The 115,343-nt window shown below is 48.7% G+C and carries 93 protein-coding genes and 4 tRNA genes (1 of these 97 running past the window's edge); 30 read left to right on the top strand and 67 right to left on the bottom strand.

The genetic code is table 11. From position 1 onward, the window contains the following. From MHM93_RS09130 to MHM93_RS09120, 3 genes are all read left to right on the top strand, one after another. Positions 1 to 485 carry the 3' portion of a DUF2726 domain-containing protein gene (locus tag MHM93_RS09130; protein WP_239448810.1) on the top strand. Its footprint begins 133 nt before the window's first position, so the window shows 485 of its 618 coding nt (coding positions 134–618); its start codon lies beyond the left edge, outside the window; the stop codon is at positions 483 to 485. Between the two features lie 71 nt (positions 486 to 556). Further along, positions 557 to 1,264, top strand: coding sequence for a 5'-methylthioadenosine/S-adenosylhomocysteine nucleosidase (mtnN, locus tag MHM93_RS09125; protein WP_022944142.1), 708 nt, complete (start codon positions 557 to 559; stop codon positions 1,262 to 1,264). Further along, entirely contained in the window at positions 1,265 to 2,206 is a 942-nt protein-coding gene (locus MHM93_RS09120) for a cobalamin biosynthesis protein (protein WP_239448808.1), read from the top strand. A 39-nt stretch (positions 2,207 to 2,245) separates the two neighbouring features. Here MHM93_RS09120 and tyrS read toward each other — a convergent pair whose 3' ends face one another. Next, a complete protein-coding gene (gene tyrS, locus MHM93_RS09115; protein ID WP_239448804.1) occupies positions 2,246 to 3,448 on the bottom strand; it encodes a tyrosine--tRNA ligase in 1,203 nt (400 codons plus the stop codon). A gap of 153 nt (positions 3,449 to 3,601) precedes the next feature. On the opposite strand from tyrS, the gene MHM93_RS09110 reads away from it, so the two are divergent. Beyond that, on the top strand, positions 3,602 to 4,915 hold the full coding sequence (locus MHM93_RS09110; protein ID WP_022944145.1) for a peptidoglycan DD-metalloendopeptidase family protein: 1,314 nt from the start codon (positions 3,602 to 3,604) through the stop codon (positions 4,913 to 4,915). Between the two features lie 60 nt (positions 4,916 to 4,975). On the opposite strand, the gene MHM93_RS09105 is transcribed toward MHM93_RS09110, so the two are convergent. The 4 genes from MHM93_RS09105 to MHM93_RS09090 all read right to left on the bottom strand — a co-directional run bounded on the left by MHM93_RS09105 (position 4,976) and on the right by MHM93_RS09090 (position 8,539). Next, positions 4,976 to 5,152, bottom strand: a complete 177-nt coding sequence (locus MHM93_RS09105; protein WP_022946927.1) for a hypothetical protein — start codon at positions 5,150 to 5,152, stop codon at positions 4,976 to 4,978. A 199-nt stretch (positions 5,153 to 5,351) separates the two neighbouring features. Continuing rightward, positions 5,352 to 6,482: a sodium ion-translocating decarboxylase subunit beta gene (locus MHM93_RS09100; RefSeq protein WP_022946928.1), complete on the bottom strand. Its 1,131-nt coding sequence runs from the start codon at positions 6,480 to 6,482 to the stop codon at positions 5,352 to 5,354. A gap of 8 nt (positions 6,483 to 6,490) precedes the next feature. Next, positions 6,491 to 8,284 (bottom strand): sodium-extruding oxaloacetate decarboxylase subunit alpha, encoded by a 1,794-nt coding sequence (gene oadA / locus MHM93_RS09095; protein WP_239448803.1) that lies wholly within the window; start codon positions 8,282 to 8,284, stop codon positions 6,491 to 6,493. Between the two features lie 12 nt (positions 8,285 to 8,296). Next, positions 8,297 to 8,539, bottom strand: a complete 243-nt coding sequence (locus MHM93_RS09090) for an OadG family transporter subunit (RefSeq protein ID WP_239448802.1) — start codon at positions 8,537 to 8,539, stop codon at positions 8,297 to 8,299. A gap of 440 nt (positions 8,540 to 8,979) precedes the next feature. Between MHM93_RS09090 and MHM93_RS09085 the strand changes: the two genes are divergently transcribed. Continuing rightward, entirely contained in the window at positions 8,980 to 11,928 is a 2,949-nt protein-coding gene (locus tag MHM93_RS09085; protein WP_022946931.1) for a TonB-dependent receptor, read from the top strand. Positions 11,929 to 11,989: 61 nt separating this feature from the next. Here MHM93_RS09085 and MHM93_RS09080 read toward each other — a convergent pair whose 3' ends face one another. Further along, entirely contained in the window at positions 11,990 to 12,931 is a 942-nt protein-coding gene (locus MHM93_RS09080; protein ID WP_239448800.1) for a hypothetical protein, read from the bottom strand. Positions 12,932 to 12,970: 39 nt separating this feature from the next. On the opposite strand from MHM93_RS09080, the gene MHM93_RS09075 reads away from it, so the two are divergent. After that, entirely contained in the window at positions 12,971 to 13,444 is a 474-nt protein-coding gene (locus MHM93_RS09075; protein WP_053910695.1) for a YcxB family protein, read from the top strand. A 25-nt stretch (positions 13,445 to 13,469) separates the two neighbouring features. On the opposite strand, the gene csrA is transcribed toward MHM93_RS09075, so the two are convergent. The 6 genes from csrA to ribA form a co-directional block, all read right to left on the bottom strand. After that, positions 13,470 to 13,661 carry a carbon storage regulator CsrA gene (csrA, locus tag MHM93_RS09070; RefSeq protein WP_022946934.1) on the bottom strand — a complete coding sequence of 64 codons (192 nt, stop codon included), beginning with the start codon at positions 13,659 to 13,661 and terminating at the stop codon, positions 13,470 to 13,472. Positions 13,662 to 13,754: 93 nt separating this feature from the next. Next, entirely contained in the window at positions 13,755 to 14,969 is a 1,215-nt protein-coding gene (locus MHM93_RS09065) for an aspartate kinase (protein ID WP_239448798.1), read from the bottom strand. A gap of 21 nt (positions 14,970 to 14,990) precedes the next feature. Continuing rightward, complete coding sequence (gene alaS, locus MHM93_RS09060) at positions 14,991 to 17,591, bottom strand: alanine--tRNA ligase (RefSeq protein WP_239448836.1); 2,601 nt, start codon at positions 17,589 to 17,591, stop codon at positions 14,991 to 14,993. 10 nt (positions 17,592 to 17,601) lie between these two features. After that, positions 17,602 to 18,066, bottom strand: coding sequence for a regulatory protein RecX (locus tag MHM93_RS09055; RefSeq protein ID WP_239448796.1), 465 nt, complete (start codon positions 18,064 to 18,066; stop codon positions 17,602 to 17,604). Further along, complete coding sequence (locus tag MHM93_RS09050; protein WP_239448794.1) at positions 18,066 to 18,866, bottom strand: BPSS1780 family membrane protein; 801 nt, start codon at positions 18,864 to 18,866, stop codon at positions 18,066 to 18,068. The genes MHM93_RS09055 and MHM93_RS09050 overlap by 1 nt, the downstream gene beginning before the upstream one ends. Before the next feature lie 34 nt (positions 18,867 to 18,900). Further along, the gene (gene ribA / locus MHM93_RS09045; RefSeq protein WP_022946939.1) at positions 18,901 to 19,524 is read right to left on the bottom strand and encodes a GTP cyclohydrolase II; all 624 of its coding nucleotides are present in this window, start codon (positions 19,522 to 19,524) and stop codon (positions 18,901 to 18,903) included. A 332-nt stretch (positions 19,525 to 19,856) separates the two neighbouring features. Between ribA and MHM93_RS09040 the strand changes: the two genes are divergently transcribed. Then, on the top strand, positions 19,857 to 20,273 hold the full coding sequence (locus MHM93_RS09040) for a rhodanese-like domain-containing protein (RefSeq protein ID WP_239448792.1): 417 nt from the start codon (positions 19,857 to 19,859) through the stop codon (positions 20,271 to 20,273). Here MHM93_RS09040 and MHM93_RS09035 read toward each other — a convergent pair. From MHM93_RS09035 to MHM93_RS09020, 4 genes are all read right to left on the bottom strand, one after another. After that, entirely contained in the window at positions 20,260 to 20,904 is a 645-nt protein-coding gene (locus MHM93_RS09035) for a 3'-5' exonuclease (RefSeq protein ID WP_239448790.1), read from the bottom strand. The genes MHM93_RS09040 and MHM93_RS09035 overlap by 14 nt on opposite strands. 2 nt (positions 20,905 to 20,906) lie before the next feature. Beyond that, positions 20,907 to 22,751 (bottom strand): DUF294 nucleotidyltransferase-like domain-containing protein, encoded by a 1,845-nt coding sequence (locus MHM93_RS09030; RefSeq protein WP_239448788.1) that lies wholly within the window; start codon positions 22,749 to 22,751, stop codon positions 20,907 to 20,909. Between the two features lie 165 nt (positions 22,752 to 22,916). Further along, positions 22,917 to 24,641 (bottom strand): sodium:solute symporter family protein, encoded by a 1,725-nt coding sequence (locus MHM93_RS09025; RefSeq protein WP_239448786.1) that lies wholly within the window; start codon positions 24,639 to 24,641, stop codon positions 22,917 to 22,919. A gap of 11 nt (positions 24,642 to 24,652) precedes the next feature. After that, complete coding sequence (locus MHM93_RS09020) at positions 24,653 to 24,916, bottom strand: DUF4212 domain-containing protein (protein ID WP_022946945.1); 264 nt, start codon at positions 24,914 to 24,916, stop codon at positions 24,653 to 24,655. A gap of 334 nt (positions 24,917 to 25,250) precedes the next feature. On the opposite strand from MHM93_RS09020, the gene MHM93_RS09015 reads away from it, so the two are divergent. Both MHM93_RS09015 and purU read left to right on the top strand, forming a co-directional pair. Further along, complete coding sequence (locus MHM93_RS09015) at positions 25,251 to 28,679, top strand: PAS domain-containing hybrid sensor histidine kinase/response regulator (protein WP_239448784.1); 3,429 nt, start codon at positions 25,251 to 25,253, stop codon at positions 28,677 to 28,679. Positions 28,680 to 28,718: 39 nt separating this feature from the next. Then, positions 28,719 to 29,552 (top strand): formyltetrahydrofolate deformylase, encoded by an 834-nt coding sequence (gene purU, locus MHM93_RS09010; protein ID WP_022946947.1) that lies wholly within the window; start codon positions 28,719 to 28,721, stop codon positions 29,550 to 29,552. A gap of 3 nt (positions 29,553 to 29,555) precedes the next feature. Here purU and MHM93_RS09005 read toward each other — a convergent pair whose 3' ends face one another. The 3 genes from MHM93_RS09005 to acs all read right to left on the bottom strand — a co-directional run bounded on the left by MHM93_RS09005 (position 29,556) and on the right by acs (position 32,667). Continuing rightward, on the bottom strand, positions 29,556 to 29,960 hold the full coding sequence (locus MHM93_RS09005) for an ACT domain-containing protein (RefSeq protein ID WP_022946948.1): 405 nt from the start codon (positions 29,958 to 29,960) through the stop codon (positions 29,556 to 29,558). A gap of 17 nt (positions 29,961 to 29,977) precedes the next feature. Next, the gene (locus tag MHM93_RS09000; RefSeq protein WP_045978517.1) at positions 29,978 to 30,634 is read right to left on the bottom strand and encodes a response regulator transcription factor; all 657 of its coding nucleotides are present in this window, start codon (positions 30,632 to 30,634) and stop codon (positions 29,978 to 29,980) included. A 92-nt stretch (positions 30,635 to 30,726) separates the two neighbouring features. Next, on the bottom strand, positions 30,727 to 32,667 hold the full coding sequence (gene acs, locus MHM93_RS08995; protein WP_138508979.1) for an acetate--CoA ligase: 1,941 nt from the start codon (positions 32,665 to 32,667) through the stop codon (positions 30,727 to 30,729). A 278-nt stretch (positions 32,668 to 32,945) separates the two neighbouring features. Here acs and MHM93_RS08990 point away from each other — a divergent pair, with 278 nt between their 5' ends. Next, complete coding sequence (locus MHM93_RS08990) at positions 32,946 to 34,076, top strand: DcaP family trimeric outer membrane transporter (protein WP_239448834.1); 1,131 nt, start codon at positions 32,946 to 32,948, stop codon at positions 34,074 to 34,076. A 163-nt stretch (positions 34,077 to 34,239) separates the two neighbouring features. Next, positions 34,240 to 36,366: a TonB-dependent siderophore receptor gene (locus MHM93_RS08985; protein WP_239448782.1), complete on the top strand. Its 2,127-nt coding sequence runs from the start codon at positions 34,240 to 34,242 to the stop codon at positions 36,364 to 36,366. A 172-nt stretch (positions 36,367 to 36,538) separates the two neighbouring features. Here the strand turns inward: MHM93_RS08985 and recA are convergent, their stop codons facing one another. Next, complete coding sequence (gene recA, locus MHM93_RS08980; RefSeq protein ID WP_045978513.1) at positions 36,539 to 37,588, bottom strand: recombinase RecA; 1,050 nt, start codon at positions 37,586 to 37,588, stop codon at positions 36,539 to 36,541. A gap of 72 nt (positions 37,589 to 37,660) precedes the next feature. Further along, the gene (locus MHM93_RS08975) at positions 37,661 to 38,167 is read right to left on the bottom strand and encodes a CinA family protein (RefSeq protein WP_239448781.1); all 507 of its coding nucleotides are present in this window, start codon (positions 38,165 to 38,167) and stop codon (positions 37,661 to 37,663) included. 24 nt (positions 38,168 to 38,191) lie between these two features. Between MHM93_RS08975 and mutS the strand changes: the two genes are divergently transcribed. Then, a complete protein-coding gene (mutS, locus tag MHM93_RS08970) occupies positions 38,192 to 40,771 on the top strand; it encodes a DNA mismatch repair protein MutS (RefSeq protein ID WP_239448780.1) in 2,580 nt (859 codons plus the stop codon). 46 nt (positions 40,772 to 40,817) lie between these two features. On the opposite strand, the gene MHM93_RS08965 is transcribed toward mutS, so the two are convergent. The 12 genes from MHM93_RS08965 to MHM93_RS08910 all read right to left on the bottom strand — a co-directional run bounded on the left by MHM93_RS08965 (position 40,818) and on the right by MHM93_RS08910 (position 51,313). After that, positions 40,818 to 43,367 (bottom strand): Ig-like domain-containing protein, encoded by a 2,550-nt coding sequence (locus MHM93_RS08965; protein ID WP_239448775.1) that lies wholly within the window; start codon positions 43,365 to 43,367, stop codon positions 40,818 to 40,820. Positions 43,368 to 43,651: 284 nt separating this feature from the next. Further along, a complete protein-coding gene (gene rpoS / locus MHM93_RS08960; protein ID WP_022946468.1) occupies positions 43,652 to 44,632 on the bottom strand; it encodes an RNA polymerase sigma factor RpoS in 981 nt (326 codons plus the stop codon). A gap of 67 nt (positions 44,633 to 44,699) precedes the next feature. Beyond that, on the bottom strand, positions 44,700 to 45,548 hold the full coding sequence (locus MHM93_RS08955) for a peptidoglycan DD-metalloendopeptidase family protein (protein ID WP_239448773.1): 849 nt from the start codon (positions 45,546 to 45,548) through the stop codon (positions 44,700 to 44,702). A gap of 3 nt (positions 45,549 to 45,551) precedes the next feature. Then, positions 45,552 to 46,130: a YqaA family protein gene (locus MHM93_RS08950; RefSeq protein ID WP_045978509.1), complete on the bottom strand. Its 579-nt coding sequence runs from the start codon at positions 46,128 to 46,130 to the stop codon at positions 45,552 to 45,554. Between the two features lie 10 nt (positions 46,131 to 46,140). Next, complete coding sequence (locus MHM93_RS08945; protein ID WP_022946465.1) at positions 46,141 to 46,779, bottom strand: protein-L-isoaspartate(D-aspartate) O-methyltransferase; 639 nt, start codon at positions 46,777 to 46,779, stop codon at positions 46,141 to 46,143. Then, positions 46,769 to 47,527: a 5'/3'-nucleotidase SurE gene (surE, locus tag MHM93_RS08940; RefSeq protein ID WP_239448771.1), complete on the bottom strand. Its 759-nt coding sequence runs from the start codon at positions 47,525 to 47,527 to the stop codon at positions 46,769 to 46,771. Before surE ends, MHM93_RS08945 begins: the two co-directional genes overlap by 11 nt. Beyond that, complete coding sequence (locus MHM93_RS08935; RefSeq protein WP_239448769.1) at positions 47,508 to 48,581, bottom strand: tRNA pseudouridine(13) synthase TruD; 1,074 nt, start codon at positions 48,579 to 48,581, stop codon at positions 47,508 to 47,510. The genes surE and MHM93_RS08935 overlap by 20 nt, the downstream gene beginning before the upstream one ends. Beyond that, positions 48,578 to 49,057: a 2-C-methyl-D-erythritol 2,4-cyclodiphosphate synthase gene (gene ispF / locus MHM93_RS08930; protein ID WP_053910677.1), complete on the bottom strand. Its 480-nt coding sequence runs from the start codon at positions 49,055 to 49,057 to the stop codon at positions 48,578 to 48,580. The genes MHM93_RS08935 and ispF overlap by 4 nt, the downstream gene beginning before the upstream one ends. After that, on the bottom strand, positions 49,054 to 49,782 hold the full coding sequence (ispD, locus tag MHM93_RS08925) for a 2-C-methyl-D-erythritol 4-phosphate cytidylyltransferase (RefSeq protein ID WP_239448768.1): 729 nt from the start codon (positions 49,780 to 49,782) through the stop codon (positions 49,054 to 49,056). Before ispD ends, ispF begins: the two co-directional genes overlap by 4 nt. Before the next feature lie 16 nt (positions 49,783 to 49,798). Then, a complete protein-coding gene (gene ftsB, locus MHM93_RS08920; protein WP_022946460.1) occupies positions 49,799 to 50,092 on the bottom strand; it encodes a cell division protein FtsB in 294 nt (97 codons plus the stop codon). Beyond that, a complete protein-coding gene (locus MHM93_RS08915) occupies positions 50,092 to 50,745 on the bottom strand; it encodes a hypothetical protein (protein WP_239448766.1) in 654 nt (217 codons plus the stop codon). The genes ftsB and MHM93_RS08915 overlap by 1 nt, the downstream gene beginning before the upstream one ends. Before the next feature lie 91 nt (positions 50,746 to 50,836). Further along, positions 50,837 to 51,313: a DUF2947 family protein gene (locus MHM93_RS08910; RefSeq protein WP_151172330.1), complete on the bottom strand. Its 477-nt coding sequence runs from the start codon at positions 51,311 to 51,313 to the stop codon at positions 50,837 to 50,839. 143 nt (positions 51,314 to 51,456) lie between these two features. Here MHM93_RS08910 and MHM93_RS08905 point away from each other — a divergent pair, with 143 nt between their 5' ends. Both MHM93_RS08905 and MHM93_RS08900 read left to right on the top strand, forming a co-directional pair. Continuing rightward, the gene (locus tag MHM93_RS08905; RefSeq protein WP_239448764.1) at positions 51,457 to 52,302 is read left to right on the top strand and encodes a MoxR family ATPase; all 846 of its coding nucleotides are present in this window, start codon (positions 51,457 to 51,459) and stop codon (positions 52,300 to 52,302) included. Beyond that, positions 52,302 to 53,501, top strand: coding sequence for a VWA domain-containing protein (locus tag MHM93_RS08900; protein ID WP_239448762.1), 1,200 nt, complete (start codon positions 52,302 to 52,304; stop codon positions 53,499 to 53,501). Before MHM93_RS08905 ends, MHM93_RS08900 begins: the two co-directional genes overlap by 1 nt. A 68-nt stretch (positions 53,502 to 53,569) precedes the next feature. Here the strand turns inward: MHM93_RS08900 and MHM93_RS08895 are convergent, their stop codons facing one another. Further along, positions 53,570 to 54,811: a divalent metal cation transporter gene (locus MHM93_RS08895; protein WP_239448760.1), complete on the bottom strand. Its 1,242-nt coding sequence runs from the start codon at positions 54,809 to 54,811 to the stop codon at positions 53,570 to 53,572. Positions 54,812 to 55,032: 221 nt separating this feature from the next. On the opposite strand from MHM93_RS08895, the gene MHM93_RS08890 reads away from it, so the two are divergent. The 6 genes from MHM93_RS08890 to MHM93_RS08865 all read left to right on the top strand — a co-directional run bounded on the left by MHM93_RS08890 (position 55,033) and on the right by MHM93_RS08865 (position 62,795). Beyond that, positions 55,033 to 56,256: a hypothetical protein gene (locus tag MHM93_RS08890; protein ID WP_239448748.1), complete on the top strand. Its 1,224-nt coding sequence runs from the start codon at positions 55,033 to 55,035 to the stop codon at positions 56,254 to 56,256. Position 56,257: 1 nt separating this feature from the next. After that, positions 56,258 to 56,686, top strand: a complete 429-nt coding sequence (locus MHM93_RS08885; RefSeq protein WP_239448746.1) for a hypothetical protein — start codon at positions 56,258 to 56,260, stop codon at positions 56,684 to 56,686. Continuing rightward, complete coding sequence (locus tag MHM93_RS08880; RefSeq protein WP_239448744.1) at positions 56,676 to 58,226, top strand: sensor domain-containing diguanylate cyclase; 1,551 nt, start codon at positions 56,676 to 56,678, stop codon at positions 58,224 to 58,226. The genes MHM93_RS08885 and MHM93_RS08880 overlap by 11 nt, the downstream gene beginning before the upstream one ends. Positions 58,227 to 58,467: 241 nt before the next feature. After that, the gene (locus tag MHM93_RS08875; RefSeq protein ID WP_239448743.1) at positions 58,468 to 60,327 is read left to right on the top strand and encodes an alkaline phosphatase PhoX; all 1,860 of its coding nucleotides are present in this window, start codon (positions 58,468 to 58,470) and stop codon (positions 60,325 to 60,327) included. Positions 60,328 to 60,393: 66 nt separating this feature from the next. Then, positions 60,394 to 62,097, top strand: coding sequence for a hypothetical protein (locus tag MHM93_RS08870; RefSeq protein WP_239448833.1), 1,704 nt, complete (start codon positions 60,394 to 60,396; stop codon positions 62,095 to 62,097). Continuing rightward, the gene (locus MHM93_RS08865) at positions 62,097 to 62,795 is read left to right on the top strand and encodes a manganese efflux pump (protein ID WP_239448742.1); all 699 of its coding nucleotides are present in this window, start codon (positions 62,097 to 62,099) and stop codon (positions 62,793 to 62,795) included. The genes MHM93_RS08870 and MHM93_RS08865 overlap by 1 nt, the downstream gene beginning before the upstream one ends. A gap of 6 nt (positions 62,796 to 62,801) precedes the next feature. Here the strand turns inward: MHM93_RS08865 and MHM93_RS08860 are convergent, their stop codons facing one another. Both MHM93_RS08860 and MHM93_RS08855 read right to left on the bottom strand, forming a co-directional pair. Continuing rightward, the gene (locus MHM93_RS08860; RefSeq protein ID WP_239448741.1) at positions 62,802 to 63,308 is read right to left on the bottom strand and encodes a DUF3087 domain-containing protein; all 507 of its coding nucleotides are present in this window, start codon (positions 63,306 to 63,308) and stop codon (positions 62,802 to 62,804) included. 110 nt (positions 63,309 to 63,418) lie between these two features. Then, on the bottom strand, positions 63,419 to 64,792 hold the full coding sequence (locus MHM93_RS08855; protein ID WP_239448739.1) for a Na+/H+ antiporter NhaC family protein: 1,374 nt from the start codon (positions 64,790 to 64,792) through the stop codon (positions 63,419 to 63,421). A 91-nt stretch (positions 64,793 to 64,883) separates the two neighbouring features. Here MHM93_RS08855 and lysA point away from each other — a divergent pair, with 91 nt between their 5' ends. Continuing rightward, positions 64,884 to 66,146 (top strand): diaminopimelate decarboxylase, encoded by a 1,263-nt coding sequence (lysA, locus tag MHM93_RS08850; protein WP_239448737.1) that lies wholly within the window; start codon positions 64,884 to 64,886, stop codon positions 66,144 to 66,146. A gap of 268 nt (positions 66,147 to 66,414) precedes the next feature. Then, positions 66,415 to 69,438, top strand: coding sequence for a carboxypeptidase regulatory-like domain-containing protein (locus tag MHM93_RS08845; RefSeq protein ID WP_239448735.1), 3,024 nt, complete (start codon positions 66,415 to 66,417; stop codon positions 69,436 to 69,438). 44 nt (positions 69,439 to 69,482) lie between these two features. Here MHM93_RS08845 and MHM93_RS08840 read toward each other — a convergent pair whose 3' ends face one another. From MHM93_RS08840 to pbp4b, 3 genes are all read right to left on the bottom strand, one after another. After that, positions 69,483 to 70,466, bottom strand: coding sequence for a hypothetical protein (locus tag MHM93_RS08840; protein WP_239448733.1), 984 nt, complete (start codon positions 70,464 to 70,466; stop codon positions 69,483 to 69,485). Continuing rightward, positions 70,463 to 70,906 (bottom strand): hypothetical protein, encoded by a 444-nt coding sequence (locus tag MHM93_RS08835; protein WP_239448731.1) that lies wholly within the window; start codon positions 70,904 to 70,906, stop codon positions 70,463 to 70,465. The genes MHM93_RS08840 and MHM93_RS08835 overlap by 4 nt, the downstream gene beginning before the upstream one ends. A gap of 232 nt (positions 70,907 to 71,138) precedes the next feature. Further along, positions 71,139 to 73,493 carry a penicillin binding protein PBP4B gene (pbp4b, locus tag MHM93_RS08830; protein ID WP_239448729.1) on the bottom strand — a complete coding sequence of 785 codons (2,355 nt, stop codon included), beginning with the start codon at positions 73,491 to 73,493 and terminating at the stop codon, positions 71,139 to 71,141. Positions 73,494 to 73,903: 410 nt separating this feature from the next. Here pbp4b and MHM93_RS08825 point away from each other — a divergent pair, with 410 nt between their 5' ends. Then, a complete protein-coding gene (locus tag MHM93_RS08825) occupies positions 73,904 to 74,749 on the top strand; it encodes an SIS domain-containing protein (protein ID WP_022946440.1) in 846 nt (281 codons plus the stop codon). Here the strand turns inward: MHM93_RS08825 and MHM93_RS08820 are convergent. From MHM93_RS08820 to xerD, 18 genes are all read right to left on the bottom strand, one after another. Then, a complete protein-coding gene (locus MHM93_RS08820) occupies positions 74,746 to 75,519 on the bottom strand; it encodes a delta-class carbonic anhydrase (protein ID WP_239448727.1) in 774 nt (257 codons plus the stop codon). The two genes, MHM93_RS08825 and MHM93_RS08820, sit on opposite strands and share 4 nt — an antisense overlap. 87 nt (positions 75,520 to 75,606) lie before the next feature. Beyond that, complete coding sequence (locus MHM93_RS08815) at positions 75,607 to 76,731, bottom strand: DUF1343 domain-containing protein (RefSeq protein ID WP_239448832.1); 1,125 nt, start codon at positions 76,729 to 76,731, stop codon at positions 75,607 to 75,609. A 37-nt stretch (positions 76,732 to 76,768) separates the two neighbouring features. Then, positions 76,769 to 77,710 carry an N-acetylmuramic acid 6-phosphate etherase gene (murQ, locus tag MHM93_RS08810; RefSeq protein ID WP_239448725.1) on the bottom strand — a complete coding sequence of 314 codons (942 nt, stop codon included), beginning with the start codon at positions 77,708 to 77,710 and terminating at the stop codon, positions 76,769 to 76,771. A gap of 4 nt (positions 77,711 to 77,714) precedes the next feature. Further along, positions 77,715 to 78,584, bottom strand: a complete 870-nt coding sequence (locus MHM93_RS08805; protein ID WP_239448723.1) for a BadF/BadG/BcrA/BcrD ATPase family protein — start codon at positions 78,582 to 78,584, stop codon at positions 77,715 to 77,717. Next, positions 78,577 to 80,148, bottom strand: coding sequence for a sodium:solute symporter (locus tag MHM93_RS08800; RefSeq protein ID WP_239448721.1), 1,572 nt, complete (start codon positions 80,146 to 80,148; stop codon positions 78,577 to 78,579). The genes MHM93_RS08805 and MHM93_RS08800 overlap by 8 nt, the downstream gene beginning before the upstream one ends. 12 nt (positions 80,149 to 80,160) lie before the next feature. Beyond that, complete coding sequence (locus tag MHM93_RS08795) at positions 80,161 to 80,916, bottom strand: L,D-transpeptidase family protein (RefSeq protein ID WP_239448720.1); 756 nt, start codon at positions 80,914 to 80,916, stop codon at positions 80,161 to 80,163. Continuing rightward, a complete protein-coding gene (locus tag MHM93_RS08790; protein ID WP_239448718.1) occupies positions 80,913 to 82,022 on the bottom strand; it encodes a dipeptide epimerase in 1,110 nt (369 codons plus the stop codon). The genes MHM93_RS08795 and MHM93_RS08790 overlap by 4 nt, the downstream gene beginning before the upstream one ends. Continuing rightward, a complete protein-coding gene (locus MHM93_RS08785) occupies positions 82,019 to 83,434 on the bottom strand; it encodes an SH3 domain-containing protein (RefSeq protein WP_239448716.1) in 1,416 nt (471 codons plus the stop codon). Before MHM93_RS08785 ends, MHM93_RS08790 begins: the two co-directional genes overlap by 4 nt. Positions 83,435 to 84,401: 967 nt before the next feature. Beyond that, positions 84,402 to 84,478: transfer RNA gene (locus MHM93_RS08780), tRNA-Arg, on the bottom strand. A gap of 43 nt (positions 84,479 to 84,521) precedes the next feature. Continuing rightward, positions 84,522 to 84,598, bottom strand: a tRNA-Arg gene (locus MHM93_RS08775). 45 nt (positions 84,599 to 84,643) lie between these two features. Beyond that, positions 84,644 to 84,720: transfer RNA gene (locus tag MHM93_RS08770), tRNA-Arg, on the bottom strand. 34 nt (positions 84,721 to 84,754) lie between these two features. Continuing rightward, positions 84,755 to 84,847 (bottom strand) — tRNA-Ser (locus MHM93_RS08765). Between the two features lie 159 nt (positions 84,848 to 85,006). Beyond that, positions 85,007 to 85,186 (bottom strand): hypothetical protein, encoded by a 180-nt coding sequence (locus tag MHM93_RS08760; RefSeq protein WP_022943327.1) that lies wholly within the window; start codon positions 85,184 to 85,186, stop codon positions 85,007 to 85,009. Between the two features lie 261 nt (positions 85,187 to 85,447). Continuing rightward, positions 85,448 to 86,983 carry a lysine--tRNA ligase gene (gene lysS, locus MHM93_RS08755; protein WP_053910653.1) on the bottom strand — a complete coding sequence of 512 codons (1,536 nt, stop codon included), beginning with the start codon at positions 86,981 to 86,983 and terminating at the stop codon, positions 85,448 to 85,450. Positions 86,984 to 87,011: 28 nt separating this feature from the next. Next, positions 87,012 to 88,110 (bottom strand): peptide chain release factor 2 gene (gene prfB / locus MHM93_RS08750; protein WP_100229275.1). Its coding sequence is split into 2 segments (ribosomal slippage): positions 87,012 to 88,034 and positions 88,036 to 88,110, totalling 1,098 coding nucleotides; the frame shifts between segments, so codons are not numbered across the junction. Between the two features lie 197 nt (positions 88,111 to 88,307). Beyond that, entirely contained in the window at positions 88,308 to 90,014 is a 1,707-nt protein-coding gene (gene recJ, locus MHM93_RS08745) for a single-stranded-DNA-specific exonuclease RecJ (protein ID WP_239448831.1), read from the bottom strand. A gap of 68 nt (positions 90,015 to 90,082) precedes the next feature. Then, a complete protein-coding gene (gene dsbC / locus MHM93_RS08740; RefSeq protein ID WP_022943331.1) occupies positions 90,083 to 90,832 on the bottom strand; it encodes a bifunctional protein-disulfide isomerase/oxidoreductase DsbC in 750 nt (249 codons plus the stop codon). An 87-nt stretch (positions 90,833 to 90,919) separates the two neighbouring features. Then, entirely contained in the window at positions 90,920 to 91,822 is a 903-nt protein-coding gene (xerD, locus tag MHM93_RS08735; RefSeq protein ID WP_343224164.1) for a site-specific tyrosine recombinase XerD, read from the bottom strand. A 117-nt stretch (positions 91,823 to 91,939) separates the two neighbouring features. Here xerD and fldB point away from each other — a divergent pair, with 117 nt between their 5' ends. Further along, complete coding sequence (gene fldB, locus MHM93_RS08730) at positions 91,940 to 92,458, top strand: flavodoxin FldB (RefSeq protein ID WP_045980667.1); 519 nt, start codon at positions 91,940 to 91,942, stop codon at positions 92,456 to 92,458. 25 nt (positions 92,459 to 92,483) lie between these two features. Here fldB and MHM93_RS08725 read toward each other — a convergent pair whose 3' ends face one another. Beyond that, positions 92,484 to 93,362, bottom strand: a complete 879-nt coding sequence (locus tag MHM93_RS08725) for a LysR family transcriptional regulator (RefSeq protein ID WP_239448714.1) — start codon at positions 93,360 to 93,362, stop codon at positions 92,484 to 92,486. A 164-nt stretch (positions 93,363 to 93,526) separates the two neighbouring features. On the opposite strand from MHM93_RS08725, the gene MHM93_RS08720 reads away from it, so the two are divergent. Further along, entirely contained in the window at positions 93,527 to 94,198 is a 672-nt protein-coding gene (locus MHM93_RS08720) for a cation transporter (RefSeq protein WP_239448713.1), read from the top strand. Between the two features lie 91 nt (positions 94,199 to 94,289). On the opposite strand, the gene MHM93_RS08715 is transcribed toward MHM93_RS08720, so the two are convergent. Both MHM93_RS08715 and MHM93_RS08710 read right to left on the bottom strand, forming a co-directional pair. After that, entirely contained in the window at positions 94,290 to 96,284 is a 1,995-nt protein-coding gene (locus tag MHM93_RS08715; RefSeq protein ID WP_239448712.1) for an alpha-amylase family protein, read from the bottom strand. Between the two features lie 118 nt (positions 96,285 to 96,402). Further along, a complete protein-coding gene (locus MHM93_RS08710) occupies positions 96,403 to 97,098 on the bottom strand; it encodes a methyltransferase (protein WP_138587935.1) in 696 nt (231 codons plus the stop codon). Between the two features lie 68 nt (positions 97,099 to 97,166). Here MHM93_RS08710 and srmB point away from each other — a divergent pair, with 68 nt between their 5' ends. Beyond that, complete coding sequence (gene srmB, locus MHM93_RS08705) at positions 97,167 to 98,402, top strand: ATP-dependent RNA helicase SrmB (RefSeq protein WP_045980670.1); 1,236 nt, start codon at positions 97,167 to 97,169, stop codon at positions 98,400 to 98,402. Between the two features lie 36 nt (positions 98,403 to 98,438). On the opposite strand, the gene MHM93_RS08700 is transcribed toward srmB, so the two are convergent. Together MHM93_RS08700 and MHM93_RS08695 are read right to left on the bottom strand one after the other, a co-directional pair. Continuing rightward, positions 98,439 to 99,908 (bottom strand): alkaline phosphatase D family protein, encoded by a 1,470-nt coding sequence (locus tag MHM93_RS08700; RefSeq protein ID WP_239448711.1) that lies wholly within the window; start codon positions 99,906 to 99,908, stop codon positions 98,439 to 98,441. A gap of 105 nt (positions 99,909 to 100,013) precedes the next feature. After that, positions 100,014 to 102,890 carry a M16 family metallopeptidase gene (locus tag MHM93_RS08695; RefSeq protein WP_239448710.1) on the bottom strand — a complete coding sequence of 959 codons (2,877 nt, stop codon included), beginning with the start codon at positions 102,888 to 102,890 and terminating at the stop codon, positions 100,014 to 100,016. Positions 102,891 to 103,150: 260 nt separating this feature from the next. Here MHM93_RS08695 and MHM93_RS08690 point away from each other — a divergent pair, with 260 nt between their 5' ends. Continuing rightward, on the top strand, positions 103,151 to 104,107 hold the full coding sequence (locus tag MHM93_RS08690; RefSeq protein WP_138549061.1) for a hypothetical protein: 957 nt from the start codon (positions 103,151 to 103,153) through the stop codon (positions 104,105 to 104,107). A gap of 102 nt (positions 104,108 to 104,209) precedes the next feature. Here the strand turns inward: MHM93_RS08690 and MHM93_RS08685 are convergent, their stop codons facing one another. The 4 genes from MHM93_RS08685 to purL all read right to left on the bottom strand — a co-directional run bounded on the left by MHM93_RS08685 (position 104,210) and on the right by purL (position 111,198). Next, entirely contained in the window at positions 104,210 to 104,530 is a 321-nt protein-coding gene (locus MHM93_RS08685; RefSeq protein WP_239448709.1) for a YdbL family protein, read from the bottom strand. Positions 104,531 to 104,538: 8 nt separating this feature from the next. Further along, entirely contained in the window at positions 104,539 to 104,724 is a 186-nt protein-coding gene (locus MHM93_RS08680; RefSeq protein WP_022944728.1) for a YnbE family lipoprotein, read from the bottom strand. Between the two features lie 4 nt (positions 104,725 to 104,728). Continuing rightward, positions 104,729 to 107,176, bottom strand: a complete 2,448-nt coding sequence (locus MHM93_RS08675; protein WP_239448708.1) for a YdbH domain-containing protein — start codon at positions 107,174 to 107,176, stop codon at positions 104,729 to 104,731. Positions 107,177 to 107,313: 137 nt separating this feature from the next. Next, positions 107,314 to 111,198 carry a phosphoribosylformylglycinamidine synthase gene (gene purL / locus MHM93_RS08670; protein ID WP_239448707.1) on the bottom strand — a complete coding sequence of 1,295 codons (3,885 nt, stop codon included), beginning with the start codon at positions 111,196 to 111,198 and terminating at the stop codon, positions 107,314 to 107,316. A gap of 139 nt (positions 111,199 to 111,337) precedes the next feature. On the opposite strand from purL, the gene mltF reads away from it, so the two are divergent. Together mltF and MHM93_RS08660 are read left to right on the top strand one after the other, a co-directional pair. Beyond that, a complete protein-coding gene (mltF, locus tag MHM93_RS08665) occupies positions 111,338 to 112,798 on the top strand; it encodes a membrane-bound lytic murein transglycosylase MltF (RefSeq protein ID WP_022944731.1) in 1,461 nt (486 codons plus the stop codon). Positions 112,799 to 112,863: 65 nt separating this feature from the next. Continuing rightward, positions 112,864 to 113,034, top strand: coding sequence for a hypothetical protein (locus tag MHM93_RS08660; protein ID WP_022944732.1), 171 nt, complete (start codon positions 112,864 to 112,866; stop codon positions 113,032 to 113,034). On the opposite strand, the gene tadA is transcribed toward MHM93_RS08660, so the two are convergent. After that, positions 113,031 to 113,540, bottom strand: a complete 510-nt coding sequence (tadA, locus tag MHM93_RS08655) for a tRNA adenosine(34) deaminase TadA (RefSeq protein ID WP_239448706.1) — start codon at positions 113,538 to 113,540, stop codon at positions 113,031 to 113,033. The two genes, MHM93_RS08660 and tadA, sit on opposite strands and share 4 nt — an antisense overlap. A gap of 251 nt (positions 113,541 to 113,791) precedes the next feature. On the opposite strand from tadA, the gene MHM93_RS08650 reads away from it, so the two are divergent. After that, positions 113,792 to 115,096, top strand: a complete 1,305-nt coding sequence (locus MHM93_RS08650) for an inosine/guanosine kinase (protein ID WP_022944734.1) — start codon at positions 113,792 to 113,794, stop codon at positions 115,094 to 115,096. Positions 115,097 to 115,343 lie beyond the last annotated feature (247 nt).

Here is a 115,343-nt window from a genome sequence, read left to right as displayed (position 1 = left end):
CCTTTCTATCGCTTCTAGAGCGAGCGGTTGGCGATAACTATCGGATCGTCAGCCGAGTCAAATTAGCAGATGTCATTGATTGCAAGGCAGGACTTTCTAGCAAATCACGGCGTATTGCCATGACTAAAACTAAGAATAAGCAACTCGACTATGTACTGTTAGATAAACAGAAAATGACCATAGTCGCCGCCGTGGATCTGGTCAATAATGCCAATAAAGACGGCCACAAGGCACAGCGCGATTGGTTTGTTAGCGGTGCCCTAGAAACCGCCGGTATTCCTCATATTCGTATGAAAGTAAAAAGCGGCTACCGCGTTGAAGACGTACGCAACGCCATTTTATTTAAGATTGGCAAGCCAGAAACAGCAACAAAACGTAAACCGACGCGCACGCCAACGCGCCCAGCAGTGCTCTCGCCTTCGCAAGCCAAAGCGCAGACTAGCGGCTCAGCTATCGCTACATCGACCCAACTTGCAGAGATCTAACTAAGCCAATGCCATATTAAAACAGCCTTTGATATACTAAGGGCTGTTTTTGCTAATTAATCAGAGATGCTATGAAAGTAGGTATTATTGGCGCCATGGAGCCAGAAATCGCGATTTTGCGTGAACGCATGAGCGACGTAGAAACTCACCAACACGGTGGTTTTACTTTTTACCATGGGCAACTCAATACTCAGACTGTGACTTTAGTGCAATCAGGGATAGGTAAAGTCGCTGCCACCGTTGCAACCACCTTGTTGATCGACCACTTTCACCCTGATTGCGTTATCAATACAGGTTCAGCAGGCGGTTTTGACCAGCGTTTAGAAGTGGGTGATGTAGCTATTGCCAGCGAGCTACGCCACCATGACGTCGATGTTACCGCATTTGGTTACGAGTATGGCCAAGTACCACAAATGCCAGCGGCTTATGAGTCCCACCCACAATTGATACAAGTGGCCGAGCAATCAATTTCACAGCTACAACAGTGTCAATCGTTGGTTGGCTTAGTGTGTACAGGTGATTCATTTATGTGTGATCCTGAACGCATTGATGCAACACGCAAACAATTTCCAGCGATGCTTGCTGTGGAAATGGAAGGCGCCGCAATCGCTCAAGCCTGCCACTTACTTGATACGGCCTTTGTGGTTATCCGCTCACTGTCTGATATCGCCGGCAAAGAGTCGCCGCATTCATTCGAGGAATACTTAGAAGTCGCATCAAAGAATTCATCGGCTATGGTAATGGCGATGCTAACAAAACTTGATGGTGTCACCCTATAGATGCTGGTTGAAGCGCTAAGTGCTCAGCTTAGTCTGCTGTTATTACTTGCAGCCATTGCTTGCGAGCGTTGGCTGCCGCTCTCTCCTTGGTATCACCCTTTTACCCTAGCGCGCCTAGGCTTCAACAATTTAGTTAAACGCACTTTCAATCCTCAAGATAGTGTTGGCTACCACCTGCTGATAGCCATACTGTCACTGGCTCTGTGTGTGTTGTTGCCGCTGACATTAATCGCGCTGTTCTCCCATTTAGTTTACTACCCAGAGGCATTATCTGCGCTCTTGCTCTACCTGAGTTTAGACTCCCACACAATCCGCAGCAAAAGTACGCGTATTGCTTTGGCATTAAAGCAGCACCGTAAATCACTCGCTCGGGCACTACTAGCAACTATTGTGGTACGTGATTGTGAGCGTTTGAATAGTCAGGGGGTCGCCAAAGCTTGCATTGAGAGTATGGTGCTGCGCATGCTTCATACCTACTTTGCACCACTGCTACTGTATTGTTTATTTGGCGGCGTGGCTGCCCTCGCCTACAGTTTAACGTGGACTCTGCACACGGCCATGCGCAAGCATGCTTTACCATCGAGTCCTTATCTCTACGCCAGTGAATGGTTACTAACTCTTTGCTCTCTAGCGGCCTTAGTAATGTACTTGCTACCGCTGGCGGTGATGACCCAACAGCGTAAACTATGGCGTTACTTACGGATATATGGCCGGCACTTTTATCACCGCGTTAGCGGGTTCACTCTCAGTGTTTTCAGTGCATTATTGCAAGTACAGCTTGGCGGGCCAGCCTTTTATCAAGGCCACCGTTTTGAGCGCATGCGCATTGGAGTGGATCATTTGCCTGATGACAAAACAATCACAGCAACATTGAAATATATTGACGGTGTTAACATGCTTTGGCTGGCGGTTATAGCACTTAGCCACATAGCGTGGGCGTAAAAAAAGCCGCTTTAAGCGGCTTTTCTGTAGTATCAATTCTTAAGCAAGAGTCACTTTTGCAAAGCGACGTTTACCAACCTGATAAACTTCCGTGCTGCCTTTAGTCACCATTTGCTTGCTATCTGTTACCTTGGTTTCGCCATTAATTTTCACGGCACCCTGTTTAATCATGCGAATCGCTTCTGAAGTGCTAGCCACTAGCTGAGCTTCCTTAAGCAAGGCGGTGATCATCATCTCATCGCCATCACATTCAATGGTTAGCTCGTTGATATCATCAGGCAACGCATTTTTAGAGAAACGCTTGGTAAAATCTGCGTGAGCTTGCTCAGCGGCTTGCTCATCATGGAAACGCGCAATGATCTCTTTCGCTAAGGCAATTTTGATATCACGCGGATTCGCGCCGTTGCTGACTTGCTCCTTCAACTCCGCAATTTGCTCAAGTGACTTGGTACTTAGCAACTCATAGTAACGCCACATAAGATCATCGGAGATAGACATCATTTTGCCAAACATATCGTTAGCAGAGTCAGTAATTCCTATGTAGTTACCCAGAGACTTAGACATTTTTTGCACGCCATCAGTGCCCTCAAGCAATGGCATCATTAGCACTGTTTGCGGCTTTTGCCCTTCATCTTTTTGCAATTCACGGCCCATCAACAGGTTAAAACGCTGATCGGTGCCACCAAGCTCAACATCGGCCTCAAGTGCGACTGAATCCCACCCCTGCACTAGTGGATACAAAAACTCGTGAATGGCGATGGATTGACCACTTGCATAACGTTTTTTAAAGTCATCGCGCTCGAGCATGCGTGCTACGGTTTGGCGAGCTGCTAACTTTATCATTCCTGCGGTGCCTAGCTTTTCCATCCATTGCGAGTTAAATGCGATGGTGGTTTTTTCTGGATCGAGGATTTTAAAGACTTGCTCTTTATAGGTTTCGGCGTTAGCTAACACATCTTCACGGGTCAAAGGTTTACGAGTCACGTTTTTACCCGTTGGATCGCCTATCATTCCAGTAAAGTCGCCAATTAAAAAGATCACTTCATGGCCAAGGTCCTGAAACGTTTTTAGCTTATTAATAAGCACCGTATGACCTAAATGTAAATCTGGCGCTGTAGGATCAAACCCAGCTTTAATTCTTAGCTTTTTCCCTGACTTAAGGCGTTCAGCGAGTTCTTCCTCAAGTAAAATTTCCTCAGCACCGCGTTTAATTTCTGCCAGCGCTGTCTGCAAGTCTGTCATTTATTTCTCCGATAAAAAAATGTGCTAACCGCGCGATTCTAGCGCAATTCGCGCCGGGTTTAAATGCACAAAATACTGGTATTTGCCCTTTATAACGTATATGCTCAGCCTTTGGTTAGATTTGTTTTCCTTAACAGCAGAAAAAGGTAGGTTATGGTAAACGTGGTTCACAAGCTCCCCAAAAAACACAAATTGCTCATTGTGGGCTTTCTTGTCACGATTATTGCCCTGATGTTGATACCTACGGAAAGAGCCACAGCATCAAAGGATAACGACGCAAAGCCATTGGAAGTGGGTAAGCGTTACGAGCTTCAAGTTAAGCTTGAGGAAGACGAACAAATCACCGATTTGAACTCCCCCGAGCAAGCTCAGACTTTACCAACTTATGAGCACACCGATTACCAAGTACGTAACGGTGACAACCTTGCCCTGATTTTTAAACGTGCAGGCTTCTCCGCGCAAACCTTGTATAAATTGGTTAATACCAATGAAGAAACGAAAAAACTAACCAAAATTCACCCAGGTGAAGTGTTAAGTTTTGCAAAAAACGACAAGGGTGAGTTGCAGCAGCTCAAATATGTACTGAGCAAAACCGACACCTTGTTTGTTACGCTTAACGAAGAGGGACGCTACGACACCTCTATCGATTCCAAAGAAATTGAAACCCTCACTAAAACAGCGTCTGGTACAGTCAATGGCAGCCTATGGACAGCCGGTATCTCGGCTGGGCTAAGTGAGAAACAAATTATGAACTTTGCCACCATCTTTGGCTGGGACGTGGATTTTGCCAACGATCTGCGTAAAGGCGATCAGTTTAGCTTGCTGTATGAAACACACCACGTTGACGGCGAGTATATTGGCACAGGGAAAATCATCGCGGCTGAATTTATCAACCAAGGCGAACGTTATGCCGCTGTGCGCCACACTGATGGCAACTTCTACACCCCTGAAGGTCGAAGCATGAAAAAAGCCTTCTTACGAGCGCCAGTTAATTTCAAATACATCAGCTCAAGCTTTAATCCGCGTCGCCTACACCCAGTAACTAAAACGGTGAAGCCACACCGTGGTATTGATTACGCCGCGCGTACAGGTACGCCCGTGGTAGCCGCTGGTAACGGCAAAGTTATTAAGGCGGGTTATAGCCGTTTTAATGGTAATTATGTGTTTATTAAACACGGCAATACCTATGTAACTAAGTACTTGCACTTAAATAAACGCAAAGTAAAAAATGGCCAAAAAGTGAAACAAGGCCAGCTTATTGGCACTGTCGGAGCCACCGGTCGCGTTACAGGCCCCCACTTACACTATGAGTTCCTTGTAAACGGTGTACATCGCAATCCTCGTACCGTTGAACTGCCAAAATCTGAGCCGCTTCCCGCTGGCGAATTAGCCAAGTTTAAGCCGGTCGCCGATACGCTGCTTGCGCAGCTGGTTAGAGAGCGAGAAATGCAGCTGGCGATGAACTAATCATCGACATAAAAAAAGCACCTTAGGGTGCTTTTTTTATGTCTGCTATATCGCAAGTCCTTACCTAAATAACATATAAAGCAATTGCACCACTAAGCTTATGCCAACGAGTGGCAAGATATACTTGCGAAAGCGCATCATTTTATTGAGCCCTAACTGATGTTGGTAGCGCTCTAGTAACGGCACCAAAATAGCCAGCGAAACAAATAATACAATGATGATGATAATAGCGTTCATAGCCGCTCCCTATTTTGACTGTTATGGCTAGCCATGGACTGCTTTGTCAGTTCCAGCTTATGCTATAGCATGCACTTATAACACTTAATCGCAAAACTGTGAAACCGGCCTCAGCCATAAAAAAGCGCGCCCCACCGAATTCGAATAGGACGCGCAAATGGCTAGGAAGTGCCTAAATAGATAAATTTCTCGGCAGAGGTTAGCCCACCAAGGCCAGTAAAATACCTGCAGCCACAGCGCTACCAAGAACGCCAGCAACGTTTGGCCCCATGGCATGCATCAATAAAAAGTTATGTGGGTTGTTCTCCAGGCCAACCTTATTGACCACGCGAGCAGCCATAGGCACAGCAGATACACCAGCGGCCCCTACTAAGGGGTTAATAGGTGATGACGATAATCTATTCAGCCCTTTTGCCATGAATACACCTGAGGCCGTGCCAATAGAAAATGCCAAGGCTCCTAACGCTAGGATACCAATGGTTTCCACCGTCAGAAATTGCTCAGCAGCTAGCTTTGAGCCCACCGCTAGGCCAAGGAAAATAGTCGTTATATTGATCAACTCATTCTGCGCTGTGCTACTGAGCCTATCGACGACACCTGACTCACGCATTAAGTTACCCAAACAGAACATTCCCACCAACGGCGTTGCTGCTGGTAAGAACATCGCAGTTAACGCCAGAACCATAAGTGGAAAAATAATTTTTTCCTTTTTGGAAACCGCTCGTAACTGCGGCATCTCAATTTTACGCTCTTGCTCGGAGGTTAATGCTCGCATGATAGGTGGCTGGATAATGGGCACCAAAGCCATATAAGAATACGCCGCCACTGCGATAGCACCGAGCAAGTCTGGGGCTAATTTTGAGGCTAAGAAAATAGCAGTCGGGCCATCGGCACCGCCAATGATGGCAATAGCAGATGCGTCTTTGAGTGTGAATTCAAAGCCCGGCACAAAATTCAAAGCAATAGCACCAAACAAGGTCGCGAAAATACCAAATTGCGCCGCAGCGCCCAGAAGTAGCATGCGCGGGTTCGCGATCAATGCGCTAAAGTCGGTAAGTGCCCCCACTCCCATAAAGATAAGTAGCGGAAAGACGCCGGAGTCAATGCCTATGTAATACACGTAATACAGAATGCCACCAGGGTCTGCCATACCAGCCACGGGGATATTTGTTAATATCGCCCCGAAGCCAATAGGCACCAATAGTAATGGCTCAAAATTCCGCGCTATCGCCAAATATAACAGCCCACAACCGACTAAGATCATCACCAGTTGAGCGACGGAAAAGTTGGCAATGCCGGTGGCATGCCAGAGATTTAACACTCCTTCCATACCCCCTCCTAAACCAATGCAATTAAGGCATCGCCAGCGCTCACGGAGTCACCTTCACGCACTAACACATCACTGACTTCACCGCCGTGCAATGCGCGCACTTCAGTTTCCATCTTCATCGCTTCCATGATCATAACCACATCACCTTCACTCACGTGCTGACCAGGTTTAACTAAAACCTTGAAGACATTGCCCGTTAGCGGTGCATTCAGTGTTTCCCCGCCACTAATCGCAGCCGACTGCGGTGGGTTTTCACCTTCACCCTCAACAGCACGCACACTCTCCAACTCACCACCGGGAGCGACGACAACATCATAGGCCTGACCATCGACACTAATACTATAACGCTCTGGCCCTTGCTTTGTCGGTGCCGCCTTTGCCACAGCCTTTGCCACAGCCTTTGGCTGCTCCGGCTCGGCGCTCGGCGCTGGTTCGAAAGCATCAGGATTATTTCGATTCGCTAAGAACTTTAAACCGATTTGCGGGAATAATGCATAGGTTAAAACGTCATCAACCACCTCGTCTGCTAACTCGAGGTTTTGCTCTTTCGCATGAGCATCTAGCTCCTCCGTCAGCTTGTCTAGCTCAGGTTCAATGAGGTCGGCAGGACGGCAACTAATTGCCTCTGCACCTTCTAAAACACGCTGTTGCAACTGGCTATCTACCGGTGCGGGTGTTGCTCCATACTCACCTTTAAGAACGCCTGCGGTTTCCTTAGTAATAGACTTGTAGCGCTCACCGGTAAGCACATTCAACACGGCTTGAGTGCCAACAATTTGTGAGGTAGGGGTGACCAAAGGTAAGTAACCTAAGTCTTTGCGGACTTTGGGGATTTCTTTGAGTACCTCGTCTAACTTATCGCCTGCGTTTTGCTCTTTTAACTGGTTTTCCATATTTGTGAGCATGCCACCGGGCACTTGCGCTAATAGGATGCGGCCATCAACACCTTTTAAACTACCTTCAAATTGCGCATACTTCTTACGTACTTCCCTAAAATAAGCCGCAATTTCCTCGAGTAAGGTTTGGTCCAAACCAGTATCACGCGGGGTATCCTCGACAATAGCAACCAAGGTCTCGGTGGCGCTGTGACCATAGGTTTGACTCATACTAGAAACTGCCGTATCAAGCATATCAATGCCAGCATCAATGGCCTTTTGGTAGGTTGCAGTGCTTAGTCCTGTGGTCGCATGGCATTGCATAGCAATGGGTAAAGACACGGTTTCCTTTAAGCCACGGATCAGCTTATCGGCATCATAGGGCTTTAACAGCCCGGCCATATCTTTAATGCAAATAGAATGACAACCCATATCTTCAAGGCGCTTAGCCTGATCTAACCACATATCCAACGTGTGGACCGGTGAGACGGTGTAAGAGATAGTGCCTTGTGCATGGGCGCCAATATTTACAGCGGCTTTGATTGCCGTCTCTAAATTACGCACATCATTCATCGCATCAAAGATACGAAACACATCAACACCATTGGCGTGAGCGCGCTCGACAAACTTAGTCACGACATCGTCACTGTAATGACGATAACCGAGTAAGTTCTGACCACGCAGTAGCATTTGCTGTTTCGTATTAGGCATCGCCGCTTTCAGGGCGCGGATACGATGCCAAGGGTCTTCACCTAAATAACGTATACAGGAGTCAAAGGTGGCCCCACCCCATGACTCCATTGACCAAAACCCAACCTGATCAAGCTTATCAGCGATCGGGAGCATATCCTCTAAGCGCATGCGTGTTGCTAATAAAGATTGATGCGCGTCTCGCAGTACTAATTCGGTAAGCTTTAATTTAGACATAATTGACCCTTATTATTGCTTCTTATACTGATGCACAGCCGCAGCAATAGCTGCAATATGCGCCTTTGAGGGGCGCTTACTGCGATGCGTGGTAGTGGCGCTAGCTTGTTGATTGGCTTGTGCTTGTTCTGTATCGGCAAAGATATATGACATTAGGCGTAAAGCGCCTATCAATATGAGTAGAAATACAAAGACCACCACCATACCGGTCGCCATAAGCCAAGCGGCTTCAATTAACAATGCTGTAATATCCATGCTCACCCCAGTGCAAATTTAGTTACTTTTTATTGATATTTAACCAACACCATATCAAAAAAAAAAGAATGTCTACATAACTGTAAATTGGTAATACCAATATTTATAACCTAGAAATTCTTGGAAGGAGACTTAAAAACCGCCAACAATGCCGTTATTTTAGCTTTATAGATAATAAAAATAGCGGATATAAATAAAATCTATACGAGAAAAAATCATCTTCATTAGCCATAAATGATGTTGAGAACCTTAAAAAAGATAATTGGTCATACCAAGATTGATTTTACATTGTTTACGTTGAGAGTTTTTGCTCTATTTTTTGACTCTAAGTCATTGGCAGGTTTGAACAAATCGGACTAAGCTTATGACGCTAAATAGGAACAACCGCAGTTTGATTGGCCCTGAAGTATTAGTCGTACTAATAACTAGGGAGAAAAACAATGTTAAAATCTAAACTGGCGCTGTCGCTACAAGTAGCGCTCGGCGTAGGTATTTCTTCATTCGTTATGCCTCAAGCACTCGCTGCGGGGGATGAAGAAGCCAAGGATATTGAGGTCATTGCCATCACTGGTAGTCGTATTCGCCAGCCTGGCGCTGTCTCAGCCAGCCCCATCACGTCCATTGGCGAGAAAGAGCTGCGCTTCCAACAAGAACCTGAAGTAGAGCAAATTCTACGTACTTTACCATCCACTATTCCCGGTGACGGCAGTAACGTGAACAACGGCTCTGGCGGTGCAGCAACGGTCAACTTAAGAGGTTTGGGATCTCAGCGTTCATTGATACTGGTTAATGGCCGGCGAATGATCCCATATAACTACAACGGTTCGGTAGATACCTCAGTGATCCCTTCGGCACTGGTAGAGCGCATCGATGTGGTTACTGGTGGTGCTTCGGCCGTTTATGGCTCTGATGCCATTGCCGGGGCGGTTAACTTTGTCCTTAAGGATAATTTTGAAGGGATAGCCTTAGACACCTCGCACCAGCAAACAGACGAAAGTGACGGCGATAAAAGTAATATATCGCTTACCATCGGTTCTAACCTCGCTGACGACAGAGGTAACGTCGTACTCTCATTGGACTGGATGAAGCGTGACCAAGTGCTCCTTGGCGATCGCCCGCTGGGTTTACTTGGTATCGAAACCGCATCAGGCGCCAACTATGAGCAATTCCTAAATGGTCAACCGCCCGTTCCAGCACCCTCTGAGTGTGAGGCCCCTAACTCAGTAGAAAGTGGTGGTTCTACAACGGCCATGCCCACACGCTTTGGTATTGTCGGAGCGGGGACCGCAGGCCAATTTAGAAATGATGGCACACTTGCTGCCGATACCTGTAGCGTGTTCAACTTCAACCCCTACAACTTCTATCAGACACCGTCTGAGCGCTATTCAGGTACGGCTCTCGCTCGTTACAACCTCACCGACGATCATGAAGTTTATTCATCACTCACTTATAGCTCGATCTCGGTAGATACACAGGTTGCGCCATCAGGCACATTTGGTGCTAGTTTCGAATTGCCACTATTTAACCCGTTAATTGGCGATCAAGCGCAGCAATTTATGATTGATACGGGCAACAACGCGCTCGCTGATGGTCTCTTAAGTGACAGTAACTGGAATGATGTCAACGGCAATGGCGTCGTCGACTCTGAGGACTATTTAACTGTGCAGTTACGTCGGCGTACACTCGAACTCGGCCCCCGTACAGAGCGCTATGACACCTCGTTGTTCCAGTTTGTCACTGGCGTGAAAGGTTATGTGTTTGACGACTGGGAGTATGATGTTAGTTTCCAATATGGTGAGTCCAACCGTACCACCGTACGCGGTGGCTACACCAACCTAACTAACATCCAAAATGCCCTTGAAACCGAAGACGGCGTCACCTGCTTAAACGGCGACCCAACTTGCGTACCCATCAACCTGTTTGGTGGCTTTGGCACCATTACCGATGAAATGGCCGGTTATGCTACAGCTATTGCATTACAGCAGCAAAAGTACAGCCAGCGTATCGCAACTGCGACCATCAATGGTCCGATTGAGTTTATTGAAGTGCCCGGCGCCGGCGCACCGCTATCAATGAGCTTTGGTTATGAGTACCGCAAAGAAAAAGGCTTATTTGAGCCTGATGAATGTTTGAAACTTGCACCAGCGAGCTGTCAGGGCGGTGCTGGAGGTAACCAGTTACCTATTGAAGGTGGCTTCAGTGTTGATGAGCTGTTCATGGAAGGTTACTTGCCAGTTTTAGACGGTATGGCATTTGCTGATACGCTTGATGTGGAGTTTGGTTTCCGTTGGGCAGACTACGATACCGTGGGCTCTAATGAAACCTGGAAGCTTGGTTTCAACTGGCGCCCAGTTAGCAGCGTATTAGTACGTGTTATGCAACAGCAAGCGACGCGAGCTCCGAACGTCGGTGAAATCGCCTCTCCTGTGGTAACTGGCCTTGATAACGCGACTAGCGACCCTTGCTCGGTTGCCAACGCCGGTAACATCAGCGCTGAACTGCGCCAGCTGTGTATTTCCACTGGCATGACCGATGCGCAAGTGGGGAACGTGCAAGATGTGATATCAGGTCAAGTGCAAGTGATCTCCGGAAGCGATCCACTTAATCCACCTGATGCTGAAGAAGCAAGCACCTTTACAGCAGGTATTGTTTGGACTCCAGAGTTCGATACCTTGCAAAACTTCACTATCAGTTTAGATTACTATGATATTGATATTGATGACATCATCGGCGAGTTTTCAGCACAAGAAATCCTCGATGCCTGTTACAAGTTAGGTGATGCACAAGAGTGTGCCAAAATACAACGTGTTGGTGGCGATTTGACCGTTGCTGGTGCCGGGATTGAACAATTCACTACCAACCTCAAGAACTTGACCGCTGAGGGGGTTGAACTGGGCTTCAATTTCTTCGTGCCACTAGAGGACATGGGTGAGCTGCAGTTCTCAGGAACCATCAACAAGTATCTAACTCAAGAGTCGCAAAGCTCTGATACAGCGCGAATTATCGACTGTAAAGGGTATTACAGTGCCAGCTGTGATCCCCTCGCGGAGATGCGCTGGGTGCAACGTACTACCTGGGCGATGGACGACTTTACCCTGTCATTACAATGGCGTCACATTGATGGCATTGACGCAGAGCCAGTCGTTGCCGACGATTACTTCCCAGAGTTTAGAAGTATCGACTCCTACGATTACTTCGACTTGTATGCCAATTATCACCTTACCGATAATATCACCGCAAGTTTGGGTATAGATAACCTGTTCGAGAAAGATCCACCGGTTGTGGGCAATGAGGCAGGTGATACCAGCTCTAACTCGGGTAACACGTTCCCAAGTAACTATGACGTACTTGGTCGCAAGTTTAAACTGGGCCTAAGGTTCCAGTTCTAATTCGCAGTATTAACAAAAGCCGCGCCTCGCGCGGCTTTTTTATGCTTACCTGCCGCAGTAGCTAACCGTCATCTTCACAGCGAGGAATAGCGCTATTTGTCAATAGGGGGGACACCTGAAAAGGCTGTGCTGAATCTACATTAACGGTTACATGAGCAATATCTAAAACCTGAAAATCGCCAGGTGCATTAAGATGCCAAAGCTGCGACTGACGCTGTGAAAAACAAAATTCACTGGTATCGCCATGCACCACTAAAATAGGATAATTACTGTGTTGAGCGAGCTTATCTAAATACTGACGATAGACAGCAAAGCCATCACATGTTCGGTTATTGTCACTGCACACTCCCTTATCGCTACTTGAACGAAAGATATCCGCTTGAAAAAAGACAACCATGGCGGTTAGGTCTTTATCAGCATGGCGTGTTAGCCATTGAATATTATGCTGATCTCGCTTTTTAACAGCCTGCAGCGCTTGTTTTTTATGAGACTTAAGAATTTGCGCACGACCATTATTGGTACCAACCACATGCACAGTTAGGTACTGCACTTGCTCTATACGCCAAGCTTGGTTTTCGGGCAGCTCAGGCTGGCGTTCATAGCCGGGCAAAGCGACTGTATGAACAGCGAATTCTTTCCGTACAAAACTTAGCCTCTCTAGCTCATCATAGCGTGTGCTAAGCCCTTTCCTATCGCAGTCGGTCCAATCATTGTCACCCGGTGTGTAGACAAAGGGCCGCTCACTAAGATTAGATAACAGCTGGTAGTTGCCGCGCAGAACATGATCGGTACAAGCGACAGCTCCAGCCTTAATATCCCCGACGTGGACAATAAAATGATGTGGGGTTTGCCGCACGCCTTGATATAATGGCCCTGCAGGTGGGGTGAGCAGCGCTCTATTGATAGGGGAATATGGCATATCGCCAAAGACCAAAAATTGGTGTTGGGCGCCAACCGTAGCGCTGAAAAGCGCGGCCGTTAATGCCATAAAAATCGTGCGCATACCTGCCTCTATATTAATCAAGTTCGTATAACGAGTACTATGAATTACCACACTAGCTATATTTTAGATAAAGACTACTACCACGAAAGCTTTGAGCAGTCTTTGCCCTTCAGCCATCGCCGCCAACTCAAATATCCACTGGTGCTCTTGCTCGTAGGACTTGCTCTTTTTAGCATGTTTAAGTTGCAAAATAACTACCTTGGTTATTTTTTGTTTGCTTTAGCTATTTTAGAAGTGGTTGCCTACAAATATCAGCAACCTTGGTGGGTGGCACGACAGCGATTAACAAGAGCTGCTGGAAATGAAGTGACGCTACGGATTGATGAGCAAGGAATTAGTACCGAGATTAATGCCCATAAGAAGCAATACTCATGGCCACAGATTAAAGAGGTGTTGAGTACGCAGAAGGGAATAATTATTGTCACCGATAAAGGAGCTAGGCACTATTTTCCCGCACGAGTGCTCAATGAGGAAGTGATTGCATTTATCTTCGATAAAAATAAAGCCACTTGATAGTGGCTTTTATGAATTCGTTTATTTATGCGTTGCCCGGGTTTGAGTCCGATTTTTCGGCTTGGATTCGCATGTAAATCTCTTCGCGGTGAACAGACACATCCTTTGGTGCATTCACACCGATACGCACTTGGTTACCCTTAACGCCTAAAACAGTCACTGTGACTTCATCACCAATCATTAAGGTTTCACCAACTCGACGAGTAAGAATTAGCATTCGCTTGCTCCCATAGTTCCAAATTAGTAAAAAATTCCGTCTCCGGCATTCTAAAGAATAATCACTCTAAAAGTAAGTAAAACTTAAAAGCGATTATTCACTTGCCGTTAAAAAAGCCGCATGTAATGCACGTACGCCCAATTCCAAGTACTTTCGTTCAATAAGAACTGAAAGCTTTATTTCTCCTGAGCTAGCGACGACTACATCAATATTTTCATCGGCTAACACGCGAAAAAATCGCCCTGTAATTGGCGTGTTCGTTTTTATCCCTGCGCCAACTATAGACAACATGGCGAGGTCGTCACGACTATCTATTTTGGCCCCGCTTAAAGCATCACTTTCTTGCAATAAACTCGTTGCTTGTTGCAACTCTAAGCTGGGTACACTTATAGCATAGTCTACTTTTCCAACTTTTTGATTAACTTGGTTAATCATGTCTATTTCGATGCCTTTTTCTGCCAAGAGTTCCACTATATTTGCTAAAGTAGAACCATCATTTGAGCAATCATTTATAAAGATAAGCGCTTGCTCACGCTTGGAGGCAATTCCCGAAACAGTCTGTTGTTGCATACCTTCATCCTCGTAATCAACGCGCGTCCCTTCCCCAACACTAAAGCTGGATAACACTCGCAATGGCATTTTATAATGCGCAGCGGCTTCCACTGCACGAATATGCAATACCTTCGCGCCTAAACTAGCCATCTCTAGCATGACCTGAACTGACACGCTCGACAGCTTCCATGCCCCAGGTTCGATACGAGGATCAGTCGTATATACGCCGTCAACGTCGGTATAGATCTGACATTCTTGAGCATTTATCGCAGCGGCAATGGCCACTGCCGAAGTGTCGCTACCGCCGCGCCCCAGAGTGGTAATATTTCCTTCCAAATCACGGCCTTGAAACCCTGCTGCGATAACAATGCGACCATGTTCAATTTCTTGACGTAAGCGGGCACTGTTGATGTCATTGATACGTGCTTTGGTAAAGAGGTTGTCGGTGCGAATACCCAGTTGATCGCCCAACAGGCTGATGGCGGGGTAGCCTCGGCGGATCAGTGCCATCGCTAGAAGACTGGCACTTACTTGCTCTCCGGTACTGACTAATGCATCAAGTTCACGAGGACTGGGGGAGCTATCAACTTGCTCAGCTAACGCTAATAATCGATTGGTTTCGCCTGACATTGCTGACACCACAGCCACAACGTGGTGGCCCTGCTGACGTTGGCGAATAATGATATCGGCGACGGCCTCAATACGCTCAATCGAGCCTACCGAGGTGCCGCCAAACTTTTGAACTAACAGTGCCACGAATAAATACGCGCCTGTTGTTTATCCACGTTCACTCACCCATGCTTGAACACTGGCCAGTGCGCTATCTAAGTGCTCTGGTTGCGAGCCACCGGCTTGTGCCATATCAGGGCGACCGCCACCTTTACCACCGACTTGTGCCGCCATATGGTTAACCAACTCTCCGGCTTTAAACTGACCAGTAAGGTCTTTGGTGACGCCAGCAATTAAACTGACTTTTTCGCCGTTCGCAACGCCTAAAGCAATAATGCCTGAACCCATTTTGTTCTTCAGGTCATCAACCATACCACGCAGCGCTTTGCTCTCGGTGCCAGCAACGTTCGCCACAAGCAGCTTAACGCCGTTGACATCAATGGCACTATCAAGCAACGAGGCGCCCGCTGCACTGGCAAGCTTATCATTCAGTTGCGCCACCTGCTTCTCAAGGCCTTTACTACGCTCAATTAAACCCGATACTTTATCAAGCACCGAGGCATTATCCGCTTTGAGCAACGCCGCTATCTGCGCCAGTTTGTTCTCTTGCTCAGCAACATAATTCAATGCATCATCACCGGTCACCGCTTCAATACGGCGCACACCAGCGGCAATACCTGCCTCTGAGACGATTTTAAATAAGCCGATGTCGCCGGTGCGCTGCACGTGGGTACCGCCACACAGCTCGATAGAGTAGTCACCAATGCTCACGACGCGTACTTCATCGTCATATTTCTCGCCGAATAACGCCATAGCGCCCTTTGCTTTTGCCTCATCAATGGCCATCAGCTCAGTTTGCAAAGCAAAGTTACGACGAATTTCAATATTCACTTGTTGTTCGATGCGTTGTAGTTGCTCACGCGTGACGCCCTCAAAATGGGAGAAGTCAAAACGCATACGATCAGGCTCAACCAAGGAGCCTTTTTGGTTTACATGCTCACCCAACTCTTGGCGCAATGCTTCGTGAATAAGGTGGGTTGCAGTGTGGTTTTTCTTAATGCGGTCACGGCGCTCAGCATCGATACGCGCGTCCACTTTATCGTTCACCCCCATTTGCCCACTTACTTTGCCGTAGTGCGCAATAGCATTGCCGAGTTTTTGTGTATCGGTAACAATAAACTCTCCATTACCGGCTTTCAGCACGCCGGTGTCACCCACCTGACCGCCTGACTCAGCATAAAATGGCGTACGATCAAGTATCACGATACCTTCTTGACCGTCTTCCAATACCGATACTTTATCGCCAGCAGCGAACAGCTCGACCACAGTGCCGCTGTAATGCTCGGCTTCATAACCCTTGAAGTCGCTCGACTTATCAGAGCGCAGTTGCGTGTTGTAATCAGCGCCAAACTTGCCAGCTTGTTGTGCTTTTTTACGTTGCACATCCATACACTGCTGGAAACCACGCTCATCAATGGTCATAAAGCGTTCACGAGCGACATCAGCGGTTAAGTCCGCTGGAAAGCCATAGGTATCATAGAGCTTGAATACCACATCGCCGGGAATAACATCGCCTTCTAGGGCGCTTAAGTGTTCTTCCAAAATAGCCAAGCCGCGTTCTAGAGTTTTGCCAAATTGCTCTTCTTCAATACGCAATACTTTTTCAATAATGCTCTGGTGTTTGGCAAGCTCAGGGTATGCATCCCCCATCTGTTCAATCAGCGCACCAACCAGTTGGTGGAAGAAGGTGCCTTTTGCCCCCAGTTTGTTGCCGTGGCGCACAGCGCGACGAATAATACGACGCAACACGTAACCGCGTCCTTCATTCGAAGGCATGACACCATCTAGCACCAAAAACGCACACGAACGGATATGGTCGGCAATAACCCGCAATGACTTATCTTCTAAATCCTGCGCATTCGTCACTTTTGCTGCCGCTTGGATTAACGCTTGGAATAGGTCAATTTCATAGTTTGAATGCACGCCCTGCATAATGGCGGCGATACGCTCAAGACCCATGCCTGTATCAATAGATGGGTTAGGTAAGGCTTCCATCGTGCCATCGGCATGGCGGTTATATTGCATGAAAACCAAGTTCCAAATCTCTATATAACGGTCGCCATCTTCTTCTGGCGTCCCTGGTGGACCGCCCCAGACTTCTTCACCATGATCGTAGAAAATTTCCGAGCACGGACCACACGGACCGGTATCGCCCATGGACCAGAAGTTATCTTTTTCACCAATGCGAGAGACGCGTTCAGCTGGCACGCCAATTTTGTTAATCCAAATATCGGCGGCTTCATCATCTTCGGTAAACACCGTCACCCAAAGCTTCTCTTTAGGCAAACCGAGCTCTTCGGTCAAAAAAGTCCAGGCAAATTGAATAGCTTGCTCTTTGAAATAATCGCCAAAGCTAAAGTTACCGAGCATTTCAAAAAAGGTATGGTGGCGAGCAGTGTAACCAACATTTTCTAAGTCGTTGTGTTTACCACCTGCGCGGACACAACGTTGGGCGCTGGTCGCTCGCGTATAGGGACGCTTTTCTGCGCCCAAAAATACGTCTTTAAAAGGCACCATGCCGGCGTTGTTAAACAACAACGTTGGATCAGTACCAGGGATTAATGAAGCCGAAGGCACAATTTGGTGTTGGTGCTTGGCAAAATAGTCTAAGAACTTTTGTCTTAGCTGTGCGGTCGTCAAATGCTGCATTGCGTTTTTCTCACTCGTCATTCGCTTCACTTGCAAGTGCAAATTCTATCTGTTGGTAGTCAAACCCACGCGCTGTTAAATAACGCATGCGCTTAGCTTTTTCTTTGTAATCTAATTGTTTATCTGTTGTCCGGAATTTCCGGGTATAAGCTTCTAGAGCGAGCTCAAACCAATCTATGTCTAAGGCATCGATGGCTTCGCTAACTTGCTCTTTTGCCAGCCCCTTTTGCTGCGCATCAGCCATAATGCGTCGCGGACCATGGCGCTTGTCCGCTGCGCGACGGACAAAACCGGCACAAAACCGGTTATCATCTATGAACCCATGTTGCTCACACCAGTCCAGTAATTCGCAGCTAAACGCCTGCGGCACTTGGCGCTGGCTTAACTTGCGCTCTAACTCTTTGCGACTGTAGTCCTGTCGTCCTAACAGCCACAGAACGTAATTTTTTTGCTTTTGCTTTTCGCTATCGTCCATTAGGCGTCAAATCGACCATTGTCGGTGGTGTCGCTAATGGCATTAACATGCTGCGCTGCGGGTGCATCCTGCTCGCCCAGTTGCGGCGCAAAAATCGCCTGAAACGCCACCAAAAGGCTAATGTAGCAAATCGGCATTAGAACCAGAAGAGGAATAAAGGACAATACTGCACACAACAGCATCAAAACGCCCATAATAAGCCCGTACACCGTCATCGCTGCGGCATTATGATAAAATGCCATCAAGCTGGCTTTCATCACCGCCCACATCGACGTGTGGCCGCCAAAAAACACTAATGGTATGGCAAATGCAAAGGCGCACAGATAAATACTGGTTATTACCAAAAACAAGGCTAACGAAGGAAATGACAGGCTTTGTGCTAATAGCTGTAGCGCCTGCTCTGGGTTCATGTTCGGGTCACTCACCACCGCAGCCATATCCGCAAATAACACGCTAGCTAGCAAGCCTAGTAAGATCCCCGCACCCATTTGGTACAAGCCGACCCGGAACAAGCCCATACGTCGGCCTTTTTGTGAAAACACATCGATGATGTCGGCAAAGGCAACGTTTTTCCCCTGCTCGCGCGCAAGTGCTGACTGATAAAAACCAGCCATTAGAAAAGGCGTCGCCAGTGCTGCTGGAATTTTCAACAGCGGTACCACCAGCCCAACTAACCCTAAAACAGCAATGAGCAAGTACATAAACATAAAGGTGAAAGGTTGCTTGGCAAATATATCCAATCCCTGCTTTATCCAGCGCCCGCCGGCTTTGGCGCTATGTACGCGAATTTCTATAGCCATGATGACTGCGTTTCCTCTTTCTTTGCGTCGTGCTTTATGGTTTTTGTATTTTTTTGATATCGAGCATGTGCGAGCCATGCTTAATTTTGGTTTCTAAGTATGCTTGGTTTCCCGTTAAGCCCACCTTAATATGCGCCGAGGTGCCCACTACAGCTTTCACATCGATGCCATTATCAGCTAACGCACTGAGCTTTTTAGGATTATTAGTCATCAGTTTGACCTGCGTCACAGCCAACGCCTTAAGCATGAGTACCGCATCGGAAAACTCACGCAAATCATCAGCAAAGCCCAAGTGGTTGTTGGCTTCATAGGTGTTCATACCTTGAGACTGTAAAACATAGGCGTCGAGCTTATTGTACAACCCTATGCCTCGCCCCTCTTGACGCAGGTATAACAATATTCCACCTTGTTGGTGCATTAATTCGATACTTTCATTGAGTTGCTCACCGCAGTCACAACGACTGGAGTGGAAAACGTCGCCGGTTAAACACTCAGAGTGCATGCGAATAAGCGGTGTCTGTTGATGCTTGTCCGCCTCATTAAAAATTAGTGCAACATGCTCTTGGCCATCTTTTAGCCCAGAAAATGAGACAATTTCTGCCGGGATATCACTGTTTTTGCCCACATTTAATTGGACCCTAGCTCTTACTTCAGCCACGACGACTCACTCTTTTATAAAAAACAACTGTGATAGTATAACAAGCCGCTGCTCAGAATCAGCCGCTATATGCTTTTAAATGGGGCTATATTAACACGAAACAACAATACCAAGCGATGGCTAATCAAGGGAAACATGTGCTCAACACGGTGGTGGTAGCCGTATAGATAAATGGTGATTGTGCTGGCGGGGAGCTGAAAACCTTGTAGCCAGTGGATGCTCGCGACTATGATCACCCTTAACGATACGCGTTGTGCCGAAGTGGAATAGGTCATACACACTGGGTGTCATCGCTTTGTAAACAACTAATCACGCCAACAACAGGGGCTATTATGATAAAAACAATCGCATCACAACTCACTGCATTCGGGGTATCGCTGGCCTTCGTCTTGTGCACCCTGGTTTTTGCACCCGCACTGCACGCTGAGTCAGCACAGACGGTTACGCAGCAACAACTGATGGCGGATAGGTTCAGTGCCACGCCAATGACGCTGCTTGATGTGCGCTCAAAACAAGAGTATCAGCAAGGACATATCAAAGGCGCGGTAAACATCCCCCATAGCGACATTGTTGAAAATGGCGCCACACTCAACAAAGACACAGCCATTGTGGTGTATTGTCGCAGTGGTCGTCGCGCAGGTATTGCTCTGGAGGCGCTTAAAGAGCAAGGCTTTACCCAGCTATACCACTTAGAGGGTGATTTCTTAAAATGGCAACAAGCCGAACTGCCTTTAATTAACCAGCAGTAATCAACGCGCTGAGCGGCAGCCTTTGCTGCCGACTCATGTGATTAACTTGGGCAAGAAACAACTCAGCAGTGGCCAACGCATCGCTCAACGCATTGTGTTCCCGATAAACCGGCAACTGATAGCGACGCCGACAGGCACTGAGCGATAATGCATCAAGCGCCACTTCCGTGCCCTGCCGCGCTAAACGGCGTTGCTCAATTTTCAGGGTATCCAACGCCAAGTAACGAAACTTTTGCCCCTGCTGTTTGTAAGCACAGCGCAAAAAACGCTCATCGAGCAAGGCATTATGGAACACTAAAATACTGTCTTCGCAGGCAGCATCAAAGGCGGTCAGTATCGTCGCCATGGAATCGCCCTCGCTGATTAAACGCGAGGCGGTGATACCGTGATAAATAGGCGATTGCGCTAGCTGCGACACCCCACTGTGCAACATATGGGCACTTTGGCGCGGGCAAATACGTTGATTTTCAATCACCACCCACGCCATGGATACAATTTCATGCTCCTTAGGGTTTAAGCCAGTCAGCTCTAAATCCACCACCACATATCGATGACGATGCCAACTATCGGCAAAGCCAAAATGGTCTTGGCCAAACATCGCTTTGAGCTTTTGCCGCCATGCGTAGGTCATAATTACAAACTCCCTCGTGCGAACTTAAAACTCGCCGCCTGCTGGGCTTGGCGCACCAAGTAAAATGCCTCCTTAAGTTGGTGGCGCTCGAGCGACGTTAAGGTATCGGGATTAATACAGTTACTTGGCACCGGCTCTTTATCCAGCTGCGCTTTAAGACGCAATTGCGTTAAATAGCGCCAGCAGTCTTTTAAATCAAAAATGTCTTTTTTCGACAACTGCCGAGTTTTTATCAGCGCATCCAAGCGCTCTAGGGTATTGGCACTGCGGATACCCTCATGCAGTGCATACAGGCGAACAATGTCGTTAATAATCACAATGCCGCGCTTTTTCAGGTCGATAAACTTGTGATGCTGGGCGTCGGTTTGCGTTTTTAGTTGATGGAACAGGCCGATAGGCACCGAATTTTGGTTCAGCTCACTGGCCAGAGCCCGGTAAAAAAGCTGATCGCGATTTTGCTTGCCAAGCGACGTTGTAAATGCCGCAAACAAATCACTGGAGCCGGTGATAAAGCGAATATCAAAGAAGATTTTACAGTTGAGCATGGCCTCGGGCGTGGGACTACCGAGCCAGTGAGCAAACTTATCTAACCAGGCCGATATCGATAGCCGACATTGCGGATTACTGGCCATGATGTTCCCTGGGCAGCGGACAATGCCGCAAACATCGAGCTGCTCACACACAAACTCGCCCATGCCGCGAAAATAATCAGCCTCAGCATCGCTCATTTGGTCGGGCAACAGCAAACCATTATCTTGATCAGAGTGCAGCGTTTGTTCTTCCCGTGCTTGTGAGCCGAAGCAAATCCAGCTAAAACGCTTAGGCGCATCGCCATGGCGTTGTTGGTATAATTGAATCAATCGCGTGGTCAACGCATCACTAATACCACTAAGTAGCTTACCCACCAAGGTGGTGTCTTCGATATGATAAGCAAAGCTATCGAGTAAACTCGGTACCTCACCGGCATAGCGTTTTAAATCGGCAACCCCCGCCGCCTTATAAATGCGACCGATGAGCTGCACGGGATCGCTTTTTTGCTGCCGTAACAAGTCGGTCGCGGTCACCATGCCCACCGGCTGATGCGCCTCGTTCAGTACTGGCAAATGGTGAATATTGTGCTTGAGCATTAAATGCATAGCCGAAAATACCCGGTTATTCTCGAAAATGTATTTCGGGTGGGCGGTCATAATGGCTTGCAAAGGTTGCTCCGGGTCCACCCCCGCTGCCAGAACTCGAGTACGCAAGTCGCGGTCGGTGACCACCCCGAGCAACTTGGTGTCTTCGCTGTGGGTTACCATAATCGATGACACCCGCTGGTCACTCATCAGTTGGGCGCATTGCCTAATACTGGCCTCAGGGCCCAGAGTAACGGCTTGGCGAGTCATCAGCTCGGCAATTTTACGTTCTGACCAGCTATCACTGTGGTGTTGGTATTTCGATGACAATAGGCGATTCGAGTGTGCACGGACAAAGTACTGCTCAAAGGGTTTATATTCGTGGCGTAAATAATCAAAACTGGACTGACTGAGAATATATACCAGAGCTTCCTGCTTTATCTCGATACGGTTTTTAATGGCCTCACCGCTGAGTAGCGACGGATAGCCGAAGTAATCACCCGCATTTAAGCGCGCGACCGCCTCTCCGCTTGGTGCGACGATTTCTAGGCTACCGCTGCGAATAAGAAATAGTTTTGGGTCGTCAGAATCAAGCCACTGATGCTGGTTCTCTCGCGTGACATAAATAACTTCAAGGTGATGACAAAAGTATTCACAGGCAGAGCGCGCTAACGTATTAAACGGGGCCTGTTCAATGACAAAATCGATAATATCTTGATGCTGTGGGCTCACTATCCACACCTCAACTGATCACTGCTGTGTTTACCTACTTATTAGCGTGTTAGCCAACCATAGATAAACACCGCATCCTGCATATAGCTTAAATCTAGGCTGAAAACAGCGACAAAAAAAGCCCGACCTTGGTCTAAGGCCGGGCTTGTCTGTGTGCTTCACACATTAGTGTGCGTGTGCGGTACCTGATCCTTTCGGGTTACGGATCCCCTCGACCATCTCGCGAATCTCTTCTGGTGTCTCAGCAGTCATACGCTGAACCACAACGGCGACCACAAAGTTTACCACCATACCAAGCAAACCAATGCCCTCAGGGGAGATACCGAACAGCCAATGCTCGGCACTATTTAGGTCGGGGCTGATAAACTTGAAGTAGATGATGTACGCAGCGGTAAAGCCGATACCCGTTACCATACCGGCAATCGCCCCTTCTTTATTCATGCGCTTAGAGAAAATGCCCATGATAATCGCAGGGAAGAAGCTGGCCGCTGCCAGGCCGAAGGCGAAGGCCACCACCGATGCCACAAACCCGGGCGGGTTAATGCCAAAGTAGGCGGAGATGCCAATGGCCACCATTGCCGCTAATCGCGCTGCCAGAAGCTCTTGCTTGTCGCTGATATTTGGCTTCAAGGTACGCTTCAACAAGTCATGGGACACCGAGGTTGAAATGACCAATAATAAACCCGCAGTGGTCGACAATGCCGCAGCAATACCACCGGCTGCAACCAAGGCGATAACCCAGGCCGGTAAATCAGCGATCTCTGGGTTAGCAAGCACCATAATATCGCGATCGACACTCACCTCGTTGGCACTGCCTAGGTCGTTAACATCCCCTGCTGAGTAGTACATGCGGCCGTCATCATTTTTGTCATTAAACGTGATTAAGCCGGTTTTTTCCCAGTTTTTAATCCACGTAGGGGCTTCGCTGTAGAGCGTTCCGCTGCCATCTTTGCCATTGATAGTGTCAATCATATTAACACGCGCGAAAGATGCAACTGCCGGTGCCGTGGTATACACAATAGCAATGAACACTAAAGTCCAAGCCGCAGAGATACGGGTGTCACGCACTCGAGGTACGGTAAAGAAGCGAACAATTACATGAGGCAAGCCCGCAGTACCAACCATTAAGGCGCCGGTAATAGCGAACACATCAATCATACTCTTGGAGCCTTCGGTGTATTGCGCAAACCCGAGCTCGGTACTGAGGCCATCGAGTTTATCGAGCATATAAGCGCCCGAGCCATCACTTAGTGTCGCCCCAAAGCCAGTTTGTGGCAGCAAGTGACCGGTCATCATCAGTGAGATAAAGATTGCCGGAACCAAATAAGCAAAAACAAGTACACAGTACTGCGCTACTTGGGTGTAGGTGATGCCTTTCATACCGCCCAATACGGCATAGAAGAACACAATCACCATACCAATGTAGACGCCGGTTTCAATGTCTACTTCAAGGAAGCGTGAGAACACTACGCCCACACCACGCATTTGCCCTGCGATGTAGGTAAAGCAAATAAAGATGGCGCAGAAAATAGCCACCATACGTGCCGCTTGAGAATAATAGCGATCGCCAATAAAGTCCGGTACGGTAAACTTACCGAACTTACGAAGATAAGGCGCAAGGCACAGCGCAAGTAACACATAACCGCCGGTCCAGCCCATTAGATACACGCCACCATCATAGCCGGCGAAAGAAATAATCCCCGCCATAGAGATAAACGACGCAGCACTCATCCAATCTGCAGCGGTTGCCATTCCGTTTGCTAGTGGTGGTACGCCGCCCCCGGCTACATAGAAGTCATTGGTTGAGCCCGCTCGAGCCCAAATAGCAATACCGATGTACATGGCAAAGCTAAGACCAACAATTAAAAAAGTTAACGTTTGAACATCCATCACTGCGCTCCTTATTCGTCTACGCCGTATTTTTTATCTAACGCATTCATTTTGTGTGCGTAGACAAAAATAAGAACCACAAAGGTATAAATGGCGCCCTGTTGCGAGAACCAAAAACCCAGTTTAAACCCGAAGAAACGCACCTCATTGAGTACGTCGACTAGCAAAATGCCACAGCCAAATGAAACCACGAACCACACCACTAGCAATTTAAACACTAGACTGAGGTTTTCGTTCCAATAGGCTTTAGCGTGATCTGCATCTTTAAAAGCCATTTTTGTATCCCCTTCACGTCACACTAAAAGTATGACTGGTTGTTATCATCACTTTTGAATCTAGCAACGCCAGCGCCAGAGGAAATTCAGACCTTAGTCGTAACAAAAACTTAACGTCAATAACACCGAGAACACCATCTAAAATAAATGTATAATTTTCAATAGGTTATAGTTTGATATAGATAAGCTCAGGACGTTTTTCAAAGGTGAACAAGGGCTTAATACATTAGTCTAATAACCTTAAGTCGCATGCGCTGAGCACTTAAAAATCACTGCTAAATAGGCTGTGGGTTTGCTATGGTATTTGCTACTAATAACAATAACGCTGCGGCTTATGACCCTCGCTCTTATCTTCGTATCCTTGGTGTACATCTCTTTGCTGTTTTGGCTGGCAAATTGGGGCGACAAAACCACGCCTTGGGCCAAATACATTAGTCACCACCCCTTTGTGTACGCACTGTCGTTGGGGATTTATTGCACCTCGTGGACTTATTATGGCTCAGTGGGCACAGCGGCAAGCAGCGGTTGGAGCTATCTGCCTATTTTGCTGGGCCCGGCGTTATTGTTTATTTTCTGTCAGGGCTTTTTACGCAAACTGGTATTGGTCAGTAAAAAACAAAATATCACCACCATTGCCGATTTTATCTCTGCGCGCTACGGCAAGCGCCAACTGAGCGCTATCTTAGTCACGTTTATCGCGCTGATGGCCACCATTCCTTACATTGCGTTGCAACTTAAGGCGCTTTCCAGCAGCTTTTTGTTACTCCCCGGCGGGGCTCAGGTATCCGGCACTATACTGGCGCTTAGTGGCGCGCTAATCATGGCCGTTTTCGCCATTTTCTTTGGTACCCGCAAGGTCGATGTCACCGAATACCGCTCGGGACTGATGCTCGCGGTGGCGTTTGAATCCCTGATAAAGTTGCTGGCACTCATTTTCGTTGCAGGCCTTGCGGTGTACACCCTTTATTCGTTGCCCGGTTCTGTCTCCCTTGACGCAATCTGGCAGCATTGGCAAAGCTCCGATATGCTCAGCTTTGGCTTTATCGGTCAAACCTTGATGGCCGCCGCTGCAATCATTTGCTTGCCACGTCAGTTCCACGTCACCGTGGTTGATAATCAGGATATCCGTCATTTAAAGACCGCACGCTGGGCTTTTCCTCTATACCTTTTGCTTATTGGCGCTATGATCCTGCCCATCGCTAGCGCCGCCATCATGCCGCAAATCGGCCACGGACACAGTGCTGATAGCTTTGTTCTCGCCTTTCCGTTAAGTACTGGACACTGGTTACTCACTACCTTCGTGTTTATCGGTGGACTATCGGCCGCAACCGCGATGATTGTAGTAGCAACACTGACCCTAAGCACCATGGTGTCTAATGATGTGGTGCTACCACTGATACTCAAGCGTAAGTTTCGCCGCAACCAAATTAACCGTAGTTATCGTGCCCGCATCTTGTTAGTCAGGCGCTTTACTATTGCCGCCATCCTGCTGCTTTCCTACCTGTACCAACAAGTATTTGGTCACGGTGAAACGTTAGCGTCTATGGGGTTGGTTGCTTTTTCGTTGGTAACTCAGTTGCTTCCGGCTATTGTTGGCGGCTTATACTGGCGCCGAGGCCATGCATATGGCGTGTATGCCGGACTGACTGCCGGAGTGATCTGCTGGATGCTGTTTTTAATGCTGCCCATTATGAACACTCCCACAGTGTTAGATAGCACCGCGCAGCAAGAATTGATTACTCAAGGAACGTTGATAGCGCTATTCGCTAACATCTGTTGTTATATCAGCTTCTCTCTTGGAGCTCAGGAGCGATTGATAGACCGTATTCAGGCCGCCGCTTTTGTGAACCCCAAAGAGCAGATCAACTTCGCCAAGCGACTAAACAAACACGTTAATGCCACGGTTTATGACTTTAAGGTACTACTGCAAACCTTTTTAGGCGCCCAGCGCAGTAGCCAAGTATTGAGCCACTACCAAGCCAACGACGAGCTCAATGACAATAATGCCCAACCCTCGAATGAATTTATTGCTTATTGTGAGCGCGCTCTTACTGGGGTACTAGGGGCATCGTCGGCGCAAGCATTGATACAAACGGTGGCCAGTGGTAAGCAATTAGCCTTTGAGGAGGTGGTCAACTTCTTTGATGAAACCACCCAGGCGTTGCGATTTAACCAAAACTTACTCTTTACCTCATTAGAAAACCTCAGCCATGGCATCTCAGTGGTCGATAAAGACTTAAATTTAGTCGCGTGGAACAAACGTTATGCCGAAATGTTTAACTATCCCGAAGGTTTTTTACAACAAGGCCAGCCGATTGAAGAAGTGATTCGCTACAATGCGCAACGTGGCGAGTGTGGTCCGGGGGAGATTGAGCATCATGTGGAAAAACGCGTCCGCCATCTGCGTAATGGCAGCTCACATCACTTCATTCGCCATCGGCGCAGCGGTCAGGTCTATGAAATGATAGGTAACCCACTGCCAGACGGTGGTTTTGTGACCAGTTTTTCGGATATTACCGCGCACATGGCTACACAAAATGCGCTGGAAGAAGTGAACATGGACTTGGAGAATCGCATTGAAGCGCGCACGCAAGAGATCCGTGCAATCAACCAAGACCTCAAAGCACAAATGGCCAGCCGAGAACAAACCGAGCAAGCCCTAAAAGCGGCCAAGCAAGAAGCCGAGCGCGCCAATGACAGTAAAACCCGCTTTCTCGCTCTAGCCAGCCATGACATTTTGCAGCCGCTGAATGCGGCGCGCCTCTACCTTGCGGCAATTGATGAGCAAACATTAACCCCGCATAACGCCAGCAGCTTAGATAAACTCGGCGATAGCCTCGATAGCACCGTCCATTTGATGTCAGCCCTGCTCGATATTGCCAAACTCGACCAAGGCGCGATGACCCCCAGTCCGAAGCATTTTCATATCGACGATATATTAGCGCCGCTGGTCAATGAGTATGCCATTTTATGCGCCGACAAGGGCCTCGAAATAACCTTGCGCTCGCGCAATGATGTGGTTCATAGTGATATCACTTATTTACGCCGAATTCTACAAAACCTACTTTCTAATGCCGTTAAATATACCGAGCGCGGCAAGGTGCTTATTGCTTGTCGTCGCCGTAAACACCATTTAAGTATTGAGGTATGGGATACCGGACTGGGCATTGGCGAGCGTGAACAACAAAAGATATTCGACGACTTTTATCGCGTTGAATCTGGCGATAATAAAGGCGTTGGCCTCGGCCTCGGCGTTGTCAAGCGCATGGTAGAGCTGCTCTCACACCGGCTAACAATGCGCTCTACTTTAGGCCAAGGGAGCTGCTTTAAAGTAGAAGTTCCTTATGGCAACGCGCAGCGTATCAGCAGCCCTACAGAGCAACACACCGGTGCCCGCGCACAAGCTCATTATGATGTACTGGTCGTTGATGACGAAGCTGAAAACATCACCGCCATGACCCACCTACTAAATAAGTGGGGTGCCAACAGCCAAGGTTGCTCCAGTGGCGAGCAAGCACTCGAATGGGTGCAAAACGGGGGGGCTATCGATGTGATTCTAATGGACTATCAACTTGGTCATGATGAGGACGGCTTAAGTCTTATCGAAAAAATACGCGCCCTGCGTGGCCCCATACCGGCTATTTTAATTACCGCAGTACGCGATGACGAAGTAAAACAAAAAGCGAAAGAAGCGGGTGTTCACTATCTTTCTAAGCCAGTAAAACCCGCAAAGTTAAAGGCACTGTTAAATCATTCTCTTTAGGGCATAATGCCTAATGTGTTCACACATTAGGAATGAGGAATGAAAAAAGTACTATTGGCGCAATGCCCCGACGAAGAGGGGTTAATCGCGAAAATTACCGGGCTGTGTTTTGAGCATAACCTGAATATTACCCGCAACAACGAATTTGTTGATAAGCAGCATGGGCGTTTCTTTATGCGCACTGAGCTGGACGGAAACTTTGATAACCTTGATTTACTAGCCGAATTGCAGGCATCGCTGCCCAGTGGTTCTACGCTTTCCTTGCATGGCGGTGAAGCAACCAAGGTGGTGCTGCTGGCCACCAAAGAAGCGCACTGCCTTGGTGGAGTGTTGCTTAAGTGCTTCGAGCAGGCATTAAATATTGAAGTGCAGGCAGTGATTGCCAACTACCCCGACCTCGCGCCTTTAGCTGCTGGGTTCAATGTGCCTTTTCACTGTATTAGCCATGAAGGCCTAAGCCGTGACGAGCATGATGCTTTAGTTGGCGATAAAATCGCCGAGTATGCCCCGGATATGATTGGCCTTGCCAAATACATGCGCATTCTTAGCCCCGAATTTGTCGCCCGTTTTAGTGGCCGAATAATCAATATTCACCACTCTTTCTTGCCTGCTTTCATTGGCGCTAAGCCATACCACCAAGCGTTTGAGCGTGGCGTTAAAATCATTGGCGCCACAGCCCATTTTGTTACTGATGAACTTGATGAAGGCCCCATTATTATGCAACAGGTCACTCCGGTGACTCACGCTGACAGCGCCTTGAGTATGGCTAAAAAAGGCCGCGACGTAGAGAAGCAGGTATTTTGTAAGGCGCTTGAGCTTGCAGCCGAGCACAAGCTCTTCATAAATGGTAACCGAACGGTAGTATTTGACTAAGCTTTACTGGTTATCGGCGCTCAGCGCTTGCAGTGCCGATAATGCCTGCTCGGCCTTGTTGCTGGGAACAAACACGTGATCATGATAAAACGCAGCGATAATGTTGGCACTGATATCCGCCGCAGCTAAGGTGTCCGCAACGGCAGCACTGAGGCCCACAGCATCTAAGGCAGAATGAACATTTAGGGTGATTTGCCGGTAGGTGGTGGCACTATCAAAACCGGCTTGTTGCGCCGCATTGGCTTCAAGTACCAGCGTCATACCCTCTTTTTCACTAAACGCAGCAAGGGGGTTAAGCTGAGTATAATCAGATAACAACCCCGGTACACAGCAAAAAACATACTCTTGGGGCTGTAATTGTGGCTCAAGATTAGCTAACAACGTATGCAGATCCGTAATTGCGCTCATAGTTCCTCCGGTGGCGATTATTCGCTTTGATTTTCAAGAGGCTCCAACTGTAGCTTTGAGGCAATTAACACCGCTTGGGTACGATTATAGACACCGAGCTTGCGGAAAATCGCCGTAATGTGCGCTTTCACTGTCGCCTCAGAAATATTCAACTCATAAGCAATTTGTTTATTCAACAAACCTTCGTGCAAGTAGCTTAACACTCTATACTGTTGCGGTGTCAATGAAGCGACCTGAGCCGCCAGTTCTTTATCCTCACCGCTGATCGCTTCGACCTTGTCTTTGATCTCCTCAGGCAGCCACGTATCGCCCTCTAACATGTGCGATATAGCATCAGCAATTTGCTGTGCCGAAGATGATTTGGGAATAAAGCCCATGGCACCGTAGCCCATCACTTTTGATACTATATGTAAATCTTCACTGCCAGAAACCACAGCGATAGGAAGGTCAGGGTAATCCTCACGGATGCGGATCAAGCCATACAAATCGCCATTGCCAGGCATGTGCAAATCCAGCAATAAAATGTCTAGCTCTGGCTGCGCATCGAGTACCGCCAAGGTACTGTCGAAGGTATCAGATTCAAACACTTCTAGGGGGGTAAACTGCTTTGTCAGTGCCCCTTTTAATGCTTCACGAAATAATGGGTGATCGTCCGCGATTAAAAACTGACTCATGCTGTGCTCCTAAAAAAATCGGCCGTCATCGCTTGATGACAGCCGATAGTCTACGTTTAGAATCGTCCGTTAATCAAGTTCTTAACGCCTAATTAACGATTTAGACGGTTTTCAATGAGGTCGTCCACCACGCCAGGATCCGCCAGCGTCGAGGTATCGCCTAATTGCTGGTGCTCATTGGCAGCAATTTTACGCAAAATACGACGCATAATTTTACCTGAGCGGGTTTTAGGTAGTCCCGGTGACCATTGAATCATATCCGGAGAGGCAATGGGGCTAAGCTCTTTACGCACCCAGTTCCGCACTTCTTTAGTCAGTTCATCGCTCACTTGGACGCCATCGTTCGGGGTAATATAAACGTAAATCCCCTGCCCTTTAATGTCGTGTGGATAACCAACCACGGCAGCCTCGGCGACAGCCTCGTGCGCCACCAAAGCACTTTCAATTTCTGCGGTACCTAAGCGGTGGCCTGACACATTAAGTACATCATCTACGCGACCGGTGATCCAATAATAGCCATCTTCATCACGACGACAACCATCACCGGTGAAGTACACTCCAGGATAAGCTGAGAAGTAGGTTTGCTCAAAACGCTCATGATCGCCGTACACCGTGCGTGCTTGCGACGGCCAGCTATCGAGAATAACAAGGTTACCGTCAACCGCACCCTCAAGGTTATTTCCCTCGGCATCGTAAAGTGCTGGGGCAATACCAAAGAAAGGTCGTGTCGCTGAGCCAGGCTTCATATCGGTTGCACCCGGCAGCGGCGTGATCATGATGCCGCCAGTTTCGGTTTGCCACCAAGTATCAACAATAGGACATTGGCTATTACCAATATTTTCGTAATACCATGCCCAGGCCTCTGGGTTAATGGGCTCGCCCACCGAACCCAATACCCGCAATGATGAGCGTGTTGAACTGGCGGTGGGTTCATCGCCTTTTGCCATCAGCGCGCGAATGGCTGTAGGCGCAGTGTACAGAATCGTCACTTGATGCTTATCGACTACTTCCCCCATGCGCCCTGCACTTGGGTAGGTCGGCACACCTTCAAAGATCACTTGTGTACAGCCATTAACCAAAGGTCCATAAGCAATATAGCTGTGACCAGTGATCCAGCCGACATCAGCACTACACCAGTAGACATCGTCATCATGCACATCGAATACATATTCATGGGTCATGGAGGTATACACCAAATAACCGCCAGTAGAGTGCACGACCCCTTTAGGCTGACCCGTGGAGCCCGAGGTATAAAGAATAAATAAAGGATCTTCAGCGTCCATCACCTCTGGCTCGCAGTGGCTAGGTTGATCGGCGACTAAATCATGCCACCACAGGTCGTGACTGTGCCACTGCACGTCACCACCGGTAAGTTGATGCACAATAACATGCTCGACCGTAGTCACTGACTCTTGGCTCACAGCCTCATCGACATTGGCTTTCAATGGCACGGTGCCACCGCCACGGCGACCTTCATCTGAGGTGATCACCACTTTAGCGCCGCTGTCGTTGATGCGGTCAGCGATTGCAGAAGGCGAAAAACCACCGAACACCACTGAGTGCACGGCACCAATACGCGCGCATGCTTGCATCGCGTAGACAGCCTGCGGCGTCATCGGCATATAAATAGCCACACGATCGCCCTTACTAACGCCTAGTTTGCGCAGGCCATTAGCCAGTTTGCACACCTCATCATGCAATTGCTGGTAGCTAATATGCTCGCTTTGGCTCGGGTCATCTCCTTCCCAAATCAATGCAGTCTTATTGGCTTTATGTTCTAAATGACGATCAATACAATTATACGATGCATTGAGTTGCCCGTCTTCGAACCACTTAATGCTGATATGGCCTTTATCAAAAGAGGTATTTTTTACTTTTGTATAGGGGGTATACCAGTGCAAACGCTTACCATGTTCGGCCCAGAAGCCCTCGGGGTCATCTATGGACTGCTGATATAGTGCTTTGTATTTTTCGTTATCGACTAGTGCGTTGTTTTTGATGTTATCAAAAACCGGATAAATGCTCTGTGACATAACCGTCTCCATATCTTTTGTTGCCTGTAGGCTTGCCCACAGCATTACTCAGGGCTGAATGTTTCAGTATTAGACCTTAGTATGAAATCCCACAAATTGGCCACAAACCTGCCTACACTCAGCAAGTTAACTAACCACATACTCAGAGTTCGGCTATACCTTAGTCGTAAGACCAATAGGTAATTGCTCAAAATCATGGCAACGACCATGTTTTCATAGCTAGCTTGCAACAGGACAACTTCATTATGACAACACAAAAACGACTAACAAAAACATTTATGGCGGTGTGCGCTGCGCTTGGCTCGGTAGTGGGTAGCGCTCACGCGGCCACCATTGGCGACACCGATATTAGCTATGGCGGCTACGTCAAAGTTGATGCCATGTGGAGTGATTACTCCGCTGGCACCATTTCTGGCGACAGTATTGGCCGTGACTTTTATGTTCCCATTACCACCACTGTTGGGCCAGACGCAGATACCGATGCAGTATTTGATATGCATGCCCGCCAATCTCGTTTTAACTTTGGTACCAGTACCAAAGTGAGTAACGGAAAAACAGTAAAAACTAAGATCGAGCTAGATTTTATCGGCTCTATTGGAGGCAACGAACGTGTCACCAACTCCTATTCACCGCGTTTACGCCAAGCCTTTATTACCTACGATGGCTGGTTATTTGGTCAAGCATGGTCTAATTTCCAAAACGTCAGTGCTTTGCCAGAAACACTTGATTTTGTTGGCCCAGCGGAGGGCACGGTGTTCGCCCGTCAGGCACAAGTCCGCTATAGCGTTGGTAATTGGGCATTTTCGGCCGAAAACCCAGAAAGCTCTATCACCGTCAATGGCGCTCGAGTAGAAACCGACGATGCCAGCATGCCTGATTTCACTGCCCGCTATAATCATAAAGCGGACTGGGGCCATATTGCTGTTACTGCGTTGGCGCGTCAGCTAACATACAAGCAGAACGGCTTTGATGAAGACGAAACCTCGTTTGGGGTAAGTGTTTCAGGGCGCGTGAATCTCGGCTCTGACAACCTTAAGTTTATGCTAACTCAAGGCAAAGGGTTGGGTCGCTATGTTGGCCTTAACGTCGCCCATGGTGCGGTATTCGATGGCGATGAACTTGATGCTATTGACTCAACCTCAGGGTTTATTGGCTATCAGCACCATTGGAATAATCACTTTAGGTCGACCTTCCTTTATTCGTTCTTCAGCGCTGATAACAATACCGATTTACTCGCCTTCAGTGGCGACCCTACCGAAAGCAGCGTCAGTTACAGTGCCAACTTACTGTACTCGCCGGTTAAGAAACTCACCTTCGGAGTTGAGTTTAAACATGCAGAGCGAGAAACCGAAAGCGGCGCCGATGGTGACTTGGACCGCTTACAGTTTTCTGCAAAATATGCGTTTTAATAGGGTTTAAGCTTTAAGCGAGAGCCTTGCTCTGCAGACATTGGATGATTTTTGGCCGCTTATTAAGAGCGGCTTTTTATTTTTCGCAACAAAAGTGTGTTTGCAAATCATTCTCACTTAGATTAGTCTATGCACGATTTTTAACTCTCTGTGCTAAAAGATTATGTCTAAGAAAAGCTTCACTTTAAGTAAAATAGCAACGCTTTGCGCCGTTGCCCTGAGTACTTCAGCTTTTGCTGAGCAAGCAAAAGACAAAGATATTGAACGTGTTTCCGTGTATGGTCAGCACCATAAAAACTACATCACCGAACAAGCGGACTCAGCGTCTAAACTCGGCATCACCATTAAAGAAACGCCCCAGTCTATCTCTGTGGTGTCTCGTGCACTAATGGATGACTTTTCACTGGACGATATTAACGCTGTATTAGAGTCAACGCCGGGTGTCACTGTTGAGCAAATCGAAACAGACCGTACTTACTTTAAAGCCCGAGGTTTTGATATCACTAACTTCCAAGTTGATGGTTTAGGTATCCCTCAAGATGGTGGTGATGTACATGGTACCCTTGATACCTCTATTTACGATCGCATTGAGATTGTCCGTGGTGCCAACGGTATCATGACTGGCGCGGGGACTCCTGCAGCGACCGTTAACATGGTACTGAAAAAGCCTACCTATACGACTCAAGCCAGTGCCTCTGCATCTGTTGGCTCGTGGAATAAAAACCGTTTAGAGGTAGATGTTTCTGGCGCCTTAACTGATAACCACGCAATGCGCGCAGTAGTCACTAAGCAGCGTTCAGATTCATACTTGGACCGCTACGCCACTGATTTAACCTTGGGTTATATCGCCTATGAAGGTCAGCTCACTGACAGCACAAAGGTATCAGTGAATTATATTCGTCAATCAAAAGATGCCGATAGCCCACTTTGGGGAGCCTTGCCACTGTTTTATGATGATGGCACTGCGACTGACTTCGATGTATCCACAAGCACGGCCGCTGATTGGTCTTATTGGAATAACGATAACGAACATATTTTTGTTGAACTTGAGCAAAGTTTGGGCACCTCTTGGTTTATACGCGCTCGCTACGCGCACATGACCAATGAGCAAGACTCCGAGTTGTTTTATGTCTACGGCACCCCAAGTGCTGAAACCGGGCTGGGATTAACCGGCTACGCCAGTGAATACGACTATAAAGATCAGCAAAACCTTTATGATCTATACGCCACAGGTGATTTCTCACTGTTTGGACAAACTCATAACTTAGTGTTTGGTGTCAGTAGCGCCGATATGAACTACCAAGATAGTTCACTTTACGACTACACCACAGGCAATGGCTTCCCGGCGATGCCACCACTCGAGGACTTTGAAGGTAACGCACCTATTCCAACACTCGAGGATGCTTACAACGGCTCTAAGGTCGAGGCTGACCAAAAATCTGCTTATGCGTCGGCACGCTTCAAAATCACTGAGCCTCTAGCCATTCTTGCTGGCGGTCGTTATACCGAGTGGGATTCTGAGGGCCTATCTTACGGTAATTCCAAAGTGAACAGCTCAGAAGAGTTTATTCCTTATATTGGTGCTGTCTACGACTTTGCAGAGAATTACACCGTGTATGCCAGCTACACTGAAACCTTTGCGCCACAATCAGAGCAAGATCAAACCGGCATGGCTTTAGACCCAATCACCGGTGAGAGTAAAGAGCTGGGGATTAAAGCACAGTTGCTAGACGGTCAGTTGTTTGCCACTTTTGCTATTTTCGATGCTCTGCAAGACGGTATTGCCTTACCTGACACCGCTCTTTCAACTCCTGACAACACGGTTTATTACGCTGCTGAAGGGATCAATAGCGATGGCTACGAGCTTGAACTCAGTGGTCGTCTCACTGATGACTTAAGTGCTAGCTTCAGCTACAGCCATGTGGATATTGAAGCCGGTGATGACGCCAATGAAGGTAAGTTAGTTCGTGATTACACCCCAGAAGACCAAGTTAAAGTGGCGCTGAATTATCAGGTCCCTGTAATCGAGGGTTTAAGCTTGGGTGCCAATTATCGCTGGCAAGCCAAAACGTCACGAGTGCAAAGCAATGGCACTATTCCTACGGTGACGACACAAGGTGCGTATGGCTTACTTGATTTAGTGGCCACTTACCAAGTGACTGAGCGCATCAGCGCCACCTTTAATGTTAACAACGTGACCGATGAAAAGTACCTGCACAGCCTTTACTGGGCTCAGGGCTATTACGGTGCACCACGTCACTATGCCTTCTCTATTAACTGGCAGCTTTAATTCCCTGTCTTAGTTAAGCAGTAGAACGCCAAACTCTGTGTTTGGCGTTTTTTTATGCCTAGTTATTAGCCTTAAAGCCTAGCTAAAACTTATGGCAGGCGTGCCAGCGATGAAACTCCAGCCATAAAAAAACCAGCCCTTAGGCTGGTTTCGCTTACTCTTATTCAGTGTCTTACTCGCTCTGCGCTTCAGCAGCTAGCGGGTTGGTTTCACCGTCTTCAGGTTTAATGGTTGCTTTAAGCAGCAACATTTCCCGAAGCTTACCTTCAATCTCATTGGCAATCTCAACATTCTCTTTTAAGAACTTAATAGAGTTAGATTTACCTTGGCCGACTTTAGACCCGTTGTAGCTGTACCAAGCACCGGACTTTTCAATGAGCTTGTGCTTCACACCTAAATCAATCAGCTCACCTTCTTTGGAGATACCTTCACCATACATGATGATAAACTCGGCTTGCTTAAATGGCGGCGCCACTTTGTTTTTCACTACTTTGACGCGGGTCTCGTTGCCGATCACTTCATCACCGTCTTTCACTGAACCAATACGGCGAATGTCTAAACGTACAGACGAGTAAAACTTCAGGGCATTACCACCGGTGGTGGTTTCAGGGTTACCAAACATCACACCAATCTTCATACGGATTTGGTTGATAAACACACACAAGGTGTTTGAGCGTTTGATATTTGCCGTTAACTTACGCAGCGCCTGTGACATTAAACGTGCTTGCAAGCCAACGTGGCTGTCACCCATTTCGCCTTCAATTTCTGCTTTTGGTGTCAGTGCAGCGACCGAGTCAACAATGACCACATCAACGGCGCCTGAGCGTACTAGCATGTCACAAATTTCCAACGCTTGCTCACCAGTATCCGGCTGCGAAACCAGTAGCTCTTCAACATTAACACCCAGCTTTTCGGCGTAGACAGGGTCTAGGGCATGCTCGGCATCGACGAAAGCACAGGTTTTACCATCGCGCTGAGCTTGAGCAATGACTTGTAATGTAAGGGTTGTTTTACCTGACGATTCTGGGCCATAAATTTCAACAACACGCCCGGTCGGCAAACCACCTATACCTAGAGCGATATCGATTCCCAGTGAGCCGGTAGAAATGGCTTCAATATCCAAAGCCTGGCTATCACCGAGCTTCATAATTGAGCCTTTACCGAATTGACGCTCAATTTGCGAAACCGCTGCACTTAAGGCTTTTGATTTGTTATCGTTCATGCTGTTCTCCAAAATCGTTCTGTGCCACAAGCTGGCTTAATGTGTCTTAGTATACTGTATGGAATTACAGTATCAAGCAGATTCTATAATTTTTACCGTCATCGCCAGAGCTTGAGCTATTGCTTGCTCGCGCACGTACGCGCGATCGCCGCTGAATACCTGCTGTTGCACGCTCACCTGCTGATTAAAGAACACCGCAAACCACACCAGTCCTACCGGTTTATCATCACTGCCGCCGTCGGGTCCGGCAATGCCTGACGTGACCACCGCCACATCAGCCTCTGCGGCTTGGGCTGCGCCAATAGCCATTTCACGCACGGTTTGTTCACTTACCGCGCCATAATCGGCCAATGTTTGCTTGCTCACGCCCAAGCGCTCGTGCTTAGCTTCATTGGAATAAGTCACCATCGCTTCGGCAAAATAGCGCGAGCTGCCGGGGGTATCGGTAATGGCATAAGCAATGCCCCCCCCGGTGCATGATTCAGCGGTAGTGATCATCATCTGCTTATCCGCTAGAATAGCGCCGAGCTGGGCAGCAAGGGTTTTCGTATTGTTCGTTGACTGGTGCTGTAAATTCATAACCATCCTTATTCGAGTGCGTGCATGTCAGCAAATCTCTACAGTGAAGATAATATAAAACAACAAACCCCGATGATGCAGCAATACCTGCGAATAAAAGCGCAACATCCCGATATTTTGCTGTTTTACCGTATGGGCGATTTTTATGAGCTGTTTTTTGATGATGCCATTCGCTCCGCCGAGCTGCTTGATATATCACAGACCTATCGCGGCAAAGCCGGCGGCGAGCCTATTCCCATGGCTGGTGTCCCCTACCATGCGGTGGAAAACTACCTCGCTCGCCTAGTACAGCTCGGTGAATCGGTGGCCATTTGCGAACAAGTGGGCGATCCGGCAACCAGCAAAGGCCCGGTTGAGCGCAAAGTCGTGCGTATTGTCACCCCGGGCACCATCACCGACGAAGCGCTATTAAAAGAGCGTCAAGACAACTTATTAGTCAGTGTGTATAAAAACCCACAAGGCCGTTTTGGCGTTGCCTATTTAGATATCAACTCCGGACGCTTTAATGTCGTTGAATGTGCTGACAATGACGCATTTAAATCCACTTTGCAACGCCTTAACCCGGCCGAGCTGCTCTATCCAGAAACCTTTGCTGATATGGCGCTGATAGAGCATATTAAAGGCACTCGTCGGCGTCCGGAATGGGAATTCGATTTAGATACCGCCGTTACCGCACTATGTCAGCAATTTGGCACCCAAGACTTGATTGGCTTTGGTGTTCATGAAGCAAAGTTAGCACTGACTGCCGCTGGCTGCCTATTACAGTATGTCAAAGACACGCAACGTACCGCCCTGCCCCATATTAAAGGCATTAGTCTCGAGCAAGATACGCAGGCCGTGGTACTCGACAGCGCCACGCGCAAAAACCTTGAGCTGACGCAAAATCTCAGTGGCGGTCTGGAAAACACACTCGCGGCCGTGCTCGACAAAGCCGCAACGCCTATGGGCTCGCGGTTATTGAAACGTCGCATTCATAACCCTATTCGCTGTCGCAAGGAGCTCAACCTTCGTCTTAATGCCATTAGCACCATCATCGACCAAGCGTGGCATATGGAGTTGCAGCCACTGCTACGTGCTGTGGGCGATGTTGAGCGTATCGTTGCCCGATTAGCGCTAGGCAATGCGCGCCCTCGCGATCTATCTCGCTTGCGCGCAGCGCTGGAGCAACTGCCTGAGCTACAAAACATGTTAGCGACCAGTCAGTGCCAGCGGATCAAACAAATTGCCACCGCCAGTCACCCCAATGATGAACTACTGCAATTACTGACACGCGCCATTGTTGATAACCCACCGGTGTTGATCCGCGATGGCGGGGTGATTGCTGAGGGTTACAACGATGAGCTTGATCATTGGCGTAACCTCTCGCAAGGGGCCACCGATGTGCTCACCGCCATGGAAGAGCGAGAGCGCGAGAGCACCGGTATTAGTACTTTGAAAATTGGCTACAACAAGGTGCATGGCTTTTATATTGATATTAGCCGCGCGAACTCTCACTTAGTGCCAAGCCACTATATTCGTCGTCAGACCCTGAAAAATAACGAGCGCTATATTATCCCCGAGCTCAAAGAGCACGAAGATAAGGTGCTAGGTAGCCAAACCAAAGCGCTGGCACTGGAAAAGCAGCTCTATGATGAGCTCTTCACCCTCATAGCCCCGCACCTGGATGCATTGCAACAATTGGCGGCGGCATTAAGTGAACTAGACGTACTGAATAACCTAGCTGAACGCGCGCAGACGCTTAACTACGCGAAACCTGAGCTGCACGAAGGCGACGGCATCGCCATCAGTGAAGGGCGCCACCCTGTGGTTGAGCAGGTGATGACAGACCCCTTTATCGCCAACCCGGTGGAGCTCAATAATCAGCGCCGCATGTTGATGATCACCGGCCCGAATATGGGCGGTAAATCAACCTATATGCGCCAAACGGCACTGATTGTGTTAATGGCTCATATTGGCAGCTTTGTGCCAGCGGCACAGGCGCAAATCGGCTTGGTCGATCGTATTTTTACCCGTATCGGTGCCAGCGACGATCTCGCCTCTGGCCGTTCAACCTTTATGGTTGAGATGACCGAAACAGCCACCATTTTAAACAATGCCACGGCCCACTCGCTGGTGTTAATGGATGAGATTGGTCGCGGTACCAGTACCTATGACGGTTTGTCGCTCGCCTATGCCACAGCAGATTACTTGGCTCACAAAATTAATGCCAAAACCTTATTTGCCACCCATTACTTTGAGCTTACAGAGCTTGCCGAGCGTGAATCAGGGTTAGTAAACGTGCACTTAGATGCCATTGAACACAACGATACCATTGCCTTTATGCATAAAGTCTTAGAAGGCCCAGCAAGTAAGAGTTTTGGCTTACAGGTCGCGGCATTAGCAGGCGTGCCTAAGGCGGTGATCAACAGCGCTAAGCGCAAGCTCAAACAGTTAGAGCAACAACCAGCAATTAACGCCAACACCTCAAGCACACAAGCGCAGCTGGATTTATTGGCGGAGCCCGAGCCCAGTGAGGTTGAGAATGAGCTCAGTAATATTAACCCCGACGATCTAAGCCCACGTCAGGCTCATGAGTTGTTATACCGGTTAAAAGAGCTGCTATAGAAACGATAAAGCCCGCAATTAAGCGGGCTTTTTTCATATCTCAGGGTTATTGGCCATTGTTCATCTGAGTGAGTTTATCGCCAATGGGACCAGAGAAATTGTAACCATCGTACTTATCCCAGTTTATCGACCAGGTCATAACCCCACCAAAGTTTGGATACGGGTTACTGGGTGTAATGGTGCCACATGCTTGCCCCTTGGTTAAGCAATCCAACGCATCAATAATGTTTTGCGTGGGTGCTTGCCCTGAATTAGCCGATTGCGGACCAGACGGCAGACCGATAGCAACTTGGTCATCACGCAGCGGCGCAAATTGTTGACCATTAGCAAGGGTAAACCCTTCTATCAACATTTTTGCATGCGCGACCATCATGTTGACCGACCCTTCAGGTACCGAGCCCGGCTCATAGGGGTTAGGTAATCCACCATTGTTGTAGAGTTGCACATGGAGTAAATCTAGGGTATCGCGCACATCGTCAATGAGCGGAATATACGCCCCCCAAATGCCAGAGTAAGCGACCATGCCCCCATGTACATAAGGGTGCTCCGGAGCCATTGTAAGATACATATCGCCCCCCATGTTTTGCTCAATTTGCTTCAAGGCACGCCCTAAACGCGCTTGGATCTGTGAGCCATGAACCAGGTTGGAACCACTCTCGTAATCGACATCTAGGCCATCAAAGCCCCATTCATTGATGATGTTAGTCAAACTGGCGACAAAGTTCGCCTCGTCACTATCTGTCTCTAGGGTAATCGTGCCTTCGGCGCCGCCAAGGCTCAATACCACGACCTTTCCTTGTGCTTGTAAATCTTTTATGTCTTGCTTAAATTTAACCGGGTCTATCGGCGGACAATCGGAACGAATATCCTCTTCAAAGGGGTGAAAGACAACTTTACCGGTGGCATTGCGGTCATTCTCGGCAAAGGCAATATCGATGATATCCCAAGCACTGGAAATATCAGACAAGGGGATAGGACAGCCTGCCGGATTAACGAAGTTATGCCAATAACCGATGAGCTTGTGTTTTTTCCCCGCTGGGGTATCAATCACATTAATTGTCGCGGCCGTGCTTTGTGCGCTGTTACCTTGAGAGTCATTGGCAAGGGCGCTAACTGCATACTGGCCTAAACTCGCGGGGGTATAATTCAGCGTATAAGGGGCACTGCTGTCACTGCCAACGATTTGCCCATTCACAGCAAAGCTCACCTCGGTAATACTGCCGAGCGCTGAACTTGCATCAGCGGCCAGTGTCAGGCTTTGCCCTAAGCGCAGCTGCTCTGCGCTGGCAGGAGAGTTCAAGCTCACCACCAAGGGCTGATCAGTGACAGTGACCAGCACTGACTGCTCGCTAAGGTTGCCTTCATTATCACTCGCGGCAACCGTCACCGCCGTTTCACCGAGCCCTTGCACTTGCCATGTTGCTTGGTAAGGCGCGCTCGTATCTGTGGCGATCACATTGCCTGCAACAGAGAATTCAACCGCACTGACACTGCCGTCACTGTCGCTAACATCGGCGCTAATCACCGTACTTTGCCCTTGTAATAATGTGGCATTAGCACTGGGCGAGGTAATGGTGATATCCGGAGCAATTGCGCAAATACCGAGGTCGGCCCAAGCATCCTGCCAGTGCTGACCGACTCCAGGTTCATATGCCCAAGCCGAACTTGAAGAGCACCAACCAGCGACGTCACAGCGATAGGCGTGATTGACATTTTCGACGGTATCCCCTTGGCTATAACTGGTGCCTGCTACATAACTAGGCGTGCCTTGACAGATGCCAGCTGCGGCCGCATCGACGTTGACTTGCACACTGGCACTCATACTCTGAGCGCCGACATCATCGGTGGCTTTGGCTTGGAACTGATGAAGCCCCGACTCGGCCTGCCATTGTATAGAATAGGGTGCACTGCTATCGGTGCCAACTTGTACTTGATCAACATAAAAATCTACCGCCGTAACAACACCATCACTGTCATCGGCATTAGCGCTCAAGGTCACTTGCTCACCGCTTCGCGCTTGGGTTTGCGCTGTAGGTGCAGTTAACGTCACTGTCGGCGCAGCATTCCCGTCAGCGGGGAGCACCGAGATTTGTACTTCAGCGCTGACGCCCTCGCCTTGCTGATCATCTCGCGCCTGAGCACGCAGAGTATGCTCTCCTGCCAAGGCTTGCCAATTTAGCTCAAAAGGAGCGGCATTATCGACACCCAGTGAAACTCCATTGATGAAAAACTCAACGGCGCTGATACTGCCATCACTGTCGCTTGCTTGTGCCTTTAAGACAACGCTGTCATTTTCACCAAAAGAACTATTGTTTAGAGGCGAAGTAAGCTCGACTATTGGCGTTTGGTTGGCACCATCGCATTGACCCAGTAAACGCCATTGCTGCCAGTCTCCTGAGTGAGTGGCTGGGTCTTGATTTTGCGTCCACCAGTTCGCTTCATATGCTTTGTCTTGGTATACAACTTGAGCACCACTGTTATAGGCATCATCGCTATTCCATGGCGTCAGTGGGCTGCAGTCTAAGGCCCAAGTCACAGTGGGCGCCGCCATGAGTGCTGCCACCACAGCAGGTATATATCGCCGATTGGATTTCATAAATCACCTCGTTTGTTTTTTAATCAGGTCCAGACTAACCAAAACAAACATGTTAATCAATTGTGTATTTTTTGTATTACTTAAAGCCATTATTAACAATCGACGAATATCAACAGAAGGGACTTCAGTGAGCTTGAATTTATCTCACCACCAATGGGTACGTTAACAATGAGTGTTGGAGTATCTGGGAAAGTTCTTGGGCTGCGAGACCTTTTGTATGTTGCCCTGCTAATTAAGTGCATAAAAAAGCCGCCTTAGAAAGGCGGCTTGTGGGTAATCAGTCATTACATTTGTTCAAATAGACTCTCGGTGTTAAGCCCTTCGTGATGGAGCATATCTTTTAATCGGCGCAATGCCTCCACTTGAATTTGTCTTACCCGCTCTCGGGTGAGGCCAATTTCTCGGCCTACGTCCTCAAGGGTGGATGGCTCGTATCCTAATAAACCAAAGCGTCGAGCCAAAACTTCCCGCTGTTTAGGGTTTAGCTCATCAAGCCAATGCACGATATGATCGTTGATATCTTTACTTTGCACTTCCCCTTCGGGACCACTGCCCTTCTCATCGGCAATAATGTCCAGTAATGCTTTATCGTTGTCACCACCAATCGGGGTATCAACGGAAGAAATCTTTTCGTTTAAACGCAACATTTTAGTCACGTCTTCTACTGGTCGGTCTAAACGCTCTGCAATTTCTTCTGCCGTTGGTTCATGATCCAGTTGCTGCGTCAGTTCACGGGCCGTCCGCAAGTAAACATTAAGCTCTTTAACCACGTGAATCGGTAGGCGAATAGTGCGTGTCTGGTTCATTATCGCACGCTCTATCGTTTGTCGTATCCACCATGTTGCATAAGTTGAAAAGCGAAAACCGCGCTCTGGGTCAAACTTCTCCACGGCGCGGATCAGCCCCAGATTACCTTCCTCAATCAGATCGAGTAGCGCTAAACCACGATTATTGTAACGTCGGGCAATTTTCACAACCAGGCGTAGGTTGCTCTCAATCATGCGTTTTCTTGACGCTTCGCAGCCACGTAAGGCTTTACGTGCAAAGTAGACTTCTTCCTCGGCGCTTAACAGCGGCGAAAAGCCAATTTCACTTAGGTAAAGTTGCGTTGCATCGAGGTTTTTAACATTATCGTCCTTGGCAAAGATCTCTTCCTCAGCATTGCTTTCCTCTACTTGCTCTAGGAGTTCTTCCTTTGGTTCGTCGATAACATTTGTATCAGTGGCGTTGTCTTGTGTGGTTTCAAGTTTTGCAGTGTGACCCATCAGAGTACCCTCCGGTGTAGCGCGGTAAAAATCCCAAACACCTTACTACTGTTTCGTGCTTGTAAAGCTAGGGTAAGTACTTGCTCGGATTGACTGCTTTGCCTCGATACCGGATTTCAAAACGAAGAGCGGTAACAGGGGACTCAGAGCTGCCCATCTCGGCAATCTTTTGCCCAGCTTTGACATCCTGTTTTTCCTGTACTAGTAAACGCGAATTGTGTGCGTACGCACTAAGATAATCATCGTTATGTTTCACTATGATTAAATTACCGTATCCCCGTAGCGCATCACCCGCATACACGACCACACCATCGGCGGCAGCACGAACAGAAGTCCCTGCTCGATTGGCTATCTGCACCCCTTTATAGCCATTTTCTTTGTTAGAGAAACGCTGCGTGACCTTTCCTTGTGCTGGCCATTGCCAGCTCAAAGTTTGAGCTGACCTGTTAGCAGAACGTACTTTTTTGCTAACAGTTTTTTTACTAGGTTGTTTTCGAACATACTCCCGTTGTATCGGCTTCGCAACCTCTTTCTTTAATTTTTTGTTATTTTTTTGTGTTGATTTTGTAGACTTTTTACTCGAGTTACGATATTTTTCTCGCTTTTTCTTTTTTAGCCATTGCGACTCGATGTAAATCAACTGCTTTGGGTAAATAGTGTACGGCGGCTTAATACCATTGATTTGCGCGATTTCCCGGACATCTTTGTTAGCACTAAAAGCAATGGCGTAGAGGGTATCGCCTTTTTGCACACGATAGTGCTCCCCGGTGATATGAATTTTTCGTGACACTTTGGCCCGACCAGTGTCTAGGACAGAAACCGGTGCGGGTGTATTTCGAGACGAGCAAGCGCTCAATAACAAGCAAACCAGTACTATCAAACTGGTGTATTTCACTTGCATAAAGCGCCCTTGCATAGCTTAGCGGTAAACCAAATATAAACCGATGGCCAAGCTAACTACAAGCCAACCAAGCACTTCCACGTATTGTCGCAGTTTCTGCTCCATACGCGCCCCTCCCCACTTCATCAATGCAGCGACAAGAAAAAAGCGTGCACCTCGGCCTACTGCCGATGCCAACAAGAAAGGTAAAAAGGCCATCTGCAATAAACCGGCACCTATGGTAAAGACCTTGTACGGTATCGGCGAGAAGCCAGCTATAAACACCACCCACACGCCATAATGTTCAAACCAAGCGAGTGCTTGGGCAAATTTATCTTGCCAACCCATAGAATGGATAAATGGTTCAACTAAGGGTTCAAATAGCCAAAAACCAAGAAGATAACCTAACACTCCGCCAATAACAGAGGCTAAGGTGGTCAAAATAGCGAAACGCCAAGCTTGTGAAGTTTTCGCTAAGCACATCGGTGCCAGCATGACGTCAGGGGGAACGGGGAAAAATACCGATTCGGCAAAGCTCATCCCTGCTAAGTAGCGCTCAGCATGTCGGTGAGCGGCCCAACGCAAGGCGGCATCGTACAAAGGGGTAAATAACTGCAAGAAAACTTCCTTATATTATGTCGCCAGGTACCAAGGGCACAAAACGCACATCGGCCATAACTTGTTGATTAAATTGATTTCCATGGCGAGTATATACCATTAGCTTTTGTTCAGCATCGCCTATTGGCACAATCATCACACCACCGTCATCAAGCTGCTGGAGTAGCTGCTCGGGAACACTGGATGCTGCGGCAGTCACTATAATGCCCTGAAATGGCGCTTGAGATGCCCAACCTTGCCAACCATCACCATGCTTCATGCTGACGTTATACAAATCAAGCTGATGCAAGCGGCGCTTTGCTTGCCACTGCAACGCCTTGATACGCTCCACCGAATACACCTTGTCAAACAGCTGTGCCAATATAGCGCTTTGATAACCAGAACCGGTACCTATCTCCAATACCTTAGAGCTCACGCCATGCTGGCGCAGCAGTGCGGTCATCTGCGCGACGATAAAGGGTTGCGAAATAGTTTGCCCTTGGCCGATTGGTAAAGCGGTATTCTGATAGGCTTTATGTTTTAGTACCTCATCTATAAATACATGCCGAGGGGTGTGTGCTATAACCTCAAGCACGCGCTGATCAGTCACTCCCTCTTTGGCTAACAACTCTGCCAATGAACTTGCGCTGCGTTGCAGATTACCGATCATCACCAGACTCCAACAGCCACTCCTGCAAGGGAGTAATGCTTTCATGAGCGGTCATATCCACACTCATTGGCGTCACTGCGGCATAGCCTTGACGAATCGCATCAAAATCAGTGCCCGCCCCCGCATCTAGTTCAGGGCCAAGCGAGCCATACCAATACACCTTACGACCCCAAGGGTCACGCTGTGCGGTCATGGTTTTCGCTTTATGACGAGCACCCAATCGCGTTACTTTAATGCCTCTAAGTTCACGGTAAGGCACATCAGGAACATTGATATTAATAATTTGGTCTTTCGGTAATGGGTGGCTCTTGAGCTTTTTGATTATATCAACCGTCACTTGTGCTGCCGTCTCAAAGTGCTCACACTCTGGTCCTACAAGCGACACAGCAATGGCTGGTAAGCCCATGTGTCGGCCTTCAGTGGCGGCGGCCACAGTGCCAGAATAGAGGGTGTCATCACCCAAATTAGCACCATGGTTTACGCCCGCGACAACTAAGTCTGGTTGCTGTTCCAACAATGCATTCAAAGCAACGTGTACACAGTCGGTCGGCGTGCCATTGATACTGATAAATCCATTGTCTAGCTTATGGGCACGCAGTGGGTTCATTAACGTCAATGAGTTACTGGCACCACTGCAGTTTCGATCGGGTGCCACCACATCAACCTCAGCAATTTGCTGCAACGCTTGATATAAAGCGGCTATTCCCTTGGCATGCACACCATCATCATTACTTAGCAATATTCTCATCGTGATTCCTTGTAATACTGTTCTCACTTTGTCGATAGTCAACCAGCTCTCTGAGTAACGCCGTAGCAAAACAGCCTTTTTTTAGACTAAAACTCAGCTCTATGACATTCTCGCTTGGCGCTGCGACGGTTAAGTTTTCAGGGTAAAGACGCAGCATACGGCGCTCCCCTTTAAGCCCTAATTGCGCCAACCCCGCGCACCACTCATTAAATGGTGCCAACCATTGACGCTCTTGCGCCACCAGTGCCTTATCACCCTTACCTACCATGGGGGCAGACAACTCAATATCACCTTGTACTAAGCGGGTGATGTTCTCAGGAGTAATGGCATCAGTGAAAAAGGCGTTACTGCCACTGAGCATAAACACTTCATGTTGCAGGGTTTTGGCAAGACCATGCTCGGCTACTCGCAAACTAACGATCTGATTAAAAATGTAAGACCGGGCGGCAGAGATCACCATCGAGCGCAGCTTTTTATCGCGGATACGCTCACCTTGGAACATCCGCTGCGCCATGGTGAGATTATGCCCGCCATGACCAAAACGTTGCTCACCAAAGTAATTGGGCACTCCCTGACGCACGGCGTTAATACGACTAAGCACCGCTAATGGCTCATCGACCTCACGCAAGCGTATTTTAAAGTGATTCCCCCGGTGACAACCGAGACGCAAACGGCGACCGTGGCGTTGCTGCTCAGTAACAAAGATTGACTCATCATTTAGGGCACTGAAGTCAATATGCTTTTTTATCGGAACAGGAACACTAAACCACTGGCTACACACACCTTGGCGGTCTTTTTGCCCGGCGTATGCCACCTCTCTAGGAGCCACCTGTGCAAGCTTGGCAATGGCTTTGGCGACCGCCTGTGTATTAACACCACGTTTGATTATATGAATACAAACATGCTCACCTTCACCATCGAGCTCAAATCCAAGCTCTTCGTCGACCATAAAGTCTTCGGCGTGCTCTTTAAACAGCGCTTTTGCGCTTGGCTTGCCGTATAAATAGTTCAGCTCAGCTAAAGGCTGCTCCCAGGATGATACTGCGTCACTCATGACGATTCGACCAACAATGCCACCGCATGACTGGCTATTCCTTCTTTGCGCCCTGCGAAACCGAGCTTTTCAGTGGTCGTTGCCTTAACATTGACTTGATCCATGCGCACCTGTAAATCATCGGCTAAACATTGGCGCATAGCATCAATATGAGGGCGCATTTTCGGTGCCTGAGCGACAATAGTGACATCAACATTGCCCACCGCGTAGCCCTTGTTATTCACTTCCTGCATCACCCGGCGCAGCAGTATACGGCTATCAATACCAGCAAATTCGGCACTGGTATCAGGAAAGTGTTTGCCGATATCCCCCAATGCCAACGCCCCGAGTAAGGCATCACATAAGGCATGAATAGCAACATCGCCATCGGAGTGGGCAATAAAGCCTTGCTCATAATCGATGCTCACGCCGGCAATCACTAGCGGCCCTTCACCACCAAAGCGGTGTACATCATAGCCATGACCAATGCGGATCATACAAACTCCGTTACTTGTTGGGCCAAAAGAAAGTTTGCTAACTGTAAGTCTTCTGGCGTGGTTATTTTGAAATTATCACTGCGTCCGGTGATTAAGCGTACCGGATGTCCAGCCCACTCCATGGCTGATGCTTCGTCAGTAATGTTGGCACCCGCAGCGAGCGCATCGCGCAGCGCTTGGCGCAAGAGCTCATAAGGAAAGAATTGCGGCGTCAACGCTTGGTATAAATGCTCTCGCGGTATGGTCATGTCGATAAACTCGCCGTCATCTTCACTATTGCAGCCGCGCTTGCACCCGCGCTTTATCGTATCGCGCACCTTGGCGGCCAAAATGCCACCTTGCTTTGCAGCGCAGCATTGCGCTATCAGATTATCGATGTCATGTGCACACACTAATGGACGTGCCGCATCATGCACCAAGACCCAATCAGGGCTTTGTTGCTCTATGGCATCCAGCGCCGCCAACACCGAGTCTGCGCGCTCACGGCCTCCGGCGACAGTACTAATAACCTGTTTATTGATGGCGAGCGTGGAAAAGTAATCATCAGCTGCACTGATGGCCACTTTAATGGCGCTGATCTCGCCTACTTTCATAAGCTTATTCAGGGTGTGCTCTAAGACTGTTTTGCCCTGCAGTTCGATGTATTGCTTGGGTGTGCTTGATTGCATTCGGGAGCCCACTCCCGCAGCGGGAACGATGGCAACAATGCGAGGTTGTGTCGTCATATAAATTCAGTAACTATTATTCTTTTCTAAGCGATTGCTTGCTCGGTAAAACGCGGTAAAACACCTCACCGGGTTTGATCATCCCAAGTTCGTGGCGGGCCCGCTCTTCTACCCCCTCCAAATCCAACTTCAGGTCCTGGATATCTGCCTCAAGCAGTTTATTACGTTTACTTAATTGTTGATTAGTAAGCTCATGGCTGGCGACCGCTTTACGCAGCCGGGTGTAATCCTCAATGCCATTATGACCAAACCATAACAGATACTGTAAGTAAAAAAACAAAGCCACGAGGCCTAATTGAAATAGGCGCATTATGTATCCTTTACAGGCAATGGTTGCCTGAAGTTTTTCCAGTTTATTCGTGTTGTTAACAGCATTTCCCGCAAGCTTAATGTGCGCGGCGATGTGACCTTGTGTTGCTGCCAACGGTGGCCACAGCAGGCCGGCGTAAAATGCTTCTTGCTAGGCCATAACAGCGTCACTTTTTGATGTTGTATGCGGCTATCTTGATACTGACCCTGCAAATCAAACCACCCGCTTTGATTACAATGCACTCGGTTACTACTGACTTGATCAAGCGTATCGAGCATTACATACTGCATTCCTTGCTGCGCCACCAATACCGGGACTAGCATGCCAATTTGCGCAAAGCGACTATAAAACGCATGATTTTTCTCGCTATCTGGTACTGGCGCCTTAGTGGCCTGCTTGGCAATCCAACTGCCATTTTGCCCATCTAAGGTTAACGGGCTATGACCACGAACGATGTGAAACGCCGCGCGCTCGACATAATAAGGTAAGCTGGCTAGCATACGCGCCACACGAGCCGCATCACCGCTAGGTTCAAGGTGCTGGCTTAAGCGCTGTAGTTCTCGAGCATAAAAGGCATTACACAACTCAGCATAGAGCACCCGCTGCTGATCCAGCGCAAATAAATCGGCCTGCTGCGATGACGGTTGCTGCACAATACCTCCTAGTCGTAGAGGTTAAGTTTATACCATAGTTGTGCAAAATTTGAGAAGCATGATATCTGTCCGATGCTTCAAGATACTCGCGCTATTTCGGTTGCTCACCCAGGCGGGCAAAACCTGTTTCCATGAATTGCACCACTTGAGGGCGTTTTTTGCCGATCAAAATGCTGCCATCAGCTAAAAACATAAAGTTTTGCCAATGTTGTTTAAACACATCAAACCGAGTTTCGATAACCTCATCACGGCTATTACAAAAGTAGACTGTGGTGTTGTCTTGCCAATCTAAATGACTAAGAATCTGCTCAGGGATTGCTGTTTCATCTTCGAATGCCTGCTCCCAAAACACCTCTTGCGCTTGCCAGTGCTGCGCTTGGCATAGCCAATCATCTTCGCTAAAGAAATCCGGGTGATCCTTATCTCGACTGATAAAGGTCGACCACAGCACCGCAGAACGGGTTGGCGTCATCGGTTTTATCTGCGCCAACTGTTGTGGGGCTATCAATAGCTCTTGGTGCTTAAACACCCAAGCCTTTGCGTATTCATCCAAACACAAATAATTCATTCAATATGGCAACTTATCGCAGCGCGAAACAATATCGGCCATTATACCTGTGTTAGCGAGCGCTGTCACAGCATGACTTGGTGTACAAATCGAACTATGGCAGACTAAGCACATTGATGTCAGACCAGTAATAGGATTATTCCGTGCATTTCGATTCTACCGACCACTACATTGCCAGTAGCGCCTTAAAACAAGCGGTTAACGCAGCTATTGCCCTACAAAAGCCGCTGCTGATCAAAGGCGAACCCGGAACAGGAAAAACCTTATTGGCTGAAGAGCTTGCAAAAAGCGTAGGCAGTGAACTGATTCAGTGGCATATAAAGTCCACCACCAAAGCGCAGCAAGGGCTCTACGAATATGATGCGGTATCTCGCCTTCGTGACTCGCAACTAGGGGATGAGCGTGTCCATGATATCGGCAATTACATAGTTAAAGGGAAGTTATGGCAAGCGTTTGCGAGCGATGAACAAGGTCCGCGTCCGGTGCTGTTAATTGATGAAATCGACAAAGCAGACATCGAGTTTCCGAACGATTTACTGCTAGAGCTCGATAAGATGGAGTTTTTTGTCTATGAAACCGGTGAGCGCGTAGTCGCTAAACAACGCCCTATTGTCATTATCACCTCCAACAATGAAAAAGAACTTCCCGATGCCTTTTTACGCCGTTGCTTTTTCCACTACATCGACTTCCCAAGTCCACAAGAAATGCAGCAAATTGTCGATGTTCACTACCCCGACATTAAGCAAACGCTATTGCGTGAGGCGCTAGAGGTGTTTTTTGGCTTGCGCCAAGTCGATGGCTTAAAGAAAAAGCCTTCCACCAGCGAGCTTCTCGACTGGCTTAAGTTGTTAATGGCTGAGGACATCAGCCCCGAGGTGCTGCAACAAAGCGCAGATAAAGGCGGGTTAATGCCCTTATTTGGTGCCCTGCTTAAAAACGAGCAGGATGTGTCGTTAATTGAAAAGCTTGCGTTTATGAGCCGCCGCTAATGTTAATTGAGTTCTTCTTCATCCTGCGTAAGTATCGCTTGCCTGTCAGCCTGCGCGAGTTGCTGGATTTGTTAGCGGCCCTCAAAGCGGGCGTAGTATTTGCCGATACCGAAGGTTTCTATCACCTTGCTCGCACTGTTATGGTCAAAGATGAAACTCATTTCGACCGTTTTGATAAAGCCTTTGCCGACTATTTCGAAGGCATAGAAGATGTCGATTTACTCGAGGCGCTGAAAGCCCAGCATACGCTTCCAGATGAGTGGCTACGCAAAGAGTTTGAAAAGCACTTAAGCGCTGCAGAAAAAGAACAAATAGAGGCCATGGGCGGTTTAGATAAGCTCATGGAAGAACTAAAGAAACGCTTTGAAGAGCAACAAAAGCGCCATGCCGGTGGTAATAAATGGATAGGCACCGGCGGCACCTCGCCCTTTGGTGCTTTTGGCTACAACCCCGAGGGTATTCGCATTGGCCAACCAGGGTCACGGCAGCGCCGCGCGGTAAAAGTGTGGGATAAACGCCAGTATCGTAACCTCGATAGTAGCGCAGATATCAGCTCTCGGACCATGAAGCTGGCATTGAAAAAACTGCGTAAGTTTGCCCGTACCGGAGCCAGCGATACCTTAGATTTACCTGAGACTATTCGGGCAACGGCGAAACAAGGGGGCATGTTGGATGTAAAAATGGCACCCGAGCGCCATAACGCCGTAAATGTCATTATGCTGTTCGATATTGGCGGCTCCATGGATGACCATATTCACCTATGCGAACAGTTGTTCAGCGCCGCTCATGGTGAGTTTAAACACCTAGAGTTCTTTTACTTCCATAACTGCGTGTATGAACACCTATGGCAAGATAATGACCGTCGTCACGACCAAGTCATTGATACCCACAACCTGATGCAGCGCTTTGGTAGCGATTACAAAGTCATCTTTGTCGGTGATGCCACCATGGGTCCATACGAGATAGCCTACCCGGGAGGCAGTGTTGAGCACTGGAATGAAGAGCCTGGCGCGTTATGGCTACAGCGCATTACCCAACATTTTGACAAAGTGGTGTGGCTCAACCCACAGCCACAATCGCATTGGCGTTATTACCACTCCATCGAGATGATAGACCAGCTCATGGCAAGCAACGAGCAAAGCCGCATGTTTCCGCTCACCCTTGATGGTATTAGTGCAGCAATTAAAGCGTTAACTTAGCTGTGGCAACATGGAATAACATCTAGATCAGAAAAAGCACATTATTGTTTTCGCAAATCCACCGCTGTTTAACTCGGCCAAAACTGTAGGGCGACAAAACCCAGGCTAAAGCTAATTAAATAGGCCATGCCCAACCAGCTTAATATTTTTAACCAAGTTGGCTGATTGATCTTTGCTTGTTTGACCAAACGCATATTAAGCCATGCAAATACCGGCGTGGTTAAAAAGGCAAGGGTCATGGCAAAGGTAAGCATTTCTTTTAAGTTGCTTTTAAAAAATAAGATCACTGCCATCCCGGCACCCGCTTGCAGTATCAACCAAGAGTGGAGATGACGTGGTAGCAGCCGACGATTCATTAGCTTGGCACTGGTAAACAGCGTGCGGGCATAGCCATCTAGCACCGTAAGCGTGGTGCCCAACATACATAAGAAGGCCACGGCGGCAATCAGCCAACGCGACCACTCACCTATGGTTTGCGTATACATATCGATGAGCTGCTGTGCAAACGCGACCCCAGCCAAAGCAATCTCACTGCTGCTGCCGTATTGTATCAACACCCCTAAGGCAAAAAATACCACTGCCAAGAGCGCGGTGACCACATACCCCAAGTTAAAGTCGAATAAGCCAGTGTTTGTCGTTATCGTGGTATTGCGCCGCTTTGCTTGCAGCCACAATGAGTTAAGCGCGGAGATTTCGATAGGGGCGGGCATCCACCCCATCATCACTACAATAAAGCTCAGCGCCGCCAGAGAAAAGAGGTCGGGCGCTTGAAACTCTGCGCTCATCGCCATCGGTGCACCGCCGCTTTGCACCCAGGCAATGGCCAATGCACCTAGCGTGCTCAACGCCAGTACCGCCATAATTACTTTAGCCACGCTGTCTAAGGCGCGATAATGGCCTAACAATAGCAATATCAGACAAAACAGCAGTATCAGGGCTGATAACGCCGTTAACCCAAGCGCTCCACCGAGCATATAATGGGCCAGCGCCGCCGTTAATAGCAGTACCCCAGCAGTGTTAACAACCGCTGCAATCAGGTTCAAAGCCACAAAGCTATAAAAAAATCCAGGCCCCTGCTTTTTGTAACCCTCGACTAGGTTGTCGTTGGTCGCCAAGGTGTAATGCACGCCGAAGCGAAAAAAAGGGTATTTAAGCGCATTCACGGCGATGATCAGCCATAACAATGGCCACCCAAATAACGCCCCGGCTTGGGTCGAAGCAACCAGGTGTGAGCCGCCGATGGCGGCGGTCGCCATTAATATTCCCGGCCCTAAAGCCTTTACATACTGCGCATAATTCACTAACTGCATGGGTTTTTCTTATATTTTTTTCTAGGCTCTCAGGCTAGGTGGAATCATCATTCAATTCAAGTACATAGTGCACTATTTTTAATCAACTTAGGTGCTCAAATAGCAAACAGGACTGACCACTTAGTTGCCAGTTGCAGCTAACCTTCTTATAATTCGCCGCGATTCGTAAGCAAGGAGCCCACATCAGGCTCCTTTTTTTATGGCTAAATTTCAGAGGCATCATGGGCTTATTTCGTTCACTTAGTGGTTTTTCATTGCTTATTAGTAGCGCGGCAGCACTGGCACAACCCGCTCAACTTAGCGGCTTTGCCACTGTCGGCGTAAGCTATAATGAATCCGAGCAATACGGGTTTCGTACTGATGTATCGGTAACCGATGGTAAAACAAACTCTGAATTAGACTTTTCCTCGTTGTCGCGATTAGGCATTCAGTTACACAAGCAGTTTAATACTCAGTGGGGCTTTACAGGCCAGTGGGTACTCAAAAGCCACCCCGACTATAGCCTGGGCGATGTTACCCAACTGGCATTTTTAAGTTACTCACCAAAGCCAAACTGGACCATCAAAGCCGGGCGTACCGCGTTTGATTTGTTTATGATGAGTCCTTATCGCAACATAGGCTATGCCTATACAGCGACCCACGCACCCATTGAGTTTTATGGCCTTATTCCCCATCGCAGCATTGATGGTATCGAACTATCTTCAGCCCACGCCACCGATCAGGGGATGTTCTCCACACGCTGGTATTACGGCAAGTCAAAAGATTACCTTACAAATTCCGATTTTCAATGGCGAATTGCTCTTGATGATATCGCTGGCGCTACGCTCACACTAGAGCAAGGTAACTGGCTTTGGCGAGCCAATTATACTCAAGCCTATATCGATAATGAGCCCGACCATTACGCCCAACTACGCGAGCTGGCGCAAAGTGTGCCTGAACAAATCTGGCCTCAAGCACAAGATATTGCCAAGCGTTTAAAAACGGTGAATACACGGTTGCAATACGTGACCTTAGGCGCAAAGTACGATAACGGCCAGTACTATGTGCAATCGGAAATTGCCCGTGTCAGTGCTGATTCAGACATTCTCACACATTTGCACAACGGTTATGTCGTGTTCGGCACAAGGTGGCAAGATTTCACGGTGCAACTGGGTTATTCAGTGACGCACGGCAAGCGCCAGCAGATTGATAAACCACGGCTAACAAACCCCCTCGCCGATGAACTCCATTTTCGTATAGAGCGTGGTTTAAACTATTACATCAACGATCAGTCAACGACCTCGCTCAGCACCCGCTATGATTTTCGCGCTGATATGGCGGCTAAACTGCAGCTCGAGTACATTGATTTAGACAGCAGCGATAACCAATTTATGCTACGCCGCGAATTGCTTACTACGCCAGAATCATTCACCGTTGTAAGCGCGACGGTTGATTGGGTGTTCTAGTATGAGAGCCTTCATCATCACGTGCGTACTTTACGCTTTATTGAGCGCTGTTGCATACGGACAAGAAAAAATAGCCGTTATAGTTAATAAGGCAAACCCTACGCAAAGTTTAACCACCAAGCAGTTAGTTGACTTGTATATGGGTCGACTTATCGCTTTTCCCTCTGGGGAACATGCCGCACCTTTGGACATGCAACCGGATTCATTGCTGCGTGAGCAGTTCTATCAAGGTCTAACTAAGCGTCCGATTGGCAGCATTAATGCGTATTGGTCTCGGGTCAAGTTCAGTGGCCATGCAAAGCCGCCTTTAACTATGGCAAGCAGCGCTGAGGTAATAAAAAGGGTCCGAGAAATTGACAATGCCATCGGCTATGTAAAGCTTAAAGAAGTCACTAACGACGTGAAGGTAGTTTATACTCTTGTTCAATAAACATAGCCTGATCCTGCGCTTAGCCATTGCGCTTGTACTCACTTCGTTAATCGTTGGCGTTATCGCAGTGAAATACTATTACCGTAGCGTCTACCAGCAGGAGGTAGAGAAAGCCAACCTTGCAATTGCTCAGCTGCATATGACAGTCTCGAGCACTGCCTCTATTGCCGCTTACTTGCAAGACGAAGACTTAGCAATCGAAGTTATCAGTGGCCTGTTAAAGAACGACAGTATTCTTGCCGCGCAAATCCAAGGCACTCAGCCATTAGCCAGTCAAGGCGAAGGTGATTGGCAGCAAGCAAAAACTTTCACCTTGTATAATCCCTTTTTTGCCAATGAGGCGGTCGGACAAATGCGTCTATTGCCAGCGTGGTCAATGATAGAACAGCGAGCACGGTCAATAGCACAATCCAGTGCGCAACTATTGGTCTTTCAAACCCTCGTGGTATTACTCACCTTTACAATTTTGGCTTATTTTATAATTACCAAGCCGATGGCAAGACTTAACACTCAGCTTAAGGGCATCACTCCTGGCGGCGATAATCGCTTACATACCCCATTCGCGCACAACGCCAGTGAAATTGGCGAAATTACCCACAGCATTAACGCTATGCTCGCGCAAACAGAGCGGCTCTTTAACCAAGAGCGAGCTCTGCGCTCTGAGGTACAAAAGCTAGAAGGTCGGCTACGGTTGTTATTCGAGCATGCGGCGTCGGCAATGATCCTTGCCCGCCGCGAAGGCAATATCATCCTTTATAACGCATCCACAGAGCGGCTGTTTAACCGCCTCGGTATTCCTTTGGAAAAGGATTTGTATCAGCTTGTGGCGCGCACTTTTAATGAGCCTGAAAAAATCATCCGCTCTATTCGCAACTCCTTAGATCAGCATGATATTGCTACCGGTGAGTACCAGCTATGCACTGACTGCCTACAGGATTGCATTTGGGCTCATATCCTTGTTACTCGCAGCTATGGTAAGGAACAAGATACCTACCTACAGATTTTTATTAATGATATTACTCGCCACAAAAAAATGGTCGCTGAGCTTAACGAAGCAGCCACCACAGACCGTTTAACAGGCTTATTTAACCGTCTAGGAGGCGAACAGGCGGCGCAACAACGCCTTGATAACAACCAAGACATTACCTTGATGTTAATTGATCTTGACGGCTTTAAACCGATCAATGATGTGTATGGCCACGACGCAGGCGACGACATCCTTTGCCATGTGGCAACACAACTACAACACCATGTGCGCAAAGAGGATGTATGTATTCGTTGGGGTGGTGATGAGTTTGTCATCATTCTCGATGCGCTTGAACAAACACCAGCGTTACACCTTGCCGACAAACTCCGAGAGGCGCTCAGCCAAGCCACACAGTTGGACAATGGCGAGCAAGTAAGTGTTGGCGCCAGCATAGGTATCGCCACTTCCCCTGGACACGGTACCACCTTGCACGATCTGGTGATTGCCGCCGATCAAGCCATGTACAAGGTAAAAAACCAGCAAAAAAATGCCGTTGCTATGGCTGATATTTAGCAAGACTCAACACCTATATTTTGATATAGCTGATGCGCATCCCCCTCTACAAAAATGTTATAAAGTCACATTAGTGTATTATAAGTACCACAAAAAGGTCTTCTTTTGTCCATCACTTTGCAATAACCGCTCCCTAGTATAAGCCCCGCTTTCAACAGGCAATTATCGCTGCAGCGAGACCTTAGGTCGCAGTATCGACTGCAACACTGATTAAATAACTATAAGTGAAGGGGCGTTTCACATGCTTAATACTAAGCTAAAATTATCTTTTTTGACTGCTTCCATGGTCTTAGCGTTGGCAGCCTGCGATGGCGACGACGGTGAACAAGGTCCGCAAGGCCCAGTTGGCGAACAAGGCCCAGCGGGACAGGATGGCGCCGATGGCCAAGATGGAGCAAATGGCGAAGACGGCGCAAATGCACAAGCAAGTGGTAAATTAACACGCTTGGCAACAGTACCTGCTGGGGCTGAAGTGACCGGTGCATTCTTAACTCGTCAGGGCGATTTGTTTTTCAATGTTCAGCACCCTGATGACACCAATGCCGCCATGGATGAATTCAATGGCCGCGCGATTAATCGTGGTACCGTAGGCGTATTAGCGGGCGTAAACTTCAACCAACTGCCAAAAAATATCGTCAGCTCACCCGTGCCAGAGTCGGATTATGAGCGCCAAACTGTGGTGTCAGCGGTAGGCCAATACCAAGTGTTAGGCCAGACCGGTGATACCTTTGCTGATTTAGGTGATAAAGGCTTGCCCGGTGGGTTAGGTGTACATTACTCCATGGTCGGTAATGAGAAAATTATTGAGAATGAAAACCCAGATTTTAACGGTTTTATCCCGACTAGCGACAATGAGGGCTACTTATTCACTAACTGGGAGTCATATCCTGGGGGAGTTAGCCGCTTAAAGCTTAGCAAAAATAATCAAGGTACTTGGTCAATCGCTGAAGCCATGATGGTTGATTTCGATAATGTTTGGGGCACCGCAGCTAACTGCTTTGGCTCAGTGTCTCCTTGGGGCACCCCATTAACCTCAGAAGAGTGGATTGTGCGTTCAAGCGTTGACTCAACCACCGATGCCAGCTGGAATGATCCAGCAGACACCAGTACCGATGGTCTTGAGATGCTTACAGCACCTGATTTCCCTAACCCCTACCGTTATGGTTACATTGCTGAAATCACCGCGCCCACCAGCGCCAATCCAGAAGTGGTAAAACACTACACTATTGGCCGCTATGAGCATGAAAACTCAGTGGTCATGCCGGATAGAAAAACCGTGTATTCGTCACAAGATGATACCGGTGGGGTGTTGTTTAAATTTGTCGCCGATACCCCGGAGGATTTGAGTGCTGGCACACTATACGGGGCAAAATTGACTCAGGATGAAGGCCTTAGTGACCCGGCGGTCACAGGATTTGATGTTGAATGGGTGGCTCTGGCCAGTGGCGATAACACCACAATTGCAGCTTGGATTGCTGATTATGACGGCATTGATACCAGTGATTATGTTGCAGGGAAAACCAGCTATATGAGCATGGCTGACGTACAGGCCTGGGCTGATGGCGCCACTCATTACCCAAGTGAAGCACAAGGCGGAAGTCCTATTACCGCTGGTGAGCCTATGGATGACCGCGCGGCCTTTTTAGAGTCTCGCCAAGCAGCTCGCTTAAAAGGAGCCACCGCAGAGTGGCGTAAGCTCGAAGGCATTAGTATCAATCATGACCGCGTCATGGAAGCAATCACTGGCCAAGATATGATTGCCGATGAAATCGTCACCGAAGCGTTTATGTATATTGGTATCGCTGATATCGATAACACCATGATTGACGATGAAGGAGACATGCAATTATCCAATCGCGTGGAAGACTGTGGTGGCCTATATCGTGCACACATAGATAGCAACTACAGCCTCACTCGTATTGAGCCTGTGGTAATGGGCTCCACCTATCGCCGCAGTCTTGATGGCGCAGCACGTTGTGACGTAGAGCAGTTATCACAACCAGATAACACCATCGTCATGCGCGATGGTCGCGTGATCATCGGTGAGGATGGATTCCAAGAAAACAACACCCTTTGGTTGTACGACCCAGCGGGCAACTAATCCTCGCACTCTATGAGGGGGCTGCCCCCTCATTTACCTATAACTTCCCATCGGTGTGCCATTATGATGAAACTTAACTCGGCGCTGGCCCTTGCACTGGCTGTTTTGCTGTGTGCATGCTCGGAACAACAGCGTACGCAACCATTATTAACGACTACAACTACCAGTGAGAGCGCAGACTTTGCCTACCAGCCCACAGAGCAAATTCCTGCAACCGCTTATTTAAAGCATGGTGCAGTGTATAACCCTGAGTCGGTGATCCCGCCGCAGTGCTACACTAAAACACAAGGTAAACATAACCCTTGCTACGCCTGTCATCAGACAGACCGCCAAGACAGCAAACGTCCGAACCAAATGAATGATGGTAATCTGCAAGGTGAATACCAGTTCTCGGATTTGGGAATGAAGAATCATTGGCGTAATTTATTTATTGACCGCAGTGAGATGATCGCATCTATTTCCGATGAAGAAATAAAGCAGTGGATTAACGAAGATAACTATTCGCCATTTATTGAAAAACTGCAGGCAGACAGCGAGTGGCAAGGTGAAATAGCGCATATTCAAAACCTTGCTTATCCGCAGCAAGCCTTTGATGAGCTTGGTTTTGCTCGCGACAAGAGCCACTGGGTTGCGTTTAATTACAAGCCCTTCCCTAGCACCTTTTGGCCCACCAACGGCTCCACCGGTGATGTGATGATCCGCCTTGGTGCCCCCTTTCGTGAACTTAACGGGCAATATAATCAAGATGTATACATTGCCAACCTCAGCTTAGTGGAGATGGCCATTAAGGGCTTAGAGCAATTGAGTACGCCTTCTATCTCCGAGCAAGCGATCGGTGTAGATCTTAACGGCAACAACCGGCTCGAAAAGCAAGTACAAGCTATTAGCAAACGCAGTCACTACTTAGGCGATGCCCAAGATATCGAATTGGCTTACCAGCTCTACCCTCAAGAGACTGAGTTTTTACACACCGTGCGTTACATTGGCGTGGACCCACAAGGGCGTATTTATAATGCACCACGCATGAAAGAAGTACGCTACATGCGCAAACACAACTTTAAATCAAAAGCACGCTTGGCCTCTTTCTATTACAGTGAGGCGAAAGAGAAGCACTTCGAGAAACTGCCACGCACTCGACCATTGGGTGATAAAGGCATTAATAATATGTTTGGGTGGACCATCAATGGCTATATCGAAGATGAGCAAGGGCAACTACGCCACCAAGACATTCAGGAAATGGCATTTTGCAATGGCTGCCATAAAACCGTGGGAGCGACGTTTGATCAAACCTTTTCCTTTCCACGCAAAGTCACAGGGCGAGAAGGTTGGGGCTATATAAACTTGGCAAGTATGCACGATGCACCCAATATTGGTGAAACCCAAGGCGAGTTTTTAACTTACCTTCAACGAGTGGGAGGTGGCGATGAGTTCCGACAGAACAAAGAAATGCTGCGACGTTGGTTCAACTCAGATGGCAGTGTGAATAAAGCTAAGGTGACAGCCATCGACAGCATTTACGAGTTGATCACTCCCTCACCACGGCGAGCACTGGACCTAAATAAAGCGTATCGCACAATTGTTGCTGAGCAGAGCTATTTATTTGGCCGTGATGCAACCATTGCCAAGGCTACTAACGTATTACAGCAAGTAGATGAATCCCAGGCGCCACTCGAAGAGCAACATCGGTACGTATGGGATATGCGCCTAGACTGGGAGCATGCTCAGCGACGCGATGAAGCCCGCACGCCCACTGTTCAGGAGAGTGAGTGATGGGCACACCCATAGAAGCTTTTGTATTAGCAAGTCTGCTCATGGGCTTAGGAATTGGTGCTGATGTAGCCATCGCCACCCTAACCCAAGCCAAGCAACTCACCAGTCGGCGCAGCGTATTCACTTGGATAGCGGGGGTCACACTAACACATACGGTGTTTCCTATGCTTGGTTACCTCGCGGCTTATTTTAGCGTGCAGCAAGTCCCCTTACTCACTCCAATTGTCGGAATTATCGCATTCATATTTGTAGGTTATTACTTGCTCAGTGAGTATCGCGGTAATAGCGAGCACGCCCCTAGTATAGACCCCAAATTACTGAGTGCGGCACTGATCATTACTGTTAGTTGGGATGCACTATGGTCGGGGCCGGCCAAATCAGCACAAGTCATCGACTGGGCGCAGTGGATGGTGTGGTTATCATTTGTGATAGTGGGTCTGGTGGTCGCGCTCTTGGCAGTTGCTAGCTTACACCTTGGCCGCAAAGCTGTGCTTTATGCGCCAACGCATTTCAGCCACCAGTTTGGCCTGTGGTTACAGTATTCGGTGATCAGCTATTTCGCGGTACTGGCTTTGCTGCGCTATACCTTTGTTTGGGATACCCCTTGGTGGGCTATTTGGGCACTGTGTGCAGTTATTAACGCACTACTATTAGCGCTTCGCAAGGTAGGCCAAGCGGGCACACCTAAGTGTGCTTAGCCAAGCTTAAAATTGCTTAAGGGTGCTGCTGTGATAACGCTCCGCGCTGGGCTCAACTTGGTAACGTTCGGCTAAGGTGTCAAGTTTGGCCTGCTCCAGTGCTAATTCATCCATGGTGATGGTGTTATCGTCAAGTTGCCAAAGCTGGCGCGAACCAGAATAACTGAATTGCAAGGCATGCATGGCCTCGACATTGCCTTGCTCCGCCGCCGCCTTAATTTTACGCAGGCGGCGCGTGATCTGATTCAGCGCCTGTTTTAAATGCCATACATACAGCACTTCTCGCAAATACGGGTGGTGCTGCACACGTTTAAGCACCAAGGAAATAGCCACACAGGTGATAATCACGCCGAGCAAATTCCAGTGAAAATGACTGCCGGATGCACTGGGAAAAGCGATAATCAGTAATCGCGCAATGCCGAGACTCCCCAAGACCAAGGCACCAATACAGGCAGCTAAAACTCGGTTTAAATGCTTTCTATAACGCGCTTTATCGATTTGCTGTAACTTCATAAGGGCAACCACAGATATAAAAACACAGCGATTATAGCAAGCGCTGCGAGCAAAGTACTATCACTTATGGATAAACACTGGCCCACAGTCACCGGCTATGGGCCTAGTTGTTAAATAACGATGAAACTCACCAATAGGTAAGCAATAAAGGTTAACGCGCCGCCGAATAAAGCGTAAGGCATTTGCGTTTTTACGTGAGTGAGCAGATCGGAGCCCGAAGCAATGGCAGACACCGCACTAGTATCAGAAATTGGCGAGCAGTGATCGCCGAACACGCCCCCTCCTAAAATAGCGGCTATCACCAATGAAGGCGGTAATCCTAACGCTTGGATCAGCGGTACACCTATGGGTATTAAAATAGCAAAGGTGCCCCACGAGGTGCCGGTGGTAAAGGAGATCACCGCGCCGGTTACAAACAGCATTGGCACCACCAATACCAACGGCAGGTAATCGCCTACCAATGAAGCAACAAACACCCCTGTACCGAGCTCTTTTAAACTCGCGCCCAAGGTCATCGATAGCAACACTATGGCCACCAATGGCAATAGCTCGCCCATGCCTTTAAAGCCCATGTCCACCAATTGGTGATGGCTGAATTGGCGGCTTGTACTGAGTAAGAAATAAGCAACAACACAGGCTAAAATAGTCGCATACAACACTGATTTCGAGCCGCTGCCGCTGGCAATATCACCATTACCAGTCCAGAACATAAAGCCCACCATAGAAATAATCAATGTCGCCAAGGGCACCAACATAAAGCGTGCTTTGGTGCCTTTGTCAGCTGTTTCGTTAACCTCTAGGCGCTCCAGCTTTTGCTCAGCCACTTTCATTGGTCCGTGTACCTTATCGAAGGCGATAGTGTAGGCCACGATCAATAAGGCGATAATGGCATAAAAGTTATAACCAATGCTGCCCCATAAGATAGACACCGCAGACTGCTCCAGCTCATAGTTTTCTAATAGCCCAAGCACATAAGCGCCCCAGCCATTAAGCAGGATTAAGATACACACTGGGGCACTGGTGCTATCAATAATATAGGCCAGACGCGCTCGGCTCATTTTAAATTTATCGAATAGCCCGCGTGAAAGGATCCCCGCAGTTAAGACACTGAGGTTTGACTCGATAAACACGGCAATACCGGAAAACATCGTTAAAAAGCCCACCTGCCGCTTTGACTTTGCCACCCCTTTGCCTATTAACAGGTTTACGGTTGCCGCCACCCCGCCAGACTCGCGAATGTAGGCAAGCAGTGCACCGATAAGAATACTGAATAACAGCACGCGACTATTCCCCGCAGAGGACGCCGTTGCCACCACACGTTCTATAGTATTAATAAAAGTGAAGAAAAGTGTGTTACCGTCACCCTGGAGTGCAAGCAAAAACTCCGAAGAGGCCACAGCGACTAACAGCGCCATTATGACCTCTTTGCGCCAGAATACGATTGCAATGGCAATCAATGGCGGCAAAATGGAATACCAAGACATGTTGTTATCCTTGTTCTTATAAAGCTTGAATAGTCTTGCAAATGAGCATAGATTATTCAATTAATTTAAAATTTACTGTAATTTTTTAGTTATGCATCCACTTCCCTACTTCCCCTACGTGGGTCAGCAAATGCAAGTCGAAGGCCTTGCTATAGAAGCGCTTGCTCAGCAGGTGCCAACGCCCTTTTACTGTTATTCCAGTAAAGCGATTGCCAGCAATTACCAGTGCTACAGTGACGCATTTGCAGGGTTGGATAGCTTAATTTGTTATGCCGTAAAAGCCAACTCCAATCAGGCAATATTAGCGACCTTAGCGCGTTTAGGCGCCGGTGCCGACACCGTTTCTGAAGGCGAAATAAGGCGTGCCCTAGCCGCCGGGATCAGCGCTGATAAAATCGTCTTTGCCGGCGTCGGCAAAAGTGTTGCCGAAATACGCTACGCTTTGGCACAGGACATTTTACAGTTCAACGTAGAATCCGAACCGGAGCTGATGCGCATCAGCGAACAAGCGCAAAGCATGGGCAAACGCGCGCGGGTCTCGATTCGTGTTAACCCGGATGTTGAAGCCAAGACCCATGCCAAAATCACCACGGGAATGGCCGAGAATAAATTCGGTATCGCCATCGACTTAGCTCCTGCACTGTATAAACGGGCCGCTAGCCTGCCGGGCATCGAGGTGAGTGGTGTTGACGTACATATCGGCTCACAGTTAACCGAGCTGACCCCGTTTGACCAGGCTTTTAGTAAAGTTGCTGACCTGGTGACAAGCTTGCAGCATCACGGTATTGATATTCAGGTCATCGATATTGGCGGCGGGCTCGGGATCAACTATGGAGAGCAACCCCAAGAGCCAGATATCACCACCTATGCTAGCTTTGCCAAAGCCCATTTAGCCCATCTTGGTTGCAAAATTATCGTCGAGCCGGGACGTTCAATACTTGGCAATGCCGGGGTGTTGGTGTCACGTGTTGAGTATGTGAAAACCGGACAACAACGTCACTTTTTAATCTTAGATGCGGCCATGAATGACCTTATTCGCCCCAGTATGTACGATGCCTATCATCACATTGTCACGGTCACCGAGCAAACGCAGAAGGTCACCTATGATATTGTCGGTCCGGTGTGTGAAACAGGGGACACTTTTGCTAAAGGCCGCACCATTGGCCAGTGCCAAAGTGGCGATTTGGTAGCGATTATGGGCGCAGGCGCCTATGGTGCAGTGATGGCCTCACATTACAATTCCCGCCTTAATGCTCCAGAAGTACTGGTAAAGGATGATCAATACAGTATTATTCGCGAGCGTATCGATTACGATACTCTTATTGCCATGGACTCCCTGCCCTCTTGGTTATAGCCTTAGAGCCAAGCCTACTTGGCTCTAATCAATTCATACTTATAACTTTTATCTAGATAACCTACAGAAGCCTAGGGGCATCTCAGGTGCTTAAGCGCGACTCCTTTTATATATTTTATTTTTACTTTAAAGAATAGTTAGAAAATTTTATTCTTGATTAATGATGGCAACACTTGTTTAATAGTTAAGCAACATTTGACGTTGCTCTTATACATCACAGGGTAAAAAGTCCAACCGATAAATAATTTATTATAAGGACGGGGATACAATGAAACAGATCACATCCGGGTTTAGCCTTAGCGCGTTAACACAGGCTACTGGCCTGGCGCTGCGCGCACCAAAAACGGCACTCACCTCCACTTTAATCGCTGCAGCCTTTGTTAGCGCCCCAGCGCTGGCGGCGCTCACCGGTGGCATCAAAGGCAAGGTGATTGCCGAGCAAACCGACCAGTCCATGGCCGGAGTCACGGTCATCGCCACCAGTAACGTCATGCCGAAACCGCGACGAGCCGTAACCCGAGCAGATGGTAGCTATGATCTCCCGCAACTCAAACCGGGTACTTACGAGCTGACCTTTACCAATAAAGACGGTGCCAGTCAGCGTATGACGGTACAAGTGCTCTTGGAGCAAACCTCAAAGGTGGATGTGGCGCTGAGCATGACCGGCAGCAACACCGAAGTGATCACCGTTACTGGCAGTCGGCTATACCGCCAGGGTAATTCATCGTTGACCAACTCCTTAGGAGAAAGCGCCATTGAAGGCGTCCCCATCGGCCAAGATTATCGCGATCTACTGAAATTGGTTCCCGGTGTCGAGCTTTCTGAAAACTCCATCCTTGGCCCCTCAGCTGGCGGGTCTGGGGTCGATAACTCTTATGGTTTCGACGGCGTCAATGTCTCATTGCCGATGTTCGGCAACCTCGCCTCCGAGCCCTCGACGCATGATATTGAGTACGTAACCATGGATCGCGGCGGCGCTAAGGCTGTGGATTTTAACCGCTCCGGAGGCTTTGCTATCAATACCGTGTCCAAATCTGGCACCGACGAATTTCGCGGTGGCGTAGAATATAAAGTGCAGCCCAAAAGCCTCGTAGCGAGCCCTGTTGGTGAGGAAAGTTATGAGCTTGATAAAAGCTGGCTGACCGCCAGCCTAGGCGGCCCGCTGATTGAAGATACACTGTATTTCTACACTTCTTACTACCGCCCGGAGGAAGAGCGCAGCAACAAGGGCACTGCTTATGGCGAGGTAAAAAATTATAAGAGCGTGCGCGATGAGTACTTTGGCAAGCTGACCTGGGCGCCTACCGACGACTTGCTGTTTAATATCTCGCAGCGGATGTCAGAGAAAACCCTTGAGGGCGACTCCATCGGTCAGTTTGAAGCCGACAGCGTCTCGGTGGGTGGGCAAACCGACCAAGATATTTTCACTGTTGATGGCTCGTGGCTGGTCGGCTCGGCCACCACTCTCTCGTTTCAATACAGTAAATTTGAGCTAGAAAGCGGCTCACGCCCTGATACTGAGCTTAGTGTGCAGCCTTCGCTATCGGCGCAACTCGATATCAATAACCTTGAGCAAATGGGTTACTTTAGTGTCCCCACACCACTGGATGCTGACTCAGGCTACACCGCAGAGCAAATAGCCGCTTTTAATAGTGCCGCGAATACGCTTATTGAACAATATGGATACAGCGAAAATGGCGTCAAAAAAGGCGGCGGCGGTGTTGGTGCGTATTATCGCTATGATAGCCAAGACTTCTACCGCGACTCCTTCGAGCTCGCCCTCGACCATGAATTTAGTTGGGGCGACAGCTATCACACTCTGCACTTCGGTGGCCAATGGTCTGAAGGTGAGGAAGTGCTCACTCGCTTATCAAATGGTTGGGGCCGTATTGAATACGTTGGCGGCTTGGACGAAAGCTTAGAGCAAGGCAGTAGCACACCGGTGATTTACCGCGCCTTCGTTGAGCAAATGAGCCTAGTTGATAACCAAGGCGACACGGTGCCATCTATTATCTCGAGCACCGAAACCCTTAACTTTGAAATTAACGATACCATTGAAATCGGCAATTGGACCTACAACATTGGCGTTATGTTCAGCCAAGATACCTACTATGGCCAAGGGTTAAGAGCAAAATCAGGAACGGTTTCTGGGTATGAATTAGCCCCGGGTAATAAATATCAAATGTACCAGACCGACTGGGCCGATATGGTGCAACCTCGCCTCGGCGTCACTTGGAATTATGCAGGCGAAGACTCGGTATTTGCCAACTTTGCCATGTATAACCCCGATACTAGCTCACTGGCTCGTGCTGCATCGTGGGACCGTAATACCCGTGGCGAGCAAGAAATCGAATTCGATAGCAATGGCAATATTATTTATGCCGAGCCACGCGGTGGCTCATCAGGTAAAGCGTTCGAGAAAGGCTTAAAACCACGGCGTATTAATGAGTTCACCATGGGCACAACCAAATACATTGGCAGTGACTTGGTGGTACGCGCCCATGTGCGTCACCGCCGAGGCATGCACTTTTGGGAAGATATGCCCAATAACGCCAGATTAACCGATTACAGTGGCCTTGATGTGCCAGGCATTCCTGCCGATATCGCCGAGCAAGGACTCTTCATTGATAACCTCGATGCCATTCGCGAGGAAATTGGTGGCTCTTCTTATGTTATCGCCGAAGTACCCGGAGGCGAAACCAAATACTGGGAAGCCAGTCTTGAAGCTGAATACATGGGCGATAACACCTATGTCAACGCCTCCTATGTGTGGAGTCATTACTACGGTAACTTTGACCAAGACAACACCACAGCGACCAACGATGCCAATAACTTCGTCGGTTCGTCATTTTATGGTGACGGTCGCGGCCGTTACCCTTGGGATTACCGCTATGGCACCCTAGCCGGGGATAAGCCACACTTATTCAAAGTCTACGGCTATTACACCACCCCGTGGGATGCGAACGTCGGTGCCTATTTTGTGTTTCAATCCGGTAAGCCTTGGGAAAAGTGGCATGGCACCCCCTACGGTTATGCTAGCGATACCAGCCGCTATGCCGAGCCCGCCGGCAGTCGTCGTAGCGCCAGCCACTGGCAGTTAGACCTCAATTACACTCAAGAATTCACGGTGTATAACGATGTGGCGATGCAATTTCGCGCCGATATTTTCAATGTTTTTGACCGTCAAACTGGGTATAACAACAATCCCTATTTTGATGACGAAAACTTCGCCGAGCCGCGCCAATACTATAGCCCTCGAAGAGTTCAACTGTCGGTCAAAGTCGAGTTCTAAGCTCCCCCCAGCAACCACTTAAAGCGCCGCCTGCGGCGCTTTTTTTAGCTTTGCTGTTCAGCAACATCAGCTTGCGCTCTGGTTTTCATAAGCTGTAGCAATGAAGTATGAAAATCATGAAAAATGACTTTTCCCCATAGGCGCGAATACAGGCCAAAATGAGTGTTGTCTTCGACGCGAGTTCGTAACGTTAAACGACTTCTTTTACTATCAAGTACTTCTATAAAATAACCACCATCAAGTGGGGCAAAGTACTTGCCACCAAGTTTGACATGTTTATCCAAGGCGTTATCAGGGATACGCTCTGGGTCAATATCAAAACGATAGGTCATTTGCTGATTTTCGACCCATGAAGTGATCACTTCATTAAATTGCACCTGCTTTTGCCAGTGACTGGTACGCACAGCGCCCACACCTTGACCAGACATATCAGCGGCGATGGGCTTAGGTACGCCAATGAGTGATGCGAAGGTGGTGGGTAACTCATTACTCTCAATCGTTGATACCGTTGCCAGTTGTCGCCAAACCGCTGCTGCTGGAGCGTTAATATCAATACTGTCTTCAATCACATAGGTGGCTGAACGAGTTAAAAAGTGCAACTCTAGCGGGGCAACAATCACAGGTAAAACGACGATGCTGAATAAGGCGCCACGCTTTTTACGATGCATCAAGAAGCGCACACATAACCCTGCCGCCAATCCGCCTAGGCTCGCGCATAGCATAAACGCGGGTAACGCCATGGCCACGCAAATACTGCCTTCCAGTAAGGTCAAGACACTGACCACTAAAAATACAAAAATAGGCTGCCATGCTAGGGTAATCATTTTTGTATAAGACAGCGAAGGAGAGACCCTACATTGACAATAAATACGAATAAACCCGATCACAAAGGGGACTAAGAACATAAACGACAGGGTCACCAAACTACCCAGTGATTGTAGCGCTTCTACTTCCCATAACAGCCGAAAGCCGAGACCATACAGAGCGCCCAGAACAATCCCCAAGTGTCGTGCGAATTTTTCTGTCATGGTCGCTCCTCATCGGAGGGAGCTTTAGGTAGTGAGTCAGGCACTAACTCTGCCAATCGCTTTTGCACCTGCTGTTGTTCGTCAATCGTTAATGCTCCATAGCTGCGAGCATAAGGCCAGCCATAGCCCCAGCGATACCAAGTTGGATAAAGTGGCCCACCACCGATCTGAACACCGATATGCATCAAGGTAGCGATTGCAGGCTCATCTAAATCGCGCACACACTGCGCTAATGCAGCATCGGCGGCATCGCGCTGCGTCTGAGTTCCACCCTGCCAATAGGCCAAGTCATGGCTAATACAACAATGCTGCCACTTAACGCTGTTTGTTAGGGTACCATCGGGGAACAAGCTACAACCATCAGTGGCAAAGGGGCGCAGCTCTGCGCCATGCGCGAACAGCGGCAACATTAATAACAGCCAGTGTGAAAGTTTAGTCATCCTATCTCCAGCTCACGCTGCTCATAAATAGCGAACAGACTGGACTTACATGCAATCCTAATCGGCATATCTCTTCCTTGGGTAAGTAAAATAATTGGCCAGTTATTTAATAACGAATGTATTGAATTAGCAAATGACTGCAGCACTGGCGGAAAAAGAAAATGGCACCTAAACGATGCCATTTGGGTCAGGTGCCCTGGCAGGGGCATCCTGTGTTAGTCGTTGAAGTTCACTACAATCCAAGTATAGCCTCGTAAACGCGAGTGACCACCGAACCATATTGACCGGTCTCAAACTGTTTACCCTCAAATTGATACTGCTGCTCAGTGCCCATCACCGGGCTATGCCGGGCGTTGGTCAGTAGTACTATGGCTAAATCATACTCTGGGTCGATAACCGTCACTGTGCCTGTCCAGCCAGTGTGTCCATACGCTTGCGCACTGGCATAAGGGCCAAAGAGCCATTTACGCGCGCCATTTCCCGCTCGGCGCCAACCCAAGCCATAACTTTCGTCGCTCCTACTCGGTTTAGTAAACTGATCCAGCACCGACGCAGTAAATAGCTGTTTTTCACCGTAAGTGCCGCGATTAAGCAGTAGCTGACACAATTGCGCTAGGCTTTTGGCATCGGCGAATAGCCCAGCATGGCCTGCGACCCCAGCAAGTGAGTAGAAAGCTTTTTCATCATGCACCTCACCTTGTAATACGTAATCGCGCACGCCCTCGAAGTGCACCCGCCCACCCCGCGTATTTCCCTGAATTTCGGTGGCTGCAATACGCTGTGCTAACACCCCTTTTTGCAGCGGGTTAAACATCATTGAGGTGATCCCAAGGGGCGCATAGAGCCGGCTTTCAACATATGCATCTAAGGGCATACCGCTGATGCGCTCCACCAGCAACCCTAACAACATATAGTCAATATCACTGTACAGGTGGCGTTGCTTACGCATCGCCGTGAAAGGCACTCCTTGGACAATAAGCTGCTTGGTCCAATCGCTACTAATCGAATAGAACTGCTCGCCAAGCTGGTTATCACGACGGTGAAAGTCCACCACGGCGGGGTAGCCAGCGCTGTGCTCAAGTAAATCACTGACTAGCCGTAACTCCCGCCCTTGACCGCGATATTCGGGCACATAAAAACTCACCGGTAATGAGACATCCAAGTGCCCTTGCGATACCAAATGCATCAACGCCAGGTTGGTGGCAAACATTTTCGTGTTCGAGGCAATATCAAACAAGGTATCGGTTTGCATGGGCTGCGATGTGGCCATCATCTCGCCGCCATCATGATATTTACGCGCATCACCGTAAGCCGAAAGCTTAACCAACTCCCCTTGGTGCACGACCGCCAACACAGCACCTGGAAACCCTTGCTCAATTTCAGCATTAATCAGCGCGTCAACCTGTTCGAAACGTTTAGGTGTCGGGCGCTGCGTTAACACCGGCGCAGGAATACGAATATGCAGTTGCGCATCTTCTGGTGTTACCGACTTAATATGCAAACTATTCACCCCGGTGCGGGTGCGCTTACTAAGCGAATAACGGTATTGGGTATCCGCCGTTAGCGGCTTTGCGATATTCAGAGTTTGACCATTGACGACAAGCTCAGCAGCAACGGCATTCACGTTATCAATAATGATCTCGCCACGGCCTTGGTACGCCTTAAAGCGGTACTTGTTGTTAACATCTTTGCGCGAGCTCAGCGCCTTTGCGGGATAGCTCGCCAATAGCTGCTCATGACCCAAAGGTTTACTGGGTGCTGGCTGCGCTGTATTCAAGGCCTGATAGTCACGAAAACGTGCTTGGGCTTTATCCGGCTTATAGCGGTGTAATAAGGCAAACAACACCGCTGCCGTTTTGCCATCCGCTTGGCCATCCACTTGCCACGGCAGAAAGTGAGCCTGGAAGGCTTTGATAACTGCTACCGTTTTTCTATCTAGCTGGCCGCTAACGTCAATACCATAGCCATAATCACGCAGTGCTTGCTGCATCAAGGCGGTCGTCGGCGCTGCGGTACTGAAGTGCTGCCAATAATGCTCGACATCCGCTTGTTTGTACCAAGCGCCGACGCCGGCTTTATATAATTGATACCAGGGGAAGCGCGGGCCTGGGTCGCTTTTACGCCCAGGCGCAATATCGGAGTGACCGACAACTTGTGTTGGTCCAATATCTGGATTACGGGCAAGAATATCTTGGCTCAGGGCAATCAATAACTGCACCTGTTGTGGATCGTAATCGGGGTACATGCATAGCTTTTGTTCCTGCCCCGCTGCGGCCTTGACGGTGCGCTCAGCCGCAGCACAGCGCGGTACATTCACCACTTCAATACCAATAGAATGATCGTTTAAATCGCTGCGACCTTGCCAAAAACTGTTACCGGCATGCCAAGCTCTATCTTGCTCAGCCACCAACTGCACCACTTCAAGCTCACTGCGTTGATAACTCGCATCGCCACTTTGTGGCACCAGATAATGGGCACTGAGCCCGCCTTCATCAACCAGCACCCGCTCCGACTTTTGATAATCAATGGCGGTATAATGCATCACCAAAAACTTAATGCGTTTTGAATAATTGTGTGACGGCTTCATGGGGTAGTGGTTAACGCAACTAAGGGAAGCCATGCACATTAGCAGCACTAAGCACGTTCGCATTGGCGTATCAAAGTATCGAAAATTCATATCAGCCTACATTATGTTGTTGCTGCACGCCTGTTCCTAGGCACTGGGTTAATACAAATAATGACCACAGTATAATAATACTTTATTTCACTCAATTAAAAATAGACGAAAATAATATTCAAGACTTAAAATTATGTTCGGTTATGGCCGTTTTTACGGTTGCCAAAGTAAAGATATAGGTACTAGTGTATATCAAATTATTTATTCCTTTGCGTAGGAATATCGGGTTACACTGTAATTAACGTCGTTGTAAGTGTGCATTCGATGAGCCCATAAGCGCTCATTTGCACCAATATAATCTAACAATAAAGTACCTTCTTATGTCGACATTTGTAAAAATCAAAGCACTGCGTAAATCGTTTTCTAGCAGCGAAGCAAAATTAGCAGACTTTACCCTTAATTCTGCTAATGCCATTCGCGATCTCTCTTCTATTGAACTGGCCAAGGTGGTTGGTGTTAGTCAGTCCAGCGTTGTGAAGTTTGCTCAAAAGCTCGGCTATAAAGGCTTTCCGGCCTTTAAGCTCGCGGTAATTGATGCCCTAAATACCGAGACACCCGCACCCAAGCTGCACGGTAAAATCACCCTAAATGATAGCCTAGAGCAAATAGCAGAAAAGCTGCTCAGCAGTAAAATGGCGGTCCTGAGTGAAACTAAAAACCTCAATGAGGCTGAAGCGGTTGAGCAAGCAGTCAGCTTGTTAAAAAACGCAAAGCGTGTGGCTTTATGTGGCCTCGGTGGCTCGGCATTGGTGGCCAAAGACTTTGCCTTTAAATTGCAAAAGCTCGGCATTGCCGCTATCGCCGATGCCGATGGTCATGCACAGCTGGCCTACGTATCAACCCTAGGCAAAGACGATTTAGTCGTCGCCATCAGTGAGTCCGGGAAAACCCGCGAAGTAGCAGAAGCAGCCAGTCAGGCCAAAGCCAATGGCTGCCCGGTGATCGCCGTCACTAAATTTGGCGCCAACCCAGTGGCCGATTGCGCCACCGTTAATCTTTACTCCGTCGCTGAGGAAGAGTCTATTCGCTTATCGTCGATTTTGGCGCGTACCGCGCAAGACTTTGTTATCGATATTGTCTTTATCGCGTTGACGCAAGCCACACGTCCAGGGCGTAAGTTGCTGGAACACTCTAACGATGTGGTTAAAGCGTTCCGCGAAAGTTAATCATCAATCGTTGACAACTGCTGCGCATCAATCACGAGTTGGCGCACCCCGTGCGCCTGATGCTCGTTAAAGGGATTGTCCTCACACCACTTAGCCAAGCTATGAATATCAAGCTTGCGACAATCCGGACGCACCGACCAACTGACCTGATAAGGCGAGCATTGCTGTTGCGAATAACTGGGCCCAGTGGTGGACCCGAGGTAGCGCACCGGCTCGCCACTGTCGTGTGGAATTTCATTACTCTGGTAACGGCCTTGACGCTGGACGATGCGCGTCATCTCGGTAAAGTTTAAGGCGCCGGTGTCATTCACCAAGGTGAAGACTTGGGCTTCAACGCGCAAATCGGGGTTGACGCTAGCGGTACTGACGCAACTACCCAAGCCTGGCCCTGGTGAAACCCGCGCCGAACTATACACCCAATGCACCTCAATGGTATCGCCACTTTGTAGATTATGACAGGCCGGCGTAAGCAATGGCTTTTCTTCGTGCTCAGCAAGCGCTTTACTCAATTGGCACTGATAGCCAGTGTTCGTTGGGCTGGAGTGAGCGCTCACCGAAAAGGCAGCGGCGCGATGCTCAGCATTTTTATGGAAATGGATATTACAAAGGTTGAGCTCATTATAGTTAGGAGCTGATGCAAAGTGCACCGGATTCCTTCCCTCGCTAAGGTTAATATCGCGCGGTGACTGCGGCCCAGCCAAATCACATTGCGCCGCGAACACGGGCGCCGTGGTAACGGCGGCCATGGATAATAGAAAGTGTTTAGGCATGATTGATCCCTTGTTATTGTTTGCCAACAACTGTGTATCATGCACAACCTAAAAAAGGTACAAGAACTCAACGAATATGCAATAAATTCAAGGATAAAGTAGGTATGGAGCACGCTGGCGTTTAAACTGCTGCAAGGGTTGCTGCCAACTTTGCTTTATTTGTTCGCTACTGTGCCCCTCAGTAATGGCCTGACGTAACTTATCGGTACCGGCAAGTTTGTCCATAAAGTCAGGGCGGGTAAATAGCACCTGCTGCGCTTGCGCAAATTGCCGCTGAGCGCTAATCAACCACGTCAAATCCAAACCACGCACAGAGCTTTGTCGCAAGTCGACGCCTTTGACGAGCTGACCCTGTAACTTCGGTGATGCCGCCGCGCCAACAATGCTACGGGGGCGAAAAGCAAAATCGCCTAAAGCGACACTGTCATGGCCCATCACTTGAAATGGGAAGTCGGTGCCTCGGCCGATGCTCACCGGGGTCGCCTCGAAAAAACACAATGATGGATACAAACCAACGGCTTGGTCGTTAGGCAAATTAGGACTCGGCTTGAGGGGCAACGAATACTTCATAGTGCGATTATAGTGCGCCACCGGCACCACACTAAGCTGTAGCTGCGCATCACTGTTCAGCCAGCCCTCTCCTAAAATCATCTGTGCTAACTCGCCCACAGTCATACCATGTAAAATGGGAATAGGATGCATACCCACAAAGGAGCGAAAGTCAGGGTCAAGAATGGGCCCATCAACATAGGCAATATTCGGGTTCGGCCGGTCTAAAACAATAAACTCAGCCCCTGCATCAGCACTGGCCTGCATCATATAGTGCATGGAGCTGATATAGGTGTAAAATCGCACCCCGACATCTTGAATATCAAACACCACCACGTCGATGTCTGCCATCTCTTGCGCAGCAGGCTGCTTATTGGCGCCATAAATGGAAACGATGGGGATACCGGTACGTGCATCTACGCCAGATTGCACATGGGCTCCGGCATCATGACCGCCACGAAAGCCGTGCTCAGGCGCGAAAATAGTGGTTACATTCACCTGCTGCGCCAGCAAAAAGTCAACCAAGTGGCTGCCTTGTACCCGCGAGGTTTGATTAACCACTAGGCCAACACGCTTGCCTGCAAGTAAGGGAGCATATTTGCCGTATTGTTCAGCGCCCACGCGAATTGCGCCGTCCTCCTTGTGTGTCTGCGCGCAGCCCATAAGCGCGGCGGTGCAGGCCAGTATCAGCGCCAACGCTCTAATCATGACCTTTACCTTGCACGGCGGCACGTAAAAAGCCTTGTTGCTTGGCTAACATGCTTTTACCTTGGCGCGCATCAACGCCGCTGAGCAGCATCAAAATCGCGAGTTTGGCGCTGTGCTCGCTGCGCATCAAGGCTTCAGCCGCCTGCTCTGCGGTGCACTCTGTCGCCTGCATGACAATGCGTACCGCGCGCGCTTTAAGCTTGTCATTACTGGCATTAACATCGACCATCAGGTTGCGATACACCTTGCCGCTGCGGATCATACTTGCTGTCGTTAACATGTTAAGAATAAGCTTTTGTGCCGAGCCTGATTTCAGTCGAGTCGAACCGGCAAGCGCTTCTGGGCCCACGATTGCCCCCAATGGGATCTGTGCGGCCTCAAGGACTGGGGCATTGGGCGAGCAGCTGATCCCCGCTGTCACACACCCTAATTGCCGGGCATAATTCAGTGCTGATACCACATAGGGAGTACGGCCACTGGCGGCAATACCCACTAACACATCGTCGGCGCACAGGTTATGCGCTTTAAGGTCGGCGATGGCTTGCTCGGCATTATCCTCGGCTCCTTCGACAGCGGTTTGAATCGCTTTGGCGCCACCGGCAATAATGCCCACCACCTGGCTGGGGTCAACACTGAATGTCGGCGGACATTCGGATGCATCAAGAATACCTAACCGACCGCTGGTGCCCGCACCAATGTAGATCAGCCGCGCCCCTTTGCTAAAAGCATGTACAATCGCGTCCACGGCTTTAGCAATATCCGGGATAATGGCACGTACTGCTGGCGCAACCTTATGGTCTTCATCATTGAGCTTATACAAGATATCGTCTGTCGCTAATAAATCGATATCGAGGGTCTCAGGGTTTTGCCCTTCGGACACGATACTATTTAGCTCATGTAATAATTTCGATCGTTGATCATCCAGTAAACTCATGTAGTTATTCCACTTGTATATTCTGTGTTGCCAGCACCCAGGCGCCATCTAAGGCATTGCCGCGTGCTGGCATAATAATTCGTTGTTCGCTGTCGCTTAGTAACTGCTTGCTTTTGTTTGCCAGTCCACCCAGTAGCATCACCGGCAGCTCAGTATCTTGGCGAGTATCAGCAATAAGCTGCAGCACCGCGCTTTTATGCCGAGCAAGGATCTGGGTAGCAATGGGGCAATGATTAGCGTGCGGCCATACTCGCTCGCTGAGTGTGGCAAACTCCTTGGCTGTGGCTTCGCGCACCCAAGCACTGATTTCGGCCCGGGTCTGCCCCACCTCGTTAGCTATAGTAGCTATCAGCCCATGTAGCGGCTGCTGCCTGTCGATTGCCTGCATCAGTGCTTGTACCGCCATGGCCCCTAATCGCGCTCCGCTGCCACCATCGCCCAGTGTAAATCCCCAGCCGCCGACGAGCTGTAACTGGCCATGGCTATCTAAACGCGCCCCCACTGAGCCGGTCCCTAATGCCACGCAAGCCACCGGCGCACCTAAATTAGCGCCCAGGGCAGCGGTCACGGCATCCGAGGTCACACGGGTATCAGCAAAAGCGAATGTCTCTAAACGCTGCAGCAATGCGGCTCGATTATACGGATTCCCAGCGCCAGCAACACCTATTATACACTGGGTATGGTGCGCCGGTATGGCTGTAGTGTTCATAATGCTTGCCACTTGCTGCACCATGCGCTCACAGCTCAACTGTAAATCGTAACTCAATGAGCTCCCCGCGCCTTGCTCAGAAGCAATCACTTCGCCATTGCGATTAAATACAGCTAGGGCGGTTTTACTGCCGCCGCCATCGACGGCTAACACATAGTTATTCATGGCTGCTCCGCCTATTGGGGCGACCCAAAGCACACACTAACGTGGCAAGTAAGGTGCCTAAACACAACTGCCAAGTAAATCCGAGGTTAAAGTGCCAAGCGCTTGGCAATAGCGCCGCTTGCACATAAGGCTGCATCAATAAGGTGGCGACAAAGCCAATAACCAGTGCCGCTAACACTGATGACTCGCTACCACGATGGAAAAACACCGAATTAATGTACACCCCTAATAATCCGGAATAAGAAAACACCATGACGCTGAGGGCAAATTTTAATAACGGCATTTGCGAGTATTGCTGCCAAAAATAGCAAATAACCGCCATCCCTCCCAACGCCAGAGACACCACTAACATGGCCCAGCGTCCGGCCACCACATAGTGACTATCGTGTTGATCTGGTTTGCGTTTTTGCCGCCAAGGTTTATATAAATCTTGCACTAATACCGATGCCATTGAGCTTAGCCCAGAGTTCAACGTAGAAATAGCCGCCGCAATAATACCTATGGTAACCAACCCCCTCACACCTGCGGGGATCTCGTTAAGTACATAGTGCATAAACACCGTGATTTTCTCACCTTGGAACTGCCCCACGCCTTGGCTAGCCATCCCTTGCGCCATAATGTCTGGACGTTGGTAGAAAACAAACAACAGCAAACCAATAATAATAAACAGCAACATCACCGGGATCACTAGGGCGATGGACAATAGCATCGCACGGCTACCTGATTTAGCGTCTTTACAGGTGAGCACCCGCTGAGTCATATCTTGGTCAAGACCAAAGGCGGCAATATTGAGTAGCACAAAGCCAGTAAACACCGACCATATATTAAATACCCCGCTGGCACTAAAATCGAGTTCAAACTTTAGCAGTGCTAGCTTCGAAGGCTGCCCGGGGGCGGGGTTTTGCAACGCTTCAATCACGGTGCTGAAGTCGGCTGGGATCGCCAGCCATAAACTCACAATGACGCATAGGGCAGCGCCGGTGTAAACGGCACATTGAATCACATCGGAGTAGATCACTGTACGGATGCCGCCAAACACCGTGTACAGCAAGCCCACCAAAACCAGCACTAAGGTGGCCATGATCACACTGCTAGCGGCAATATTGCCATAAAGAATCATCGCCACGGCAATGGCCGCCATATACAGCCGCGCGCCACTGGCAAACACGCGCCCAAATAAATACATTAAGCCCGCACTGCGTTTGGCTTTGGGGCCAATTTGCTGCTCCAGCAACTCGTACACGGTGTACACTCGGTAGCGATAAAAGCGCGGGATCAGCAACTTGGCAACAATGATAGCGGCGATAAAGGCGCCAATGTTGGTCGCTAAATAAGATAAATCCCCCTGATAACCTTGGTCTGGACCGCCGATAAAGGTCGCCGCCGACTGCGAGGTGGCCAACACCGAGACAGCCACCATCCACGTGGGCATCGCATTGCCACCGAGAAAATACTCTGAGCTAGTGGTGGCTTTTTTGCGGTTAAACCACCAAGCGGTGGCGCCGATAAGTAAGGCATAGGCGGCAAAGACCAGCCAATCCAGAGGTTGATAATGCGCATTCATAACCGTATACGCCTATCGTGGCAGTGCTGGCAGTTGCCAGTGTGCACGTTTGAGAGCATATTCCACACGCGGTAGAATCACCATCAGCGGATGTTTGCGTTTATCGAGCCAGGCTAGTAAACGGTCCATATTCGCCTCGTCCATTGCCGTACACCCTGCTGTGGGCTTATCTGCGGCACGCCATAAATGCATAAAGATACAACTGCCGGCCCCATCTATATTATCGGGGTTATGCGCGACGATAACGCCTTTTTTGTATAGCTCATCTTGGCTATGTATATCTCGACGCATGGCTTCAGATGAGCCTGCGACGGCCTGACTCCCCACCTCCTGCGTATTGACCAGCTGGTTATAATAAGGCGAGCCTTTAACGTCTATACAGTAATCGCCGGCATCCATGGCCTGGTATTCAAGCCCGGTTTTCAGCGACGGTAAGTAACCAAAGGCCTCACCTAAAGCAAATATCCCGGCGGGTGCTTTACCATCGCCTTCGACTTTTTGTTGGCCTGGTTGTGCGAGGTGCAAACCTAGACCCCAGGCCAATCCAGTACGACCAATGACCACGGCACTGGGCTCACCCACCCTCTGCCAGCGCTTTTGTTCGCTGCGCTCAAATAAGAGCATGTCGCCTTGTATATCGGTCCATGAGTCAGTTACCACCACTACCAATTGCTGGTTGTTCAGGGTAATGGGTTGTGGCTTAGATGCGGCGCCACCGCTCATTAAGGTACTTATTAGCAGTAGTAAACTTAGTAATGTGTTATTCATTGCCATACTCCATCAGCTAGTTCGATAAGGCCGTCTATCGCCGCTATACCAAGCCCGGCTGCTTGATTAAGGCTAATCAGTGGGCCTGAAAACCTCGTCCCACCCTGGATGGGGTCATATTGCCCCAGAGCCGGACCATCTAAATCAATGAGACTAATTTGCCGTGTCTTTGCTGCAGCCAGGTGAGCCGCTGCCGATACCGCAATACTGCCCTCTAGCATGCAGCCAATCATGCACGGGCAGTCATAAGTTGCCGCAACCTCACCAATGCGAATTGCACGGCTTAAACCGCCACTTTTCATCAATTTAATATTAATGATATCAACGGCGTCGCGCTCCAATAGGGTAAGCACTTGTTTAGCAGAAAAGGCGCTTTCGTCGGCCATAATCTTCGATTGCACGCGCTCACTGATGTAGCACAGGCCATCAATATCATGAGCTGGCACGGGTTGCTCAACCAATTCCAGTACAATACCTTGGCTTTCAATTGCTTGCAGTGCACGCACGCTTTGCTTGGCATCCCAGCCTTGATTCACATCTAACCGTAAAGATGCTTTGCTATCGACATGAGCAGCGATGGCTTGTACCCGCTTAATGTCTTGCTCAAGCTCGTTGCCAATTTTAATTTTAAGCACATCAAAACCGTTACTCAGTGCCTTATCACAGTCGCTGAGCATTTTATCTATGCTATCTACGCTGATGGTGACATCGGTTTTCAGTTCACTTTGGTGCCCTCCCAGGGCCTGATAAAGCGGCACACCTAAACTTTGGCTCCATAAATCATAGAGGGCGATTTCACACGCCGCTTTGGCGGAATAATTACCCACCACTGCCGCCGCTAGGTCATCACATAAGCGATTGATATCTTGTATGTGCTGGCCAATAAGCTGATGTTGAAGGACCTGCTCGATAACACTGAGTATCGACTGATGGGTGTCGCCGGTGATAACAGGCGTTGAGGGTGCACTACCATAACCTCGGCGGCCACATCGAGTGTCAATAATCAGCACTAGGTCATCAATATGCGTCACCGTGCGCAGCGCCGTTTTAAATGGCGTATGCAAGGGCACCGATAAGCGTGCAAAACGCACAGACTGAATAATCATTGCTCTGCTCCTTGAGCAATGCGCTTAATCGCATAAGTGCGCTCAAGGTAAGAAGTGGTGCTATTTAGGTGCAAGGGTAATAGGGGCGTTACCGACACGCCATTGAGCTCGCCATCGTAAAACTCGCCATTTTGCTTGATATAACCTAGACCTTTCACATCATGAATGACATAAGGTTGGCCTTGGTATGAACCTATATACATCATCACATGGCCAGGGATGTAAATAAGATCGCCCACCTGCATTTGCGCGATAACCTCGCGCTTTTGTGCCTCAGTACTGTCTTTATCAAAGCGCCAGTTGTGGCCATAGTCGGTTTTACCTTGCCACGATGAATTTCGCGGCATCCACACGCCAAAGGCCTTGTAAATTTCACCGACAAAGCCGGTACAGTCACGGGCATTATAGTCATGCCCCCAGCCGTAGCGTTCACCTAAAAACTTAAACCCTTGAGCTATTAAATGGTGCGCAGTGAGCGGCAAATAACCTAAATGCACATCGGCACTGCGCGGTATCAAACCTTGAGCAAAACCCAAGGTGCCATCGTCATTGCGCACAGGCAACATCACAATAAAACTGGCAAAGCTGTTTTGCCCATGAGTTAGGTGTTTAACCTGCTCTTTAGGGGCTAGCGGCAAGCGCACACCCATATCCAATTGTACCTCGGAAACACGCGGTTCATTAGGAACATAAGTGGTTTCTAGTTTATCACCGGTCACTACGATAAAGTCATCAGCCTGAGTGAAGGTACGGATACGGTTCTTATTACCTACCGCCACTGCGGAGCGTTTGACCCAAGCAGTATAGTTATAAGCCGCCACCAAATACCACTGACCATCGGCACTTTCATGCAATACAGCGACAGGCTCCGCCGGAAACGCCCCGGTTTCTTGAAAGCGGTCTAAGTCGGCATCCATTTCACTGTTTAACACCCTGTCGGCGGTTGGGAAGGTACGCAATGAGGCGCGCTCAACAATCAGTCCAAAGCGCACCGGGTTACTATCAGTCACGGCATCAATATTGGTATTGGCGTGATAACGCGCAAAATCGGCCCGTTCAAGTTGCTTGCCATCAACATAAAAGCGAGGGCTTGAAGGCGTACTACTGGTGTTACTGATATAACTGCGTAACGCCTTAGCAGAGAGCGTATCAGGCATTGCTAAGGGATCGATAATGTAAGGGTTGTTATTGATGAGGCTGCGATTGAAGGCTTGGATTTGCGACTGCGACATCAGCGGTTTACTGTTACTTTGGCGTTGCAACCAAAATTCAGGATTAAGCATAGGTTGCTGAACTAAAGGCACATCACTTACAAAAGGGGCGTAATTGCTTTGTTGGGCAACACTGTGCCCTGCACCTAAGGTACAACCTAAAACTAACGCACACACTATCGATACCGGGTTTTTTGTCATTGTTATGCTCCGCATCACCTTGATAGCGCGCCGATTGGGCGCAACCGTCACAGATTAAATAAATGGCTTAAATTCATCCTATCAAAATATTATAAAAACAAACAACAAAAAGGAATACTTTATTCCTTTTTAACAATACATCGTCGATGATTAATGATTCCAATTTAGCTTTAACGTAGCAAAGCGAACGAGCTGTAACCTGCGCTAGGCAATAACTATGGAGCGAAGCTGGTGTTTATTGGCATAGGTAGGAGACAAACAAGCAAGAGCACAACCCCAGCTAGTGCGCTATTTTCGCAGTGAGACAAAAGGTAGATAAAAGCAGAAACAGGTGCAGGACGACGAAGTAGTCAGACTGAAGTCTGACCTACAACGTGGGGTAGACCGATGGATAAATAGCTGAGCGATTTAACTATCAAATAGAGAGTAGAGGATTATATTTCAGGCATAAAAAAACCAACTTTCGTTGGTTTATCATCACTTCTCTTTAATGGAAACGGCGGGTGCAGGATGGCAAAATTGTCAGACTGAAGTCTGACCTACAACGTGAGATAAACAGGTGGGTAAATAGCTGAGCGGCTTAACTATCAAGTAGGGAGTCGAGGGTTATATTTCAGGCACAAAAGAACCAACTCACATTGGTTTATTATCACTTCTCTTTAAAGGAAGTGGCGGGTGCAGGACGGCAAAATTGTCAGACTGAAGTCTGACCTACAACGTGAGGTTAACCGATGGGTAAATAGGTGGGCGGTTTAACTATCAAGTAAAGAGTTGAGGGTTATATTTCAGGCATTAAAAAACCAACTTTCGTTGGTTTGTTATCACTTCTCTCTAAAGGAAGTGGCGGGTGCAGGCCAGAATTGGTAATCAACGAACCTCGGAGGTTCGCATTCGTATGCTTACATCAAATTTCAGGCATAAAAAAACCAACTTTCGTTGGTTTATTATCACTTCTCTTTAGAGGAAATGGCGGACGCAGGAGGATTCGAACCTCCGACCGCCTGGTTCGTAGCCAGGTACTCTATCCAGCTGAGCTATGCGTCCGTTATATGTGTGAACTTACGTTCTGAATTTATCACTTAAATGATGGCGGACGCAGGAGGATTCGAACCTCCGACCGCCTGGTTCGTAGCCAGGTACTCTATCCAGCTGAGCTATGCGTCCGGTACATAAAGTGATTTATAGATATTAGACCATCTTGAAGGAAGATGGCGGACGCAGGAGGATTCGAACCTCCGACCGCCTGGTTCGTAGCCAGGTACTCTATCCAGCTGAGCTATGCGTCCGTATCTATAAACAAAGAAAGCCATTTAAAATAAATGGCGGAGAAGGAGGGATTCGAACCCTCGATAGGGCTACAAACCCTATACTCCCTTAGCAGGGGAGCGCCTTCAGCCACTCGGCCACCTCTCCGTCTTTGTGGGGCGTATAATAAAGGTCTGAGCAAATATGTCAAACACTTTTATAGCAAAATCAATCCATCTGCTCAGACTTTACCCACAACCGCTAAAAAGGCATAAAAAATGACCCTTAAGGGCCATTTTTGGGGCGTTAAACATCTAAAAATAAGCACTATTGATCGCTTGTTGGCTTATCACTCTGCATTCTCTCGACTGCTTCTAAATCCTCGCTAATTTCGCGTAGAAACTGGTCGCGATATCCGAGTAATTCAAACTCGCGAATACACTCGCGGTAATAAGCTTGGCGCTTCTTATCCACTGGAATTTCTGGTAAAAAATCGTCGTTTTCCATTTGCCACACTCCCTTTTAATTGTATTTAGCGCATCGACTACGCCTAAATATTAGCCTAAGGACTTACAAATAATAGCGTGGCAAATCACAGCTTAATTAAAGCTGAAATTAAAAATCTATATATATCATGAATTTAATAAAGAACAATACAGAAAACAGGGACTCAATTGCGAGGGGACGAGGGACTTTTTGAGACATATCGCACACAAAAGGTACAAAAAACGCGGCTCTAAGGCCGCGTTTTTTAAACAATTTAAGCTGTTACTCTTGTTCAGGGCGCATATGCGGGAACAAAATAACGTCTTTAATCGTCGGCGAGTCAGTAAACAACATAACTAGACGATCAATACCAATGCCCTCACCTGCTGTCGGTGGCAAACCATATTCAAGTGCACGAATATAGTCATCATCGAAGTGCATGGCTTCATCATCACCGGCATCTTTTTCTTCAACTTGACGAGCAAAACGTGCGGCTTGGTCTTCAGCATCATTAAGCTCAGAGAAGCCGTTGGCTAACTCACGTCCACCGACGAAGAACTCAAACCGGTCGGTAACGAATGGGTTAGCATCGTTACGACGTGCCAATGGTGAAACTTCCCATGGGTATTCGGTAATGAAAGTCGGTTGAATCAACTGGTGTTCTGCTGTTTCTTCAAAGATTTCACACATGTATTTACCCGCGCCCCATACACAGTTGTCAGGGATCTTGACATGAACTTGCTTGGCATAGGCAATCAACTGCTCTAGGTGATTTTCAGGGTCTGCAAATACCTGAGCGTCAAAATCAGGGTTGTACTTGATGATTGCATCGGCCATGCTCAAACGCGTAAATGGCTGGCCAAAGTCATATTCTACACTGTCTATGACTTCACCTTCGTCATTCTTAGTGGTATTGACGATAGTGGTGGTGCCCAATACGTCTTGCGCTACGGTACGCAGCATATCTTCGGTCAAGTTCATTAGATCATTGTAATCAGCATAGGCCTGATAGAACTCAATCATGGTGAATTCAGGATTATGGCGTGTTGATAACCCTTCGTTACGGAAGTTGCGGTTAATCTCAAATACCCGGTCAAAACCACCGACGACCAAACGCTTTAAGTAAAGCTCAGGAGCGATACGCAAATACATATCAATGTCTAACGCGTTGTGATGAGTCACAAACGGACGCGCTGTTGCACCACCTGGGATGACCTGCAGCATAGGGGTTTCTACTTCCATAAAATCACGCTCAGCCAAGAAGCGACGGATCCCCTCTATGATCTTCGAGCGAACACGGAAAGTCTCACGCGTATCCATGTTGGTGATCAAGTCAACGTAACGCTGGCGATATTTGGTTTCCTGATCAGACAAGCCATGGAATTTCTCTGGCAGTGGACGTAAAGACTTAGTCAGTAACTCGTATTCATGCATATCAACATAGAGGTCACCCTTGCCTGATTTATGCAAAGGTCCAGCAACGCCAATAATATCGCCGATATCTAGTTGCCCATATTTAGCTTTAAGATCTTTTTGTACATCTTTTGAAGCGTAGGCTTGTACGCGACCTTTCATGTCTTGCAACACCATAAATGGACCACGCTTAGCAAGAATACGCCCAGCCACGGCCACCTGATGATCAAGCTCAACTAATTCTTCTTTCGACTTATCGCCAAACTCGGCTTGAAGATCAGCAGTGTAATGTTTTCGACGGAAACCATTTGGGTGGCCGTTAGCACTGCAGTTTTCGCGAATGGCGTCGAGCTTGGCACGACGCTCAGCAATTAGTTTATTTTCGTCTTGAATTTGATCTGTCATTTTCTAGCTCTATTGGTTTGGCGTTACGTTACAGGCCTGATTTAAGGCTTGCTTCAATAAATTTATCAAGGTCTCCATCGAGTACCGCTTGGGTATTGCGGTTCTCAACACCGGTGCGCAAATCTTTAATGCGTGAGTCATCAAGTACGTAGGAGCGAATTTGTGAGCCCCAACCTATGTCTGACTTTGCTTCTTCTTGCGCTTGCTTCTCAGCGTTTTGCTTTTTCAACTCCAGCTCAAACAGTTTTGCTTTTAACTGTTTCATCGCTTGGTCTTTGTTTTTGTGCTGCGAGCGGTCATTTTGGCACTGTACCACGGTATTGGTTGGCAAGTGGGTAATTCGCACCGCTGACTCTGTGCGGTTAACGTGCTGACCCCCAGCCCCCGAAGCCCGATATACATCAATGCGTAAATCGGCTGGATTGATATCGATTTCGATGTTGTCGTCAATCTCTGGGTAAACAAACGCTGAGGCAAACGAGGTATGGCGGCGTCCGCCAGAATCGAAAGGACTCTTACGGACCAAACGGTGCACGCCTGTTTCCGTGCGCAGCCAGCCATAGGCATATTCACCGCTAATTTTTACTGTAGCGCCTTTAATACCAGCCACATCGCCGTCAGTTGCTTCAACGATTTCAGCCTTAAAGCCTTTTGCCTCGGCCCAACGCAAGTACATGCGCAATAACATGTTGCACCAATCTTGTGCTTCTGTACCACCCGAACCCGCTTGCAAGTCTAAGTACGCATCGTTAGCGTCTTGATCGCCACTAAACATACGACGGAACTCGAGTTTTTCAAGGTGGGCATTGAGTTCTTCAAGTTCAGCTTGGGCTTCTTCGAAGGTCTCTTGATCTTCGGCCTCAACAGCCAACTCCACCAGCCCTTCGACATCGTCAGTGCCGTCCTCAAGCTTGCCGATAGTCTCAACAATCACCTCAAGACTGGCTTTTTCTTTACCTAAAGCCTGGGCTTTTTCAGGTTCATTCCACACTGCTGGGTCTTCGAGTTCAGCATTCACTTCTTCTAACCGCTCTTTCTTAAGAGCGTAGTCAAAGATACCCCCGAAGAAGCTCTGTGCGCTCGCGAATTTCCTTGATTTGATTAATCACAGGATTCACTTCAAACATGCATGTCACTCCGCAAAATGATGGTGGCGCCAAGGTCTATCTCTTTAGCCATCTTGATGTAAGCATTTACACTACAAGTATACTGAGAATTCGGCGCATCAATAAAAGCGCTCGATTTTAGCAAAAAACTGCTGCATTTATTAGCGCTTTCACATGATTTTATCTAATTTTATTTGCTCTAAGCCAACTTGCTGTGGCTATTGTTTTTGCAGCTCTCGAACGATCAACTGCAAAGAAAATTGGCCACGAAACTCATTAATATCGAGCTGGTAAGCTAGGTGTACATAGCGCACTTGGGTATCAGGCCAAGCGCGCACATCAACATTAAAAGCGATAGCATCAAGCACTCGGCCGCTGCTATGGCGCAGCACTAGCTTAAGGTGTTTATCACCAACAACGCGCTGTTGCAGCAACTCAAAGGTATGCTCAAAAATGGGCTCTGGAAAATTCTGACCAAAAGGCCCACTTTGACGCAGCAACTCAGCAAACTCCATATTCAAACAATCACTGGGCAGCTCACCATCAGTGAGCAAAATACACTCTTTCGCTTCTTCGGTAAGCACTTTACCTATCTCTTGCGCGAAGGCTTGTTGAAACTCGTTGAATCGCGCTTCCTCAATACTTAACCCCGCAGCCATGGCATGGCCGCCGAATTTAGCGATCAGCCCTGGGTATTGACCATCGATATGCGCCAACACATCACGCATATGCACGCCATCAATGGAGCGACAAGACCCTTTCAGTAGGCCATTATCTCCGGCGGCAAAAATCGCCGTGGGGCGGTGATAGTGCTCTTTTAAACGCCCGGCGAGAATACCAATCACACCTTGGTGCCAATCGGACTGGTACAGACATAACGCATCGGGTGTTTGCGCACTTGTTAAAGAGAGCTTGGCCAGCGCCGCTTGCGCTTCTTGTTGCATGCCCTGCTCTATTTCTTTGCGCTCCGCATTAAGTATATCCAGTTCACCGGCAATGCGCCGAGCGTGATTAATATCCGGTGATAGCAAACAAGCAATGCCTAAGCTCATATCATCTAATCGACCTGCCGCATTTAACCGTGGCGCTAGAGCAAAGCCAAAATCTGAGGCGCTTAAACGCGCTTGCGTGCGCCGTGCCACATCAACCAGCGCTTCGATACCGGGGCGAGTCTTACCACTGCGGATGCGCGCCAGCCCTTGATGCACCAAGGTGCGATTATTCGCATCCAGCGCCACCACATCGGCAACCGTGCCAAGGGCAACAAGATCGAGGAGGTTGGCTAAATTCGGCTCAGGGCGCTGCTCATTAAAATAACGACGCTCCCGCAGCGTATGGCGCAATGCGATAAGCACATAAAAAGCCACACCAACACCGGCTATCGATTTTGATGGGAAAGTACAATCATGGCGATTGGGGTTAACGATGGCGTCGGCGTTGGGTAATTGTTCGCCCTGTAAGTGGTGGTCGGTGACAATGACCTTGATACCGGCAGCCTTGACCCGCTCGATGCCTTTCAAGCACGAAATGCCACTATCAACGGTGATCACCAAATCAGGAGCCATGGCAACAATATGCTCAGCCAACTCCACACTTAGTCCATAGCCGAAGTTAAAACGGTCCGGCACTAGGTAATCCAATTGACCAAACCCAAACATACCCAAGCCTTGCATTAAGGTGGCAGTACTGGTGGCACCATCGGCATCAAAATCTCCGACAATCAGCACCTTGTCTTGACGCTGTAAACTGTCACTTAGTATTTCTGCTGCTAATTCAATGTCTTTAAATAGCCGGAAATCGTGCAAGGTATTGGCACGGTTATCTATTTGCTCATTACTATTGACGCCACGAGAGGCATAGATTTGACGAATAACGGGGTGAAGCTTATCGCTTAGGTGGCTGTCATCGACTCGCGGGCGAGCCATTATGGTGGTATGCGCCTGCAAGGCAAACTCCAAAAAAAGGGCCGTCGTTAGATGCGGCCCATTCTACATTAAGATTTGTTATTATTTAACTCATCAATCGCTGAGCTAATTGCAGCCGCAGGCTGATAACCTGGGATCATGCTGCCATCAGATAAAATAATGGCTGGAGTACCGCTGATACCAAAGCTTTGCCCTAATTGGTAGTGCTCTGCCACCGGTGCGTTACAGTTTTCAATTTTTTCTGGTTTTTCACCTGCTTTTGCTTCCGTCAGTGCCTCTTGCTTGTTATCAGCACACCACACATTCATCAGGTCGGTGTACCCAGAGCCACGCAGTCCGCCACGCGGAAATGCCAAATACTGCACGGTAATGCCAGCATCTAGGTAGTCATCCAGCTCACGGTGTAACTTACGGCAGTAGCCACAAGTGATATCGGTAAAGACGGTGATCTTGCCTTTTTCGTTATCTGCTTTATAGGTGATCATTGAGTTCTGGTATTGTGCGACACCTTCAAGGCGCACATGACTCAGTGCACTTTCTGTTAAGTTTTCACGGTTAACAAGGTCAATCATCGTACCTTGCACAAGATAACGGCCGTCAGCACTGGCATAAAACACGCCCTTATCGGTGATCACTTCCTGTAAACCTTGCACCGGACTTGGATGCACTTGCTTTACATTCACCCCAAGCTCTGCCAGCTTGCTTTGGATCACACTCACCTGCTGCTGCATGGTGTCTTGCGGCTCTACACTAACGCCTTGAGCAAACGCTCCGGCACTGGCACCAGCAAACGCCAGCGCAACAACTAATTTTTTCATAATAAAATCTCTAACTGCTTCTTGCACAATAAACTAGACCGCGCTTATACAAATAAATTCCAGCACCTGAGCAATTTAACCTGTTGCCTAGGCACGGGGGTGATGTTCAGCATGGACCGATTTTAACCTTTCATTCGCCACATGAGTATAAATTTGTGTGGTCGACAAGTCACTGTGCCCTAACATCATTTGTACAACCCGTAAGTCAGCTCCATGATTCAACAAATGTGTTGCAAAGGCATGACGTAGGGTATGCGGGGACAAATCTGATTTAATGTTCGCCAACATAGCATAGTGTTTAATGCGATGCCAAAAGGTTTGCCGCGTCATGCCAATGCCCCGCTTAGAGACAAATACAAAGTCAGTAGCGAGCTTAACCAATGATGGGCGCGCGTACTTTAAATAACGCTCTAGCCACAACAGCGCCTCTTCCCCCATAGGCACTAGACGCTCTTTGTTCCCCTTACCCTTTACAAACACCACCGCCTGACGCTGATTAACATGCTCCATGCGTAAGCCTATCAGTTCGCTGACACGCAGGCCTGTAGCATAAAGAAGCTCTAACATTGCGCGGTCTCTAAGGCCCATCGCCTCATCACAATCTGGTGCTGCTAGGAGAGCTTCAACGTCTGTTTCGCTTAGCGTTTTAGGCAATGACTGGCTTGGTTTAGGCCGAGATATGGTTTCCATAGGGGAGCTGGGCAAACGCTTTTCTTGCACCTGATGTTGATAAAAGCGCTTTAGTGCACTGATACTCCGTGCCGTACTACGCGGACTAAGGCCTTTGTCTACACGATAGGCTAAGTAGTGTTCTACGTCGGTGCTATCAATTGCCAGCAGCGCTTGCGGCGCTATAAACTCGCTGAACTTAACAAGATCCGTGCGATAAGCAGACAGCGTATTCTCACTACTCCCCTGCTCCAGATATAACGCATCTAAGAACATTTCTATATGCTCGATATTATCGCTGTGTATTGGTTGCTTGTTCACAAGTAAGGCGCTTAGTGTGTATTTACCTATTTGCCATCATATCATAAAGCACGCCATAGATAGTCGCGAGCCGATACGTTAAACTGCGGCCATTACTCACTCAGTTGTACGGCGATTATGAAGATTGGTTTATTTTATGGCTCGACTACCTGCTACACCGAAATAGCAGCGGAAAAAATCCGCGACATCATTGGTGCTGAGGTGGTGGACTTATACAACATCCAAGATGAGCCTTTGAAAAAAGCTGAAGATTACGAATTTCTAATCTTCGGGATATCAACATGGGACTTTGGTGAAATCCAAGAGGATTGGGAGTCGCACTGGGATGATATCAGTGGCGTCAATTTGAGTGGCAAAGTGATCGCACTTTTCGGAATGGGCGATCAGCAAGGTTATGGCCAGTGGTTCCAAGATGCACTGGGTATGCTCCACGACGAAATTAAGCCACAAGGTGTGCACTTTATTGGCCAATGGCCCAATGGCGATGACTACGAGTTCGAAGCGTCTAAAGCATTAACAGAGGATCAGTCTCACTTTGTTGGCTTAGCGCTCGATGAGGACAGCCAGTACGATAAAAGTGATGAGCGCATTGCTACTTGGATAGAGCAAATCATGAATGAGTACAGCGCGTTATAACCTTATTTGCTTTCTCAACCAGCCGCTAAGATTCACTCAGGTAGGCAGCGATTTGTTGCGCTAGCCACTGGCTTAGCCGACCAAGCTGGCTATAGCGGGTTTGAATCATGCCATAGGCCTGCGATGTCATCGCTTGATCGTACTTCAAAACTTTAACACTGCCGTCGCGTAGATAGGGATTAATTAAAACCGAGGGCACACTGGCAAAGCCGGTGCCATCAAGCACGGCATTGCGCAGATGCTCATAAAAAGGCAACGCGATGTAATTCCCTGAGACTGGCGTCACCGCATGCAGCCCCGTTTCATCAATAGTTGCTAACGCAAATTCGGTATACCTGGATAAGTCGGCTTTAACTACTTGGCTGAGTGTCGTGAGCGGGTGGCCTTTGCTGGCCACGGTCATCATACGAATTTCACCTAGCTTGACTTGATGACTGCTCGTTAGTTGCTGGCTTTGGGGTAACAGACAATAAGCAATATCGACGATCCCTTGTTCCACCATATCGTTGAGTTCCGGCGGCGGCGCCATATACACAGAAACGCTAATACTAGGAAATTGCCTGCTCATTTCATGAATCAGTTGTCGCCAATAAGCCTCTGGGAGAGCATCGTCACGGGCAATGCGCAGCGAGGCTTCAACACCTTGCAAGTGCTGATGACAGCGACCGGTGATGTCGTTGGCAATCATCGCCAAACGTTCACAGTCATTTTTAATCACTTCACCAATATTCGTCAACGAGACTTGATTACCGGTGCGGGTGAGCAGCTCAACGCCAAGTTCATCCTCAAGGGCGGTAAGTGCCGAGCTTAACGTCGTGCGGCTTTTGCCAATTCGTCGCGCCGCCTCTGCAATCGAGCCCGATTCGCTAATCGCGAGAAATATTTCAATTTGACTGACTTTCATACCGTGCCGCAGATATCTTGCTGGTTTTATTTACCATAGCAAGTTTATGCCTTTTCAGCGACGTAAATATCGTCGCTCAGCGGCTTTGGAAGTGACCTCTATGACATTACACTGGCAGCAAGTTGTTAATTGCTATTGAACACATTCCCATTGTGAGGTGGTTTATGATGTCTGCTTTAAATACTCAGAAGCTATTGCTGTTTTCTTGCATAAGCGCGCTTTTACTAGCCTTATTAGGCCTCATTTTGGGTCTATGGTTAGACTCCTTGGTGATTTTATTTGACGGTGCTTACTCCCTTGTCAGTGTGTTATTAACGGCTATCTCACTGCTTACCGCCGCATATCTAAATTCGCCAAGCTCTCGGCGACGTGCCTTACTAAGTCAGCGCTTACCCTCCATTGTTATTGCTTTTAAGGGGTTTGTTATCGCACTGATGTGCAGTGTGTCTTTTATCTCTGCCCTGCTGGCGATGATGGATGGTGGTCGCACTATCAATACTTCGGCCGCACTGCTATTTGGTGTCATCAACCTGCTTGCTTGTATAGGTGCTTACACAGTGATAAAAGCCCAAGCTAGTGCATCTGCTTTGGTAATAGCTGAAACCAAGCAATGGTTTATGGATGCGGTGATCAGCGCTGCGGTTATCGCCGGATTTTTCATCGCAGCCCTGCTCACTTATTTCGATTTAAGTGTGTATGCGGCCTACGCCGACCCCATTATGGTGATTGTTGCCTCCGTCTACTTTATTGTTGTGCCTGTAAAAATGATGCTAGCAGCGCTTAAGCAATTACAAACCTGCCCAGTGCAGCGTAGCTATTGCCGCACGCAAATTTAAGGTGAGGTTAGAGTTCAATACAACAGGAACAAAGCATTACCGCTAACCCAAGTCAGGGTGATTTAGCCGCTCCTGACTTGGGTAATAAAGGCTAAAAACTTTGTATGAGTGCGGTATCGCTATTGAATTCAAAAGTGTTTATTTTGCCACATTGTGCAAAATGATTTGCGCTCGCATAAGGGCTATTCGGCTGATTAATATCTCCCTCCCAGCCTTGGCCATTGCGCACAAAGGCTTTAATTTCAAACCAACCACTTACCGCACGGCTACAATCCATCTCAACATCCAGCATCCAATAATGCGGCCCCCACGTATTAAGGGCTGTCACCCCATAACCATCAACACTCACGGTGCGCTCAGTGCCCCAGTCGCTGGGCCAAAGGTCGGTGGTCCAGTCGGTCGCACTGCCGGGAGCCTCACTACTTTGTCCCGCCTCAGTACCATACCAATCAAGGTAATTATCATTGATTTTCCACGGCGCTGTGGTGGTATTCCGTAGGTTGTTGTGACGAATAGGCATGGCACATTGGTAGTTACTGGTTTGGCAATCGCGCCCTTGTGTGGTGTTGGCATAGTGGTGGTCAATGCCGCCGCGTAGAAATAGATCCTCGCCGCTTGCGGTGGGTGCCTTGATAAAGATCACCGTACGCTGCCAGTCACCGTCATCTATGGCAGGTAATTTGGCTTGATGATGAATAGCCATCGCATCCCAAGGGGCCACATCAAGGTTAATAGTGCCATCGGGTTGTACGGTAATGACCTCAGCGCTACAGCGACTGCCATCTTCACTCAGCGCACCTTTAAGTACATTGCAATAGCGCCCTGGAGCCATGTCGGTGGCGATCGTCGCCTGCAACGCGAACTCTTCTTTGTTAATGGCCACATGCCCGGCATCCGCCCGGCCAAAGGCAATTTGGTTATTGCCATTATCCCACCACTGCGTCACTTGCCAGTGCTCGGTGGTGTTATTGCGAAAATCCACGCCACCGGCGATATAAGACCACCGGTGTTCGCACTGCCAGTTGCTGCCAAAGCATTCTAACTCGCCGTTATTATGCACCGGCACACTGGGCCCACCGGCATCGGTATCGCCGTGATAGTCATAACTCGACATCACCTTAGGGTAACCATAAGGATAGGCAAGCATAAACACGTTCGCTAAATCATATAAACGGCCATCGGAATAGGTGATCACATTACCGCCCCCACCGTGACCACGTTGGTTGTCGTGATTATCGACGAACACCACTGCTGAGGAGCTCGGCATAAACCCCCACCCTTCACCAAAATTGCTCAGCCAGGCGAGTTTGCCATTGCGAAAGGTGTTGCCAAGCTCGGTGCTGTATTTAAATTCGGTGACCAAGCCTGTGGCCAGATATTCCGAAGCGCTGACAGCTTCACCGCCTTGATCAATCACCTCTTGGAATACCACAGGGTTGCCTACCACCTTGCCCATCAAGCTGGCAATATCGTCTGCTGCAACATGTTTCGCGGCATCAAAACGAAACCCTTTCACCCCTAGGCTTTGCAGTGAGTTAATGTAATTGGCTAAGGTGTTTTGCACATACTCGGCATCGGTGTTTAGGTCCGCGAGGCCCACCAATTCACAATGCTGCACCCGCCAACGGTCATTGCCATAATCTTCAGGATTGATAGCGCAGCTAGTATGGAAGTCTTGTGGGCTGTAATCTGGGAAATATTTATCCCCATAGCTGTGCCCTGCCGTGCCAACACCACTGCCCGCCGCCATGTGATTAATCAGGGTATCAACATAGATATCCACGCCGGCCTCGCCACAACGCTGGACCATATCAATGAACTCGCTGCGATTGCCACCGCGACTGGTGAGCTCATAACTGACCGGTTGGTAGCGAGTCCACCATTGGCTGCCTTGGATATGCTCATTAGGCGGTGACACCTGCACAGCAGCGTAGCCTTTGGGGCCTAGGAACTGCTCACATTCTTGAGCAATGTCCGGCCAACTCCACTCAAACAAGTGAACAAAGGTGGTCGGGGCGGCATGACTTGTCGTCGGGATTGCAAGACCTAACGAGAGGCTTGCAGCGAGGAGGGTTTTAGTTGTCATAGTGTGTCTCATTTTCGTTATTAGCCCGCGCTTGATTTACAAAAATTTAACACTAGACTGAGCGCATCACTGTGGCAATTGAATACGTATTCATTACCGAGACAAAGGCGCTGAAAAATCAAAAACGCAGGTAAAAATCCTTGCACAATGCGCGATACTCGGCGCTGTAATCATCGCCTTGATGAATCACCAACTCGCTATAATGGCAATCACTTTGCTGCCAACTCCACTGCATTAAACAGCGCGTTACGGCTTTAGTGGCGGTGGTTTTCACCCGACAACAACGGCGTAAATATCCCCCTTGTTGCAGCACCAATTGGTGCAATTGCTCGGCGCCAGATAGTGGCAGAATCACCGCCAATTCAGTCTGGCTGTGGCTGGCTCGCTGCCACACACCCAGTAGTTCACTAAAAGGTAAACTGTCGGTATGGCGCGCCAACGTGCGTTTGTCGCTTCCGGCTTTAAGGGCATTATCGAAATACGGTGGATTACTGATCACTAAATCAACCGCTTGCTCGGGCGTGAAGGTATTAGCATCACAGCGGCTTATAGCCACCTCAGGCCAAGGGCTCGCAGCAACATTAAGCTGCGCTTGAGTGCAAGCATCCGGTTCAATATCAATGCCGTGCACACACGCATCGGGCGCCCGCTGCTTAGCCATTAACGCCAGTAGCCCTGTGCCCGTGCCCACATCCAATATACGCCGCGCCTGGCTGACATCGGCCCACGCACCGAGCAAGATGCCATCGGTTGAGACCTTCATGGCGACGTTGTCTTGTGCGATGGAGAAGCGTTTAAAGTTAAATCCTGCCACTTTTGCCCTTTGTGTTTGTGTATGTGCCACGTATAATTAACGCAATTGTCCTTCATTTTGACTCCTTTATGCAATTTGCCGATTTTGATCTTGATGCCGCGCTTTTAAAAGCCATTGATGCCATGGGCTTTAGCAAAGCCACCAGCATCCAACAGCTCGCCATCCCAGAGGCCCTTGATGGTCGCGACGTACTTGCGGGTGCACCAACGGGCACAGGGAAAACGGCAGCGTTCTTGATCCCTGCAATTCAATACTTACTCGACCACCCGCGTCGTAACCCAGGTTTCGCTCGCGTGCTGATCATGGCACCAACGCGCGAACTTGCTTACCAAGTCCATGAGCAGTGTGAAAAGCTCGCAGCCCACACGCATCTGAAAATTGGCGTGGTGACCGGCGGCATCAACTACGGCAGTCATAAAGAAATCTTTGAAAAGAACAATGATGTGCTGATTGCCACTCCTGGACGGTTAATGGAGTATTTGGATACCGAAAACTTCCACGCCGAGGATGTGGAAATGTTGATCCTCGATGAAGCCGATCGCATGCTAGATATGGGCTTTCGCAAAGAAATGCTGCGCATCTGTGAGGAAGCCAAAAACCGACGCCAATGTCTGCTATTTTCGGCCACCTTGGAAGGCGAAGCAGTAGAAAAGTTCTCCGAGCGAATCCTTAATGAGCCCGCTAAACTTGAAGCTTCACCCTCGCGTCGCGAGCGCGGCAAGATCTTACAATGGGTTCACTTGGCCGATGATTATGAGCACAAGTTGGCACTACTGACCCATCTATTGAAACAAAGTGATGTGGAAAAGGCCGTGGTGTTTGTGAAAACCCGCGAGCGCCTAGAGAAATTAGTGGGCGAGCTTTATACTAATGATATAAAAACCACATGGCTACGTGGCGAGATGCCACAGGATAAACGCATGGCAGCCATGGCTAGCTTTCACAGTGGTCGCACTAATATTTTGGTGGCCACAGATGTCGCCGCACGCGGCATTGATGTCAGCGATATCAGCCATGTCATCAACTTTGATATGCCACGCACGGCCGATGTATACGTGCACCGCATTGGCCGCACGGCCCGTGCAGGTAAAAAAGGCACCGCTATTTCCTTGGTTGAGGCCCATGATGTGGCCATGGTTGGCAAAATAGAGCGTTATACCGATCAAGTACTGAAACGGCGCAAAATAAAGGGCTTAGAGCCACAACATAAAGAGCCTAAGTTGCCACCGAAAAAGAAAAAAGATCCGGCCAAGATCAAAGCCAAGCGCAAAAAAGCCAAGGCTAAAATCAAAGCCAAAAAGTAGTTAAAAAAGGCCTCCCTAAAGAGGCCTTTTTACTCTCTAGTTAATGGGGTAACTCGGCTTATCTTTGCCTTCAATGAGCCAGTTGACCCATAGTTTGCCGTCATCACCTTGGCACATGGACACAAAATTACGAGCGCGAATGTACTTTGCTGAGCCAAATGGGCGCAGCATGGAAGCCGTAATTTGCTCCCCCTCGTCAATGTATTCCAAATCGTCATTGGTGATCGCGCAAATCCCGAGCCACTGCATAAAGGTCGGCGCCGGGTGCACTATCCCCGAGGACACCACTTGGTGAATTTTCACCGCGCCTTGAGATTGTGGCGCCCTGATCACTCCCAGAGCCCCCACATGCACATCCCCCGAAAGCAACACGGTTTTGCCTTGACGTTGCTTGGCATTATCAATGAGTCGCATAATTAAACGAGCGCGCTCCCCTTCATGCTCTTTTGCTCGCCAATGATCTTTTAAATCATCAGTCAGCTCTTCTTGCCAAGGGGTGGCATCAACCGCACGCTCAGCGAAAGAGAAATCACGATAGACCACAGGCACCGCAGTCATCACCAACAAATCTCCTTGTTGGCATTGGCTATCGAGGTAATCGGTCACATGGGCCCAACAAGTATCCGACATCACTTGGCTCAAACTGCGCTCAGAGCGGTTATCTAGGGCCAAAATATGGTAATCGCGAAACCTCAGCGCAAATGAAAAGTCACAACCTTGTTCACCGGCAAGTAAACCGTGGTTATCGCTGCCGCGTAATTGCAACAAAGTGAACACCTCACGCGCCGCCTCATAGATACACTGATAAACAGGACAGCTCTGCAAATCATCAGGGTAACTCCCCCAGCCATCGAAAATATCGTGATCATCCCACATCATTAACGATGGCACTGAAGCCAGCATCGCCGCCATTGGCGCTTTATTCCAGCGAGCCAAATACAGTTGGCTATAAAATCGCGTCACTTGGTTGCGCATCTCTTTGCTAACTTGGCGCGTTATTTTCTGCTCTTTATCAAGTTCATTCCAACGCTGTAATGTGGGGACTTGAGACCATATGGAGTCAGCGTAAACCTGATCGCCTCCCATTAACAGCAGCGAAAATGGCGCCTGCTGGTGTTGTGCGTGCATTTCACGCCATAAGTAGTAAGGCTTTTCTGTGGCATTCATCATCTTATAATCGGAAAAACCATTACATGAGGCATAGGCTAAACGCGGTTTTTCTCCCTGCTCAGGCACGTAAAATGTCCACAGCTGTTGGCCTTGTTGGTCTGCGGCGTCCTCGCCGTGGATAGTAATGTGGTAATCAAGGTAACCTGGGGTTTCAAGTTCGATACGAGCTTTCCATACCTTCCCCGCACTGAGGGAACCGATTTCAACCGCCTCTAAGTTCTGCCCTTCCACCGCAACATGACATTGCTGCACATTGTTATCGGTCACAAAGACAAAGGTATATAGGGTATCTGATTCAAGGCCAAGAATAGGCCCCAATAATAGCTTGGCTGACATTATCTCCCTCCATGGCATACAAATGAGTTGTCGCTCATAACCATAGCAGAAACACAGCAATAAAAAAGCCGCTCATCAAAAGCGGCTTTTCATGCAGATTAATGCTTATTCAAAGACGGTGTCGACCGCTAACACCTCTATATTCTCAGCGGGAATACGCAAAGGGTAGCGTTGAATTTGCTTGTCTTCGTCAAGCAGCGATTGCGGTTTCTCAGTGTTGTACTGCAGCGGGGATTCCTGCTCCGAGGCCAGTCGTTGCTGCATATCGGCGCCATCTCCAGTAACAAACACATAGTGCATATTGTCGCTTTGTAGATTTTCACTGATCACCCGATTTACATCTTCGACGCTTAAGCTACTGAGCTGCTCACGCACATAGTCGACAAAGTTATCGGTATCGTAAAAGCGACTATCTAGGGCATAGCCTAGCTGTCGGTCTTGGCTGGCTACCAGTTGCGGCACATAGTTACTTAAGAAGTTTCGCGTTGCTGCAAAGTCCGCTTCGCTCATGCCATTAGCAATGAGTTTATCGAGCTCGAATAAAGCGGTGCGAGTCGCAAAGTGAGCATCGTTATTTGAGCGCAGCGGCCTTAACCATACCTGGAAGATTTGCTCAGAACGCCCTAGGTTGGCATCCGGTTTAGTTTGGAACATACCACGAGGGAAGTACTCGATGTAGGCATAGTCGCCATAGTTCATCCCCCGAACCTGACGAATACGCTGGAATAACTGGGCGTTCGAGTTACGGTGCTCACCTAAGTATGAACGCACTAACCATAATGCTGTCCAGTCTTTATGCGATCGCGTGGTATCAATAGGGAAGCCAAACGACACTGCCGTTGATTTTGCCGACTTTTCGACAATAGTCGCGTAACGCCCGTCAAGCACTGGAGCGTCAGGCACGTTAAGGCGGCGTTGTTCACCTTTTGGTAAGCCCTGTAGGTCCGTTAACAGCTGCATTTTCAGCTCTTCTGGCATGGCTCCAGTAATACCCAAGTGCAGTTTACTTTGGGTCAGCTGTTGCTGATAAAAGGCCCGCACATCCGCTAAGGTAATATTCTCCAGATCAGATAAGTCGCCGTAATTATAACTTTCATAGGGGTGGCCTTGATACAGCTTGCTATACAGTACCTCCTTGCCCAGCTCCTCATCATTAGACGCTTTTAAGCCTGATTTAATGCTATCGACAAGCTCCTTTTGCAGCCGCTGGAAATCGTCTTCGCGAAACCCTGGGTTTAGCAATTGCTCGCTCACCAAGGCATACCATTTGTCAGCATTGTCTTTGTGAATACGGCCACGAAACGACATCATTTCCTTATCAATTTGATAGCTGAAGCTCCCTGCCATGGGATATAAAGCCTTTTGAATATCTTTATAGCTTTGTGACGCACTGCCGCCTTTGGCAATCATTGCCGCAGTCAGTGCCGCCAGACCTTTTTTGCCCTCTGGGTCGGCAGCCGCGCCGGTGTAGAATAACCAGTTAACATCCACCAGCGGTGAACTATTCGTGTTATCGAGCACGGTGAAATGGCGCTCGGTGGGCTTATTTTGATGCTCAGCGACTAAAGCATCAAGGCGCACCTCTTTGGCAAAGCCTGCAACCGACTCACTAGCTGACATCGTCACCGTGGTACGATTACTATCGACAAAGTACTTATTCGCCATGGCGCGAATATCTTCGGCACTAATGTTATCGGCAGTGGCATACAAGCTGTTGATCACCTCAGGGTCACGCTCGAAATGCATGTACCGCGCAAGGGTTGAGGCGATGCTTTGTGATGAATCTAAGCTATTAATAAAGCTATACTTTTGGTGCGATTTCAAGGCTTGTAGTCGGCTTTCATCGACCAACTCTGTACGTGCCTTGGCATAAGTGCGGTTGATAGCATCGCGCACGGTGGTGAGGTGCTGCTCATCATCCACCTTCACAAACACATGCATCAAGCCTGGATCTTTGGTTTCCGGGTTGTAGGTGAACATTTGGCTGGCAATTTGCTTATCAACAACCAGCTCTTGATACAAATCTGAGTTCTCAGAAAAGTATAGTTGAGAGAGCAAATCAAGCGCCGCGCGGTCTTTTTTCTGCGGCTGCCACGCTGCACCTTTGTATGACACTAATAACCAGTGTCCGGGTAGCCCTTCGTATTGCTCATGCACATAACGAGGCGCCTGTTGTTGCGGTTCAACAGGAATATCGGCTTGATAATCCCCTTGCTGCCAATTGCCCCAGTGCTTTTTCACCATCGCGATGGTCGCTTGCGGGTCAACATCACCGACAATTACCAAAGAGACATATTCCGGCTTATAAAAGCGCTCGAAAAAGGTTTGCCCATATTCACTTTGGTCCGGCATGGCTTCAATGTCGGCAAAAAAGCCCATGGTGGTGTGTTTATAGGTATGCTTATCAAAGGCCTCATTACGCACCGCCGCGAGTAACTTACGGATAGGACTGGCGTTATTCTTTAAGTATTCGCCTTTGACGGTCAGCGCTTCGGTGCGGAATTGCTCTTCACTGTAACTCAAGTTTTGGAAAATATCCGCTTCAATTTCTAGCACCTTATCGAGGTGCTCTTTGGAGAAGTTAAGGTGATAATTGGTGTAATCATTCGTGGTGTAAGCGCGGTTATCGACCCCGGAGTTTTTCAAGATATCTGCATATACGTGTGCAGGAAATTTCTCAGAGCCTTTGAACATCATGTGTTCAAAGAAGTGGGCAAAGCCGGTTTTTCCTGGTTCCACCTCATTACGTGAGCCTACAGATACCGGGATTTGTAATGACACGACATCGGGGTAGTCTGTTTTCACCACCATGACTCGCAGGCCATTATCAAGCTCTTCAAGTACATAGTCCTGAGAGAACACTGCTTGTGACTGTGGCGCGGCCTCAGCAGCCGCTGGGCTGCTGGTCGTCGTTTGCGTGCTTTGGCAACCGCCAAGAGTGAGCGCGAAGGCGACACCTGTCGCTAATAGAGAAAGTTTCATCTTCAACCTTGATGTTTTGTTGTTTTTTAGCTTCCTCATTATGCAATAAATCACATCGCAAACGCACCTTAGGGGCGTCACTTTGCTGTAAACAAATATGTCAGCCACGACATAATGGGTATAACGGTCAGATCATGCTGAGTAACGGTTTAACTTGAAGCAAATTCACTCGAGTTGAGTAAGTTTCATTATAAAAAGCTGTTTAGACGTCTAAATGGCTGTTATAGTTATTTCATTGTCAATTGCTGGGAATGAGAACCATGGCTTTATCACTGCGAGAAAAAATAGAGGACCCCCGTCAGGGCGTGTATTTAATTGGCACTACGCCACCTAAAGCAGATACTGATGAAGTCGCTATGCGCGCCATTGCCGAAAAGCTGCTTGGCCGTCTACACGAAATTGAATATGACGGTGTGGTGGTTTATGACATTCAGGACGAGAGCAGTCGCATCAGTACGCCGCGCCCCTTCCCATTCAAACACACCATTGACCCACGTGATTATGGCCAGCTATTGCGGCGCCTATCACGCGCCGATGTGATCACCTATAAAAGTGTGGCTCAGCGCAATCAGGATGAATTTAACCAGTGGCTTGATAGCACCGCCAATGACCATGATTTAAATAACTTAGTCTTAGTCGGAAGTCCGTCGTCACAAGGGGATATCAAGCTAAGCTTAAACGATGCCTACAGCCAGATTGCCGCTCATCACCAGGACTTCTTTTTAGGCGGCGTGACCATTGCCGAGCGCCACGCTAATAAGCGTAATGAACATGAGCGCTTGCTGACCAAAACGGCGCAAGGGTGTCAGTTTTTTATCTCCCAGGCGGTTTATGATGCGCAAGCGACTATTGATCTAATCACCAGTTATGCCCGCAGCTGCCGCCAGCAAGGGCTCTCGCCACAGCGTATTATTCTGACCTTCACCCCTTGTGGCGGTGAAAAAACGCTGGATTTTATGCAGTGGTTGGGGATTTCCGTGCCAGAGGCAACTAAGTGGCGCATGCTTGATGCCGAAAACACCTTGAGTGAGTCGGTGCGCATCTGCCGCGAAAACTTAGATTTGATTTTGCGTAGCTGCGCCCATCTGGATGTGCCGCTGGGGTTGAATATCGAGTCACTGACGAACCGTAAACAGGAAATCGATGCATCCATTAACCTGTATCGTTTGCTTAAAGCCACCATGGAGCTGAGCTTGGCAGAACGACAAATCGCCTAGTTTACCTTTGTTTTGCCCGCCCAGTACTATGCCTACTGATAGCGCTGGGCATTTTGAGCGGCAAAAAGTGCAGCGCCATACTGCACTGTGCTCACCCTAGTGTTACTTTTTACGCCACTGGCCGTCGACTTTAACCATATGCCCTACGGTCGTTTTTTCGATAGCTTTGGCGCCTGCTAACGCCTCCACTTGGCTCAAACTGATACCATTTTTCTTCGCCAATGATAAATACTTGGCTTTACGCTTAGCGTTAATTTCAGCAATTAGCTTTTGCGCCTCACTGTTATTTTGTACTAAGGCTAAATAGCCGTTGCTGGTTTCGCCGACGATACCTTGCGCCTTAGCTTGGTCTAAAGTTAGCGCCCAGGCACTGAAGGCCAACATGGCGGCACTGACTAACATACTCCATTTAACTAGTTTCATAACCCCTCCTAGAAAAGCTCGCTGTCATCGCTGAATAATTCGTCGAGTTCTTTATCCACTTTGACGCGGATCTCATGATCGACTTTGACATTTAGGTTGATGGTGATTGGCTCTTTACTCTCTACCTCAACCTTATGGGTGCATCCCATTAAAGTTAACATAGCGACAACCGCCACCAGCGATAGTTTGCTCATTCGCTTACTCCTTCGCTTGATACTCTTGCTCCACTTTCTTAGTGATTTCATCACTTAAGCGCAGCGCCTTAAATAGGGTATAGATATTTTCTTGATGATTATAGTTAAAATTTACAGCTTGCTGGTGCTCGGGGTTTTCCCCTTTTAATTGCATCGCCATGGTTAACCAACCATCGGTATTTAAATCAACATCGGCGTTGATGCTGTTAATATCTAAGTTTTCCAACATGCCCAACATCGGCCCAAGCTCTGCCTGCTGCGCTTTCACCGCATCGAAGGCGGCGTTATCTTTAATCGTCAATTTACCCGGAGCTTGCGAATAAATACGGCCATTTTCGACACTGACTCCCTGCTCCTCTAACCGTATTGGTAGTGTTGCTGCCAATACCCCGGTGACCTCAATGCCCTGCTGGGGCTCTAGCGCCAATAGGCTTTGGGCATTAATCTGTGCTATCTCAACTAGGGTGGGAGCACGGCGCTTCGTTAACCCCGTCACATATAGTTTATCCAGTGACAGAGTGCCGCCTAACACCCCGGCCTGCACCTCTTTGAGGTAGGCATCTTGGTCATAACCCCAGAGCCCTTGCACCTGTGACAACACCGGTCCAGCGCGTAGTTGGGAAATAGTAAAGCTAGTATCATCGAGCTGAAGTTGCCCTGAATTCCACTGTCCTTGCGCCGATGTATTGATATTTTCGGCTAAGTAACTCTGATAAAGCACGCTGGCGCTGTCCACATCTAGCTGCCATTGCATACGCTGAAGGCGGGCATCACCGTGCAGTTGAGCGCTGAGTGTGCCAGCGGTCAGTGACAACTCGGGGGCCAATTGACTGGCAATGGCTTGCAATGAAGGTAAAGGCGTCGGCGGCAATACCACGGTGATAGGAAAAGCCGTTTCTTGCCAACTGTGCTTAACCAAAGCTTGCGCCTGCTGCCATGAGATAAGGTGCTCACCATCAATGCTGCGGGCAATATCAACTCGACTATCAACGCTGAGCTCACTTAACCTCAGCTGCGCAGAGTTTAATTGTCCAATGCTGCTTTGCACCTCAACCTGCGCGCTGCGCCGCCCAGCCCCCAAGTCTGCCTGTACCTGATAATTTTGCTCGACATCAAGCAGTTTAATATCAGCATTCGCCGCAACAGCAGCAAAGGTATCAAGGCGCGCTGAAATCGAGTTATCTGCGCTGATAGTGGCATCAACAGTAACCGCTACCTGCTGTCCAGAATAAGGCGCCATTGTTAACTGTGCGATTTTCAGTTGCCCATGCAGCGCAGTAGCCCCAGCAAAGTTATGGTCGAACTCGCCAGTGGCGCTTACGGGGGCAACATGCACATTCTCACCCACCGGCGCGGCTACTTGACCTTTAAAGGCACCGCTAATGCGCTGCTCAGTTGCCTGTCCCGAAACACTAAGCCGCCCTAACGACTGGGTTTCTAGCTGTAAAGCGTAATCGGCAGCCACCTGTGCTGTGCGCCAATTGGCACGCGGCGCCTCTAAGCGAACACCCACTTTATTCTGTTCGCTGTTATGCGTAAGCAGCACTTGCGTTAGCTGCACCTCACTTTCATCTATACTCACCCTTGGCTCGGCCAAGGTTAGCTGCCATGACCCCTTGAGCAGCTCTGGGAAATAGGGTTTTAGGCTGGCTTGATAGTCACATTGAGCCTGCGCTCGCAAGTGCGTTGTCAGTGCACTGGTGTCTAAGCTAAAGCGACGCATATTCTTGGAGCGCACCTCGATGCGGCCCTGGCTACTCACCTGCACCGGGCAAGGCGTATGTTGCCAAGTAGCTTGGCTGGCAATAGTGATCTGGTTATCAATTCGGTTTCCGTAATAGCGCCCTTGTACTTGTAGCTCCGGCAATGCCCACTGAGAGATATTAAAGCGCATGAGTGATGGCTCGGCCACAGCCATAAGCTGGGCTCTTAAGGCTTGATTGGCATGCAGTTCATAGTCGATATGCTGCGAGGTTATGGCGATATCACCGGCTATATCACCATTTAACACCCACTGATTGAGTTGCGTCTCACTAACCGTCATACGCACAGGCGCAGCGGCATAAGGCGTGTACACGAAAAAGGATTCAACAGTTACCAACGGACGACTGTCTGTCAGCGGCAAATTAAGCGCCTGAGGTTTACCAGTATCACTGGATGATTGAGTTTGTTGCTTAGTCAGAGTTAAAGCTGCTTTTTCAATATCGATGTGCTGCGGTGTGATTCGCGCCTGCTCAATAACAAGCCGATGCTGGCGATAACCTACACATAACTTATTGACTGTGATTGTGGTCAGCTCACTCCCCCATTGCCAATCAGCACAGGTTAACTCTGCTTTATCGGCATCAAGGTAATGTTTCGCTACCATAAAGGTGAGCTCAATGCGAAATAGGTAGGTGGTAGCTAGAGTGAGCCCTATCACTGCTAATCCAATCAACAGCTTGCGCAGCATAGTTTTCCTTAAAGCGGCAAATGGTAGGTGATTATTTTAAAAGTTTCTCATGAAGCGCAGCTGATTGGAACACATCAATAAGAGCAACAAAAAAGGCTGCCAAGGCAGCCTTTTTAGATTAAATAAGCACTAGATAGTTAGCCAATGTGCTTGCGCGCGTTCCGGAACATACGCATCCATGGGCTGTCTTCTTGCCACTCATCTGGGTGCCATGAGTTCGCTACCGCGCGGAACACCCGCTCTGGGTGTGGCATCATCACGGTGGCACGACCATCTGTAGAGGTCATACCCGAGATTGCCTCTGGTGAACCATTGGGGTTCGCCGGATATTGCATGGTTGGGTTACCGTAGTTATCTACGTATTTCACCGCCACAGTACCCGAGTTCACTGCTGTTTGAATAGCCGCCTCATTTGCAAATTCGGCACGGCCTTCACCGTGTGACACCGCAATTGGCATACGTGAACCCGCCATACCGCTGAAGAACACCGATGGGCTGTCTTGTACTTCGACCAAGGTTGCACGCGCTTCAAAACGCTCGCTTTGGTTGGTCACGAAACGTGGCCAATGCTCCGTGCCTGGGATCAGCTCGCGCAATGTTGATAGCATCTGACAGCCATTACACACACCCAAGCTGAAGGTATCTTGACGCTCGAAGAAGCCTTGGAACTGCTCGCGTGCCATGTCATTAAATAGAATGGACTTCGCCCAGCCTTCACCGGCCCCGAGTACGTCACCATATGAGAAGCCACCGCACGCCACAAGGCCTTTGAATTGCTCTAGCGTTAAGCGCCCCTCTAGAATGTCACTCATGTGTACGTCAACAGCGGCAAAGCCTGCACGGTTAAATGCCGCCGCCATCTCAACGTGTGAGTTAACGCCTTGCTCACGCAAGATAGCCATTTGTGGCTTAGCGCCAGTGGCAATGTAAGGCGCGGCGACATCTTCGTTAATGTCGAAGCTCAGCTTCACGTTAAGACCTGGGTCATTGGCATCAGCTTTAGCATCATGCTCTTGGCGAGCACAGGCAGGGTTATCACGCAGAGACTGCATTTGATAAGTGGTTTCCGCCCACGCTAAACGCAGCTCGGTACGGCTATTATCCACTAGTGCATGACCACCACGGTTAATAATCAGCTGATCGGCATCATTCAACGTACCAATTTCATGGCTTAGCGCAGCAAGACCGTTCTCGGCAAGAATGGCCTTTACCGCGTCTAGGTCATCATTGCGAACCTGAATAACGGCACCCAACTCTTCGTTGAATAGAACCTCTAAATCAGACCCCGCTAACGCGTCTAGCTCTAGCGTAACGCCAGTGTGACCCGCGAAGGCCATCTCCGCAGCAGTTACGAATAAGCCACCGTCAGAGCGGTCATGGTAAGCCAGTAGTTTTTCTTCGCTTACCAGCGCTTGCATCGCCTCGAAGAAGCCTTTTAATAGTTCAGGGCTATCAACATCTGGGGTTTTGTCACCCAGTTGCTTGTAAACCTGCGCCAAGCTTGATGCCCCCATGCGGTTTTGACCAGCACCCAAGTCGATAAGCAATAGCGTTGAATCGCCCTTATCGGTGCGCAGCTGTGGCGTGACCGTTTTACGAATGTCTTCAACACGACCAAACGCAGTGATTACCAAAGACAGCGGCGCAGTCACGGCTTTATCTTCACCATTATCTTGCCATGTGGTCTTCATCGACATTGAGTCTTTGCCTACCGGGATGGTTAAACCCAAGGCTGGACACAGCTCTTCACCCACGGCCTTAACCGCTTCATATAAACCGGCGTCTTCACCGGGGTGCCCGGCTGCCGCCATCCAGTTTGCTGATAGCTTAATGTTATTCAATGAGCCAATATCAGCACAGGCAATATTGGTCAGAGACTCGGCGACCGCTAAACGCGCTGAAGCACCATAATTAAGCAGCGCCGCAGGTGTGCGTTCACCCATAGACATGGCCTCACCATGATAGGTGTCGTACGCAGCAGCTGTCACGGCACAGTTGGCCACCGGCACCTGCCAAGGGCCAACCATTTGGTCACGGGCAACCAAACCGGTTACCGAGCGGTCGCCAATGGTGATTAAGAAGGTTTTTTCAGCAACCGCTGGCAAGCGCAGTAGTCGTTGCACCGCGTCTTGTACGGTAATAGCGTTGGTATTAAGCGCTTCACCTTGAGCCTGCTTGGTGCTGACATCACGGTGCATTTTTGGCGCTTTACCTAATAACACATCAAGCGGCAGATCCACTGGGTTATTGTTGAAGTGCGAGTCAGAAACCCGTAAGTGACGTTCTTCGGTCGCAGTACCGATGACTGCGTACTCGGCGCGCTCACGTTGACATATTTGCTCAAAGCGAGCGAAGTTTGCTTCTGCTACCGCCAGCACGTAACGCTCTTGTGATTCATTACACCAAATCTCATGCGGCGCCATACCGGGCTCATCGTTTGGCACGTTACGCAATTCAAAGTCGCCCCCTCGGCCGCCATCATCCACTAATTCAGGGAAGGCATTTGACAAGCCACCGGCGCCCACATCGTGGATAAAAGCAATCGGGTTGTCATCGCCTAGCTGCCAGCATTTATCGATGACTTCTTGACAGCGGCGTTCCATTTCTGGGTTTTCACGTTGTACCGAAGCAAAGTCGAGGTCTTCATTGGACTGTCCTGACGCCATAGACGAAGCCGCTCCGCCTCCCAAGCCAATATTCATTGCCGGGCCGCCCAACACAATAAGCTTCGCGCCTACCGGGATCTCGCCTTTTTGTACATGATCAGTACGAATGTTACCTAAACCACCGGCAATCATAATAGGCTTGTGATAACCGCGCACTTCCTCGCCATTGTGGCTATTAACTCGCTCTTCATAGGTACGGAAGTAACCCAGTAGGTTTGGACGACCAAACTCATTGTTAAACGCGGCGCCGCCTAGCGGGCCATCAATCATGATATCCAGCGCTTCAACAATGCGCCCTGGTTTACCGTATTCGCTCTCCCATGGTTGTTCAAAACCTGGAATGCGTAGGTTAGATACGCTAAAGCCTACCAAACCAGCTTTTGGCTTAGAGCCTCGGCCTGTAGCACCTTCATCACGGATTTCACCGCCCGAGCCCGTTGATGCCCCGGAGAATGGCGAAATCGCGGTTGGGTGGTTGTGGGTTTCAACCTTCATCAAAATTTCGATGTTTTCTTGGTGATAAGTGTATTCACCACTGAAATCTGGGAAGAAACGACCGGCCACTGAGCCTTTCATCACCGCTGCATTGTCTTTGTATGCAGATAATACGTTGACGCTATTTTGCTCGTAGGTGTTTTTGATCATTTTGAACAGCGACTTGGGCTGCTCTGTGCCGTCAATGGTCCAATCAGCATTAAAGATTTTGTGACGGCAATGCTCTGAGTTCGCCTGCGCGAACATAAACAATTCAATGTCGTTCGGGTTACGGCCGAGTTTCTGGAAGTTCTCTACCAGATAATCAATCTCGTCGTCTGCAAGGGCAAAGCCTTGTTCAACATTCGCTTTAGCTAGCGCCTCACGGCCTCCGCCAAGGATGTCCACCGATGACATGGCTCGCGGCTCATCGGTACGAAACAGTTTCGCGGCATCATCCATATCGCGGTGCGTTGCTTCGGTCATGCGGTCGTGGAGCAAGGCGGCCACATCGTTAAGCTGGCAAACATTCAAATCACCTTCAACATAATAGGCGATGCCGCGCTCGATACGATGTACCTGAGTTAATCCACAATTGTGAGCAATGTCGGTTGCCTTAGACGCCCATGGCGAAATTGTGCCTGGACGCGGGGTAACTAAAATAAGTGTCCCTTGGGGCTCATGTTCAGGAATATGCGGTCCATAAGTAAGCAGCTTTTCCAGCTTGCTGTGCTCGTCAGAATTCAGTGCTGCTGTGACATCAGCAAAGTGCATAAATTCGGCGTAGACGTTAGTTACAGGAAGGTTGGCTTGCTTACATTGAGTAAGCACTTTTTGAACACGAAAATCGGAAAGTGCTGGCGCACCACGCAGGATTAACATAGGTAATATCATCCGGGGTTAAGGATTGAACGACAGTTGCCGCGCATTATACTTAATTTAGTTAAAAATGCGAGTTAAAGGGCCGCTGGCAAGGACGATTGTCCGCTATTGCAGGGAATCCTTATAAGCCTCACTTTCTATGGCTAAAGTAGAGGTGACGCCAAGCCTTGGTTTTGTTATAAGTGGTGGTATCGGGGTAAAGGGGCAAGCCGTGAGATTCGTTTGGTTAATTGTGAGTATCTGGGTACTCGTAGGCTGCAGTGAGCCGCAAAAACCTAGCCAATTAGAGCGTATTCATCAAAGCAACACGTTGCGCGTGGGCACCCTGGCCGGTGCCAGCAATTATTACCAAGCCCCTCAAGGGGAGCAAGGGTTTGAATACGAACTTGCCCAAGACTTTGCTAACTACCTAGGCGTAGAGCTGGATATCGTGCCGTTCTTTAGCCTTAACGATATGTTTCAGCGCCTTGATAATGGCTCATTGGACCTGGTCGCATCGGGCATTGGCTACACTCCAAGCCGTGCCGAGCTGTACCGCTTTGGCCCCAGTTACCGCACAATTAGTCAAAAGCTGGTTTACAAACAAGGTCGAGTACGGCCGCGCGACTTTGATGACTTAGAGGGCAACTTAACGGTACTGGCCCGCAGCAGCCACTCGCAAACTCTACATCGGTATAAAAAACAGTACCCTCAACTGAGTTGGAATGAAACCGATGAAATGGATGAAGCAGAGTTACTGCAAGCCATTATCGACGGCGATATCGACTACACCATTGCCGACTCCCACGCCTTGGCATTGTTTCGCCGTTACCACCCGAATCTGAGCATCGGCTTTTCCGTGACCCGTAATGACCCAATTGGCTGGGTACTGCGCCAAGATAACGACGACTCACTCTATGCCTTGGTAGTGGAATTTTTCGGTGAAGCGAAAGCGAACAAGCGCCTTTATGCCTTAGAAGAGAAGTACTTTGGCCACGTACGCCAGTTTAACTATGTTAACACCTTGGCATTTATTGAAGCCGTTGCCGATACCTTACCGACTTATATGCCTTGGTTTAAGCAGTATGCACAAGAGTTAGACTGGCGCTTGCTGGCTGCTCTTAGTTATCAAGAGTCAATGTGGGATCCCTTGGCAAAATCACCCACTGGGGTACGCGGTATTATGATGCTGACTTTACCAACGGCAAAACAGGTGGGCGTTACCAGTCGCCTCAAACCAGAGCAGAATATTCGCGGCGGTGCCGAGTACTTGCGTTATCTTATTGAACGCATACCTGATCGTATTGCCCAACCTGACCGTACTTGGTTTGCCTTAGCGTCATATAATGTCGGCTGGGGCCATGTAAATGATGCGCGGATCCTAACCGAACGTGCCGGTGACGATAAAGACAAGTGGGCCGATGTGAAAAAATACCTACCGCTGTTGATCAAGAAACGCTATTATCGTACAACTAAATACGGTTATGCGCGCGGAGACGTAGCGGTAACTTACGTAGACAATATTCGGCGCTACTACGACACCCTAGTATGGTTAGATGAAAACGATGCTTTGGTGGCCAACAACGCTAGCGCCAAGGAAGAATCGGCCGGAACGCCATAAAACTGTCATTTAATCGTGTTTTCATTGGCAGCTCTCCCCTCTCACACTTTCAAGGAGAATACACTATGCTAAAACGCCGTAGAACGCATCGCTTTAAGCGAAATGTACTATTTTCATCGACTAATCGTCGTCGAGTAACACGCAAAAATACCCACAATAAGATTTTGTGGCGTCGCCGCTTGTTTGCCATGCAACAAATGGAAGAACTAGAAAAGCAACGCTTGGCGGAGGCCTAACCCCCTTCCTCCTGGCGTTGCTGACGCGCCTTTTTTCTTTCCTTATGCTCTTGCCGACGTCGCTTAAAAAACGCAGATAACTTAGTTGCACACTGCTGCTCAAGCACCCCTTTGGTGACTTCAACTTGATGATTAAGCCGAGGCTCCTGCACTAGGTTCATAATAGACCCCGCAGAACCCGTTTTTAAATCATTGGCACCAAAGACTAGCCGCGCAATGCGACTATGAACGAGTAAACCAGCACACATTGAGCATGGCTCCAGTGTAACGTATAAAGTGCAGTCAATAAGCCGATAGTTATTAAGGGCCACTCCAGCCGCACGCACCGCCATCATTTCAGCATGAGCCGACGGATCGTTAAGGGTGATAGATTGATTCCAGCCCTCGGCGATAAGCTCACCATCTTTGACTAGTACAGCACCGACTGGGATCTCACCGAGTTGCTCGGCCTTATCGGCACAGGCTAAGGCTTTCGCCATCCAGTATTCGTCATTTAGCTCGATCATAGGGTATCTTTTAACTACTTAGGAACAGCAATTATACCAAGCAATATCGGCAAGTGCGCGGCGAATCCTCTCGCTAACGTCAGCAAATTCCCGACTATGCTTTACACTCAATATAGGGAGTTTCTGAGTCTTATAAGAGCGCATTCTCACTATTTGCCGGATTTTATGGCTCACACCATAGCCTGCACACCCAAAATTAAGCTATAATTCGCCGCTTTTTTTGTTCTATGGACACCGAAAACGGGTAAGTCATGAAGTTTCCTGGTCGCCGAAGACATAAACATTATTTCCCGGTGGAAGATAAAGATCCACTTACTAATCAAATCAACCCCGAATCGCGGTTGAAGCGCAGCTACATTGTAGGCATAGATCAGATCGTGGTGGATATTGAAGCCAAGGTCGATCAGGCATTCTTAGATGAATTCGGGCTGCAGCGTGGCATGTCACAGGTTATTGACAGTGACGTTACCAATGCCCTCTATGACCGGCTCAAGCTCAACGACATGGTTGATTATGAGTTTGCTGGCGGCACCGTAGGCAATACCATGCACAACTACTCAGTGCTGGCTGATGATCGTTCGGTGCTACTTGGCGTAATGAGCGAAAATATCAAAATTGGTAGTTATGCTTATCGCTTTTTATGTAACACCTCAAGCCGTGTAGACCTTAATTATCTGCAACCTGTAGATGGCCCCATAGGCCGTTGCTTTACGCTGATTGATGAAAGTGGCGAACGTACCTTCGCCATCAGCGCAGGGTTAATGAATCACTTACGCCCTGAGTCCATAGATAAGAACCTGATCCAAGAATCATCTGCTTTGGTGATCAGTGCCTACCTTATGCGCACGCAAGGCAACGAAACAATGACCGAAGCCACTATGCAAGCGGTAAAGTACGCAAACGAAGCCGGAGTACCTGTGGTGCTGACGCTCGGCACCAAGTTTCTTATTGAGCAAGACCCTACATGGTGGGCCAACTTCGTAAATGATCATGTTGATATTCTTGCTATGAACGAAGAAGAAGGCCTAGCGATTACCGGTTTTGAAGATCCACTATTAGCGGCAGACAAAGCCCTAGAATGGGTCGACTTTGTGATTTGTACCGCCGGTGAAAAAGGTATGTTTATGGCCGGCTATGTCGACGATCAGCATAAACGCGCCACTGAGTACCCACTCCTTCCGGGTGCCATCGCTGACTTTAACCGTTATGAGTTTTCACGTGCCATGCGTAAGCAAGATTGCCAACAGCCTGTGCGTGCTTATAGCCATACCGCCCCATTTATGGGTGGGCCAGATAGCATTAAGAACACCAATGGCGCCGGTGATTGCGCGCTAGCTGCTGTACTGCATGATATTAGCGCTAATGAGTACCACAAGTTAAATGTGCCAAACTCAGCCAAGCATGGTCAGCAAGCGATCACTTACTCTTCTTTAGCTCAGATCAGTAAGTATGCGAACCGTGCAAGTTATGAAGTGCTAGTGCAACATTCACCGCGTTTAACCCGGGGTCTACCGGAGCGCGAGGATTGCCTAGAGCAAGCCTATTGGGAACAGTAATCCTCCTATCTTTTTAACCAAGAAAGCCGCTTTTTAGCGGTTTTTTTATGCCCATAAATCGATGTCTATACATTGTATGGTCAGACTCTAGATTTGTAGGCCAGGGTTCTACCCTGACAAAGGTGCTGTGTTGTAGGTCAGGGTTTACCCTGACTAGATGATGCACCTTGCCTACGGGTGTGGGGTTCTTCTGTTGTTTGGTTCTGTTGTGGGTCAGGGTTCTACCCTGACTAGGATGATGCAAGGC

The organism is Pseudoalteromonas sp. MM17-2 (genome assembly GCF_022347945.1).
GTDB classification, from domain to species: domain Bacteria; phylum Pseudomonadota; class Gammaproteobacteria; order Enterobacterales; family Alteromonadaceae; genus Pseudoalteromonas; species Pseudoalteromonas ruthenica.
This window is presented reverse-complemented; position numbering and strand designations above follow the sequence as displayed.

What these genes read in the sequence shown, in the direction of transcription:
- mtnN (WP_022944142.1), top strand. Translation starts at nt 557, where the DNA reads ATGAAAGTAGGTATTATTGGCGCCATGGAGCCAGAAATCGCGATTTTG.
- MHM93_RS09120 (WP_239448808.1), top strand. Translation starts at nt 1,265, where the DNA reads ATGCTGGTTGAAGCGCTAAGTGCTCAGCTTAGTCTGCTGTTATTACTT.
- tyrS (WP_239448804.1), bottom strand. Translation starts at nt 3,448, where the DNA reads ATGACAGACTTGCAGACAGCGCTGGCAGAAATTAAACGCGGTGCTGAG.
- MHM93_RS09110 (WP_022944145.1), top strand. Translation starts at nt 3,602, where the DNA reads ATGGTAAACGTGGTTCACAAGCTCCCCAAAAAACACAAATTGCTCATT.
- MHM93_RS09105 (WP_022946927.1), bottom strand. Translation starts at nt 5,152, where the DNA reads ATGAACGCTATTATCATCATCATTGTATTATTTGTTTCGCTGGCTATT.
- MHM93_RS09100 (WP_022946928.1), bottom strand. Translation starts at nt 6,482, where the DNA reads ATGGAAGGAGTGTTAAATCTCTGGCATGCCACCGGCATTGCCAACTTT.
- oadA (WP_239448803.1), bottom strand. Translation starts at nt 8,284, where the DNA reads ATGTCTAAATTAAAGCTTACCGAATTAGTACTGCGAGACGCGCATCAA.
- MHM93_RS09090 (WP_239448802.1), bottom strand. Translation starts at nt 8,539, where the DNA reads ATGGATATTACAGCATTGTTAATTGAAGCCGCTTGGCTTATGGCGACC.
- MHM93_RS09085 (WP_022946931.1), top strand. Translation starts at nt 8,980, where the DNA reads ATGTTAAAATCTAAACTGGCGCTGTCGCTACAAGTAGCGCTCGGCGTA.
- MHM93_RS09080 (WP_239448800.1), bottom strand. Translation starts at nt 12,931, where the DNA reads ATGCGCACGATTTTTATGGCATTAACGGCCGCGCTTTTCAGCGCTACG.
- MHM93_RS09075 (WP_053910695.1), top strand. Translation starts at nt 12,971, where the DNA reads ATGAATTACCACACTAGCTATATTTTAGATAAAGACTACTACCACGAA.
- csrA (WP_022946934.1), bottom strand. Translation starts at nt 13,661, where the DNA reads ATGCTAATTCTTACTCGTCGAGTTGGTGAAACCTTAATGATTGGTGAT.
- alaS (WP_239448836.1), bottom strand. Translation starts at nt 17,591, where the DNA reads ATGCAGCATTTGACGACCGCACAGCTAAGACAAAAGTTCTTAGACTAT.
- MHM93_RS09055 (WP_239448796.1), bottom strand. Translation starts at nt 18,066, where the DNA reads ATGGACGATAGCGAAAAGCAAAAGCAAAAAAATTACGTTCTGTGGCTG.
- MHM93_RS09050 (WP_239448794.1), bottom strand. Translation starts at nt 18,866, where the DNA reads ATGGCTATAGAAATTCGCGTACATAGCGCCAAAGCCGGCGGGCGCTGG.
- MHM93_RS09040 (WP_239448792.1), top strand. Translation starts at nt 19,857, where the DNA reads ATGATAAAAACAATCGCATCACAACTCACTGCATTCGGGGTATCGCTG.
- MHM93_RS09035 (WP_239448790.1), bottom strand. Translation starts at nt 20,904, where the DNA reads ATGACCTACGCATGGCGGCAAAAGCTCAAAGCGATGTTTGGCCAAGAC.
- MHM93_RS09025 (WP_239448786.1), bottom strand. Translation starts at nt 24,641, where the DNA reads ATGGATGTTCAAACGTTAACTTTTTTAATTGTTGGTCTTAGCTTTGCC.
- MHM93_RS09020 (WP_022946945.1), bottom strand. Translation starts at nt 24,916, where the DNA reads ATGGCTTTTAAAGATGCAGATCACGCTAAAGCCTATTGGAACGAAAAC.
- MHM93_RS09015 (WP_239448784.1), top strand. Translation starts at nt 25,251, where the DNA reads ATGACCCTCGCTCTTATCTTCGTATCCTTGGTGTACATCTCTTTGCTG.
- purU (WP_022946947.1), top strand. Translation starts at nt 28,719, where the DNA reads ATGAAAAAAGTACTATTGGCGCAATGCCCCGACGAAGAGGGGTTAATC.
- MHM93_RS09005 (WP_022946948.1), bottom strand. Translation starts at nt 29,960, where the DNA reads ATGAGCGCAATTACGGATCTGCATACGTTGTTAGCTAATCTTGAGCCA.
- MHM93_RS09000 (WP_045978517.1), bottom strand. Translation starts at nt 30,634, where the DNA reads ATGAGTCAGTTTTTAATCGCGGACGATCACCCATTATTTCGTGAAGCA.
- acs (WP_138508979.1), bottom strand. Translation starts at nt 32,667, where the DNA reads ATGTCACAGAGCATTTATCCGGTTTTTGATAACATCAAAAACAACGCA.
- MHM93_RS08990 (WP_239448834.1), top strand. Translation starts at nt 32,946, where the DNA reads ATGGCGGTGTGCGCTGCGCTTGGCTCGGTAGTGGGTAGCGCTCACGCG.
- MHM93_RS08985 (WP_239448782.1), top strand. Translation starts at nt 34,240, where the DNA reads ATGTCTAAGAAAAGCTTCACTTTAAGTAAAATAGCAACGCTTTGCGCC.
- recA (WP_045978513.1), bottom strand. Translation starts at nt 37,588, where the DNA reads ATGAACGATAACAAATCAAAAGCCTTAAGTGCAGCGGTTTCGCAAATT.
- MHM93_RS08975 (WP_239448781.1), bottom strand. Translation starts at nt 38,167, where the DNA reads ATGAATTTACAGCACCAGTCAACGAACAATACGAAAACCCTTGCTGCC.
- mutS (WP_239448780.1), top strand. Translation starts at nt 38,192, where the DNA reads ATGTCAGCAAATCTCTACAGTGAAGATAATATAAAACAACAAACCCCG.
- MHM93_RS08965 (WP_239448775.1), bottom strand. Translation starts at nt 43,367, where the DNA reads ATGAAATCCAATCGGCGATATATACCTGCTGTGGTGGCAGCACTCATG.
- rpoS (WP_022946468.1), bottom strand. Translation starts at nt 44,632, where the DNA reads ATGGGTCACACTGCAAAACTTGAAACCACACAAGACAACGCCACTGAT.
- MHM93_RS08955 (WP_239448773.1), bottom strand. Translation starts at nt 45,548, where the DNA reads ATGCAAGGGCGCTTTATGCAAGTGAAATACACCAGTTTGATAGTACTG.
- MHM93_RS08945 (WP_022946465.1), bottom strand. Translation starts at nt 46,779, where the DNA reads ATGATCGGTAATCTGCAACGCAGCGCAAGTTCATTGGCAGAGTTGTTA.
- surE (WP_239448771.1), bottom strand. Translation starts at nt 47,527, where the DNA reads ATGAGAATATTGCTAAGTAATGATGATGGTGTGCATGCCAAGGGAATA.
- MHM93_RS08935 (WP_239448769.1), bottom strand. Translation starts at nt 48,581, where the DNA reads ATGAGTGACGCAGTATCATCCTGGGAGCAGCCTTTAGCTGAGCTGAAC.
- ispF (WP_053910677.1), bottom strand. Translation starts at nt 49,057, where the DNA reads ATGATCCGCATTGGTCATGGCTATGATGTACACCGCTTTGGTGGTGAA.
- ispD (WP_239448768.1), bottom strand. Translation starts at nt 49,782, where the DNA reads ATGACGACACAACCTCGCATTGTTGCCATCGTTCCCGCTGCGGGAGTG.
- ftsB (WP_022946460.1), bottom strand. Translation starts at nt 50,092, where the DNA reads ATGCGCCTATTTCAATTAGGCCTCGTGGCTTTGTTTTTTTACTTACAG.
- MHM93_RS08910 (WP_151172330.1), bottom strand. Translation starts at nt 51,313, where the DNA reads ATGAATTATTTGTGTTTGGATGAATACGCAAAGGCTTGGGTGTTTAAG.
- MHM93_RS08900 (WP_239448762.1), top strand. Translation starts at nt 52,302, where the DNA reads ATGTTAATTGAGTTCTTCTTCATCCTGCGTAAGTATCGCTTGCCTGTC.
- MHM93_RS08895 (WP_239448760.1), bottom strand. Translation starts at nt 54,811, where the DNA reads ATGCAGTTAGTGAATTATGCGCAGTATGTAAAGGCTTTAGGGCCGGGA.
- MHM93_RS08890 (WP_239448748.1), top strand. Translation starts at nt 55,033, where the DNA reads ATGGGCTTATTTCGTTCACTTAGTGGTTTTTCATTGCTTATTAGTAGC.
- MHM93_RS08885 (WP_239448746.1), top strand. Translation starts at nt 56,258, where the DNA reads ATGAGAGCCTTCATCATCACGTGCGTACTTTACGCTTTATTGAGCGCT.
- MHM93_RS08875 (WP_239448743.1), top strand. Translation starts at nt 58,468, where the DNA reads ATGCTTAATACTAAGCTAAAATTATCTTTTTTGACTGCTTCCATGGTC.
- MHM93_RS08870 (WP_239448833.1), top strand. Translation starts at nt 60,394, where the DNA reads ATGAAACTTAACTCGGCGCTGGCCCTTGCACTGGCTGTTTTGCTGTGT.
- MHM93_RS08865 (WP_239448742.1), top strand. Translation starts at nt 62,097, where the DNA reads ATGGGCACACCCATAGAAGCTTTTGTATTAGCAAGTCTGCTCATGGGC.
- MHM93_RS08860 (WP_239448741.1), bottom strand. Translation starts at nt 63,308, where the DNA reads ATGAAGTTACAGCAAATCGATAAAGCGCGTTATAGAAAGCATTTAAAC.
- MHM93_RS08855 (WP_239448739.1), bottom strand. Translation starts at nt 64,792, where the DNA reads ATGTCTTGGTATTCCATTTTGCCGCCATTGATTGCCATTGCAATCGTA.
- lysA (WP_239448737.1), top strand. Translation starts at nt 64,884, where the DNA reads ATGCATCCACTTCCCTACTTCCCCTACGTGGGTCAGCAAATGCAAGTC.
- MHM93_RS08845 (WP_239448735.1), top strand. Translation starts at nt 66,415, where the DNA reads ATGAAACAGATCACATCCGGGTTTAGCCTTAGCGCGTTAACACAGGCT.
- MHM93_RS08840 (WP_239448733.1), bottom strand. Translation starts at nt 70,466, where the DNA reads ATGACAGAAAAATTCGCACGACACTTGGGGATTGTTCTGGGCGCTCTG.
- MHM93_RS08835 (WP_239448731.1), bottom strand. Translation starts at nt 70,906, where the DNA reads ATGACTAAACTTTCACACTGGCTGTTATTAATGTTGCCGCTGTTCGCG.
- pbp4b (WP_239448729.1), bottom strand. Translation starts at nt 73,493, where the DNA reads ATGAAGCCGTCACACAATTATTCAAAACGCATTAAGTTTTTGGTGATG.
- MHM93_RS08825 (WP_022946440.1), top strand. Translation starts at nt 73,904, where the DNA reads ATGTCGACATTTGTAAAAATCAAAGCACTGCGTAAATCGTTTTCTAGC.
- MHM93_RS08820 (WP_239448727.1), bottom strand. Translation starts at nt 75,519, where the DNA reads ATGCCTAAACACTTTCTATTATCCATGGCCGCCGTTACCACGGCGCCC.
- MHM93_RS08815 (WP_239448832.1), bottom strand. Translation starts at nt 76,731, where the DNA reads ATGGGCTGCGCGCAGACACACAAGGAGGACGGCGCAATTCGCGTGGGC.
- murQ (WP_239448725.1), bottom strand. Translation starts at nt 77,710, where the DNA reads ATGAGTTTACTGGATGATCAACGATCGAAATTATTACATGAGCTAAAT.
- MHM93_RS08805 (WP_239448723.1), bottom strand. Translation starts at nt 78,584, where the DNA reads ATGAATAACTATGTGTTAGCCGTCGATGGCGGCGGCAGTAAAACCGCC.
- MHM93_RS08800 (WP_239448721.1), bottom strand. Translation starts at nt 80,148, where the DNA reads ATGAATGCGCATTATCAACCTCTGGATTGGCTGGTCTTTGCCGCCTAT.
- MHM93_RS08795 (WP_239448720.1), bottom strand. Translation starts at nt 80,916, where the DNA reads ATGAATAACACATTACTAAGTTTACTACTGCTAATAAGTACCTTAATG.
- MHM93_RS08790 (WP_239448718.1), bottom strand. Translation starts at nt 82,022, where the DNA reads ATGATTATTCAGTCTGTGCGTTTTGCACGCTTATCGGTGCCCTTGCAT.
- MHM93_RS08785 (WP_239448716.1), bottom strand. Translation starts at nt 83,434, where the DNA reads ATGACAAAAAACCCGGTATCGATAGTGTGTGCGTTAGTTTTAGGTTGT.
- MHM93_RS08760 (WP_022943327.1), bottom strand. Translation starts at nt 85,186, where the DNA reads ATGGAAAACGACGATTTTTTACCAGAAATTCCAGTGGATAAGAAGCGC.
- lysS (WP_053910653.1), bottom strand. Translation starts at nt 86,983, where the DNA reads ATGACAGATCAAATTCAAGACGAAAATAAACTAATTGCTGAGCGTCGT.
- recJ (WP_239448831.1), bottom strand. Translation starts at nt 90,014, where the DNA reads ATGGCTCGCCCGCGAGTCGATGACAGCCACCTAAGCGATAAGCTTCAC.
- dsbC (WP_022943331.1), bottom strand. Translation starts at nt 90,832, where the DNA reads ATGAAAAAATTAGTTGTTGCGCTGGCGTTTGCTGGTGCCAGTGCCGGA.
- fldB (WP_045980667.1), top strand. Translation starts at nt 91,940, where the DNA reads ATGAAGATTGGTTTATTTTATGGCTCGACTACCTGCTACACCGAAATA.
- MHM93_RS08725 (WP_239448714.1), bottom strand. Translation starts at nt 93,362, where the DNA reads ATGAAAGTCAGTCAAATTGAAATATTTCTCGCGATTAGCGAATCGGGC.
- MHM93_RS08720 (WP_239448713.1), top strand. Translation starts at nt 93,527, where the DNA reads ATGATGTCTGCTTTAAATACTCAGAAGCTATTGCTGTTTTCTTGCATA.
- MHM93_RS08715 (WP_239448712.1), bottom strand. Translation starts at nt 96,284, where the DNA reads ATGACAACTAAAACCCTCCTCGCTGCAAGCCTCTCGTTAGGTCTTGCA.
- srmB (WP_045980670.1), top strand. Translation starts at nt 97,167, where the DNA reads ATGCAATTTGCCGATTTTGATCTTGATGCCGCGCTTTTAAAAGCCATT.
- MHM93_RS08700 (WP_239448711.1), bottom strand. Translation starts at nt 99,908, where the DNA reads ATGTCAGCCAAGCTATTATTGGGGCCTATTCTTGGCCTTGAATCAGAT.
- MHM93_RS08695 (WP_239448710.1), bottom strand. Translation starts at nt 102,890, where the DNA reads ATGAAACTTTCTCTATTAGCGACAGGTGTCGCCTTCGCGCTCACTCTT.
- MHM93_RS08690 (WP_138549061.1), top strand. Translation starts at nt 103,151, where the DNA reads ATGGCTTTATCACTGCGAGAAAAAATAGAGGACCCCCGTCAGGGCGTG.
- MHM93_RS08685 (WP_239448709.1), bottom strand. Translation starts at nt 104,530, where the DNA reads ATGAAACTAGTTAAATGGAGTATGTTAGTCAGTGCCGCCATGTTGGCC.
- MHM93_RS08680 (WP_022944728.1), bottom strand. Translation starts at nt 104,724, where the DNA reads ATGAGCAAACTATCGCTGGTGGCGGTTGTCGCTATGTTAACTTTAATG.
- MHM93_RS08675 (WP_239448708.1), bottom strand. Translation starts at nt 107,176, where the DNA reads ATGCTGCGCAAGCTGTTGATTGGATTAGCAGTGATAGGGCTCACTCTA.
- purL (WP_239448707.1), bottom strand. Translation starts at nt 111,198, where the DNA reads ATGTTAATCCTGCGTGGTGCGCCAGCACTTTCCGATTTTCGTGTTCAA.
- mltF (WP_022944731.1), top strand. Translation starts at nt 111,338, where the DNA reads ATGGCTAAAGTAGAGGTGACGCCAAGCCTTGGTTTTGTTATAAGTGGT.
- MHM93_RS08660 (WP_022944732.1), top strand. Translation starts at nt 112,864, where the DNA reads ATGCTAAAACGCCGTAGAACGCATCGCTTTAAGCGAAATGTACTATTT.
- tadA (WP_239448706.1), bottom strand. Translation starts at nt 113,540, where the DNA reads ATGATCGAGCTAAATGACGAATACTGGATGGCGAAAGCCTTAGCCTGT.
- MHM93_RS08650 (WP_022944734.1), top strand. Translation starts at nt 113,792, where the DNA reads ATGAAGTTTCCTGGTCGCCGAAGACATAAACATTATTTCCCGGTGGAA.